Origin of the sequence: 'Prunus avium' virescence phytoplasma (genome assembly GCF_050916135.1) — a bacterium.
Classification (GTDB): Bacteria; Bacillota_I; Bacilli_A; order Acholeplasmatales; family Acholeplasmataceae; genus Phytoplasma; species Phytoplasma ziziphi.
Genome location: NZ_CP069156.1, coordinates 634,387 through 749,729 on the forward strand (window position 1 = coordinate 634,387; position 115,343 = coordinate 749,729).

Annotated in this window: 134 protein-coding genes, 1 tRNA gene and 6 pseudogenes (1 of these 141 running past the window's edge); 88 read left to right on the top strand and 53 right to left on the bottom strand. The window is 23.6% G+C overall.

Annotated features, from left to right (window positions below; genetic code table 11):
• From groL to JNO41_RS03030, 3 genes are all read left to right on the top strand, one after another.
• Positions 1-832 carry the 3' portion of a chaperonin GroEL gene (groL, locus tag JNO41_RS03020; protein WP_121463774.1) on the top strand. It extends 785 nt beyond the left edge of the window, so only the last 832 of its 1,617 coding nucleotides appear in the window; its start codon lies beyond the left edge, outside the window; the stop codon is at positions 830-832.
• A 205-nt stretch (positions 833-1,037) separates the two neighbouring features.
• Positions 1,038-2,756: an ABC transporter ATP-binding protein gene (locus JNO41_RS03025; RefSeq protein WP_121463775.1), complete on the top strand. Its 1,719-nt coding sequence runs from the start codon at positions 1,038-1,040 to the stop codon at positions 2,754-2,756.
• A gap of 1 nt (position 2,757) precedes the next feature.
• Positions 2,758-4,530, top strand: a complete 1,773-nt coding sequence (locus JNO41_RS03030) for an ABC transporter ATP-binding protein (protein ID WP_121463776.1) — start codon at positions 2,758-2,760, stop codon at positions 4,528-4,530.
• Positions 4,531-4,807: 277 nt separating this feature from the next.
• Here JNO41_RS03030 and JNO41_RS03035 read toward each other — a convergent pair.
• From JNO41_RS03035 to JNO41_RS03085, 11 genes and pseudogenes are all read right to left on the bottom strand, one after another.
• Positions 4,808-6,583: pseudogene (locus JNO41_RS03035) on the bottom strand (ATP-dependent metallopeptidase FtsH/Yme1/Tma family protein).
• Between the two features lie 43 nt (positions 6,584-6,626).
• On the bottom strand, positions 6,627-7,781 hold the full coding sequence (locus JNO41_RS03040) for an ABC transporter substrate-binding protein (protein ID WP_432729423.1): 1,155 nt from the start codon (positions 7,779-7,781) through the stop codon (positions 6,627-6,629).
• A complete protein-coding gene (locus tag JNO41_RS03045) occupies positions 7,778-8,500 on the bottom strand; it encodes a hypothetical protein (RefSeq protein WP_432729425.1) in 723 nt (240 codons plus the stop codon). The genes JNO41_RS03040 and JNO41_RS03045 overlap by 4 nt, the downstream gene beginning before the upstream one ends.
• Positions 8,501-8,934: 434 nt before the next feature.
• Positions 8,935-9,540 (bottom strand): ATP-binding protein, encoded by a 606-nt coding sequence (locus JNO41_RS03050; protein ID WP_432729427.1) that lies wholly within the window; start codon positions 9,538-9,540, stop codon positions 8,935-8,937.
• On the bottom strand, positions 9,537-9,692 hold the full coding sequence (locus JNO41_RS03055; protein ID WP_432729429.1) for a hypothetical protein: 156 nt from the start codon (positions 9,690-9,692) through the stop codon (positions 9,537-9,539). Before JNO41_RS03055 ends, JNO41_RS03050 begins: the two co-directional genes overlap by 4 nt.
• Positions 9,693-9,707: 15 nt before the next feature.
• Complete coding sequence (locus JNO41_RS03060; RefSeq protein WP_432729431.1) at positions 9,708-10,610, bottom strand: DnaD domain protein; 903 nt, start codon at positions 10,608-10,610, stop codon at positions 9,708-9,710.
• Positions 10,604-10,897 (bottom strand): hypothetical protein, encoded by a 294-nt coding sequence (locus tag JNO41_RS03065; protein WP_432729433.1) that lies wholly within the window; start codon positions 10,895-10,897, stop codon positions 10,604-10,606. The genes JNO41_RS03060 and JNO41_RS03065 overlap by 7 nt, the downstream gene beginning before the upstream one ends.
• Before the next feature lie 29 nt (positions 10,898-10,926).
• A complete protein-coding gene (gene mutM / locus JNO41_RS03070; protein ID WP_121463780.1) occupies positions 10,927-11,745 on the bottom strand; it encodes a DNA-formamidopyrimidine glycosylase in 819 nt (272 codons plus the stop codon).
• A 124-nt stretch (positions 11,746-11,869) separates the two neighbouring features.
• On the bottom strand, positions 11,870-12,040 hold the full coding sequence (locus tag JNO41_RS03075) for a hypothetical protein (protein ID WP_432729435.1): 171 nt from the start codon (positions 12,038-12,040) through the stop codon (positions 11,870-11,872).
• A gap of 269 nt (positions 12,041-12,309) precedes the next feature.
• Positions 12,310-14,004: a ribonuclease J gene (locus JNO41_RS03080; protein WP_121463782.1), complete on the bottom strand. Its 1,695-nt coding sequence runs from the start codon at positions 14,002-14,004 to the stop codon at positions 12,310-12,312.
• A gap of 60 nt (positions 14,005-14,064) precedes the next feature.
• Positions 14,065-15,486, bottom strand: a complete 1,422-nt coding sequence (locus JNO41_RS03085) for a ribonuclease J (protein ID WP_432729438.1) — start codon at positions 15,484-15,486, stop codon at positions 14,065-14,067.
• 354 nt (positions 15,487-15,840) lie between these two features.
• Here JNO41_RS03085 and recU point away from each other — a divergent pair, with 354 nt between their 5' ends.
• Complete coding sequence (gene recU / locus JNO41_RS03090; RefSeq protein WP_121463784.1) at positions 15,841-16,386, top strand: Holliday junction resolvase RecU; 546 nt, start codon at positions 15,841-15,843, stop codon at positions 16,384-16,386.
• 28 nt (positions 16,387-16,414) lie between these two features.
• Here recU and JNO41_RS03095 read toward each other — a convergent pair whose 3' ends face one another.
• Positions 16,415-17,050: a hypothetical protein gene (locus JNO41_RS03095; RefSeq protein WP_121463785.1), complete on the bottom strand. Its 636-nt coding sequence runs from the start codon at positions 17,048-17,050 to the stop codon at positions 16,415-16,417.
• Positions 17,051-17,920: 870 nt separating this feature from the next.
• On the opposite strand from JNO41_RS03095, the gene JNO41_RS03100 reads away from it, so the two are divergent.
• From JNO41_RS03100 to JNO41_RS03145, 10 genes are all read left to right on the top strand, one after another.
• The gene (locus JNO41_RS03100; protein ID WP_432729440.1) at positions 17,921-18,052 is read left to right on the top strand and encodes a hypothetical protein; all 132 of its coding nucleotides are present in this window, start codon (positions 17,921-17,923) and stop codon (positions 18,050-18,052) included.
• 56 nt (positions 18,053-18,108) lie between these two features.
• Entirely contained in the window at positions 18,109-18,627 is a 519-nt protein-coding gene (locus JNO41_RS03105) for a hypothetical protein (protein WP_432729442.1), read from the top strand.
• A gap of 290 nt (positions 18,628-18,917) precedes the next feature.
• Positions 18,918-19,412 (top strand): hypothetical protein, encoded by a 495-nt coding sequence (locus JNO41_RS03110; protein ID WP_432729444.1) that lies wholly within the window; start codon positions 18,918-18,920, stop codon positions 19,410-19,412.
• A 197-nt stretch (positions 19,413-19,609) separates the two neighbouring features.
• The gene (locus JNO41_RS03115) at positions 19,610-20,242 is read left to right on the top strand and encodes a hypothetical protein (protein ID WP_121463788.1); all 633 of its coding nucleotides are present in this window, start codon (positions 19,610-19,612) and stop codon (positions 20,240-20,242) included.
• Between the two features lie 101 nt (positions 20,243-20,343).
• On the top strand, positions 20,344-20,550 hold the full coding sequence (locus JNO41_RS03120) for a hypothetical protein (RefSeq protein WP_432729446.1): 207 nt from the start codon (positions 20,344-20,346) through the stop codon (positions 20,548-20,550).
• Between the two features lie 184 nt (positions 20,551-20,734).
• A complete protein-coding gene (locus tag JNO41_RS03125; RefSeq protein ID WP_432729448.1) occupies positions 20,735-21,709 on the top strand; it encodes an AAA family ATPase in 975 nt (324 codons plus the stop codon).
• A gap of 122 nt (positions 21,710-21,831) precedes the next feature.
• Positions 21,832-22,059, top strand: a complete 228-nt coding sequence (locus JNO41_RS03130; protein WP_432729450.1) for a hypothetical protein — start codon at positions 21,832-21,834, stop codon at positions 22,057-22,059.
• A gap of 16 nt (positions 22,060-22,075) precedes the next feature.
• A complete protein-coding gene (locus JNO41_RS03135) occupies positions 22,076-22,387 on the top strand; it encodes a hypothetical protein (protein ID WP_432729452.1) in 312 nt (103 codons plus the stop codon).
• Positions 22,388-22,437: 50 nt separating this feature from the next.
• Entirely contained in the window at positions 22,438-23,475 is a 1,038-nt protein-coding gene (locus JNO41_RS03140) for a hypothetical protein (protein ID WP_432729454.1), read from the top strand.
• Between the two features lie 76 nt (positions 23,476-23,551).
• Positions 23,552-24,475, top strand: a complete 924-nt coding sequence (locus tag JNO41_RS03145; protein WP_121463790.1) for a hypothetical protein — start codon at positions 23,552-23,554, stop codon at positions 24,473-24,475.
• A gap of 114 nt (positions 24,476-24,589) precedes the next feature.
• Here JNO41_RS03145 and JNO41_RS03150 read toward each other — a convergent pair whose 3' ends face one another.
• Positions 24,590-25,558 (bottom strand): IS3 family transposase, encoded by a 969-nt coding sequence (locus JNO41_RS03150; protein WP_121463791.1) that lies wholly within the window; start codon positions 25,556-25,558, stop codon positions 24,590-24,592.
• Between the two features lie 637 nt (positions 25,559-26,195).
• On the opposite strand from JNO41_RS03150, the gene JNO41_RS03155 reads away from it, so the two are divergent.
• The 68 genes and pseudogenes from JNO41_RS03155 (at position 26,196) to ftsH (ending at position 77,720) form a co-directional block, all read left to right on the top strand.
• Positions 26,196-26,423 (top strand): hypothetical protein, encoded by a 228-nt coding sequence (locus tag JNO41_RS03155; protein ID WP_432729457.1) that lies wholly within the window; start codon positions 26,196-26,198, stop codon positions 26,421-26,423.
• Positions 26,423-26,764: a translation initiation factor IF-3 gene (infC, locus tag JNO41_RS03160; protein WP_432729459.1), complete on the top strand. Its 342-nt coding sequence runs from the start codon at positions 26,423-26,425 to the stop codon at positions 26,762-26,764. Before JNO41_RS03155 ends, infC begins: the two co-directional genes overlap by 1 nt.
• A gap of 55 nt (positions 26,765-26,819) precedes the next feature.
• Positions 26,820-27,008 carry a 50S ribosomal protein L35 gene (gene rpmI / locus JNO41_RS03165; protein ID WP_121463793.1) on the top strand — a complete coding sequence of 63 codons (189 nt, stop codon included), beginning with the start codon at positions 26,820-26,822 and terminating at the stop codon, positions 27,006-27,008.
• A gap of 35 nt (positions 27,009-27,043) precedes the next feature.
• Positions 27,044-28,057, top strand: coding sequence for a 50S ribosomal protein L20 (gene rplT / locus JNO41_RS03170; protein WP_121463794.1), 1,014 nt, complete (start codon positions 27,044-27,046; stop codon positions 28,055-28,057).
• A 27-nt stretch (positions 28,058-28,084) separates the two neighbouring features.
• Positions 28,085-28,705: a hypothetical protein gene (locus tag JNO41_RS03175; RefSeq protein WP_121463795.1), complete on the top strand. Its 621-nt coding sequence runs from the start codon at positions 28,085-28,087 to the stop codon at positions 28,703-28,705.
• Between the two features lie 33 nt (positions 28,706-28,738).
• Positions 28,739-29,800, top strand: coding sequence for a M42 family metallopeptidase (locus JNO41_RS03180; protein WP_121463796.1), 1,062 nt, complete (start codon positions 28,739-28,741; stop codon positions 29,798-29,800).
• A gap of 97 nt (positions 29,801-29,897) precedes the next feature.
• A complete protein-coding gene (gene rpmH / locus JNO41_RS03185) occupies positions 29,898-30,032 on the top strand; it encodes a 50S ribosomal protein L34 (protein ID WP_121463797.1) in 135 nt (44 codons plus the stop codon).
• Between the two features lie 293 nt (positions 30,033-30,325).
• A complete protein-coding gene (rnpA, locus tag JNO41_RS03190; RefSeq protein WP_432729683.1) occupies positions 30,326-30,646 on the top strand; it encodes a ribonuclease P protein component in 321 nt (106 codons plus the stop codon).
• Between the two features lie 21 nt (positions 30,647-30,667).
• Entirely contained in the window at positions 30,668-32,284 is a 1,617-nt protein-coding gene (locus JNO41_RS03195) for a YidC/Oxa1 family membrane protein insertase (RefSeq protein ID WP_121463799.1), read from the top strand.
• Positions 32,285-32,481: 197 nt separating this feature from the next.
• Positions 32,482-33,861 carry a 2-hydroxycarboxylate transporter family protein gene (locus JNO41_RS03200; RefSeq protein WP_121463800.1) on the top strand — a complete coding sequence of 460 codons (1,380 nt, stop codon included), beginning with the start codon at positions 32,482-32,484 and terminating at the stop codon, positions 33,859-33,861.
• Between the two features lie 869 nt (positions 33,862-34,730).
• Positions 34,731-35,081, top strand: a complete 351-nt coding sequence (locus tag JNO41_RS03205) for a hypothetical protein (RefSeq protein ID WP_121463801.1) — start codon at positions 34,731-34,733, stop codon at positions 35,079-35,081.
• A 167-nt stretch (positions 35,082-35,248) separates the two neighbouring features.
• The gene (locus JNO41_RS03210; protein ID WP_121463802.1) at positions 35,249-35,710 is read left to right on the top strand and encodes a hypothetical protein; all 462 of its coding nucleotides are present in this window, start codon (positions 35,249-35,251) and stop codon (positions 35,708-35,710) included.
• Between the two features lie 78 nt (positions 35,711-35,788).
• Positions 35,789-35,947: a hypothetical protein gene (locus JNO41_RS03215; RefSeq protein ID WP_161554967.1), complete on the top strand. Its 159-nt coding sequence runs from the start codon at positions 35,789-35,791 to the stop codon at positions 35,945-35,947.
• Between the two features lie 19 nt (positions 35,948-35,966).
• Positions 35,967-36,128, top strand: coding sequence for a hypothetical protein (locus tag JNO41_RS03220; RefSeq protein WP_161554968.1), 162 nt, complete (start codon positions 35,967-35,969; stop codon positions 36,126-36,128).
• Between the two features lie 248 nt (positions 36,129-36,376).
• Positions 36,377-37,381 (top strand): ATP-binding protein, encoded by a 1,005-nt coding sequence (locus tag JNO41_RS03225; RefSeq protein WP_121463803.1) that lies wholly within the window; start codon positions 36,377-36,379, stop codon positions 37,379-37,381.
• Positions 37,382-37,456: 75 nt separating this feature from the next.
• The gene (locus JNO41_RS03230; protein WP_161554969.1) at positions 37,457-37,594 is read left to right on the top strand and encodes a hypothetical protein; all 138 of its coding nucleotides are present in this window, start codon (positions 37,457-37,459) and stop codon (positions 37,592-37,594) included.
• Positions 37,595-38,210: 616 nt separating this feature from the next.
• Positions 38,211-38,504 (top strand): hypothetical protein, encoded by a 294-nt coding sequence (locus tag JNO41_RS03235; RefSeq protein ID WP_121463804.1) that lies wholly within the window; start codon positions 38,211-38,213, stop codon positions 38,502-38,504.
• Positions 38,505-38,572: 68 nt separating this feature from the next.
• The gene (locus tag JNO41_RS03240) at positions 38,573-38,944 is read left to right on the top strand and encodes a hypothetical protein (protein ID WP_121463805.1); all 372 of its coding nucleotides are present in this window, start codon (positions 38,573-38,575) and stop codon (positions 38,942-38,944) included.
• An 88-nt stretch (positions 38,945-39,032) separates the two neighbouring features.
• Positions 39,033-39,167, top strand: coding sequence for a hypothetical protein (locus tag JNO41_RS03245; protein WP_268876788.1), 135 nt, complete (start codon positions 39,033-39,035; stop codon positions 39,165-39,167).
• On the top strand, positions 39,151-39,348 hold the full coding sequence (locus tag JNO41_RS03250; RefSeq protein ID WP_236628333.1) for a hypothetical protein: 198 nt from the start codon (positions 39,151-39,153) through the stop codon (positions 39,346-39,348). Before JNO41_RS03245 ends, JNO41_RS03250 begins: the two co-directional genes overlap by 17 nt.
• A gap of 93 nt (positions 39,349-39,441) precedes the next feature.
• A pseudogene (locus tag JNO41_RS03255) lies at positions 39,442-40,291 on the top strand (hypothetical protein).
• On the top strand, positions 40,291-40,656 hold the full coding sequence (locus JNO41_RS03260; protein ID WP_121463807.1) for an SVM family protein: 366 nt from the start codon (positions 40,291-40,293) through the stop codon (positions 40,654-40,656). The pseudogene JNO41_RS03255 and the gene JNO41_RS03260 overlap by 1 nt, the downstream one beginning before the upstream one ends.
• A 193-nt stretch (positions 40,657-40,849) precedes the next feature.
• Positions 40,850-40,933, top strand: a pseudogene (locus JNO41_RS03265) (SVM family protein); the annotation flags it as partial.
• A 3-nt stretch (positions 40,934-40,936) separates the two neighbouring features.
• Positions 40,937-41,227: a hypothetical protein gene (locus JNO41_RS03270; RefSeq protein ID WP_432729466.1), complete on the top strand. Its 291-nt coding sequence runs from the start codon at positions 40,937-40,939 to the stop codon at positions 41,225-41,227.
• Positions 41,228-41,401: 174 nt separating this feature from the next.
• Complete coding sequence (locus JNO41_RS03275) at positions 41,402-41,770, top strand: SVM family protein (protein ID WP_121463809.1); 369 nt, start codon at positions 41,402-41,404, stop codon at positions 41,768-41,770.
• Between the two features lie 231 nt (positions 41,771-42,001).
• Positions 42,002-43,294, top strand: a complete 1,293-nt coding sequence (locus tag JNO41_RS03280; RefSeq protein WP_121463810.1) for a hypothetical protein — start codon at positions 42,002-42,004, stop codon at positions 43,292-43,294.
• 77 nt (positions 43,295-43,371) lie between these two features.
• Positions 43,372-43,578, top strand: a complete 207-nt coding sequence (locus JNO41_RS03285; RefSeq protein ID WP_121463811.1) for a hypothetical protein — start codon at positions 43,372-43,374, stop codon at positions 43,576-43,578.
• A 225-nt stretch (positions 43,579-43,803) separates the two neighbouring features.
• Positions 43,804-44,433, top strand: a complete 630-nt coding sequence (locus JNO41_RS03290; RefSeq protein WP_121463813.1) for a YqaJ viral recombinase family protein — start codon at positions 43,804-43,806, stop codon at positions 44,431-44,433.
• A 75-nt stretch (positions 44,434-44,508) separates the two neighbouring features.
• Complete coding sequence (gene tmk / locus JNO41_RS03295) at positions 44,509-45,141, top strand: dTMP kinase (protein ID WP_121463814.1); 633 nt, start codon at positions 44,509-44,511, stop codon at positions 45,139-45,141.
• A complete protein-coding gene (locus JNO41_RS03300; RefSeq protein WP_201736601.1) occupies positions 45,125-45,274 on the top strand; it encodes a hypothetical protein in 150 nt (49 codons plus the stop codon). The genes tmk (JNO41_RS03295) and JNO41_RS03300 overlap by 17 nt, the downstream gene beginning before the upstream one ends.
• A 36-nt stretch (positions 45,275-45,310) precedes the next feature.
• Positions 45,311-45,934 (top strand): hypothetical protein, encoded by a 624-nt coding sequence (locus JNO41_RS03305; protein WP_121463815.1) that lies wholly within the window; start codon positions 45,311-45,313, stop codon positions 45,932-45,934.
• A gap of 1 nt (position 45,935) precedes the next feature.
• A pseudogene (locus tag JNO41_RS03310) lies at positions 45,936-46,928 on the top strand (DnaB-like helicase C-terminal domain-containing protein); the annotation flags it as partial.
• Positions 46,929-46,970: 42 nt separating this feature from the next.
• Positions 46,971-47,573, top strand: coding sequence for a sigma-70 family RNA polymerase sigma factor (locus tag JNO41_RS03315; RefSeq protein ID WP_121463816.1), 603 nt, complete (start codon positions 46,971-46,973; stop codon positions 47,571-47,573).
• Positions 47,574-47,805: 232 nt separating this feature from the next.
• Entirely contained in the window at positions 47,806-48,138 is a 333-nt protein-coding gene (locus JNO41_RS03320; RefSeq protein ID WP_121463817.1) for a single-stranded DNA-binding protein, read from the top strand.
• A 273-nt stretch (positions 48,139-48,411) separates the two neighbouring features.
• On the top strand, positions 48,412-48,681 hold the full coding sequence (locus tag JNO41_RS03325) for a DUF2963 domain-containing protein (RefSeq protein WP_121463818.1): 270 nt from the start codon (positions 48,412-48,414) through the stop codon (positions 48,679-48,681).
• Positions 48,665-48,913, top strand: a complete 249-nt coding sequence (locus tag JNO41_RS03330) for a hypothetical protein (protein ID WP_201736622.1) — start codon at positions 48,665-48,667, stop codon at positions 48,911-48,913. Before JNO41_RS03325 ends, JNO41_RS03330 begins: the two co-directional genes overlap by 17 nt.
• A gap of 198 nt (positions 48,914-49,111) precedes the next feature.
• Positions 49,112-49,402: an HU family DNA-binding protein gene (locus JNO41_RS03335; protein WP_121463819.1), complete on the top strand. Its 291-nt coding sequence runs from the start codon at positions 49,112-49,114 to the stop codon at positions 49,400-49,402.
• Positions 49,403-49,434: 32 nt separating this feature from the next.
• Complete coding sequence (locus JNO41_RS03340; protein WP_121463820.1) at positions 49,435-49,713, top strand: hypothetical protein; 279 nt, start codon at positions 49,435-49,437, stop codon at positions 49,711-49,713.
• A 1-nt stretch (position 49,714) separates the two neighbouring features.
• A complete protein-coding gene (locus JNO41_RS03345) occupies positions 49,715-50,332 on the top strand; it encodes a hypothetical protein (RefSeq protein WP_432729472.1) in 618 nt (205 codons plus the stop codon).
• A 60-nt stretch (positions 50,333-50,392) separates the two neighbouring features.
• The gene (locus JNO41_RS03350; RefSeq protein ID WP_432729474.1) at positions 50,393-51,595 is read left to right on the top strand and encodes an AAA family ATPase; all 1,203 of its coding nucleotides are present in this window, start codon (positions 50,393-50,395) and stop codon (positions 51,593-51,595) included.
• The gene (locus tag JNO41_RS03355) at positions 51,595-53,217 is read left to right on the top strand and encodes a DNA double-strand break repair protein Rad50 (protein WP_432729476.1); all 1,623 of its coding nucleotides are present in this window, start codon (positions 51,595-51,597) and stop codon (positions 53,215-53,217) included. The genes JNO41_RS03350 and JNO41_RS03355 overlap by 1 nt, the downstream gene beginning before the upstream one ends.
• Before the next feature lie 122 nt (positions 53,218-53,339).
• Positions 53,340-54,173: a hypothetical protein gene (locus JNO41_RS03360; protein ID WP_121463824.1), complete on the top strand. Its 834-nt coding sequence runs from the start codon at positions 53,340-53,342 to the stop codon at positions 54,171-54,173.
• Positions 54,174-54,196: 23 nt separating this feature from the next.
• Complete coding sequence (locus tag JNO41_RS03365) at positions 54,197-54,535, top strand: SVM family protein (protein WP_121463825.1); 339 nt, start codon at positions 54,197-54,199, stop codon at positions 54,533-54,535.
• A 722-nt stretch (positions 54,536-55,257) separates the two neighbouring features.
• Entirely contained in the window at positions 55,258-56,088 is an 831-nt protein-coding gene (locus tag JNO41_RS03370; RefSeq protein ID WP_320410446.1) for a hypothetical protein, read from the top strand.
• A gap of 538 nt (positions 56,089-56,626) precedes the next feature.
• Complete coding sequence (locus JNO41_RS03375) at positions 56,627-57,268, top strand: YqaJ viral recombinase family protein (protein WP_121463828.1); 642 nt, start codon at positions 56,627-56,629, stop codon at positions 57,266-57,268.
• A gap of 77 nt (positions 57,269-57,345) precedes the next feature.
• On the top strand, positions 57,346-57,984 hold the full coding sequence (gene tmk / locus JNO41_RS03380) for a dTMP kinase (RefSeq protein WP_121463829.1): 639 nt from the start codon (positions 57,346-57,348) through the stop codon (positions 57,982-57,984).
• Complete coding sequence (locus JNO41_RS03385; protein ID WP_201736602.1) at positions 57,968-58,117, top strand: hypothetical protein; 150 nt, start codon at positions 57,968-57,970, stop codon at positions 58,115-58,117. Before tmk (JNO41_RS03380) ends, JNO41_RS03385 begins: the two co-directional genes overlap by 17 nt.
• A 37-nt stretch (positions 58,118-58,154) precedes the next feature.
• Positions 58,155-58,778, top strand: coding sequence for a hypothetical protein (locus JNO41_RS03390; RefSeq protein WP_121463830.1), 624 nt, complete (start codon positions 58,155-58,157; stop codon positions 58,776-58,778).
• A 1-nt stretch (position 58,779) separates the two neighbouring features.
• The gene (locus JNO41_RS03395; RefSeq protein WP_121463831.1) at positions 58,780-60,273 is read left to right on the top strand and encodes a replicative DNA helicase; all 1,494 of its coding nucleotides are present in this window, start codon (positions 58,780-58,782) and stop codon (positions 60,271-60,273) included.
• Between the two features lie 11 nt (positions 60,274-60,284).
• Positions 60,285-61,610, top strand: coding sequence for a toprim domain-containing protein (locus tag JNO41_RS03400; protein ID WP_121463832.1), 1,326 nt, complete (start codon positions 60,285-60,287; stop codon positions 61,608-61,610).
• 154 nt (positions 61,611-61,764) lie between these two features.
• The gene (locus JNO41_RS03405; protein WP_121463833.1) at positions 61,765-62,391 is read left to right on the top strand and encodes a phase variable surface lipoprotein; all 627 of its coding nucleotides are present in this window, start codon (positions 61,765-61,767) and stop codon (positions 62,389-62,391) included.
• Positions 62,392-62,807: 416 nt separating this feature from the next.
• Positions 62,808-63,746 carry an IS3 family transposase gene (locus JNO41_RS03410; RefSeq protein ID WP_121463834.1) on the top strand — a complete coding sequence of 313 codons (939 nt, stop codon included), beginning with the start codon at positions 62,808-62,810 and terminating at the stop codon, positions 63,744-63,746.
• 444 nt (positions 63,747-64,190) lie between these two features.
• A complete protein-coding gene (locus JNO41_RS03415; protein ID WP_121463835.1) occupies positions 64,191-64,766 on the top strand; it encodes a hypothetical protein in 576 nt (191 codons plus the stop codon).
• A gap of 168 nt (positions 64,767-64,934) precedes the next feature.
• Positions 64,935-65,521: pseudogene (locus tag JNO41_RS03420) on the top strand (DNA adenine methylase).
• A gap of 287 nt (positions 65,522-65,808) precedes the next feature.
• Positions 65,809-66,009 (top strand): hypothetical protein, encoded by a 201-nt coding sequence (locus JNO41_RS03425; RefSeq protein WP_121463839.1) that lies wholly within the window; start codon positions 65,809-65,811, stop codon positions 66,007-66,009.
• Between the two features lie 337 nt (positions 66,010-66,346).
• Positions 66,347-66,490, top strand: coding sequence for a hypothetical protein (locus tag JNO41_RS03430; protein WP_236628334.1), 144 nt, complete (start codon positions 66,347-66,349; stop codon positions 66,488-66,490).
• Positions 66,491-66,496: 6 nt separating this feature from the next.
• Positions 66,497-66,934 carry a lambda-exonuclease family protein gene (locus tag JNO41_RS03435; protein WP_236628335.1) on the top strand — a complete coding sequence of 146 codons (438 nt, stop codon included), beginning with the start codon at positions 66,497-66,499 and terminating at the stop codon, positions 66,932-66,934.
• Positions 66,931-68,133, top strand: coding sequence for a replicative DNA helicase (locus JNO41_RS03440; RefSeq protein WP_121463840.1), 1,203 nt, complete (start codon positions 66,931-66,933; stop codon positions 68,131-68,133). Before JNO41_RS03435 ends, JNO41_RS03440 begins: the two co-directional genes overlap by 4 nt.
• Before the next feature lie 163 nt (positions 68,134-68,296).
• Positions 68,297-68,935, top strand: coding sequence for a hypothetical protein (locus JNO41_RS03445; RefSeq protein ID WP_161554970.1), 639 nt, complete (start codon positions 68,297-68,299; stop codon positions 68,933-68,935).
• 157 nt (positions 68,936-69,092) lie between these two features.
• Complete coding sequence (locus JNO41_RS03450) at positions 69,093-69,533, top strand: hypothetical protein (protein ID WP_238055036.1); 441 nt, start codon at positions 69,093-69,095, stop codon at positions 69,531-69,533.
• A gap of 24 nt (positions 69,534-69,557) precedes the next feature.
• Complete coding sequence (locus JNO41_RS03455; protein ID WP_152031098.1) at positions 69,558-69,746, top strand: hypothetical protein; 189 nt, start codon at positions 69,558-69,560, stop codon at positions 69,744-69,746.
• The gene (locus JNO41_RS03460) at positions 69,683-70,861 is read left to right on the top strand and encodes a hypothetical protein (RefSeq protein ID WP_152031099.1); all 1,179 of its coding nucleotides are present in this window, start codon (positions 69,683-69,685) and stop codon (positions 70,859-70,861) included. The genes JNO41_RS03455 and JNO41_RS03460 overlap by 64 nt, the downstream gene beginning before the upstream one ends.
• Before the next feature lie 248 nt (positions 70,862-71,109).
• Positions 71,110-71,697, top strand: a complete 588-nt coding sequence (locus tag JNO41_RS03465) for a hypothetical protein (RefSeq protein ID WP_121463843.1) — start codon at positions 71,110-71,112, stop codon at positions 71,695-71,697.
• The gene (locus JNO41_RS03470) at positions 71,687-72,760 is read left to right on the top strand and encodes a hypothetical protein (RefSeq protein WP_152031100.1); all 1,074 of its coding nucleotides are present in this window, start codon (positions 71,687-71,689) and stop codon (positions 72,758-72,760) included. The genes JNO41_RS03465 and JNO41_RS03470 overlap by 11 nt, the downstream gene beginning before the upstream one ends.
• 619 nt (positions 72,761-73,379) lie before the next feature.
• On the top strand, positions 73,380-74,309 hold the full coding sequence (locus JNO41_RS03475) for an IS3 family transposase (protein ID WP_121463845.1): 930 nt from the start codon (positions 73,380-73,382) through the stop codon (positions 74,307-74,309).
• 43 nt (positions 74,310-74,352) lie between these two features.
• Complete coding sequence (locus JNO41_RS03480; protein ID WP_236628336.1) at positions 74,353-74,538, top strand: IS3 family transposase; 186 nt, start codon at positions 74,353-74,355, stop codon at positions 74,536-74,538.
• A gap of 653 nt (positions 74,539-75,191) precedes the next feature.
• Complete coding sequence (locus JNO41_RS03485) at positions 75,192-76,076, top strand: hypothetical protein (RefSeq protein WP_432729484.1); 885 nt, start codon at positions 75,192-75,194, stop codon at positions 76,074-76,076.
• A gap of 90 nt (positions 76,077-76,166) precedes the next feature.
• Positions 76,167-77,720: an ATP-dependent zinc metalloprotease FtsH gene (gene ftsH / locus JNO41_RS03490; protein WP_236628337.1), complete on the top strand. Its 1,554-nt coding sequence runs from the start codon at positions 76,167-76,169 to the stop codon at positions 77,718-77,720.
• Between the two features lie 985 nt (positions 77,721-78,705).
• Here ftsH and JNO41_RS03495 read toward each other — a convergent pair.
• The gene (locus JNO41_RS03495; RefSeq protein WP_121463848.1) at positions 78,706-79,911 is read right to left on the bottom strand and encodes an aminotransferase class V-fold PLP-dependent enzyme; all 1,206 of its coding nucleotides are present in this window, start codon (positions 79,909-79,911) and stop codon (positions 78,706-78,708) included.
• Between the two features lie 1,070 nt (positions 79,912-80,981).
• Between JNO41_RS03495 and JNO41_RS03500 the strand changes: the two genes are divergently transcribed.
• Complete coding sequence (locus tag JNO41_RS03500; RefSeq protein ID WP_121463849.1) at positions 80,982-81,275, top strand: ATP-binding protein; 294 nt, start codon at positions 80,982-80,984, stop codon at positions 81,273-81,275.
• A gap of 134 nt (positions 81,276-81,409) precedes the next feature.
• Positions 81,410-82,324, top strand: a complete 915-nt coding sequence (locus JNO41_RS03505) for an ATP-binding protein (RefSeq protein WP_161554972.1) — start codon at positions 81,410-81,412, stop codon at positions 82,322-82,324.
• Positions 82,325-82,892: 568 nt separating this feature from the next.
• Here JNO41_RS03505 and JNO41_RS03510 read toward each other — a convergent pair.
• The 23 genes and pseudogenes from JNO41_RS03510 to tig all read right to left on the bottom strand — a co-directional run bounded on the left by JNO41_RS03510 (position 82,893) and on the right by tig (position 101,370).
• On the bottom strand, positions 82,893-83,312 hold the full coding sequence (locus JNO41_RS03510) for an OsmC family protein (protein WP_121463851.1): 420 nt from the start codon (positions 83,310-83,312) through the stop codon (positions 82,893-82,895).
• 25 nt (positions 83,313-83,337) lie between these two features.
• The gene (locus tag JNO41_RS03515) at positions 83,338-83,679 is read right to left on the bottom strand and encodes a hypothetical protein (protein ID WP_121463852.1); all 342 of its coding nucleotides are present in this window, start codon (positions 83,677-83,679) and stop codon (positions 83,338-83,340) included.
• Between the two features lie 15 nt (positions 83,680-83,694).
• Entirely contained in the window at positions 83,695-83,901 is a 207-nt protein-coding gene (locus JNO41_RS03520; protein WP_121463853.1) for a YneF family protein, read from the bottom strand.
• 109 nt (positions 83,902-84,010) lie between these two features.
• Positions 84,011-84,571: a 16S rRNA (guanine(966)-N(2))-methyltransferase RsmD gene (gene rsmD / locus JNO41_RS03525; RefSeq protein WP_121463854.1), complete on the bottom strand. Its 561-nt coding sequence runs from the start codon at positions 84,569-84,571 to the stop codon at positions 84,011-84,013.
• Between the two features lie 6 nt (positions 84,572-84,577).
• Entirely contained in the window at positions 84,578-85,165 is a 588-nt protein-coding gene (gene yqeK, locus JNO41_RS03530; protein WP_121463855.1) for a bis(5'-nucleosyl)-tetraphosphatase (symmetrical) YqeK, read from the bottom strand.
• 11 nt (positions 85,166-85,176) lie between these two features.
• Positions 85,177-85,737: a YqeG family HAD IIIA-type phosphatase gene (locus tag JNO41_RS03535; RefSeq protein WP_121463856.1), complete on the bottom strand. Its 561-nt coding sequence runs from the start codon at positions 85,735-85,737 to the stop codon at positions 85,177-85,179.
• 1 nt (position 85,738) lies between these two features.
• The gene (greA, locus tag JNO41_RS03540; RefSeq protein ID WP_121463857.1) at positions 85,739-86,218 is read right to left on the bottom strand and encodes a transcription elongation factor GreA; all 480 of its coding nucleotides are present in this window, start codon (positions 86,216-86,218) and stop codon (positions 85,739-85,741) included.
• A gap of 26 nt (positions 86,219-86,244) precedes the next feature.
• Positions 86,245-86,829: an O-methyltransferase gene (locus JNO41_RS03545; protein WP_121463858.1), complete on the bottom strand. Its 585-nt coding sequence runs from the start codon at positions 86,827-86,829 to the stop codon at positions 86,245-86,247.
• 14 nt (positions 86,830-86,843) lie between these two features.
• Positions 86,844-87,293 carry a Holliday junction resolvase RuvX gene (gene ruvX / locus JNO41_RS03550; RefSeq protein WP_121463859.1) on the bottom strand — a complete coding sequence of 150 codons (450 nt, stop codon included), beginning with the start codon at positions 87,291-87,293 and terminating at the stop codon, positions 86,844-86,846.
• The gene (locus JNO41_RS03555) at positions 87,290-88,204 is read right to left on the bottom strand and encodes a DHHA1 domain-containing protein (RefSeq protein ID WP_432729491.1); all 915 of its coding nucleotides are present in this window, start codon (positions 88,202-88,204) and stop codon (positions 87,290-87,292) included. Before JNO41_RS03555 ends, ruvX begins: the two co-directional genes overlap by 4 nt.
• Positions 88,205-88,260: 56 nt before the next feature.
• Complete coding sequence (gene alaS / locus JNO41_RS03560) at positions 88,261-89,946, bottom strand: alanine--tRNA ligase (protein WP_432729493.1); 1,686 nt, start codon at positions 89,944-89,946, stop codon at positions 88,261-88,263.
• Positions 89,947-89,996: 50 nt separating this feature from the next.
• Complete coding sequence (rpmF, locus tag JNO41_RS03565) at positions 89,997-90,197, bottom strand: 50S ribosomal protein L32 (protein WP_121463860.1); 201 nt, start codon at positions 90,195-90,197, stop codon at positions 89,997-89,999.
• A gap of 115 nt (positions 90,198-90,312) precedes the next feature.
• Positions 90,313-90,389, bottom strand: a tRNA-Arg gene (locus JNO41_RS03570).
• A gap of 74 nt (positions 90,390-90,463) precedes the next feature.
• The gene (locus tag JNO41_RS03575; protein ID WP_121463861.1) at positions 90,464-90,907 is read right to left on the bottom strand and encodes a tRNA (adenine(22)-N(1))-methyltransferase TrmK; all 444 of its coding nucleotides are present in this window, start codon (positions 90,905-90,907) and stop codon (positions 90,464-90,466) included.
• Positions 90,904-92,168: pseudogene (locus tag JNO41_RS03580) on the bottom strand (sigma-70 family RNA polymerase sigma factor). The gene JNO41_RS03575 and the pseudogene JNO41_RS03580 overlap by 4 nt, the downstream one beginning before the upstream one ends.
• 56 nt (positions 92,169-92,224) lie before the next feature.
• The gene (gene dnaG, locus JNO41_RS03585; RefSeq protein ID WP_121463863.1) at positions 92,225-94,117 is read right to left on the bottom strand and encodes a DNA primase; all 1,893 of its coding nucleotides are present in this window, start codon (positions 94,115-94,117) and stop codon (positions 92,225-92,227) included.
• 51 nt (positions 94,118-94,168) lie between these two features.
• Positions 94,169-95,545, bottom strand: coding sequence for a glycine--tRNA ligase (locus JNO41_RS03590; RefSeq protein ID WP_121463864.1), 1,377 nt, complete (start codon positions 95,543-95,545; stop codon positions 94,169-94,171).
• Positions 95,546-95,579: 34 nt separating this feature from the next.
• Positions 95,580-96,473 (bottom strand): GTPase Era, encoded by an 894-nt coding sequence (era, locus tag JNO41_RS03595; RefSeq protein ID WP_121463865.1) that lies wholly within the window; start codon positions 96,471-96,473, stop codon positions 95,580-95,582.
• Positions 96,474-96,542: 69 nt separating this feature from the next.
• On the bottom strand, positions 96,543-96,950 hold the full coding sequence (ybeY, locus tag JNO41_RS03600) for an rRNA maturation RNase YbeY (RefSeq protein WP_121463866.1): 408 nt from the start codon (positions 96,948-96,950) through the stop codon (positions 96,543-96,545).
• A 133-nt stretch (positions 96,951-97,083) separates the two neighbouring features.
• The gene (rpsU, locus tag JNO41_RS03605) at positions 97,084-97,260 is read right to left on the bottom strand and encodes a 30S ribosomal protein S21 (protein WP_432729497.1); all 177 of its coding nucleotides are present in this window, start codon (positions 97,258-97,260) and stop codon (positions 97,084-97,086) included.
• 150 nt (positions 97,261-97,410) lie between these two features.
• A complete protein-coding gene (locus tag JNO41_RS03610) occupies positions 97,411-97,632 on the bottom strand; it encodes a hypothetical protein (protein WP_121463868.1) in 222 nt (73 codons plus the stop codon).
• A 24-nt stretch (positions 97,633-97,656) separates the two neighbouring features.
• Entirely contained in the window at positions 97,657-99,999 is a 2,343-nt protein-coding gene (gene lon, locus JNO41_RS03615) for an endopeptidase La (RefSeq protein ID WP_201736603.1), read from the bottom strand.
• Between the two features lie 75 nt (positions 100,000-100,074).
• The gene (tig, locus tag JNO41_RS03620) at positions 100,075-101,370 is read right to left on the bottom strand and encodes a trigger factor (protein ID WP_121463869.1); all 1,296 of its coding nucleotides are present in this window, start codon (positions 101,368-101,370) and stop codon (positions 100,075-100,077) included.
• Positions 101,371-101,597: 227 nt separating this feature from the next.
• On the opposite strand from tig, the gene JNO41_RS03625 reads away from it, so the two are divergent.
• The 3 genes from JNO41_RS03625 to JNO41_RS03635 all read left to right on the top strand — a co-directional run bounded on the left by JNO41_RS03625 (position 101,598) and on the right by JNO41_RS03635 (position 104,140).
• Positions 101,598-102,947: an rRNA adenine N-6-methyltransferase family protein gene (locus tag JNO41_RS03625; RefSeq protein WP_121463870.1), complete on the top strand. Its 1,350-nt coding sequence runs from the start codon at positions 101,598-101,600 to the stop codon at positions 102,945-102,947.
• Positions 102,948-103,261: 314 nt separating this feature from the next.
• The gene (locus JNO41_RS03630; protein ID WP_121463871.1) at positions 103,262-103,525 is read left to right on the top strand and encodes a hypothetical protein; all 264 of its coding nucleotides are present in this window, start codon (positions 103,262-103,264) and stop codon (positions 103,523-103,525) included.
• 42 nt (positions 103,526-103,567) lie between these two features.
• Positions 103,568-104,140 carry a hypothetical protein gene (locus JNO41_RS03635; protein WP_121463872.1) on the top strand — a complete coding sequence of 191 codons (573 nt, stop codon included), beginning with the start codon at positions 103,568-103,570 and terminating at the stop codon, positions 104,138-104,140.
• A 201-nt stretch (positions 104,141-104,341) separates the two neighbouring features.
• On the opposite strand, the gene JNO41_RS03640 is transcribed toward JNO41_RS03635, so the two are convergent.
• The 7 genes from JNO41_RS03640 to JNO41_RS03670 form a co-directional block, all read right to left on the bottom strand.
• Entirely contained in the window at positions 104,342-104,527 is a 186-nt protein-coding gene (locus JNO41_RS03640) for a hypothetical protein (protein WP_121463873.1), read from the bottom strand.
• Positions 104,528-104,935: 408 nt separating this feature from the next.
• Positions 104,936-105,538 carry a hypothetical protein gene (locus JNO41_RS03645; protein ID WP_121463874.1) on the bottom strand — a complete coding sequence of 201 codons (603 nt, stop codon included), beginning with the start codon at positions 105,536-105,538 and terminating at the stop codon, positions 104,936-104,938.
• Positions 105,539-105,622: 84 nt separating this feature from the next.
• Complete coding sequence (locus JNO41_RS03650; protein WP_121463875.1) at positions 105,623-105,880, bottom strand: hypothetical protein; 258 nt, start codon at positions 105,878-105,880, stop codon at positions 105,623-105,625.
• Positions 105,881-107,143: 1,263 nt separating this feature from the next.
• The gene (locus JNO41_RS03655) at positions 107,144-107,437 is read right to left on the bottom strand and encodes a hypothetical protein (protein WP_121463879.1); all 294 of its coding nucleotides are present in this window, start codon (positions 107,435-107,437) and stop codon (positions 107,144-107,146) included.
• A 5-nt stretch (positions 107,438-107,442) separates the two neighbouring features.
• Positions 107,443-107,646, bottom strand: a complete 204-nt coding sequence (locus JNO41_RS03660) for a toprim domain-containing protein (protein WP_432729686.1) — start codon at positions 107,644-107,646, stop codon at positions 107,443-107,445.
• A 97-nt stretch (positions 107,647-107,743) separates the two neighbouring features.
• Positions 107,744-108,244 carry a hypothetical protein gene (locus JNO41_RS03665; protein ID WP_432729688.1) on the bottom strand — a complete coding sequence of 167 codons (501 nt, stop codon included), beginning with the start codon at positions 108,242-108,244 and terminating at the stop codon, positions 107,744-107,746.
• 186 nt (positions 108,245-108,430) lie between these two features.
• Positions 108,431-108,601, bottom strand: a complete 171-nt coding sequence (locus JNO41_RS03670; RefSeq protein WP_432729502.1) for a hypothetical protein — start codon at positions 108,599-108,601, stop codon at positions 108,431-108,433.
• Positions 108,602-108,932: 331 nt separating this feature from the next.
• Between JNO41_RS03670 and JNO41_RS03675 the strand changes: the two genes are divergently transcribed.
• A complete protein-coding gene (locus tag JNO41_RS03675; RefSeq protein WP_152031101.1) occupies positions 108,933-109,358 on the top strand; it encodes a hypothetical protein in 426 nt (141 codons plus the stop codon).
• Between the two features lie 1,005 nt (positions 109,359-110,363).
• Here JNO41_RS03675 and JNO41_RS03680 read toward each other — a convergent pair.
• The 9 genes from JNO41_RS03680 to JNO41_RS03720 form a co-directional block, all read right to left on the bottom strand.
• Positions 110,364-111,974, bottom strand: coding sequence for an AAA family ATPase (locus JNO41_RS03680; protein ID WP_432729504.1), 1,611 nt, complete (start codon positions 111,972-111,974; stop codon positions 110,364-110,366).
• Positions 111,928-112,314 carry a hypothetical protein gene (locus tag JNO41_RS03685; RefSeq protein WP_432729506.1) on the bottom strand — a complete coding sequence of 129 codons (387 nt, stop codon included), beginning with the start codon at positions 112,312-112,314 and terminating at the stop codon, positions 111,928-111,930. Before JNO41_RS03685 ends, JNO41_RS03680 begins: the two co-directional genes overlap by 47 nt.
• 92 nt (positions 112,315-112,406) lie before the next feature.
• On the bottom strand, positions 112,407-112,580 hold the full coding sequence (locus tag JNO41_RS03690) for a hypothetical protein (protein WP_432729508.1): 174 nt from the start codon (positions 112,578-112,580) through the stop codon (positions 112,407-112,409).
• A 24-nt stretch (positions 112,581-112,604) separates the two neighbouring features.
• Positions 112,605-113,501 carry a hypothetical protein gene (locus JNO41_RS03695; protein ID WP_121463883.1) on the bottom strand — a complete coding sequence of 299 codons (897 nt, stop codon included), beginning with the start codon at positions 113,499-113,501 and terminating at the stop codon, positions 112,605-112,607.
• Complete coding sequence (locus tag JNO41_RS03700; protein ID WP_121463884.1) at positions 113,502-114,083, bottom strand: hypothetical protein; 582 nt, start codon at positions 114,081-114,083, stop codon at positions 113,502-113,504.
• Between the two features lie 47 nt (positions 114,084-114,130).
• Entirely contained in the window at positions 114,131-114,295 is a 165-nt protein-coding gene (locus tag JNO41_RS03705) for a hypothetical protein (protein WP_161554973.1), read from the bottom strand.
• A 41-nt stretch (positions 114,296-114,336) separates the two neighbouring features.
• On the bottom strand, positions 114,337-114,666 hold the full coding sequence (locus JNO41_RS03710) for a hypothetical protein (protein ID WP_121463885.1): 330 nt from the start codon (positions 114,664-114,666) through the stop codon (positions 114,337-114,339).
• Positions 114,659-115,072: a hypothetical protein gene (locus JNO41_RS03715; RefSeq protein WP_152031102.1), complete on the bottom strand. Its 414-nt coding sequence runs from the start codon at positions 115,070-115,072 to the stop codon at positions 114,659-114,661. Before JNO41_RS03715 ends, JNO41_RS03710 begins: the two co-directional genes overlap by 8 nt.
• Positions 115,073-115,089: 17 nt before the next feature.
• Positions 115,090-115,266: a hypothetical protein gene (locus JNO41_RS03720; protein WP_161554974.1), complete on the bottom strand. Its 177-nt coding sequence runs from the start codon at positions 115,264-115,266 to the stop codon at positions 115,090-115,092.
• Positions 115,267-115,343: the final 77 nt, after the last annotated feature.

The window sequence follows — 115,343 nt, forward strand, 5'->3', positions numbered from 1 at the left end:
ACTAAATAAATTTCATGGTATTTTAAATATAGCTGCTACTGAAGCGCCTGATTTCGGAGATAATCAAAAAGAATTATTAAAAGATATCGCTATTTTAACTAAAGCTAATTTTATTTCTAAAGATTTAGATATGCAATTACAAAATATCAAAATCGAAGATTTAGGACAAATTAAAAAAGCAATTATCAAACAAGATAATACAATATTAATGGGTACAGATAAAAGCTCAGATTTAACCAAAAGAATTGAAGAAATAGAAAATCATATTCAAAATACAAATAATGAACATGAATTAAAAAATTTAAAATCTCGTTTAGCTAAATTATCTGGCGGAGTAGCTGTTATTAAAGTAGGGGCAGCTACAGAAATAGAACTAAAAGAACGAAAATTAAGACTTGAAGACGCTTTAAATGCTGCTCAAGCAGCTGTTACCGAAGGTATTTTAGTTGGCGGTGGAAAAACTTTAGTAGAAATTTATAAAGTTTTAAAAGAAACTTTAAAAGATTCTAATTCTGACATTCAAAAAGGAATAAACGTTGTTTTAGATAGTTTATTAACTCCGACTTATCAAATTTCCGAAAATGCAGGTTTTAATGGAAATTCAGTTGTTATAGAACAATTAAAACAAAAAGAAAATTTTGGATTCAATGCTGAAACAGGAGAATATGTTGATTTATTGAAAGAAGGAATCGTTGATCCTACTAAAGTGACAAAACAAGCTATTTTAAATTCTGCATCTATCGCTTCTATGTTTGTCACTACTGAAGCGGCTGTTACTTCTATTAAAGAAAAAAAAGATTTTTCTCCGATTCCAGATAATAATCTTTTTTAAAAAAATAATCATTTTATAAAATCAAATTAATAAAAAAATAGTTTTCTTATTTATAAAGAAAACTATTTTTTTATTATGACACAAATAATAAAAAATGTTATAATTGCTAATAATATACGATTTATTTTAATTTATTAATTTTTTTGTTTTATTTTAATTTGTTTTGAATATATTAAAAGAAAGTAAGTTTTGAAGTATTAATTATATGAAATTAATTTTGAAATATATTTTTAAATATAAAAAGCTTCTTTTATTAAATATTTTCTCTTTTTTATTAATAATTATCGGAGAATTATTAATTCCCTATGTCATAGGTGAATATATTGTAAATCCTAAACTTAAAACACAATTTATAAATGTTTTTTTATTTTTATGCATAATAGTTTTGATGGTTATTGTAGGCAATTTCGTTATAACTTTTTGTATTTCTAAAATTGCATCTTTGGTTTTTAAAGATTTAAGCACAGATTTATTCAAAAAAACACAAACTTTTTCTTTTATAGATATGCAAAAATTAGGAGTTTCCGCTATTGTAAGCAGAATTACCTATAATGTTTATCAAATAATGAATTTTGTAATTGCTTTTTATAAAACGGTTGTTTCTATGCCTATTATGTTAGTTTCTTGTTTTGTCATAATTTACAAGATTCATCCTTCGTTATCTTATGGTATATTAGCTATAATGTTTTGTTTTATCTTTATTTTAATTTTTATTATTGCGAAAAATTATTCTTTATCAATTGAACAACACAATCTTTTAGAAGAAATGAATTATAAAATTAGATCTGGCATTACAGGAGTGAAAATAATTCGAACTTTAAATCAAGAAGAAAATGAAGAAAAAAAATTCGGAAAAATAAATATATCTTTTAGAGATTCAATTATTAAATTATTTAATTCTATTCTTTCAATCGAACCTTTATTTTATTTCTTATTAAACCTGTCTATTATTATCACTATTAAACTTGCTTCTGATTTAATTCTAGAAGGAGCAATAGATATTGGCAAATTATATATTTGTATAACTTATAATGTTCATATTTTATCTTCTATTTTGAGTTTTTTATTATTATTTATGATGCTTCCGAAAACTTTAGTGGCTTTAGCTAAAATTCAATATTTATTTAATATTAAACCTTCTATTAATAGAAACACAATAAATTCAGAATTTTTAGAAAATATTCAAACATTAGAATTTAAAAATGTTTGTTATCGACACCCTGATAATTCTAAATTAATCTTAGAAAATATTAATTTTAAGTTGAAAAAATCAGAAATAATTGCTTTCGTAGGAAAAACAGGATCAGGAAAAACTACTTTAATGAATTTGATTCCTCGTTTGATCGATCCTACTCAAGGAATTATAGAAATTAATGGGATAGATATTCAAAATTATGATTTTAAAAATTTAAGAGATAAAATTGGTTTTGTTTCTCAAAAAAATATTTTATTTAAAGGAACTATTTTTAGTAATTTATTATTTGGCAAAGAAAATGCGGATATCGAAGAAATGTTGGAAAAATCTAAAATAAGCCAATCATATCAATTTATCCAAAATAAAACTCATAAATTAGAAGAACCTGTAAGCGAATTAGGAGCAAATTTCTCTGGCGGTCAAAAACAAAGACTTTCTATCACAAGAGCTTTATTAAAACAACCAGATATTTATATTTTTGATGATTCCTTTTCTGCTTTAGATTATGAAACTGATTTAGCTATTAGACAATCTTTTTTAGCTCAAAAAAAGAAAGATTCTATAGTAATAATAGTGGCGCAAAGGTTAACGTCTATTTTGAATGCTGATCAAATTATTGTTTTAGATAATGGAAAAATAGTAAGCATCGGAACACATAAAGAATTGATGAACAAATGCCCTGTTTATCAAAAAATCGCTTTTTCTCAAAAAATTGAAGAGGTCTTGTAAAATGCAAAAGATGTATAAATATTTACGTCCTTTTAAAAAAAAAATAATAATTAGTATTATTTTAATTTTTTTAATTGCTGTAATTCAATGTTACATTCCTTTATTTGAAGGAGAAAAAATTTTAAACTTTATTAATAATAAAAACAATCATAAAGATCAAAACGCTTATAAAAAACATATATTGTTTTTTTTAAGCATAAATGTCGTTTTATATTTATTATGCGCAATAAGCAAATTTATTTATAACAAATTTTTGATCAATTCCATCCATAAAGGAATTAAAAATATGCGCCAAGATATTTATAAAAAAATTAATAGATTACCTATTAAATTTTTCGATCAAAATACTGTTGGCGATGTTATGAATAAAATGACTAATAATGTCGATATCATTTCGAATGGATTACAACAAACTTTTGCTTCTATTATTTGTGCGTTTTTTAATATAGCTATTTTATTAGTTTGTATGTTGTTAGTTAATTGGCGTTTAGGTTTTGTTATTTCTTTAATGATTCCTTTTTCACTTATTGTGATCTTTATTATTAACAGAAAATCTCGTCATATTTTTATTCAAAGATTCGATAAAACATCTGAATATAATGGTTTTTTACAAGAAAAATTTAACGGTCATAAAGAAATTATTTTATATAATCAACAAAAAAACATTATTAAAGAATTTAAAGATATTAACCAAGATTTATCTAAAATGATTTTTAAATCCAATTTTTTTTCTAGTTTAGCCATTCCTATTATTAATTCTTTTACATATATTATATTAACTATTGTTATTGTTATGGGGTATTACTTAATGCTTCCTATTGATGATAAAGGTTTTTTATTTACTTTAGGTTTTTGCACAATTCAATTAGGGATGTTCGAAGCTTTTATTCAATATGTTTGGCGTTTAGGAAATCCTATTAATGATTTAAGTCAAATTTTTGTCGTTATTCAATCAACTAAAGCTGCTATCCAAAAAGTTTTTGACTTTTTATATGAAACCGAAGAAAAAGAAGATGAACCTAATTGTATTACTTTAGATAAAGTAGAAGGTTTTGTTTCTTTTTCAAATGTTTCGTTTGGTTATTATAAAGATTCGCCTGTTCTTAAAAATATTAATTTAGATGTTTATAAAAATCAAACAGTAGCTGTTGTTGGTTCTACTGGTTCAGGAAAAACAACTTTAATCAATTTATTAACTAGATTTTATGACATTGATGAAGGTTCTATAACAATTGATGGAGTAGATATTAGACAATTACAAAAAAAATATTTAAGAAAAATTTTAGGATTAGTTTTACAAGATGTTTGGCTTTTTAAAGGTACTATTTTAGAAAATATTCAATATGGTAACGAAAGCAAAACAAAAGAAGAAATTATAGAAGTAGCAAAACAAACTCAAATTCATGATTTTATCATGGCCAAAGAAGAAGGTTATCAAACCATCATTAACGAAGAATCAGATAATTTATCACAAGGCGAAAAACAGTTAATTACGATAACTAGAACTTTATTAAATAACCCTTCTATTTTAATTTTAGATGAAGCTACTTCGGCTATTGATACTCAAATGGAAATGATTTGTCAAAAGTCTATTCAAAAATTATGCGAAAACAAAACATCTTTTATAATTGCGCATCGTTTATCTACAATTATAAATGCTGATATTATCGTAGTATTAAAAAATGGTGTTATCATTGAAAAAGGTAAACATAATGAATTACTTGAATTAAAAGGATTCTATTATAACCTTTATCATAGTCAATTTAAAAAATAATAATAAAAAATATACATTATCTTTTTTAAATAAAATATTAAAATAAAAAAAGACTATCTCTGAAAGATGGTCTTTTTTTATTTTATAAAATATTATTTTTTTATTATTTAAAATTTACTTTTGAAATTGTAACAATTTGAAAAAATAATTTGTACTATTAATAATTACTTTTGACGGTAATTTTAAAAAACATTTATTTTAGATCAATCCCAATATTTATTTTAAAAAATTATTTTTTTTTTTTTTTAAAGAGCGTTTTATTTATTTTAGATTGTTTTTAAACTAATAAATCTATCTCTTCTTTATTAATAGTTTCTTTTTCTAATAATAAATTAACTATTTTATCTAATAAAGATTTATTTTCTTTAATCACTTTTTGACATTCTTGATAACATTGATCTATTATTTTTTTAATTTCTGTATCAATCGCTTTTTTATCAGAAAAATCAGAATCTTGAGAAACACCTAAATCACTCATTCCATATTTAGTCACCATTAAACTAGCTATTTTAGTAGCTTGTTTAAAATCCTCACAAGCTCCATTAGAAACATCGTCAAAAACTAATTCTTCAGCTACTCTACCGCCTAAATAAGAAATAATATTCGCTAACATTTTTTTTTTAGAAGAAAGAAAGTTTCTTTTTCAGGTAACATTAAATATAACCACCAGCGAACCTCTTGGGATAATCGTAATCTTTTGAACTTTTGAGCGTGTTCTAATTTAAACCAAAACGGCGTGTCCAGCTTCATGGTAAGCCACCATTTTTCTTTCTTCTTTGTATATTTAATTGAATTTTGGCTGGACCCATTAAAAACGCGATCAACGCATCAATCGCTTCTTCTAAATCTTCCATAGTAATCATTTCTTTTTGATTTCTTACTGTTAAAATAGAAGCTTCATTTAAAACTGCTTCTAATTGAGCGCCACTCATACCTGGAGTTTGTTTCGCTAATTGATTAAAATTAATATCAGGAGAAATATTTTTATTACGAACATGAACTTTTAAAATAGCTTCTCTAGCTTTAACATCAGGCAAACCAACTAAAACTTTACGATCGAATCTTCCTGGTCTTAATAAAGCTGAATCTAACATATCCGCTCTATTAGTAGCTCCAACAACAATAATTCCTTTTGATTTAGTAAAACCATCCATTTCAGTTAAAAGTTGGTTAATAATACTACCATCATCATTTTTGATATCGCCTCTTTGTCTTCCGATAGTATCTATTTCATCAATAAACACCACACAAGGAGCGTTGTTAATAGCTTCTTTAAATAAACTTTTAACTCTAGAAGCTCCAACGCCAAAATATTGATCTTTAAATTCAGAACCAGCTACAGCGTAAAAAGGAACATTAGCTTCTCCAGCTAAAGCTTTCGCTAATAAGGTTTTACCTGTTCCTGGCGGCCCTTCTAATAAAACACCTTTAGGTATTTTAGCTCCTACAGAAGTATACTTTTGAGGTCTTTTTAAAAAATCAATTAATTCCTTCATTTCTTCTTTTTCTTCTTCGTTGCCGGCAACATCTTCGAAAGTAAAGTAAGATTTTTGTTTGGAAGATATAGAGGGTTAGAATTTAATTTACCTTTTTCGCGATTGATAGCAAGAATAATGTAAATAGAAAATATCAAACTAGAGAACAACTGAATTTGATTAAAACAAAATGCTAAAATATCTAAAAACCAACTGAAAGGTCTAATATCTAACCATTGATAAAATACTTTATGTCTAGGTATTAATTCAAAACTAATCTCATCTTTAGTATTTTTAATAATATCTGAACAAAATGTTTCTCCCTGTTTAGTTTTCAATTCTATTTTATAAATTTGTCTTATTTGATAAAATGGTTTATCTTGAAGAAACATTGTTTTATATTTGCTATATTTTATGCTTTCGCTAATATAGCTACGTGATATTTTAGAAATCATTTCCGTTTCAGAAATTTGTTTTCCTTCTGGTTGAAATTTTCCGAATGGAGCAAAATTTAAAATTATTAACAAAATAATAATAATAAATAATTTTAATATATTTTTTATTGAATTCGAAAACATTATTTGCCTCTCTTTGTTTTTAAAAAAAATTATTTTATTTAAATTAATTTAAAGAATCATACGATTGATTTTTAAATCCAAAAATTGAATAATATTTATTAAATTCAGTTTCTACATTTTTTAAAAAATTGACTTGTTTCGGTTGATATAATGGTATCATAAATAAATTTTGATAAACTTTTTTTTCTAATTCCGGTATTTGTTTGTTTTGTTCTGAACTTAATTTATATGTTCTTCTTGTGCTACTATTGTCTTGTATTCGTTTTTTCTCTTCTTCAGATATAAAACATTCTGGGTTACGTCCTGCTACTTTAATATTAATATCTGAACTTGAAAAATCATTTAGTTTATATTCTATCTTAATTTTATGATTACCATCATTAGATATTTTTTCTATTTGTTCTTTTAATTGTCCGATAATTTTTTCATTTGTAATTACGCCATCTCTAGTTGCTAAAAATAATATAATATCACCCTGTGAATTTGTTTCTGTGATATATTTGTGAAAAAACATTTTTGCTAATTCTTGGTCATAACCTAAATTATTTTTTAAATTAATAATTTTTTGTTCTATATTTTCTGTATTTATGTGTAAATCTAATAAATCTTTTCGGAAACATTCCAAAATATTGTTTTGATGTTTTTCGGTTTTGTTATAAGGGAAAATAGAAGTGTTTTTATCACAATATGTATCGTTCATATAATCCAATGTAGGATGTAAAAAAACATTAGTAATGGATTTTTTATCAATCCCATAAAATAAAGCTTTTTTTAAATTTATATTTTTTACTCTTTCACCTTCTAAATTAATAGTTAAAGAATATTCTTCAGGTGCGCAAAATAAATCTTTTTGAAATTTATTAAAAAAATTATCATCTAATTCAGCTCCATGTTCTACTACGTATAAACTAAGTTCGCCTTTTTCAAATAGTTCTTTTTCTCTAATTGCGTTTCCACTATTGTGTTCTATCAGTATTTTAATTGTTTCATAATCTGAATGCGAATTAAATGGTTCAAAATGTTCTGGATTTCTTTCGAAAATCCATTTTGAATCGTTATAACCAGTTTTAACTTTAAATGGGCCATAAGAAACTAAAGGATGATCCAAACTTGTACCATATTTTATTTCTTCTCTATTTCCTTCATTAACACAAGATCTTTCGAAACTGTTTTTTTCTAATAAAACAATGTAATTCAAAATTTAATAACTTCATATAAACTTTTATTATTTTGTAAAATCAATTCAAATTTATAATTTTCATTGGGGAAAATTTTTAATTCCTCGAAACCTATAATTTCTTTAAAATCTCCAAATTTGGAATTATAAGTATCAAAAGTATATTTTATTGTATTGGAGTTTATTGGTATTTGGTTTTCAAATTTTGCATTTTCTCGTAATTTAAAAATAAATTTTTTATCTTTTTTGTGAAAAGATTTGTTCCATCCTCCATGGGTACCTATACATTCTGTAAAATCATTAGGTTTTTCGATTTGTTCGACTAAACCAAATTTTAATTTTCTTGGAAGTTCATATGGTTTTTGATGAATAATTTCCTTTTTTTGTTCTTCATTATAATTATTTAATTCGTTTTCATCTACAATTTCTTTAAAAAAAGGACTTCTTAAGCAATTTGATGATAAAAATTCTTGTGTATCAGTATAACATGAATAAGAGCCCATGTCTAAATTAGGGAATAACTGACCTATTTCATTTGGAACAGAATAAATAAAATTAGATGAATTTCTTTCGTTAATTACTTCTTCATTTTTTGTTTTATTTTTATTAGTATCTTTTTGTGTATAATCAAATATTTTTTTTGCAAATAATATCATGATAAACGAAATAATTAATATAAACGAAATAATTAATATTTTTTTATGTTTTTGATAATAATCTCTTAAATCCATTTTTTTCATAAATTAAAATCCTTACTTTTTTTATAGTTTTACATATTATAAATTGTAAATTTTATATATTATATGTAAATTAAACATATTATAAATTAAAAAAAAAACAAGTCATAATATTTCAATAATGTTTTTAATTGAAATTAACTTATTTTTAATTATTTATTAATCATTAAATTGCCTTTTGTAATTTCATTTTGATAATTATTTGACCAAATTTATTTTTTATCTTTGTAAATTTATTGTATATTTTTGATTTTTAGTTATTAAATATTGTTTTATTATAAATTTAAATATAATAATATTTAAATTTATAATAAAACAATATAGAGAAAAAACCCAATCATTAAATGACTGGGTTTTATTATATTAAAAGGATTTTTTCTTTTAATAAGAATCAAAATTATAAAAATCAGTTAATTTTTTAATAATTCTGATTATTTTTAGGGTTTTGATTTCATTATGAAAATCTTTATTATAGTTGAAATAATTTTGTAATTCTTTTTCATCAAAATTACTGCTAAAAAAAATTGGCAAGTTATGTTCATAACGATAATATAAAAGAGGTAAAAAATATCATCTCTAAAAAAAATATTCATGTTTTCGGAACCAAAATCATCTAAAATTAAACAAGGAATGTTTTTTAAATAATTAAATTTATTTTCTAAAATATCACTATTATTCCAAGTATTTTTAAATTGTCTTGTTAGATCAGGCATAAAAATAAATAATACAGGAATATTTTTTTTAATTAAATTTTTAGCTAAACTTTTAAGAAGAAAAGTTTTTCCTGTACCAAATTTTCCGTGAAAATAACATCCTTTTTTTATATTAGAAAAATTTTTAATTATATTTTTTATTTGCATCAAAGCTTTTTCTTTAGTCGAAGAATTTTGTGTTTCAAAATTTTTTAATTCAATGTTATCTAAATTTAAATTTTGATGAAATAAAATATTTTTTTGGTATAGATTATTTTCTAAATTAATTTGTTTAGATTTGGAAGTTTCTTTGTAAATAATGGAAATATAAGGTTTTGTTTTTAAAATCATTTGATAACCAAAACAATTTTTTGATCTTTGTTTTTTAAATAGTTATAAACTGCAATAATATCTTCATCATTTATTTTTAGATTTTTAGTTTCGTCATGTTGTTGAACGAATTCTTTAATTTTTTGAAAATCTAATTTTTCGAAAGGACACATGATATTTAAACACCTTTAATCATCCAAACCTAATTCTTTTTCTACTTCATCTAACCATTTAGGACGATTGTGTTTATAGGTTTGTGTATTTTGAAATTTATTATCTTCCATTAAAAAATCATAGGCTGTTTCTGTCGAAATAATTCCTTTTTTAGACCATGAATTTAAAATAGTTTTAAAATAATTAAAAGTAGGAATAAAGTTTTTATTTGTATTTTTTTTTATTTTTAAAACATACATAAGTAAAGCGTTAATAACGCCAATATCTGTATTTGTTTGTTCTATTAATTTGAAAGCTATATCAATTAAATCAGAATAAATATGAGCACTTGTAGCAAAATTTTTTATGATTCTATTTGGCTCTGTGTTTTTTAAGTAAAGAATCATTTCATTTTCTTCATTTATATTAGGGACATTAGTTAATGTTATTTTTTTGAAATATTTTCTAGTTAAAATTATTTTTAAATTATTTAAATCTATATTTTCATTATTTTTATTGATAAAAGTTTCTTTATATAAAGATGCCATTTCTTCAGGTTTTAGTCCATAAACAAAACTTAATTTTGTAATATATTCAATACTTTTCCATTCTAATAAAAAAGGTTTTTTGAAACGTTGTGGTAATTTTTCGATAAAAATTTCATAATTAAAATATTTTTGTAATGAAGAGGAGGATTTGTTATTTTTAAAATGTTGAAAATTATTTATTGTTTTGGGTAGATGTATTTTTTGAAAACGATAAATGTCTGAAAAATTTTTACTTATATTTTCGTAATTTTCTAATATTTTTTGTTCTTCGTTGTTATCAAAAAAATTATGTAATTGTGAATAAAGTTCTTCTCCTATTTCGCTTAATAAATATTGATTTAAAATCGGATCTTGAAAAAAATTAATATAGTTTAAAGGAGATTTTAACAAATAAAGTTTTCTTTTGTTTTATTTTCGAAAGTTTGTAATAAATTAATTACTTCAAGTTTTTCTTTATATTTGATAAAAGTATCTTCATCAATATTTAATAAATCAAATAAAAATTGGTGATTATAATTAAATTGTGATTTATGATTTTGGTTTAAAAAATAAAAAGTATTGTAAAGACTTAAAGCTCCTAAACCTATCAAAGGTTGATAAAGTAAATGTAAAATTTTTTGTTCTTCATTATTCAAAATATAATTATTTTTGATATTAAATTTTTGTAATGTAAACAAAAAATCACCTCTTTTGATTTATATAGTTGTTAATTATGTTTTTGACATTGAGAACAAAAATAAGAACTTCTTCCTCCTATTTTTATTTTGTGAATTTTATTTTTGCATAGAGAACAATTTTCTTTGTCTTTTTTATAAACTAAGAGTTGGTGTTGATAAGAACCTTTCACTCCCAAAGCCTCAAAACTACTAATAGAAGTGCCGCCATAAGAAATTGCATTTTTTAATATTTTTTTTGCTTTTGAGATAATGATTTCTATTTGTTGTAAAGTTAAAGAATCTGTTTTTGTTTCAGGATGAATTTTAGCCAAAAATAAAATTTCACTAGCATAAATATTACCAATTCCTGATATTACTCTTTGATCTAATAAAATTTTTTTAATTACTGTTTTCTTTTTGTTAATTTTGTTAAAAAGAGTTAAAGCTTTTATTGAAAACGGATCTTGGGCTAATTGATTTAATCCGCTTTCTTCTAAATATGTTTCTTTTTTGTATAAATGAAAACGTCCAAATTTTCTAAAATCATAATATCGGAAAATTTTATGATTATTTAAAAATATTCGAAAATTTTCATATTTGTGGATTGTCTTACATTCTTCTAAAGCGTGAATATATATTTTGCCTTCCATCCGAAAATGTCCTACTAAAACCCAATCAGAGCTTAAAAAAAATAATAAAAATTTACCTTTTCTTTCGATATCTACAAAAGTTTTTTGTTCGAGATTGTTCAAATTATGAATACTTTGTAATGAAGGTTGGTGAAAAACTTCTATTTTGTCTATTCGAGAACCAATTATTTTTTTTCTTAAATTACGAATTGTAATTTCTACTTCTGGTAATTCTGGCATTTTTTTCACTTATCTTCATTAATTTGTTATAATATTAAATTTTTTTAATAAAAAAAGAAAACCATCTATAAATGAGATAGTTTACAATATGAATTAAAAATTAAAGCAGAAAACTAAAGATTTTTTATTTTTCTGCCGCTTGTCGAAATTTATAAACTGTTAAAATATATTTATTTTCAGAATATTCTTCCATTTCTAATTTACTTTTAACAATTTGAATGATTTGTTCTGGTTGTAAAAAAAATTCTGGATTATCTTCGTCAATATGATCAAATTTAATTATTACTTCTAGCAAACAATAATCTTTATTTTCGAAATTAAATTGAAAATTTTCACAAAACCATTCTCTTTTTTTATTTTTATTTTTTTGTGGAATATATCTATTCTTAATTTCGATATTAAAATTATTTAATAAAATAGGTTTTTTTAATTTATATATATTTCCTTAAAATTCATGATAAAAAATATAAACTCTTTTCATTTTATTTTTCTAAAACATAAATTAATATATTAATATTATATAAAAATATGTAAATTATTGTAAATATAAAATAAAAGTAATTTTTATATTGTTAAAATAATAGGAATTATAATTGGTTTTCTTAAAGTTAAGTCATAAATTTTAGGAGTTATAAAATCCACAATAATCTTTTTTAATTGATTTTTATTGATTTTGTCATTTTTATATAAATAATCTTCTATTATTTTTTTAATTTCGAAAGAGAATTTTTTCATTAATTCTTTGTTGCTTTTCATGTAAATAAAACCACGTGAAAAAATCATTGGGAAATTTAATATTTTTTTATATTTTAAATTAATACTTGTGATAATAGAAAATAACCCTTCTTCGCTTAAAATTTTTCTTTCTTTTAATACGCAATTACTAAGGTCATCTGTTCCTGATTCATCAATGAAAATATTATTTGCTGCTATTTTACTATCTAATTTTTGAACAGATTGTTCATTGATACCAACTACATCTCCGTTATCTAAAATAAAAATATTTTCAGATTTAATACCGCAATCGATAGCTAATTTTTTATGAGCCATTAACATTATATGTGATCCGTGTACAGGAATAAAAAATTTAGGTTTAACTAAATTTAATATTAATTTTAAGTCGTTTTGACTCGCGTGCCCTGAAGCATGAGTATTAACAACGTCTCCGTGAATAACAACATCTACATCCATTTTGAAAAGCAAATCTAAAACTTTATTTATGCTATCTTGATTACCAGGGATTGGAGAAGAAGAGAAAATAACCGTATCTTTTTTAAATAATTTAATTTGTCTATGAATACCATGCGCCATTCTGCTAAGAGCGGCCAGCGGTTCTCCTTGCGATCCAGTACAAATTAAGGTAATATTGTGATATTTTTCTATATTATTTCCATTTACAATTGTGTCTTTTGGAATATTGAGATAACCGTTTTTGATTCCGTTTTCGACAGCTTTTTCCATACTACGTCCGAAAATAGCTATTTTTCTTTTTGTTAAAATACTAGCTTCAATAATTTGTTTGATGCGGTAAAAATTAGAAGCAAAAGTAACGATTATAATTCTTCCTTTAATTTTATAAAATAGTTGATCGATGGTTTTTCTTATTTCGTTTTCTGAAGGAATACTTTCTTTATTTTGTGCATTTGTAGAATCAGACAAAAGACATAAAATATTTTTTTTATTTAATTCCGCGAGTTTATCGTATTCCGCTAAAGGACCAACAGGTGTATTATCGATTTTAAAATCTCCTGTATAAAAAATAATTCTATCTTTATTGTTGAATACTATACCAAAAGTATCAGGGATAGAGTGATTCATTCTTATGAAAGAAATTTCTGTATTTCCGAATTTAAATTTAGAATCATTATTGTATTTTGTCATGATTCTTATATATTTATGTAATTTATGTTCGATTAATTTTGATTCAATTAAATTGAATGCTATACCAGAAACAAATATATTATTAATTTTAATTTTTTTTAATAAAAAAGGAATACCACCAATATGATCTTCGTGGCCATGCGTAACAAAAAGACCAACAATTCTATGTTCGTTTTGTAATAAATATTCATAATTAGGAATAACATAATTAATACCTAAAAAAGAATCTCCAAAAAAAGAAATACCTGAATCAATGATAAATATTTTTTGTTCGATTTCTAGAATATACATATTTTTTCCGACTTCACCTAGACCTCCTAGAGCGTAAAAAAATATATCAAAATTTTTTAATTCAGGATTTTTATTTAATAAATCCATTTGTTTATTTCCTTTATAAATTTTATTAGTTGTGATTTTAAATTTATGAATTAATAGTTATTAAAATAGGTATGATAATTGGTTTTTTTTGTGTTTTTTAAAAATTAATTTTGATAATTCTTCTTTTAAATAATTTTTAAAATCACTCCATTTGGTTTGTCTATTTTTTGTTAAAAAATCTTCAATTAATTTAGAGAAAACAATTTTTAATTCTGATACTAATGAAGTAATTTTCGTTTTATCTAAAAAACCTTTATTAATTAATTCTATATTATTGCCTACATTTTTTTTAAATTTTAAATCTAAATTACAAGCTATTATAATAACACCATCGTTAGCTAATAATTCACGATCTTTTATAATGCAATCGTTACCTTCTAATACTGGCGTTCCATCAATTAAAAATTCTCCTAATTTGTTAAAGAAATTTTTATTAATATAAGGAGCATTTTTAAAATTATAATTCCAATCATCAGCGTTTTCAAGCATAAAAATTTTATTTTCAGGAAAATCAAAATTTTTAGCAATTTTTTTCATTTGGTATTGGTGACGATATTCTCCTGCAATTGGCAAAAGATATTTAGGTTTCAATAAATGTAAAATTAATTTGAAATTTTCTTCATAATTATAAGAAGCTGTTAATAAATCTTTTACTAATAAGTCAACGACAAAACCATGACGAGCTAAAGCATCTAGAGTTTTAGTTTGAATTTTATCAATTCCAGTTATTTCAATCGATAATAACAAAATTTTATCTTTAGGGTGTAATATCATTAATCGATCTGTTTGTTTACACATTCTTTGTAAGCGATAAAGAGGTTCAAAACGTTTTCCAACTATAATTACTACTAAATTTTTATGTTTTAAATAATCTTGCATGCCTTTTAAATTTACTAAATAACCGTTAGGAATTTTTAAGTATCTTTTTTGAATAGCGATATCTACAATTTTTTCATTTTTTCTACCTAATAAAGCTATTTTTAAATTAAATTCTACTGCGATATCGATAATTAATTGAATTTTTAGTAAATCTGGAATTAAAAAAGAAATAATAATATTATTTTGTATACTTGCAAAATAACTACTTAGAGCATATTCTAAAGCTTCGCTTTTGTGTTTTTTTGCAATATTAAAAGCTCCTTGAGAAGCGATCATTAATGCTAGAACTTTTTTAGAATTTAATTTAGATAAAGCTAAAAAATTAGTTTGAAAATTTTGATTTTTAGATTGTAAAAAGTGCATTTCACTAATATATACTAGATAACCTTCAGATGTTTCAAAAGATAAACCTAAAGTTTCTGGTAAAAAATGAGCCAATCCGAAAAAATTTACTTTTGTATCTATGAAATCAATTTCAGAATTTTCATTTACTGTTTTAAAATCTAATTTAGATATATCTAAATTTTTATGATTTTCTAAATTAGATTTCAGAATATTTATAACAAAATCAGAAGCATAAATAGGAGCTTGTAAATACTCCATTAAATAAGGAAGAGAACCAGAATGAGTTTCGAAAGCAGAAGTTATAAAAATACCTTTAATTTTTTTTTTTATTTTTTTCTAAAGCAGTATACTCAGGAATTATAGAATCTATTCCGCGCATAGACATATTAGGATATTTTAATCCTGAGTCTAAAACAAAATAAGAGGAACTGATTCTTAATAAATATAAATTTTTCCATTTTCGCCTATTCCTCCTAAGACTGATAAACCAATTTCTTGCATATGCGATAAAACTCCTAATAAAAAATTTTTATAATATAAAATATTATTAGTTTGTTATTAATAAAAAACTGACAATATTTTTAAAAATATAGAGAAAGTAAAATAATAAAAATGCTTAAATATCCTTTTCAAAAAAAACACATAAATAAATCTAATTTAGGTATGAATTTAGAACGAGATATTAATTTAACTAATCTATTTTATCAAGATAAAAAAATTGCTTTAATTTATAAAAATGCAATACCGATTCAAGTTGTTAAAGTTGATTATTCTTCTAGGCAAAGAGCTAAAATTATTGAAGCTTATTATCATTCAAAATCTTTACCTGATTATCAAGGTATTTATCGCGGCAGATATTTATGTTTTGATGTTAAAGAAACTAATAATAAAACTAGTTTTTCTTTATCTAATATACCTCCACATCAAATACAAAAATTACAACTTATAGAACAATTTCATGGCATCGCTTTTTTTATTATTAATTTTAAAGCTAAAAATAAATATTTTTATCTTCCGATTAATTTTTTAAATGATTATATGCAAAATTCTAAAATGAAAAGTATTAATTATAAAATTTTTGAAGAAAATTTATATCAAATTCCCGTATCTTATTCGCCTAGGCTTAATTATTTGAAAATAGTAGATAATTTCATATAATAATTTACAAATTAATAAAATTTTTAGATTAAAATAAAAAAATTTCATTTTCTTTAACAAATTTTTTTATAAAAAAGATACAAATACTAATAATTAAATTAGTTATTATAATTGAAAAAAAGAAATATAAAAAAATAACTATATTACCCCCGTCATCATGATCATGGAAAATATGTTTTAAAATATGATTAGAATTTGTCTTGGGGTAAAATATAAAACTAAATATAGCATAAGAAATAATTTGAATAACTGTAATCAATAACAAACTATTTACTATATCTTTATTTTTACATAAATTATTAGAATGACTTGACCGAAACAAACCTGTCAAAGAACAAGCAATATAAGGAATTATAAATAAAAATAATAAAATACTTATTATTAGTGTTTTATCATGATTTATTTCTTTTAATAAATTATGTCCATGAAAAATATGCGAACTTTCTAAAATAATATGTATAAGAACAAATAGCAAATTAGATAAAATACTATATTTAAAACCAAAAAAAAACCCTATTAATAAAAGTGGTAATAATTCTAATTTTATTAAAGAGTTTTGACAATTAGCACCAAAAATTGGTTTAGTTAATATAAACTCCATAATTAAAGACATGGATATAAGAAAGGAAATTATAATTATTTTTCTTAATGAAATTTTATTCATTTTTTGAATTATTTTCTTTCTAAAATGTATAAAGTACGGATTAATATTTTGATTACAGTTTAAAAAATTCAAACTTATACTATTTTTTTATGTTATTTTTTTCTAAAAAATTAAAATAATTTCATAAATTTTTTTAAAAAAATTCTATTTTATAAGATGAATTATATTTTTCAATTTCTTAAATATTATAACAAATATATCGGTAAATATAAAATAAATTCGTTAATTTATTTATTTTTTACGAATAATGAATTAAATTTTAAAAGTTTTTATTTTTGAATTTATTTGTGAATATAATAATTTATTATTCGTTTTATCTCTCATTACCATAGGTAATCAAACAGTTTTTATTTATTAGAGTTCAACTTAAAAGTTAAACTCTATTTTTTTTAGCTAAAGTAAGTAGTTATTTATATATGGTATTAACATATAGTTAATAAACAACAATTTAACTAATCGCCAATTTTAAAACAAAATTAGTAATAACAAGGAACTAAAAAAAGAGCAAGCACGGAATAAAACGTTCTTTTTTAAATTGATATGTTTTATTTTGTTTAATTTCTAAATATTTTTCTAATAAATTGTTTTCTTTTAAAATATAAATATCCTTTAGGACAACTTGTTTTTTCATTTGTATTTAATAACATAAATAAAATGTCTCCTTAATTTAGGTAAAAAAAATAAATTTTAACTTTAAAATCAAAATTCTTAAAAATCCAAATTCTTTAAATTAATTATGGCATTTTTTATTGCATCCTATATTTTAAACATTTTTTCTTTTTATTATTTAAAGAAAAAATTATTTATTATAATTTTTTTTATTATTTTTTATCGTCAAGGATAAATAAAAATAAGATAAGGAAATTATATATGGTGAAATATATTAAAAATTATTTAGAAATAGAAAATGAAATTAATCAATTATTTGAAATTTATTCAAAAGAAAATTATAAAAATAATTTTATTCGTGAAAAAATATTTTATTATTTTATGAATATGTAATTTTAAATATCATTTATAAAATCAAATATTATCCTAGAATTTTAGAAATAAAAGATTTGGTAAACGAAGGGACTTTGGTTATTGATAGTGCATTAATTAATTATATTCATAAAGAATATAAATGTGATTTTGTCACTTTTGCTAAAGGAAAAATTAGGCAAGAAATTGATAAATTAATTCGTTTGAGTTATTCTCCTTCGATTCCTATAAGAATTTATAATGATAATAAGAAAAATAGAAAATTAAATAAAAATATTGAAATTTTATCATCTCAATATATCGAAAAAGAGATTATTATACAAAATGATTATAATCCCTATTTTCCTAAAATTTTAGATCCTCATCAAATATATATAAAAAAACTTAATCATGAAATATTTTTAAATAAAATAAAAAAAATATTAAATTCGTTTGAATATCAAGTGTTGATATATAGTTATGGAATTTCAAAAGAAAATGATTCTTATCAGTATGTTTTAGATGATAAAGAAATATCATCAAAATTAAATATAACAAAAAAACAAATTTATAAATATAGAGAAAAAGCTATTTCTAAAATTAAATTTCATAAATAAAAATATATCAATTTTAATTTTTAATTTAATAAAATTTTTTATTAAATTAAATTTGATTTTTATAAGTAAAAAATAAATATTATGACCTGAGCATGTCTTAAAACTACTTATATTTATTTCAATTTATTAAAAAAATAATTTTAATAAATTGAATTTTTTTTCTTTATTTTTTAATTTTTTTAAATAATTAATTAAAAAAGGGGATAAAAAATGGAGCAAAGAGAAATCAAGAAAAAGAAAGCAGATTTAAAAACTTAAGTGTATTTGGGCAACAGTTAAATTCGATTTTAATGCAAATTGTTGTTGTTTGTTTGGTATTAAATATTTATAAAGAATGGGATTCGGAAAAAATTAAAAAATTTAATATTTCTCTTTTGTTTTTTCTCAAAAATTTTATGGCTTTTCATTTCCAAATAATTTTATTAAATAAATTTTGGAATCGTTTAAATTTTACTAAAAAACACAATGACCTTGTTCCACCAGATATTAGTTTGTTACATGATAGAGCCAAAAATAAAGTATTGACAGATGAAGAATATCAAGATAAATTATTAAATGAGTTAGAACAAGATTATCAAAAAATATTCAAAGAAGACACTAATAAACTTATTTCTGATTTTATTTCGCAAACAATTTTAAATAATTTAAATGAGGTTAATGATAATAAAGATAGAGATATTATATCTAATAATGAAGATTCTGACAACAATAAATCTAATACCAAAGATTTGATCGAAAATCAATCTAATAACGCAAATTCTAATAATAATGAACCCAATGAATAATTTTTTGAAATAAAAAAATATTTTACATTTTTAAAAAAATTTGAAATAAATATTGAAAGAAACTAAATTTATTAGTTTCTTTATTTTTTTATATTTTATTTTTCAAAATTTTATTATTAATTTGAATATGGAAATTCTTATTTAATAAATTTATTTATATATAAGTTTTGTAAATCTAAAGAAAAGGTTTTATATTAATGAAAATAAATCAAAATCAAGTAAATACAAATAAATTAAAAATTTTTATTGTTTTTTTTATTTTAACAATTATATTTTCGGTAATAGCGGTTTCTATTTATTTTAGTCAAAAAAGAAAAGACGAAATTAAATTAGAAAGTAATTTTCCTATTTTCAAGGTAGAACTTTTAGGCGGTAATAATCAAAATAAATATCTTATACCGTTTTCGATTCCTAATTTAAATAAAGATAAATATGAACATTTAATAAATATTGAACATAGTGTTATTTTAAGTTCGCAAAGCATGGAAATTAAAGACCCTTTGTTTTTAAAAATTGAAATATTTTTCGATACTCAAAATACCTTTCAAAATCCAGAAAAATATTTTGATTATCAAATTATTACGACTAAAGATAAAGAAGAAGCTAAAATTTATTCTCCCGAAGCTAAACCTCAGTATTCAGCGATGCATCCAAACGAAACACAAACTATCAAAATTAATACTCAAATTCAACAAAAAGATCTTATTTTGGCTAAAAATCCCAAACTTTTTTTAGTTTATGATTATGAATTAGTAGATAAACAAGGGAAAATAATTACTGGTGGTTCGAATATTGTTTCAAATAAAACATCTAATATTGTGCATAATTAATTTTAAATTTTGTCTGATAATTAAAATGATATTTTTATTTTTTCAAAACAAACGAAATTTTAAGAATTGTTAAAAATTGAAAAAAAGAAGGTTTTGATTATATGTTCGAAGAACAAGATATTAATAATATTAAAACACAAAAAAAAATATTTTTATTTTTTTGTGTTTTTTTATTTATTGTGCTTTTGATTTCTTTTGTATTAATTATTTATGTTTTAATTCACCATCAGGCGATTACTACGAACGAAAATAAAATTGAAAAAATACATAAAAATATTTTAAATTTAGAAAATCAAATACTTCTATAAGTAGTAATTAAAAAAACTCGAACAAGAAATAAAAGAAAAACAAGATAATAAAGATAAATTAATTACTGAAAGTGGATTATCGCAAAAGAGTATTAATAATAAAAATAAAGATATTTTATTTGAAAGTGATAATTTTAAAGTTCAAGATTATAAAAAATTTCCAAATTTACAACAATTAGCAGGTTTGAACGAAGCTAAATCTGTAGCTAAAGGTTTTGTTAATTTTTTTCAAAATAAAAAAGCTTATGAAGATAGAGGTAAAGTAGTTATCCCCACAGGTTTAATGATGTATGGTACGCCAGGATGTGGTAAAACTATTTTTGCGGCTTCAATAGCAAGAGAAACAGAGTTACCTTTTATTGAAGTATCGTGTTCTATTTTCGCTCAAGAATTTGTAGGCAGAGCTCCGAAAATGGTGGCTGAATTATTTGATTTAGCTAGAGAAGTGGCTGTCAAAAACGGTAAAGGAGTTATTATTTTTTTAGATGAATGTGAAAATATTTTTTTAAATATTGATAGTTTAAAACCTGGTTCTGAAATTGCCAATGTTGTTAATGAATTTAAAATCCAATTAGAACCTCGAGAAGAAGATCGTCTAGAACAACCTATTTTTGTTATTGGAGCTACTAACCATATTGATGGTATAGAACCTGCTATTTTATCACGTTTTACTCATCGTATTGAATTGAAACCAGGAGATGAGGCGGAACGCCAAACTCAATTGAATGATATTTTACAACGTAATCAATTTCCTATTACTCAAGAAGCTAAAAAATATTTATTAGAGGTAATTAATAAAGCATTAGATCATTTGCCGCCGCAATATGAAAAAACAATGAATGGTCTTTTAGTAGAAAGTCCTACTCAAAATAATTACAAAAAAGCTTATCGTGTTTTAGAAAGTTTTGTTAAAGAAGCAAGTTTAAAATCTATTGATCGTGAAATTATGGCTACAAGAGAGCAAAAAGAATGTTCTAATCCGAAACACAAGGAACATTTTAAGAATAATATAATTTTTGCTGAAAATAATCAAAAAAAACAAAAAACAGATTCTATTATTTTAGAAAATTGCTGCGAATGTAAAGCGATTAATGTTGAAGATTTGCAAAAAGCTTATCAAATAATAATTGATGATACCGGTCAATCTTTAAAAAAGTAATATCTTAATAAAAATGCAGACATTTCACTTATAAAAATATAATATTGAATATTCTCTTAAGAATGATAAATTTATAAATATGACTTTATATTATGAAAATAAATAAAAAGGAGAATTAACTGATGTTATCACCTTTTAATTTTATGAATATTTTTGGAAATTTAAAAATGTATTTAACATTTTTTATAGTCGGAATAATTATTTTTTTTATCATTTCGTTAATTAATAAATTTCGCGGAAAAAAATCTTCTATGAAAGAAAATTTAATTTATCTTTCGATTATAATAGGTATTTTGTTTTTGATTTGGTTTTTTTTTATTCAAAAAAGAATCTATAACAAAGAATTATGATAAATTAATTCACGAAGTGCATGAAGGTATCGATAAATATGATAATATTTGTAATAAATATCAAGGTTTAGCTTCTAATTGGGAAAAAGAACTCCAAGAAGCTGAAATAGAACTTAAAAGACTTTATGAGCTTCAAGAAATTAATGAAAAAGATAAAGAAAAAATTCAATCCATTATGACTCAAAATGAAGAAAATATTTCAAATATTAAAACACAATTAATTAATATTCATGGCGAAATTTCTATTGAAAAAGGCAAATTAAGAGATTTGGAGAAAGAAAAAGAAAAAATAGAAAAAGAAATTAAAGAAAAAAAAAAGAATTACTAAAAGAAACCAATGAACAAAAAAAAGACAAATTATATAAAGAAATTAATATTTTGAGAGAAAAACATATCAACATAGTAGAAGAAATAACAGATACTAAAATAAAAATTAAAAAATTAGAAACAACAGAAGCATCTTTAATTAAACAGTTAAAAATAGTAGAAGATTTTAAACAACATCTAATCAAATCTATGAATGAATTAAATATAGAATTGAAAAAATTAGCATCTTATATTGTTACGGTAGAAGATAAAAAAAAAGAAATACAAAAGAATATTGATGAAGTGAAAGCTAAATTAGAGCAAATAAAAACAGAGCAAACAGCTTATAAAACTGTTAAATCTATTTTATTGACGTTAAGACAAAATGCTGATAATTGGGAAAAATCTAATGAATTTTCATGGGGGAATATAACAAGAACTTTTTTTAAAGCTTTCGATCGAGTAACTGATGTACTTACTGTTAGAACCAATTTTAATATATTATCTGATGGAAGCTTAAATTTTAAAAAAGATTCTTCTACTCAAATAAATACATCTTCAATAAATTTACCAAAAGACCATCCTATATATATCATGATAGAAAATTTGATCCAAAAAACAGGGGAAGAACCTAAAATGATAAGCACGGAAATATTAAAAATTTATATCGAAGATATCAATAAAGAATTAATGAAATTAGATACAGAATATAAGTTATACGAAGATGAATATAAAAATTATAAATTACAAAATGACAATAATAAAATTATTAAAGAAATTCGTGAATTCAAAGTAAAAACAATGAAAGAAAATAATGAAATAATAGGCGATTATAGTCGATGGATAGAAGAATACGAGATAATAACAAAAGAATTAAATAAAAAACAAGATGAAATGTTAGAAAAAGAAAATCATTTTAATAAGATAGATAATTTAGAAAAACAAAAAGATAAAATTGAAGAAAATATCGAAAATAAAGAAATAGAATATACAGAATTGCAACAACAAAATCCTAATTATGCTAAAATTCAACAAATAATTGTTGATAAAAAAAATAAAAAAATTGGTATACAATCTCCTTTATTTGAAAGAAGAAGAACAGGTAATTAATGTAAAATTATTAACATAATATTGAGAATATAATATTAATAATTGTTTATAAAAAATATATAAAGGGTATAAACAAATGTTTCTTAATAAAACTAAATTTTTTTTTATAATTTTATTATATTTAATTATTATAATTTGTTTTAAATCTATTTGGGCATGGAGTTATTTTCATATTCGTTTTGGCGAAAATATTTCGGAATCAAAAATTAATTCGTCTCAATGTCAAATTAAATTAGCTAATATTGATGAACTAATAGCAGAATGGATAAAAAATGAACCTAATATTCAAATATATGATGTAAATATTCAAGATGTATATAGTGTAAAAATTTTTTTACAAGATTATAGATATATAAATACTCAATTGGATAATCATATACCTGGTTATAATGGTTTTGGTAAATTCAATTTAAATTTTATATCTTTGAAAGACCCTCCTAAAGGATTATTAGGAGTTTATATTGTTCCTAGAGAAAATCCTTTTCAAATTAAATATTCTGAACAACAATATTCAAATACTTTAAAGGATTTATTAGACAACAACACGACCATCAAAGAAGTTTATTGTTTTTGGAATGTCAAAGAAAGAACTTTAAACCCAGATGTGAAAATTATTCATATTGTTCAACATAATGTTGCTGACGATAAAATTGCTGATTATATAAATCAATATTTAGATTCAAGAGGAATTTACAGAGAAAATAGATATATTCGAAAAGGATGTTATAATATGTCTAAACGAACAGGAATTAGTATTCCTTTGCCCAAAGGAAAATTTAATTATACAGATGTAGTTAATATTTATTTTGATGACGGAGAACGTTTTATGTGGCAGGATGACAGAGGAGAAATAGAAACTCTTTTGAATATGCCTAATGGAGCTAAAAATATTTATATTTTCAGTTTAGATAATTTAGATTATAGGCCGCCTAGACCTATGCATATACCAATGCATAAAGATATTAAGCGAGGTCAGAATTTTGGAATTTCTTTTGATTAGATTTGAATCAAATTTAAAAGTTAAACAAATTATTAAAATTATTTATTTAATTTATTAATTTATATTATGTTTTAATATTTTTGAATAATATACTACTTTATAAAATTTATCAAATTATTTTTTAAAATTTTTAAATTTTAAATATTGGAGAGGGGATTTATAATTGAATTTGGCTAATAACCAATGTTTATTATAATAACAAATAAAATTTTTTATTTTTTGTTTTAATGTTGAGAAATTTTCTTGATATAAAGAGGGTGTATTTGTTTTTAAATATCCTTTTAAGGTCCCAAAGTAAGATTCTATCATTGCATTGTCATTCGGAACGGCTTTTCTCGAAAAACTAATAAGAAAACCTTTCTTTTTTAAATAATTTTGAAATTTAACGTTTTGATAAATACTTCCTTGATCCGAATGCATAATACAAGGGGCTTTTAATTTTGGTAATTTTTGAAAAGTTTTTTTGACTAGTTCTAAATTAGGATGTTGACTCATTTCATATGCTAAAATTTGATTATTAAAACCATCCATTATAACTGATAACCAAAATTTTCCGTATTTAGTTGCAAAACAAGTTAAATCAGTATATATTTTTTCTAAAGGTTTTTTTGATTTAAAGTTCAAATTAATTAAATTATAATTTGATTCTATTTTTTTATAAAAATGTTTTTTATGATAGGGTTTTCTATATGTCATTAACCACTTATTTATACGCATGATTTGTAAAACTTTTTTGTTGTTAACTATTTCTTTGTAAGTTTGTAAATAAAGAGTTGTAATTTTGCGGTAACCAAAAGAATATTGATTTTTTTTGCATAATTTGCCTATTCTTTGTGTAATTTTATTATAATCAGTTTCTTTTTTTTCTTTTTGTGGTTTTGTTTTTTTCCAATAATAATAAGAATTTCTATTAATGTTTAATAATTTTAAAATATCTTTAGTTTTAAGATATTTTTTATAGAATTTAATTAAAATAAAAATAAATTCTCTAAAATTAGGTTTTTGATAATTAATTACTAGTTGTAATAATTCAATTTCTTTTTGTTTTATTATTTCTTTTTTTTGAATTTTTGATTTTTTCATATTTAATTTTTTCCTATTTTCGAATAAACTTTTATAAAAAAAGAAAAAAATTATAAAAATAATTTAATGTTTTTCAAATGTTTTTATATAATAAATAAGAATAAATTATTAATTTAAAAATTTATTTTTAATAGGTTTTATTCATATTTTAAAATATATTAAATTTTTTTGGGTATTTTGTTATTTTTGTTTGCATATATATAGTGAAGAAGAATATTTTACTTTATTATATAATCTATTATATTTTATTTTTAGTTTACAAAATTCAAAAAAATATATTTTTTGATGCGATGAATAAGATATATTAAAATTATTTTTTATTATTTGTATTTTATTTTTTTTAATTATTCGGATGCAGTTCGGTAGGTTAAATTAATATAAAATGTAAAAAATAATTTTTTAATGTATAATAATTTATGTATTAGAAAAAATAAAATTTCGAAAATGTGAAAAGAAGAGTTACTTTCCTCTGCCTGATATATCAAATTTTAATTTGTTTTTAGGCCATCAAGCACATGATAATATAATTATAAAAAGATATATTTTTAATAAAAATTTATCTTGATATTTATTATGATTATATTTGATAGTAAGAGAGTACTTTTGATAAGTATTTTTTTTTATAAAATTTATTTTTTTGAAAAAGGAGTTATTTAATATTAAATACAACAAAACTAATAAAAAAGATATAAAACTTAATGTTTTGTATAACGAAAGAATACCGCAAGGAGAATATTTCGTAATTGATGAAAACGGTGATACATTAGGTGTTTTAGAAAAAGATAAAATATTTAAAATATCTGAAGAAAAAGATATAGATGTAGTAATGATTAATCCCAATTCTGATCCTAAAGTTGTTCGTTGATGGATTATTCACAATTTCGTTATAAGCATCAAAAAAAATTAAAAGAAATCAAAAAAAAACAATCTATAGTAGATGTAAAAGAGATTCGTATGAGTCCAACTATTGATGATAATGATTTGAATATTAAAATTAAAAAAGCTTATAATTTTTTAAAACAAGGTGATAAAGTTAAGATTATTATGCGTTTTAAAGGAAGAATGATAACACAAAGTAATTTTTTAGGTAAAGGTATTTTTGATAAAATTATATCTAATTTAAAAGATGTAGGCAGTTGCGATATAGTTCCGAAAATGGTTTCTAATCAAATGTTTACTTTTTTATCACCTAAAAAAGTTAAATAAAAAAATATTGATTATAATATTTCTTATAGAATAAGAAGGGCATCAAACAGTGATTATGATAAAGAAAAAAAATCACAAAGGTTTAAAAAAAAGAATTAAAATTACTGGTACTGGTAAATTTTTAAGAAGATATGCTTATAAAAATCATTTAGCTGGTTCAAAAACAACAAAACAAAATAGACAATTAAGAGGTATTACGAAAGTAGATATTTCTGATGTAAGAAGAATTAAATATCTTATTTAATTTTCTAAATTAAATTAAAAAAGGCAAATATAAAGATGGTTAAAGTAAATTTCGTTACAACAAGACATAAAAGACGTAAAAAAGTATTAAAATTAGCAAAAGGTTATTTTGGTTCCAAAAGTGTTCTTTATAAAACAGCTAACGAACAAGTTATGCGTTCTTTACAATATGCTTATAGAGACAGAAGACAAAAAAAGAGAAATTTCAGAAAATTATGGATTACAAGAATCAGCGCGGGCTGTTTAAATAATGATATTCGTTATTCTCAATTTATGCATGGGCTTTTATTATCTAAAGTAGAAGTTAATCGTAAAATGTTAGCTGATATGGTTCATAATGAACCTCAAATGTTTTCGAATTATGTTGATTTATCCAAAAAAGCTTTAGAAAATAAAAAAAATATTCAAAAACTAGAATTACAAAAACAAGAAGAAAAAAATAAACAAGAAGAATTAAAAAAACTAGAATTACAAAAACAAGAAGAAAAAAATAAACAAGAAGAATTAAAAAAACTAGAATTACAAAAACAAGAAGAAAAAAATAAACAAGAAGAATTAAAAAAACTAGAATTACAAAAACAAGAAGAAAAAAATAAACAAGAAGAATTAAAAAAACTAGAATTACAAAAACAAGAAGAAAAAAATAAACAAGAAGAATTAAAAAAACTAGAATTACAAAAACAAGAAGAAAAAAATAAACAAGAAGAATTAAAAAAACTAGAATTACAAAAACAAGAAGAAAAAAATAAACAAGAAGAATTAAAAAAACTAGAATTACAAAAACAAGAAGAAAAAAATAAACAAGAAGAATTAAAAAAACTAGAATTACAAAAACAAGAAGAAAAAAATAAACAAGAAGATCCGAAAGAAACTGAATCTGAAAATAAAAAAAATGTCGATCAAGAAAAACAGACAAAAGATATAGATTTGAATAGTAAATTATTACCCGAATTAAGAACATTAGCAAAAAAACACCAAATTACAAATGTTTCTAAATTAAAAAAAGCAGATTTAATTAATCTATTACAAGATATAATTAATAAAAAATAAAATTTGTAGGGAGTTTAAATATAAAGAATGATAAAAGAAGAAGTTACAAAAAAAGACATTTTTTCGACTTTAGCAAAAGGTTTATTTTTTTTAATAGTTGCTATTGCATTTTGGTTACATGATAAATTTACAATTACAATTAGTAGTTATGACATTAATATTTATAAGATTTTGTTAGGTTGTTTAATCATTTGTATAACTTATTTATTAGTTTTACCTAGTTTTAAAAAAAACACAGGTTTTGTTAAGTTTTTATTTTTAATTGAGGCTTTTATATTTGTTTTAGTTTCTTTAGGTCTTATATTTCATTTTCTTATAGATACAGAACAAAAATTTTTGAAAAATATTACGGAATTACATTTTATATTTTATTATATTTTTATAATTCATAGTATTATTAAATTATATATTGGTTTCAAATTAAGTGATAAAAAAGATATCTTTGCTTCTTTTAAATTTGTTATATATATAGCAACATTAAGTACAAGTTTTTTTCTTATGGGAAAAGAAGTTGATGTAACAGAATATATTATGATTATGTTATCTATTTTATTTTTATTATTTTTTGTATATTATTTATATTTAGCATCAAAAAAAATTAGTATTTTTAATAATAAAGAAAAAAGTATTATTGAAACAGAAGAATAATTTAAAATTTCAAAAAGGGAATTAAATTTTATAATGTCTGATTTATTAAAAAATTTAAAAGATTTAACTATGTTAAATGGTATATCTGGTCAAGAAAAAAAAATTAACAATTATATTAAAGAAAATATTCAAGGAATAGTTGACAAAATTGAACATGATAATTTAGGAACTTTAATCGCTTATAAAGGTATTCAAGGACCTAAAATTATGTTAGCTGGTCATGTAGATGAAATCGGTTTAATGGTGACTGATATCACCAAAGAAGGATTTGTTAAATTTCAACCTATAGGGGGTTGGTTAACTAGTGTTATGTTAGCTCAAAAATGGGATATTAACACTGATAAGGGGGTTGTAAAAGCAATTACTGGCGCAAGACCGCCTCATGTGTTATCTTATGCAGACAGATGTAAAAATCCTGATATGAAAAATTTATTTTTAGATCTTGGTGTTTATAATAAAGAAGAAGTAGAACGTTTAGGTGTTAAAATTGGAGATATGGTTACTCCTCGAGGTGATTTTGAGGTTTTAGCTAATGAAGATTTTATAGTCGCTAAAGCTCTTGATAATCGTGTAGGTGCTTTAGTAGTTATGAAAGTACTTGAAGCTTTAAAAAACAATCCTAATCAATGCGTAGGCGCTTTCACAGTTCAAGAAGAAGTAGGTTTAAGAGGAGCTCAAACAAGTACAAATAAAGTTAAACCTGTTATAGCTGTTGCCGTTGATACTGGCATTGCTGATGATGTTCCAGGTGATGTTAATGCTAGTGCACAAGTTTTAGGAAAAGGTCCGCAAATTAGTTGTTATGATGGTGGTTTAATTCCTCATAAAGCTTTAAGAGAATTAATTATTAAAACAGCTCGTGATAATAATATTCCTTTCCAAGAGCCTAAACCAACAGGTGGCGAAACTGATGGTTCAGCAATACACTTACGCAACGAAGGGGCCGCTACTATTGTTATTGGTGTTCCGACTCGTTATCTTCATTCTCATACTTCTGTTGTTAATAAAAAAGATATCGAAAGCACAGTTAAACTTTTAGTTTTATTAGTTCAACAATTAGACGATAAAAAAGTTCAAGAAATTTTATTTAATTAATAATAATTTCAATTAATAAAAATAGACTATAATTATTAAAAAGGATTTATTTTATTTTTATAGCTATTTTTAAACAAATCGAAGAGGTTTTATTTTTATGAAAAGAACATATCAACCTAGTAAAATAAAAAGAATTAGGACACATGGTTTCAGAACTAGAATGTCTACTCCTGAAGGACGTCGTGTGCTTTCTAATAGAAGAAGAAAAGGTCGTATTAGATTAACTGTTTAGTAATTCGAATATTTTAAAAGATTATATTCATTTTTTTAATTTTTTAAATTAATACAAAATTAATATTTTTAAAGAACGTAATAAGTTATAGTTTATTGTCTTTTTGAAATAGTCAATTTCTTGTTTTATATATTTTTATTAAAAGATTATAACTATAATGATACGTTTTTTATTTTTATTGATGAAAAATTTTAAAAAATACATTTAAATTTAAATATTTTCTTTTTAAAATAAGTTTTGATAAAATTTAAGGAATTATATATATAAATTTTTAGATATGAAAAAAAAAATTTATTTTAAAAAAAAAAAGCGAAATAGATTTGATTTTTAAATTTAAAAAAAATGTAAAAAATTATTTTTTTATATTATATTACATTAAAAATGAAAATTTAGAAAATTTTAAATTTGCTTTAAGTATTAACAAAAAATATGGGAAAGCATACGAAAGAAATTTAATAAAAAGACGTTTAAGAATGATTATCCATAATAATATATCTTTGATAGATAAGCATATGTCTTTTGTTCTTGTTATTAAATTTGCGGCCAAAGAGTTAAATTTTTATAATTTAGAAAAAAAATTTTTAATTTTATTAAAAAAGTCCTCTTTGAATTAATACAAAACAAGGTAGTTGATTGTGAATAATATTCCAAATAAAAAAATGAAATTATTTCAAAATTTTTTTATTGTTTTAATTTTATCTTTAATTTTGCTTTTTGTTATAAGAAGCTTCGGGCCTAAACAAATTGATTATAAAAAATTAAAAAATCAAGATATTCAAATTATTTTTAATAAAGATATATTTGAATCTATTAAAGATTACGAATTTGAAAAAAATATAAAAAGTAAAATCGATCTGGAGTTTGCTTTTGAAAAAAAATATATTAGTATATTTGTTTTTGGTTTCGATCCAAAATCTAAAAATATTATTTTAGAAAAATTAGAAAAAATCCCTTCAGATAGCGATCCATCAGCAAAAGAAATAATAGTAAAAATAGAACAACAAATCCAAGATAAAATAAAAGATGAAAATAATGTTTTTTATTTTGAAGAAAAATTATCATCTAAAGAAGAAACATCTCAAATTCAAGATTTTTTCACTATTAAAACAGGAACGAATCTGGAATATTTTAATAAAAAATATGAAGACTTAAGTAATTCAAAATTAAAAATTGGAAAATTAAATATTAAGCAATACAATGATCTCCAAATTATAAAATCCAAATTTTTAGGTATTTTCGACAAAGATAAAAAGTTTCTTACACAAAACAATGAATCTTATTATAATGAAATAATTAAAACAAAAATAAATAAAAATAATAAAAATGAAATAAATTATTTTAATTTAAAATATGACGAAACAGACAAAAACGAACAATATACAAAGATTCTTGTAGATGATAAAGGTACTTTACCTATTCAATGGCCTAATAAAATAGAATGGTACTTTTTTTTAGGTTGGGGTTATATTTGGAATGTTTTAGTTGTTTTTATTGGTTATTTTTTGCATTTGTTCTCGTTTATGTGTATCGGAGAAGGATGGTTTTTTGGAAATTTAGGATTAGGTATTGTTTTAACTACTTTATTAATAAGAACTTTATCATGGCCTATTTATACAAAATCTAGTACTTTTAGTATGAATATGAGTTTGGCTCAACCAGAAATTAATAAAATACAAGAAAAATACGCTTTAAAAAAAGATAGAGAATCTATGCAGAAAATGCAAATGGAAATTTTTAAAGCATATCAAAAACATAATTTTAGTATTTTTAGTATTTTTATATCTTTTTTGCAAATGCCTATTTTGATAGCAATGTTTCGAACTTTAAATCGTTTTCGTAATCCTGGTGGCATTTTCCCTGTTATTGAAAATAAATCTCCATTTTTAGGATGCATAAATTTAAACCAAGAAACCTCTAATACTAATGGGTTTATTTTTGCAAAAATTGTTTTATCTTTAATAGTTGGAATCAGTATGTATTTTTTAAATAAAATTAATTTAAAAAAACCTTCTTATTTAAAAACAAATACCAAAATTTTAAATAATGAACAAAAAAATAAACAAAAAAATCAAGAAATGACTATGAAAATAGTTAATTATGTTATGATTGTGTTTATGGTTATTAATGCTTTTAATGATTCAGCTTTATCTTTATATTGGATAACTGGAAATCTTTATACTATTTTCCAAATAACAATAAATCGTAAAAAGATGGAAAAAAAATATCATATATTAAAAAATAAAAGTTTTTGATAAAATTTTAATTTTTTAATAATAATTAATTTAATTTAAGAAAATTTCAAATATTTTGGAATTGAATATAAGAATAAAAATCAAATTGTTTTCAAAAATATTTTGAAATAAAACAGTTTGATTTTTATTTTTTTAGATATTTTTTATAATAAATTAAGTTTCAAAAATGAAAGGTTTTTATATATAATTATTTTATTATGCCGAATGTAAAGAAGAAAATAAAAATTTTTGGTTTATATCCTATTATATTTTTGATATTATTTTTTATTCTTATTTGTAATATTTATTATATTCAATCTTGTCCTGATCTAGAAAGAATAGATATAACTAAACAGTTATGGAATTCTTGTTTAACTTCTTTGTTTTTTATAATGATATTTGGAATTGGCTTGAATTTTATTGGTGACAAAATCCCTTTTTTTAATAAATTAGGTTTAGGTTTTTTACTTTGTATTTTGGTTCCTTCTTTTTTAGTATATAAAAAGATTATATGCAAGGATATACATGATCAATTAAAGTTTTTTATTTTTGAAAAAAAAGGAATTAATTTTGCTAAAATTTTTATTGTTTTCGTTGTGATAGGCAGTATTCTAAATATAGAACGTAATTTATTAAAAAGAGTGATTATAAAATTTATTCCTTTATCTTTGTTAACTGTTTTAGTTTCTTTTCTTATGACAGGGTTGTTAGGTTATCTATTAAACTATAAACCTGACAGTTCAATAACCAAATCTCGTGGGCCTTTTATAGATTCTATTTTTTTTATTTCTGTTCCTTTAACTAATGGAGGGACTAATTTAGGCATTAATAGTTTAGCAGAACCCTCTTATGAAAAATGTTTCGGTATAGGTAAAGAAAAACTTAAAAGTATTTTTTTAGCTCCTCTTATTTTAGCTAGATGTGTAAGTATTTTTTTAGCTGGCGTACTATATTTATTTTTTAATAAAACTAAATATAGTGGTCAAGGTCAGTTAGAAAAACAGAAAACAAATCATATAGTACATAATATTTCTAAAGATGTTTTAGATTATAAAAATATTGGATCTGGGTTATTAATTATTTTAGGGATGTATTCTTTATGTAATATGATTAATCAAATGTTATCTTTTAATAAAACATTTGGTTTAGATACTATGGTATATATTATTTTTTTATCTTTAATAATAAAAATTTTTAATTTGATTTCTGATGAATATCAAAAGTATATAGTGCAAATTGGAAAATTTATGAGCGTTAATTTTACAGCTCCTGCGTTAGTCGCTTTAGGTTTAGATACTGATTTTAATATTTTATTATTAGGTATAACCAATTATCGCATTATATGTATGGTTTTCGTTTCTTTGATGATTGCTATTACTGTTTCTTTTTATTTAGCTTTATTATTGAATTTTAATCCTTTAGAGTCTTCTTTAATATTGGGTATTTCTTCTCATAGTATCGGAAGCACTGGAAATCTCGGAGTTATGTCTATTAGTAATAGAATGTATTTATTACCTTTCGCAATGATAATTACTAGAATTACAGGAATTTTTGTTTTTATTTTTTCTTCTTTTTGTTTTATTAAAATTTATCAATAAAAATAAAAAGATATTTAAATAAATATAATTTTGAATTTAAAAAAATATTTTTTTGTTGTAGTTCAAAAAAATAAAAATTTTATTAATTTAAAAATTTAAAAAACTAACTTATTTATGTTTTTTAATTCTTAATGTATAATGAATTTAATTTTTATTTCTTTTTATTATTGTATTTTCTTAATATATTTTTTCTTCTTTATTTTCTTTTGGTTATTCATTCGTATCGTTATAGGTAAATTAAATAATTTTGATTTTTAAGAGTTTAACTTTTAAAGTTAAGCTCTATTTTTTTACCTAAATTAAGGATATTTTTTATATATGGCACTAAATAAAAAAAATTCGTTTAAAAGGGCGATTATATTTTAGAAGAAAAAAATTTATTAGAACAACATTTAGATCTTAAACAACATAACCCTATTAATTTTTGAAAAACGAACTTATGATTCTGAATGTTTTATTTTTTTGTTTTAAGCTTTTTTATTACTGAATTTTATTTTTAAAATTTATTTCAAATTCTAAAAATATTTAAAAAAATAAGATTTATTCGTGTCAAAAAATTATTCTCAAATTTTTAATTTTTTAATAATACATATAAATAAAAAACTAATTTTTGGTTTTTATAATAAAATAAATTATTAAACTAAAAATATAATTTTTTTTAAGTTTTTAATGAAACTTATTTTTTCATTTTTAATAAAATAAAGGAATTAAGTTAAAAAACTAATTTTTTCATTTGTTTCCCCCTAGCCCAAAATAAACGTAATAATCAAAATTACCACCTAAAATCAAACTCAAAAACTAAAATTTGAGTTTGATTTTTTTTATTGTCAAAACTCGGAAATAAAGGAGAAGAAAAATAAATTGTTAAAATGCAAACACAAAAATTTATATTAAAGGAATGTTTTAAATTATTAAAAACATTTTCAATTTTCAAAATGATATTACATAAACAAGCTAACAACAATTTTAATTTTGAAAATAATACATTTTATCTCAGTTATGATTCCATTTCTGAATGTTATGAACTCTTAGAAGAAATGAAAAAAACAAAAGAAAATTTGCCTTTTGAAATTAAATTCACAGAAAAATTAGAAAGTAAATATGATTATAGATTTAATATGAAAACAAAAAAATTATTATTAAATCAAAATTTGTTCTTAGATATTTACGAAAAATTACAAAAGAAACAAAAATTTTTATCATCTCTTAAAAAATGGTGATATATAAAAAAAGAGTTTTAAAAATAATAGATTATAAATGAACTAGTCATTTTTTATTATTTAAAAAAAAGGAGTTAATAAGTAAATGACTAAAAAAATAATATATAAAGCCGACGGCAAAACAAAGGAGTTAATAAATAAAAAAAATATAGAAAAGAGATTTTAGCATGCTAAATCCATTATCAATTCATAACATTTTAGGAAGTATTATAGGCGTTTTAGTTTTTGCAATTATTTCCCGATTAATAATTTTAATGAAAAATAAAAAAGAAAAAACAAGTTTAAGCGCTTTTCAAGATAACAAAAAGAAAATTAAAAATCACAATTCAGAGATAATTAAAAAAAAAGAAGAAATTCAAATATTAATTAAAAATATTACTTCATTAAATGAAGCCAATAAAGACATCAAAACAAAAATTCTGGAAGAGTTCAACAACAGAGATAACCAAGATATAAAAGAAATCGTAACTAAATATGCAAAAATTACGAATACATCAAAACCTCAAGAAAACAAAGGTAATATAGAATCAAAAGACAATATAGCAAAAGCACAGATTGAAAGCAAAAAAGATTTAACCAATAAAGGCTCTTTAATAGAAAAAATACAAGAAGCACAAAAAAAAGCTTGATACATATTTTAAATATAATAATGAATCCAATAAAGCTAAATATTATTTAGTTTTATTGGATATCGAATGAGGCATTTTATGAAAAACAATAACCAAAAACAAAAAAAATATTTTTATGTAGATTTTGAAGTGACGACAGGCCAATATTTAACATTAAGAATTCCAAAAGACGGGGACGGGAATCAAAATGGGTCGAACAACGATCGAGCAAACAAAAAAACGAATATTAAAAAATAAGATAAATATTACGGCGGATATGTTATTAAAATTGGAATCGTTTATTAAGCAATTAACACCCAACGAGGAAAATGGCGAAATTATAAGAACAGCCACAAAAACCTTATTAGCTATGCAAAAGACGAATATGGCAAAAATTCAAACATCTCATACAATAACAAACAAACGAACTAATTATTAATTCTTTAAAGAAATAAAAATTGGTTATATATTTTAAACCCTCTTAAAGATAGTTAAAAGAGGAAGCAAATCATAATTAAATAATTAAGCCAAGTGAATAATTATTTAATTATTTTTAGGGGTTAATGGTTTTTAGTTAACAATTTAGCTATTAATTCAAACTTCCTCTTATCTTCTTCCATATATGGTTTGCTTTTTGTTTTAACTATCTTTAAAGGGTTAATTTAAAAAAGGATAATAAATTAATTTATGAATAATTACCAAACATTAAAATGTAAAACTGGTGAAGATAATAAACTAGAAACATTAAAATTTAAAATTGGCCAAGATAAAAAACTAGAAAAAATAACTGTTAATAATAAAGAAACCACTGACGCATTAACCAAAAATATCAATCGATACCCACAAGTTGACACGAACGATTTATTTAATAAAATGAAAACAATTGTCAATGAAGACCCAGAAATTAAAGCGTTAAATATCAATATTCCAGATTTTGAAATAATGAAAGTTTATAACTATTTATCAAATAGAAACAAAATTATAGATGGTTGTTATAAACAAATTTTACAAACCAAGCCTTTTATTTCTATTGTTTATAAACAATTTGAAGGAGTTTGGGAAAAACAAGAATTCATAAACTACATTCAAAAAATATATCAATTATTTACACAAAATAATATTTTTTGTTCTCATTTCAGTTTTAATGGTTTTCAATCAAAAATCAAAGACCATGAAAGAGCTGTTACAGAAGCTAAAAATTATTTAATCCATAAAACTAGTAATGCTGATAATCAAAAAAGGCATAAAGGTTTTTATATTCTCGGCGATACACAAACCGGCAAAACTCTATTTTTAAAAAGTTTTACTGATGAATGTTTAAGAAAACAAATATCATGTTTAATGTTAAACATGCAAGACGTCGTAAGACAATTTAAAAATACAGGAGATTCCGAATTATTAAGAATATACGAAAAGAAAATAGAAACATTGAAAACAATCGACGTTTTATTGTTGGATGATTTCGGTTTTCAAATGTCCCCCCTGTTTCGTGATGATGTTTTAATGCTTGTTTTAAATTATCGTTTAGAAAATAATTTATTAACAGGTTTTGCTAGTTCAATGAATTTAGGAGAAATTGCAGAGTTTTTATTTAGTTTTAAAGATTCTGGTAATTTTCCAGCTAAGATTAACAAAATAACAAAACAAATACAAGCGTTAACGCATTCATATTATTTCGGCCCCAAGAAGTAATATTTAAATAAATCTTCTAAGGAGGATAACAAATGAAAACAAAAACAACAAAACAAAAAAAAGGAATTATTAAATATGAGTCAATTAGTATTTAGCGTTAATTTAGGAGTAACTGGTGGCATCGGAGGGCGTTCATGGGAAAATCTCAAATTAGATTATTATATTAAGGAGTTATTCTTTATGTTGTGCCAAAAATCCCAACCTCTACCATAAACATTAATAACTACCTTAAAAACTGTGTTTGATGATTTTAATACGAAGGGACGTAATATGAGTGATTGGTGGAAACCTATTCCTTTTAAATATAATTTGCCCTCGATAACTGCTGTTTTTATTTCAATCCTCTTACACATGAGTTTAGAAAATACATCACGGACACTGTCTATGAATGTTATCGAGAAATGATACACCTTAATAGCACAAGAAAAACGTTCTATTTTGAAGAGGCTAACAGCTTAAATAATTAAAATATATTAATACATGGACCTAGGCACGTCCATTCAAAAACTGTTATAAGAGAGGGATTTAAACTGAAAAACTTTTTAACTAATTTTTTAATATCAGCGCCCATTATGAATCACTTAATGGAGTATATTTCGTTTGTTTTTAGCTTAACAATAACTATTATTTTGTTAGTTATGGGAATGATAGTGGTTTTTTTCAGTTTTGTTATTTGTTTGTATATTATAGGTTTTTTTATAATAGCATCACTCAAATTAACAAAAAAAATATTTCAACATGTTAAAAACATAACCAAAAAACATAAGAATAAGTAAGAAGAACCGTCAGAGGTTAAAATTTTAAAATAAAAAAATAAGGAGGCTTACTAATGGCTACATCGCTTAAAAATATTAAATTTATAACAGTATTTCATGTTTTTCTGTATACAATTATTGTCGTTTTTCTTTTCACTTATACAAAAAACGAAATTCTTACAAAAAAGAATTACCCTTGGACAACAGAAACGCAATTACACAAAAATAATACAGTTGCATATTTAAACATTCAACGTAATATCGCTGATGCAAACTTAAAAATTGCTACTACTGATGCAGATAAAGCAGCTATTCAAAAATCAATAGACGTCATCACTAAACAAATAGACACTCTAATTGACAAATAAAAACATCTAAATAGATGTTTTTATTTACATGTTTTTTTAAAAAAGAAAAGAATAGGAGGAAGTAATGAATGTTAACAGAAGTTATTATTAAATCAAGAAGAAATAGAATGACTTTAATAAAAAAATTTTTACAAGAAAATTGCGATTATGACGGCCAAGTTATTTTATATAAACCAAGTTATAATCATAGACCAGATGGTAATTTAAGATGGACTATCAAAGATGCACCTAAAAACGTTTATGCAGTATATATAACAACTGGCGAACGTATAGGGAACGATGATATGTATACATTGGATCAATTAAAAAATGATAGTAAAGATACAGAAGGTTTTGTTTTTATATCTAAACCGACGTCTCATAAATCATCTTCAAATAAAAAAATAAAAAAACCGAGAAAAAAAGCAAAACCAAAGAAAAAAACTTTTGGTTTCTTTTAAGCAAAATAAAAAAAATAAGAAGATGTAAAAAAATAAATTATTCATTTGTTTTTTTAATTTTCTTATTTTTTTTAGAAAAGGAAAATATATGAATACTTTTAATATTATTTTAGGACCTAACGCAACTCCAAAAGATGTAGAAACTTATTTATTCAACAAATTTGGCATAACTAAAAAAGTTGTTTTAGGTTGTTATAACAGCTCTTATGCCGATTTTAGATAATGACGGATTATATAATAAAAAAAGCGATTTAGAAGAAGAATTAGAAACTAAAACAGAAAACGTGAATGAATTAAAACACCAATTAAAACAAAAAAATCCAAGTTATGCTCGCGCTCAACAACGCATTCAAGCTAGACGAGTTGGTAAAATCCCTGAAATGGTTATGATTCCAAATAATTAAAATTTATTTTTTTAAAACATTTAAAAAATAAAGTTGTATAATAGTGATAAGCGATATATTTTTATCACTATTATCAGGAAAGGTAAATAAGTTATGAAACAACCCAACTTTTTTCAAAAACATTTAGTAACTATTATTATCATTTTACTTTTTGGAATAGCAATTATCATAGGCATTCACCAAGGATTTAATGATTATCAAAACAAAAAAAATTCTTTTTCTCCTTTAGGACAAACTCCAGAAAAAGATTCCTTAGAACCTGAAACCACCCCAACTCCTTCCAGATCTAAACGCTCTACGGAAAAACCACCCCAACCGAAAATTAAAACCACTGCTGCTCGTTTAGAACAAATTAAAACTTATCTTTTTACCGAACCTACTGACACTTCTAAATTACCATCAGATCTATCAGCAAGAGAACAAGAAGAAATCAATAAACTAAAAAATAGTTGGCAATTATCATTGAATTTATTAAAAGAAGAAAAAGATGCCATTAGCAAAGAACAAAAAACATGTGACGAACACCAATCTCACTTAAATTCTATTCAACTTCAAATAGAAAATTTAAAACAACCACAACAACAACTAGAACACCAACGCGACGAAAAAAACCAAGAACTTAATAGATTAAAAATTAATAGAAAACAAAACGAAGCTGAAATCAAAAAACTTCAAGATGAAGTGCAAGAAATAGTTGAAAAAAATCGGCAAAATAAAAGTTAACATTAATAAATTAAAAGCAAGGCAAAAATATTATCAAGATATGTTATCTAGCGCTGAAAACTACAAAAGAATTTTAGAAGAAAGATATGAAGATGCAGAAACAGTATATAGAAATTCAATCTTACAATCCCTCAACTCTCTCTATGAAATCACCTCAACTGATCTCTCTATGAAATCACCTCAACTGAGGGATAAAAAAATTAAAGGAGTTATAAATTAATGTTTAAATTAAAAAAACAATTATACTTATTTAAAATAGTTTTATTCATTTGTTTAGGATTATTATTTGTTATTAACAACAATAATAATCAAGTTATGGCGATGGAAAATAGTAAAACTATACAAGAACAAAAGGAAGAAAGAATAAGAAAAAATCACGAATTAGTTCAAAATAAAATCATTATTATAAACGAAAATCTTGAAAAAAGAGAACAATTAGAAAAACAAATAGAAGAATTAAAATCACAACCAAAAAACAAAAAAACAAATAAAGAAATAGCCAATTTGGAGAAAGAGATTATAAATTGTACACACTTTATTGGTTTTCATAGAAATCAAATTAAAATGATAAGAAGATATGGTTGATTATAAGCTAATTTAATAGAAAATAAACTTGAAGGTACCCGAAGGGTTAAAAACAAGGTTTATTTGAAGGATTGAATAGAGATTATTTACAAGAAACCAAATCAACCCCCTTATTATCCTCCCTCAACTCCCTCTATGAAATCACACCAATTGAGGGATAAAAAAATTAAAGGAGTTATAAATTAATGTTTAAATTAAAAAACAATTATACTTATTTAAAATAGTTTTATTCGTTTTTTTAGGATTTTTATTTGTTATAAATAACAATAATTATCAAATTATGGCGATGGATGATAATAGTTCTTCATCACAAAATAATAATTACATTTTAAATAATTCTTGTGATTTTTTTTTAGAAACGCAATCAGTTTTTATTAATGAACGAAATTGGCAACTCGCTGGAGAATGGAAAAAAGTAGTTTTAGAGATGCAAAATATGAATAAAAATATCAATCCAGAATTATATCAAAAGTTATTTGCCTTATCGATGAAATTGGGTTCATTAATTCAAATTACAGAACAACAAGGAAAATTAATTTATGAATTAAAAGAAATTAGAAAAAAATTATAACCTCAATAAACATGAGACAAAATCCACAAGATTTATTAAAACAAGAAGAAGAAAAACACGTTAAATTCCATGACTTAGATAAACAATTTTTTTCAATTAAATAAATATTATAAATAATAATTTTGCAAAAAAAAGCAATTAGAAGAATAAATAAATAAGGAGTTATAAGTTAAAATGATGCAAATAAAAAATAAATTACATCTTTTACCATTATTTTTAATGAGTTTTTTAGGATTATTCGCTTTCATCAATATTAATCCAGTTATGGCAACGGATCCAAAACTTCCAGAAACTAGTAGCAGGCAACCTGTTAATCAGAACTTTACTATTGAAGAAAACATAATTAATTTAAAACAGAAAATTTATGATAATGCAACCAAAATAACAAACATAGATAAAGAATTACAAGGAAGTATCACTGATAATCAAAAAGAAAATCTCTTAAAATTAAAAGAAAATTACAAACAATTAATTGATAATCAAAAAGAACAATTAAAAACTTATAAAAACCTTTTAAACAATTTAAATGATGAAAATAACTAAAAATATTATCAACATAAAAATTATCTTTTTTATAAAAAAACCCCTTTCCAAAAGGGGTTTTTTTATTTAACCATACTTACTCATCCAAATAACAAGACTTCTTTAAACAAGAGTCTTTTTTTTATCCCTTTTTACCATTTGTCAGGCAAAAAAAAATTAAAAAAGAATTAGGAGGTTATTAAATAATGTCTAAAGTAATTAAAATTCCCTGTATCTAAAAAATTAATAATTATGTTATTAATTATTAATTTCAATTTTGTCCTTTCCATCAATGCTCATTCTTCTTTTTTTCATAATCAAAACGAAACCAAAATTAAATTAGCGGATTACCAAACCCTCCAACAAGAATGGTTAACCTTCCAACCTAAAATGAAAAGGTATGATATCAGCGTTTTATCCAAAGAAAGTATCCCTGAAATCCTAAAATATTTCAACATTGAATTTGATGAACGTGATTTACCAGAACCTGCCTACAATGATTATGCCGAAGGTTACTTCTGGTGGTTCCTAAAAGATCCTCCTTCAGGACTATTGGGTGTCTATTTTAAACCCCGCTCTAATCCCTTTAATATTAAATATCCTGCTGCAGACAAAAAACACACCTTAGAAGACCTTTTAAAATACGAAATCGCTATCGAAGAAGCTTTCGTATTTTGGGATGCTCAACAAAAAACTCAGGAAGAAAAGTGCAATGTGCAATTAATCAACATCAATCTCTTTGTTGATCAAAGTAAAGAAGAAGCGATTAATAATTACTTAATCCAACAGAAAATCATCCAAAAACCCAAACTAATTAAATTAGGTTGTTATAACCCCACTCCTAACACTGGTTTGGTTGTTCCTTTCCCTTTAGGTGGATTTCTAAGTTTTGAATTTGAGGCTATTTATTTCGATGATGGAATTCGCCTCCTCCCCCAACTAACTTATACCATTGAAGATTTGCTGAAATTATCAAATGGTGCTAAAAATGTTTATCTTTTCACTTTTAGCACCCAAAAAAGAATTAAAAGCATCGAATTACCTGATGCTATTGATCCTTACCAAGCCATTCGAACATGGAAAAGAGATAATAATTTATTTGATTATGAAGGTGAATTTATACGCCAAACTGATAGCATGAAAGTGGTATTGTCAGCATCTCCAAATAGAAAAGAGACTATATCGTGTGAACTTCTCCAACTTAAAAATATTTTTGAAACCGAAAAGGAAAAATTTATTATTTCTTGTAAAGATGAAAAAGTAAAATTGCGTATTTTCAATAATTATAGTTCTGAATATATTAATTGGTTAAGGCAATGTTATATTAAACCTGGCATTTATTATACAGGCGACGAAGTCCGAGATAAATTTGGACGTTTTTGCAAAACCATTTATGATGAAAATGGTAACACCCATTATTATCAATATGTTTCGGGATTTTTCTTTGATAATTGGTATATTGACGGCAATGAATGCGCTCGCACATATTACCATTTTTTAGATACTACACCACCACCCAAAAAACCAGATATCCTCGATTCTTAATTAAAATATCATCCAAAGACCCTTCACAAGGATCTTTTTTATTACCCAATACTTAAAAAAGAAAGGAACCATTAAATATGTTCATTAAAAAAATATTACCATCTTTATCCATTAACATCATTATCTCTATTTTATTAACACCTTTAATTTTTATTAATTATTTAATCAAATTCTATCTTTTTACTTACCAATTAAGCATCCAAAGATTAAAGAAAGGTATCGTAGTTAGATTTTATCAATATCTAACCACTATTAAAACTAATAATCATGTGGAACCGCATTAATACTTGGTTAACAAAATTAAATAATTGGTTTGTTGCTATAAGTAATTGTTTTTTTAATAATCAAAACCAATGGCTTAATTTAGTTTTATTAACCATTATTTTATTATTTTTACCTCATCTCTTATGTTTAATTGATTTTCTTTTTAAATTTTTACATTATATAATTAAATTTATTTATTATTTAGGCCAATATATCATCTCATTATTTAAGAAAGAAAAATAACCATGCAAATCACATTATCCCAACGCACCAAAGAATGGTACCAACATCGAAAAAAATATATTAACGCTTCCGAAATCGGCAGTATCACAGGTAATGATAAATTCCGTTCTTTAGAACAATTAGTCCATGACAAACTCTTTGACACTACTTTCACAAGCAACAAATACACCGAACACGGAAATAAAACCGAACCAATCGCTCGCGCTTTCTTTGAAAAAACAACTCAATTAACTTATCCTGATACCATCTTTACGGATGACAAAGAAAAAATTTTTTCTGCCTCACTTGATGATTATAATGCTAAAACCAACACTCTCTTAGAAATTAAATGTCCTTATGTGGATGAAAACAATAACATCTCCTCCACTTGGAATGGCTTCTTTTTCCACCAAGAAGTCCCTATTAACTACTGGGCTCAAGTTCAATGTCAATTATATTGCAGTCAAACTAAATTTGCTTATTTTTTAGTTTATTTTAATGATAATGATTATCATGTAGTTAGAATTTACTTAGATAATAATTTTATTACCAAAATGATTCAAGATAGCAAACGATATTTAGAACTTTTATCAAAAACTAAACAAGAATTATCACAAACAACTTATTTAAAACGATTAAGTAAATTTAAATAATAATTAAAAAACCCTAAGACCTTCAAATCGAAGGTCTTTTTTTATACCCAAAATCTAAATTAAAAGGAGAAAAAAATGAAATTAATAGTTTTTGAAGGCTTAGATGGCAGTGGTAAAACAACTTTAATTCAAAAAATTAGAAAACAATTAGAAAAACAAGGTCAAGAAGTAATTACTCTACAAGGGTTAGGAAGTTCCTCCATCGGCCAACCTCTTCGTGATATCTTTTTAACTAATGCCCAATTAAAACCATTAACTCGCTATTTATTGAGTTTTGCTAATATGCAACAAATCCAAGAAGAGGAAATAAAACCACATTTAGAAACTAATAAAATCATTTTAATAGATAGATGGTTAGGTTCTAACTTTGCCTATCAAGCTTATCCTCGCAACATTGATAAAAATTATCAGCTTTTTAATTTACTTAATAAACAATTTATTAAACCAGATATGACTGTTTATCTCAAAATCAAACCACAATTAGGTTTAGAACGCAAACAAAACCAAAAAGATCATAAATTAGACGTCATAGAAACTCATCCTTTATCATACTTTCGCCAAGTAAGCCAAGGATATGAATTATTCTTAGAAATAAAAAACCTCGGCCACAAATTAATCTTAAAAGAGATGAATAGCAAAACAACATTAACTAACCAAAATCAAATAATCAAACAAATAGGAGCACTATCAAATGGCGATCATAACTAAAAAAATCTGCCAAAATGGCAATACTTACATCTATTTTTCTAATGGAAAAATCAAAACCATTCATAAAGATGGCATCATTACCTGGAAAACAAAAAGAATTTTTAAAACTAAAAAAACCAACAAAAGACCTTAATTTAAAGGTTTTTTTATTTAAAGAAAGGAATATCAAATGTTAAATAACCAAGATTTTTTTAATATTCAACAATTTAATACTAATATCCAAACTGTGGAAATCTTAAAATGTTTTTTTAAAAAAACTACCTTTAATCTTTCTGTTGACAAGTATATGAAAACCAATTACCAACAATTAAACCATTATTTTAACCAAAATAACATCAACTCTCAAAGTCAAAAAGTCATTTGTGGTAAAATCAATGAATATTTAATTTTATTATACTTAAACAATAAAGGAATCACTAATTTATACCCTCAAGTAAATTTATTTTTTATCCCTGACATTAAATTTGATTTAGTTTTATTTACTAAAAAGAAAAGAATCATCGCTTTTAATTTTAAAACATGTCTTCGTGAACGCTATAAACAAGCCATGATAGAGGCCCAACAACTCAAAAAATTAGATACTCGTTTTGAGTTTTATTTATTAATCAACAACGAACCAGAAACTCAAAGACTAAACAATAAAATCAACCAAGGAAAAATCCAAGGCATTAATCAAGTAATTAACTTATTTTCCAATTCAGCCAACAATTTCTTACAAAACTTAATTACCCGTCAATTCATCCCTTTTTCTAACATCAACATCATTAAAAAAATAAAAAAGGAGTTAATATAAAATGTTAACCAACGAACAAAAAGCGTTAAAACAAATCATTTCCTATATGAACCAAAATAAAGCTGAACAATTAAGTTTTTATTTTCAGCTCATTGATCCACAATCTTTTTTAGATAAACAACATACAAAAATCTTTCAGGCCTTAAAATATTTAACTTTAGGAAAAATAACTAATCATCCCTTTGATAAAATAAAGTCTCAAAATGAGATAATCGAAGAATTACTCACCTATCTTCAAACCTATTTCCCCCAAGATAACTTTACTAAAGAATCATTATCTTTTTTAAGTGATGATTTTAGTAAGGAAAATAACCTTAATTTCTTAGATAACTTAAAACATACCTATACCCAAGAAAAACTGTTCCGACAACTCTTAAAAATTATTAGTCCTTCTTTTGAAAATAAAGATCCTTATCATAAGGATCTATACTATCAAGAAATCTTTGAAAAATTAAGAAAATTTATGTCCTTTATACCTCATTCCTCCGATAAGACTTTGTTAACTTTAAATCAAATGGTCTCTTATCATCCTGAATTTTTTGAAACTGATAATCAATCAAAACAAAAAATTCAAGAAGAATATTACCGTTTATCAGAAACTTTCCGAGGTTTAAATCAAGCCACAAAAGGATTTAAAAAAGGCCAAATTATCACCATTGGGGGCTATACAGGTTTAGGAAAAACCACTTTTGTTTACAACCTTCTTTTAGATATCACTAAAACCAAACACCAAGAAACTCATCATCATCCTCATCTCTTAGTTTTTTCTTATGAAATGACCTTAGAAGAAAATTTAAGTCGATTATTAGCCCACCAAACTCAAATTCCTCTAGATGTTATTTTAGATAAAAATTTGAAAGATTTAAACATCACACTACTCAAATACACGGAAAGGATTGAACTGTTCCAAAACTTTAGACACTTTTTATTTTTTAAAAATTCTTTAAGGCTAACTATTAAGTTAGTCTTTTTTTCTTTTCAAAGACTAAAAAATAATTTCCTATCTTTTCTAAAAATATTTTTAGAAAGGAATTAAATGTTAAGAGAAAAATTATTTAAAGATTTTTTAAAAAGTAAAAAGAATTTAGAAATGCGTAATCAATTAATCGATTTACATTTGCCCTTAGTAAAAAAACTAGTTTCTAAATTTAAATATTACCCATGCGTACTTCAAAAAGATGATTTATACCAAGAAGGGGTTTTAGGATTAATCAAGGCTTTAGATAATTATGTAGATTTAGGTTATGACTTTATCGCTTATGCGACACCAACTATCAAATCAGAAATCAGAGAATTAATAAGAAAAAGTCATTCACCTTCCGTTCCTCAAAAGATTCATAAAACCAATAACCCTTCTTTTCAAGAAGAAAAACATATATGGCATTATCAAATCCTTAACCCTCATCAATTATGGTTAAAACAAATTCATCATGAAATTTTTTTAAAGAAGCTAAAAACCAAATTAAGTAAAAAGGATTTTAACGTCATTAGATTAAATTTTGGAATTCCTTTAGGAAATATCAACGAAGATTATCAACCTAGTTATTCTAATCACGAAATATCCCAAATACTAAATTTAACCTTAAGACAAGTAGAAAATATTAAAAACATTGCTATCAAAAAATTAAAAAAACGTTAACCTTTCTCGTCCGTAATGACTTTAAACTAGTTATTCAAAACAATAAAAAAATAAAAACCAGATTACTTTCAAAGTAATCTTTTTTTGTATCAAAGCCCAACATAAAATTTTTGAAACAACAGTAATAAACGATTCCAACATCAACAAATCAGATAGTCTTAAATACATTTGTTTTCAAAAATTTTATCTATAAATAAATAAAAAATATATCAAAAAGAAGGAAAAATAAAATATGTTAAATAAAGTTCAATTAATTGGTCGTATCACTCATGATCTTGACAAACAATATCTTAAGGTTAACAATGAACAAGTCCCTAAAATAGATTTTCAATTAGCGGTTAACCAAAACAAAGACAAAGTACAATATATTCCTTGTGTGGTTTTTAGAACCCAAGCTGACAACATGAAAAAATACTTACATAAAGGATCTAAAATTTATCTAGAAGGGACATTATCTGTCCAAAAATACACCAACAACGAAGGTCAAAAGAAAACAAATACAAAAGTAATCGTACATAATGTCATCTTTTTAGACAATAAACCTCAAGAAACTTTACCTTTTTAAAACAATAAATTCATAAAACTCAATAATAATCAAATAAACTTAATAAAGACCTGAGCGTTAACTCAGGTCTTTTATTTTAAATCATTTAATTATTTTTAGTCAAAAAAATCTAAAAAATAATTAATGCAATTTAAAATTAAAATTAAAAAATTTATGATTTTTGATATATTAATAATTTATACATTTAACAAAAACCATCCAGTTCAAAAGTAATAGGTGATAAAAGAAAAAAATTTTTTTTATTATTTAAAAAAAAGGAGTTAATAAGGTCAAATGACTAAAAAAATAACATATCTAGCCGACGGCAAATATATTCATCATTATATTCACGAATTTAATGACAAAGGTCAAAAAATTAAAGAAATAACATATCAACCCGACGGCGAAACTATTCATTATATTTCCGAATTTAATGACAAAGGTCAAATGATTAAAGAAATATTTTATTGTATCGACGGCGAAACTATTGATTGTATTGAAGAATTTAATGACAAAGGTCGAATAATTAAAAAAATAATATATCGATATGAAAACAAAAATTAATTATTTTGATAATATCATTTGTTTATTGATGGGGATGATAATCGCCATTTTCGTATATATTCAATTTATAGAAAAAACACCTGCTAATTCTAATATAGAAAATATACCTTCAAATTCTAATTTCCAAGAACCGATTACTATTTTCAAAGATAAAATTATTGAAAAAGAGATTATTAAAGAAATTGAAAAACCTGTTATTCAAGACCAAGACATTAAAAGGTTCAAATTTTAGAAAAACTATAAAAAAATAAAAACAACAACTACCCATAATCTCACCAATAAAAACATCAATCAAGAAATCATTATTAAAAATTATGAGTAGAATTAAAATTTTTACCATCGTTTCACATCATTAAATTTTAAGCGAAACTCTATTTTAATTTAAATAACAATAATTTTCAAAAAAAATCAAAAAAGGAGAAACCCAAAAATGACTAAAAAAGAATTAATTAAAAAAATCGCTTTATCCAACAAAACTTCTGCAACTAAAACAGAAGAATTTTATAACTCATTTGAGAACGCTCTAATTGAAGCTATCACATCCAACGAAGAAGTAATTTTATCCCCTCAAATTGGTAAATTCAAATTAAAAGCAAGAAAAGCATATGTAGGTAAAAACCCCAAAACAGGAAAAAAACTAGAAATACCTGCGAAAACCGTTGTCTCTTTCAAATTATCTAAAACCATTAAAGATAAAGTAAAAGATTTAACATTAGAATAAACCCATATCAACCAACAAAGGAGAAATTAAATATGAATAAAATCATTAAGAAAAAAACAAAACCCAATAATCACGAAACAAACCAAAACCAAGAAATAAAAACAATGACTAACCCCAAACAAGAAAATATAACTATTATCCCAATAAAAAAACGCAATTTATTAAAAAAAATAGCTTACATAACGATCATTTTACATTTTATTTTACAAGTCATTATTATTTACTACGATAATAAAATTCCCTGGTTAACAACAGGAATTAATAATTCTCTTGAATTGATTAAATCTCTCATCCTAGGAGGAACTAAATAATATGAATAAAAACATAAAAAACAAAAATAAAATATTAACTATTATCACAATTATTATCGCTATCTTTTTCACTACCGCATCCATTTTCGCTTTAACTAATTACTTTTCTAAACAAAGAAAAGAAAAAATTCAATTAATGAACAATCTTCCTTTTTTCACTATTGAACGAACTAAAGGAAATAACGAGGATAAAATTCTTATACCTCTTCCTATACCAAACTTCAAACCAAGCAAATATCAACATTTAATCGAAATGGAACATAAAGCTGTACTTAACACAAATGGAATAGAAATTGACGGTCCTTTATATTTAAAAATAACTTCTTCATATGATACTAAAACAACTTTTGAAAATCCGACAAATTTTTTTAATTTATCAATGAAAGTTAATAATAATGAATATGATGAATCTCAACGTCCTTTAACGGCTTTAAAAGAAGGAAATGGAACTATAACAATCCAAATCGGTATCGAACAAAAAGAAATTATTAAAGAAACTATCGATGGAAAAAAACCTGAATTAGACTTAATTTTTGATTACGAATTAGTTGATTCTAAAGGCAATTCTTTCAGTGGCGGCAATCAAACTATTAAAACCTCAATTGTTCAAACAGCTTAATTGATTAATAAAGACCAAGTTTTTCTTGGTCTTTTTTTTATGAGAAAGGAAAATAACCGAATGAAAAAGCAAATCGAACAAAAACCACTTTCAAAACATTTAATGATAACCATCATTATCTTATTTTTTTGTTTTTCTCTAGGAACTTATGTTTGGATTCATCACCAAACTTTAATCGAAACAGAAAAACAAATAACAGAGCATCAACAAGTAATCAAAACACTTCAAAAGCAAAATGTAGATGTAACCAAAAAAATAGAACAACAAAATGTAGATATAACCAAAAAAATAGAACAACAAAATAAGCAAGAATCACAAACTTTATTAGAAAACCGATCCTCTGCAATATCAAACTTTGAAGAAGATAAAAATCAATTCCAACCTACTAATCCCCAAAAATTTCCAACTTTTGATAAATTAATTGGGTTTAAACAAGAATTAAAAGCAGTCAAAGGTTTTATTGATTATCTTAAAAATCAAGAAAACTATCAAGGTATTGGTGACGTGGAACCTCCATTAGGTATCTTGTTATACGGAGTTCCAGGAACAGGAAAAACAACTTTAGCAAGAGCCTTAGCCAAAGAAACCAAACTCCCATTCTTTGAAGTAAGTAGCTCTTTATTTTCACAAAAATATAAAGGCTTAGCTCCGCAAATGGTTAAAGATTTATTTGAAGCAGCTAGACGCGAAGTAGACAAAAACAATGGCGCCATTATCTTTTTAGATGAATGCGAAACTATTTTTACAGATTTAGGTACCTTAGAAGCAGGGTCTGAAATTGCCAATGTGGTTAACCAATTCAAAACTGAAATGACATCATTTGAAAACAACCCTGAAAAACCTATTTTCATTATCGGCGCGACCAACCACGAGGACCAAATTGATGAAGTTATTAAATCAAGATTTACTTATAACATCGAAGTAAAACCTGGTAACAAAGTTGAACGTCAACAATTTTTAGAATTCCTAATTAAAAAACGTAAAAACCCTTATAGCGACGAAGCTAAAAAATACTTATTTGAAGTGATTAATGAATCTTTAGAAAGATTACCACATCATCAACAATTTTTAAAAGCTAATCGTACTTTAGAAAATATTTTAAAAACAGCGGTAACCGTCTTCGCTCAAAATAGAGGAACTGGTGAAAATAAAAGAAATGAAATCAATCAAGAAGATTTAAAACAAGCTTATCAAATGATCGTTTCCCAAAACATCGAAACATTAGATCAAATCGAAAATCAAAAGAAAGGAGAAACTAAATAATGTTAACACCACTAAATTTAATTAAAGGTTTTATTAACTTTAGAGCCTATTATACTTGGGCCATTACGGCCATCTCTATTTTTAGTATTTTCTTTTTCTTCAAAAGAAAATACGACAACACACATAACAACTACAGCACTACTTGGAAAGGCTATTTAGTTTATTTTTTAATTATTTTATTTCTTTTTAGTTTTATTTATTTATCTTTTTTCAAAACACTACCATCATCTAAATATGTCGGCCAATTAATTGGGGAAATTGATAAAGCAATTGACAAATACGATGAAACCATTAATAACTACAAAGGCCTTAAATCCGAATGGGAAGGTGAATTAAAAAAATGTGAAGATGAATTAAAAGAATTATATAAAGCCAAAGAAATAACCCAAGAACAAAAAGAAAAAATAAAAGAAATCTTAGGTAAAAACGAAGGAAAAATTAAAGAACTAAAAGAACAATTAAAAGATAATACAGGTAATATCGCTATCCTAAAAGGTAAACTTTTACAATTAGAACAAGACAAAGAAGCCAAAGAAAAAGAAATTAAACAAAAACAAGAAGAAGAAAAATTAGCATCCCCCGATGACAAAATAAGATTACAAGCCAAAATCTCTAAATTACAAGACGAACGAAATGAAATAATGGAACAAATAGCACAAGTTTCAACCCAAATCGGCAAATTAGAAGCCGCCCAAAAAAAGTATGAAAATATGCTATCTAACGCTATCAAACTAAAAGAGTCAATACAACGCGATTTTAATGAATTAACATCAGGCGAACAACAACTTTTCACTAAAATCAAAAACGAGGAGGATCGTAGAGCTGAAATTCAAAAAAACATTGATGAAATCGATGTCAAAACAGCAACTATCGAAATAGAAAGAAAACAATTAGAAATTTTACGACAAGGCGCAGACGCATCCAAAATCGCTCTTGATGACTGGGATAAAAAACACGAATTTAGTTTTGGTAACCTTCGAGACGCCCTTTTCCAAGGTGCCGAATTATATATGGATGCTTTTGGTGGGCGCGGTTTCTTAAAAGCAGTAGCAGGCGGAGTTACTAAAAAAGTCGCTGGAACTATTGCCAAAGCGGGTTTAGTGGTCCATGAAACTCATCGAGTAATTAATTTAGCCAAAGATATATTTGTGAATAAAGATGGAACACCTAAAATGATGTCAAAAGAAACTTATGACTCTATTTGTTCTCGTATTGACCGCGAAACAGACAAACTTGATGCCGATTACAAAGACTATAAAAAGAAAAAAGAAGAATATGAAACTCGTCAAGAAACTGTAAATTTAAAGAAAGAAATACAAACAGAGAAAAACCAATTAACTGAATTTAAACAACAAGACGAATCTGTAATCAAAGAATACGAAACCATAACCGAAGATTTAACAAACAAACTAAAAGAAGTTTCAGGAGAAAACGTACAAAAATTAAGACTAAAAGAAAATGATCTCCGCGAACTTTGCAAAACCAAAAACGAAGAAATTGTAAACACAAAAGAAGAACTAAAACAAAAAAATCCTAGTTACGCTCGCGCTCAAAAACGCTACGAAGAAAAACAAAAAGAAAAAAAATATGCTAAATTTTTTCAACCAATTACTAATAAATAATCATTAAATTTAACCTAATAACCTTTTTATTGGATATTTAAAAAATAAAGTTGTATAATAGTGATATATTCATATTTCAATATTTGATAATAATCACTATTATCGGAAAGGAAATGAAATTTATGAATAATAATTTTTTTAAAAAATGTTTAGTAACTATCGCGATTATTTCACTTCTTGGATTGTTATTATTAATTTGTTTTTACCAAGGAACTAATGATATTAAAAAAGAACGAGAATTAGGTAAATCACCATCATTAAAACATGAATTTAATCAATCAACACCTTCAAGATCCAAGCGCGAAACCGAACCTCCAAAACTTAAATTTCAAACAACTCAATCTCATTTCGATCAAGTTAAAGCTTATGTTCTTTCAGAAACTGATGACAAATCTTTATTACCAAATAATCTTTCCCAAGAAGAAAAAATAGAAATTGATAAAATTAGAAAATCTTGGGAACAAATTTTAGGATTTATAAAACAAGATCAAAAAAACATCGATGAATACCAACAAAAATGTGATAATTATAATCACGAAATTAAAGAAATTAAAGATAAATTTCCTTCATTAAAAACTCAACAAACTAATTTACAAAAAAAACACGATGACAAAGTACAAGAAATCAATCAAGTAAAATCACAATTACAAAATAAAAAATCACAACTACAAACTCAAGGAATATCAATTTATAATAATCCTGAAATTGATAAATTACAAGCTGAAATATCTAAATTACAAGACGAACGAAATGAAATAATGGAACAAATAGCACAAGTTTCAACCCAAATCGGCAAATTAGAAGCCGCCCAAAAAAAGTATGAAAATATGCTATCTAACGCTATAAAACTAAGAGATTCATTACAACGAGATTATGATAAATCTCAAAAAGATGATCAAAAACAAACCATCTCCTCCCTTAAATCCCTCTACAACATCACCTCAGACGAGGGATAAAAAAATTAAAGGAGATTTAATTAATGGTTAAATTACAAAATCAATTTAAAATAATAAGTATTTGTTTATTTACTTTTTTAGGATTATTCTTAATTACTAATAATGTTCATCAAATAATGGCTGCACCTAAAAAAAATCATGGAAAAGATATAATTTCATCAAAAGAAGAATCTAAAAAAGATGTAAAAAATTTTTATGAATTACATAATACTCTTGAAAATTATTCAGAAGAAGACAGAAATAAAATTATTCAAATGTTATCAAACCCAGAAATAACAAAAATATTAGAAAAAAAAGCTAAAGAAACCAAAACTCAAGAAAAAGGTTCTTCTTCAAAAAAACCCAATAAGAAACAAAAATAATTTATATAAAATTTTATTATTTATAAAGACCCTTCAGGTCTTTTTTTATTTAACAAATATATATAACTGGTAAGGTAACCAAATAAAACTAGATAATATGTTTCATTAAAATTTTAAATATAACTGTCTCTTAGAAACTATTTCAAAAACCACATTTTTAGGAGGTAATCAATATATGCCAAAATTAACTAAAATACCCTTTATTTAAAAATTCCATAATTATTTTAATTATCATTCTTTTTCATTTATCTTCTCATTCCGTCTCCGCTCATTCTTATTTTCATCGTCAAACTAAATCAAATATAAAACTAGCTGATTGTGAAACTCTTCAACAAGAATGGTTAACATTTCAACCAAAAACAAAAAGATATGATATTAACATTTTTAAAAGTACTGATTCTATAGAAAATAAAAAAAATATTAATTCCTATTTAGCATATTTTAACTGTAATATTGAAATTTTACTTTCTACTCCATCATTTAATAGTTATCAAAATAAGATTTTAATAAACGATTTTAAAAATCCTCCTCAAGGACTTTTAGGCGTCTATTTCAAACCAAGAATAAACCCTTTTAAAAAAGGATATCCTGATGAAAGTTACAAATACACCTTAGAAGACCTCTTAGAATACGAAATTGCTATCGAAGAAGCTTTTGTTTTTTGGGATGTCAATCAAAAACCGCAAGAAGAAAATGTAAATAAAGAATTAATAATAATTAACATGTTTGCAGACCAAAATCAAGAAGAAGCGATTAATCAATATTTAATTGAAAATAACATTATTAAAAAACCAAAAATCATTAAATTAGGTTGTTATAATGCTACTACTAATACTGGTTTGGTTTTGCCATTACCCACCGAAACTTTGAATAGTTTAAAAATTGAAGCTATTTATTTTGATGATGGGATTAGAATTATTGATTCAAATAAACATAATTTAAATGATTTATTAAAACTTTCAAATGGAGCCAAAAACATTTATCTTTTTGCCTTTAATATTCAAAAAAGAAAAGTAGTAATTGAATTACATGACTCTTTAGATCCTTATCAAGCCATTCGTAATTGGAAACGCGAAAATAATCTTTATACTTCCCTTACTTTAATTAAAGAAGGAGAATACGATAAGGAAATAAAAGAAGTTGAAATTGGTTTTGAAGTATCCGCTCCTATAGGTAGTAAAAAATTTAATATTCCTTTTAAAGTTAAAATCGTTTCCCATCTTTTTGAAACTGATAATAATATTTATTTACTTCTTTGTAACGATAGCTCTTTCAAAATTAAATTAGCTAAACAATATCAAACTAATTATATAAATTGGCTAAATCAATGTTACATCAAATACGGTTTTTATTATTCGGGCGATGAAGTCCGTGCTAAATTCGGCCGTAGTAGTAGAATTATTTATGATGAAAACGGCAATCAACATTATTATAAATATATAACTGGTTTTATTTTTGATGATTGGTATATCGATGGTAACGAATGCTCTAAAAGATATTATCAATTTTTAGATACCACATCGCCCCCTACAAAACCACAAGAATTAGATTAAATTTTTAATCACAAACCAAGACCCTCATCAGGGTCTTTTTTTGTTTAACAACGTAAAACCTTGGAAAGGAAAAAAAACTATGTTAATAAAAAAACTCTTTCAATCTTTACCCAGTAATCTCATCTTTTTAATCATTACCTTATTTTCACTTATTCCATTGATAACCATTTATTATGTCATTAAATTCTATCTTTGCACTGTCAAACTAAGTATTCGCCAACTAAAACAAGGAATAGTGGTGCAATTTTATCAATATTTAACCACGAAGAATTCAAATTATCATGTTGAATCTATTTAATACTTGGTTAACTAAGTTAAATAATATTCTTCATAAAATAAGTAGTTATTTTCTTATTTATCAAAATCAATGGTTAAACTTGGGTTTATTAATAATTATTTTATTATTTATCCCTCATTTATTATATTTAATTGATTTTATCATTAAAACTATTTATTACCTTTTCCGTTTATTTTATTATTTAGGTAAATATTTGATATTATTAATTAAAAAAATATTCAAGAAAGAAGAAAAATAAAAATGCAAATTAGTAATTTAAACCAAAGGACGAGAGCGTGGTACCAACACCGCAAAAAATACATCAACGCCTCCGAAATCGCCTCCATTACGGGATTAGATCCCTTTCGTTCCATGGAACAATTAGTCCATGATAAACTCTTTGGCACGACTTTTACTTCCAATCAATATACTCTTCATGGACAAAAAATGGAGCCAATCGCACGTCAATTTTTTATTAACAAGACTAATCTAATTTTTGAAGATACTATTTTTACTGACGATCAGGTTAATCTTTTTTCTGCTTCTTTGGATGGTTACAACGAACAAAACAAAATCGTTTTAGAAATAAAATGTCCTTTTGTGAACGAAAACCAAGCAATATCATCCACTTGGACTCAGTTTTTAACTCATCCTCAACTCGAACATATCCCTCAATACTACTGGGCCCAAGTACAATGCCAACTTTATTGTTCCCAAGCAACATTTGCCTACTTTTTAGTTTATTTTAATGATAATGATTATCATGTAGTCAGAATTTACTTAGACAATAATTTTATTACCAAAATGATTCAAGATAGTCAAAAATACTTAACTCTTTTAACCAAAGCCAAAAACGAATTAGAAAAAACCACTTATTTAAAACAATTAAGCAAAATCAAATAATTAATTCATACTTTTAGACCTTCAAATTGAAGGTCTTTTTTTTATACCCAAATTGAAAATTAAAGGAGAAATCAATCATGAAATTAATCGTTTTCGAAGGACTTGACGGGAGTGGAAAAACTTCTCTTATTCACGCCCTTCAACCCCAATTAAAAACCCCTCATCAACTGTATCAAGGTTTAGGGAGTAGTTCACTTGGGAAGGAAATTAGAGATTTATTTTTAAATTTTCAACAAGTAGATTATATCACTCGTTTTTATTTAAGTCTGGCTAATATGTCTCAAATCCAAGCGGAATTAATTGTTCCTCAATTAAAAAATAACCAATTAATTATCTTAGACCGTTGGTTACCATCTACTTATGCTTATCAATTATTTCCCTTTTCTAAGGAAAAGAAACAACTTTTACCTTTAAAAAAGATCTTTAAGATAAATCATGAAACTATCTTAAAAAAACCTGATTTATTAATTTATTTAGACATTGACCCTCTTATCGGAAGAACCAGAAAGAAAAATCAAAAAAACCATCAAAGAGATCTCATTGAAAGACAATCATTAACTTATTTTCAAAATGTTCGCCAAGGATATGATCATTATATCACTCATTATACTAGTGGAGTTAATAAATTAATTTTAAACGGAAGTGATTCTATCAAATCTAATGTCAAACAAATTATTAAACAAATAGGAGTACTATCAAATGGCGATCATAACTAAAAAGACCTGCCAAAATGGCAATACTTACATCTATTTTTCTAATGGAAAAATCAAAACCATTCATAAAGATGGCATCATTACCTGGAAAACAAAAAGAATTTTTAAAACTAAAAAAACCAACAAAAGACCTTAATTTAAAGGTTTTTTTTATTTAAAGAAAGGAATATCAAATGTTAAATAACCAAGATTTTTTTAATATTCAACAATTTAATACTAATATCCAAACTGTGGAAATCTTAAAATGTTTTTTTAAAAAAACTACCTTTAATCTTTCTGTTGACAAGTATATGAAAACCAATTACCAACAATTAAACCATTATTTTAACCAAAATAACATCAACTCTCAAAGTCAAAAAGTCATTTGTGGTAAAATCAATGAATATTTAATTTTATTATACTTAAACAATAAAGGAATCACTAATTTATACCCTCAAGTAAATTTATTTTTTATCCCTGACATTAAATTTGATTTAGTTTTATTTACTAAAAAGAAAAGAATCATCGCTTTTAATTTTAAAACATGTCTTCGTGAACGCTATAAACAAGCCATGATAGAGGCCCAACAACTCAAAAAATTAGATACTCGTTTTGAGTTTTATTTATTAATCAACAACGAACCAGAAACTCAAAGACTAAACAATAAAATCAACCAAGGAAAAATCCAAGGCATTAATCAAGTAATTAACTTATTTTCCAATTCAGCCAACAATTTCTTACAAAACTTAATTACCCGTCAATTCATCCCTTTTTCTAACATCAACATCATTAAAAAAATAAAAAAGGATTTAATATAAAATGTTAACCAACGAACAAAAAGCGTTAAAACAAATCATTTCCTATATGAACCAAAATAAAGCTGAACAATTAAGTTTTTATTTTCAGCTCATTGATCCACAATCTTTTTTAGATAAACAACATACAAAAATCTTTCAGGCCTTAAAATATTTAACTTTAGGAAAAATAACTAATCATCCCTTTGATAAAATAAAGTCTCAAAATGAGATAATCGAAGAATTACTCACCTATCTTCAAACCTATTTCCCCCAAGATAACTTTACTAAAGAATCATTATCTTTTTTAAGTGATGATTTTAGTAAGGAAAATAACCTTAATTTCTTAGATAACTTAAAACATACCTATACCCAAGAAAAACTGTTCCGACAACTCTTAAAATTTATTAGTCCTTCTTTTGAAAATCAAGATCCTTACACTAAAAACTTATATTACCAAGAAATCTTTGATAAATTAAGAAAATTTATGACTTTGATTCCTCACAAATCAGACCAAACCTTATTAACTTTAAATCAAATGTCCTCTTGTCATCCTGAGTTTTTTAAAACCGATCAACAATCCAAACAAAAAATCCAAGAAGAATATTACCGCTTATCAAAAACTTTCCGAGGCTTAAATCAAGCCACAAAAGGATTTAAAAAAAGTCAAATCATCACCATTGGGGGCTATACTGGATTAGGTAAAACCACTTTTGTCTACAATCTTCTTTTAGATATCGCCAAAACCAAACATCAAGAAACTAAACATTATCCCCATATGTTAGTTTTTTCTTATGAAATGACCTTAGAAGAAAATTTAAGTCGATTATTAGCCCACCAAACTCAAATTCCTCTAGATGTTATTTTAGATAAAAATTTGAAAGATTTAAACATCACACTACTCAAATACACGGAAAGGATGAAACAAGCCAAACAATTTTTTGTTAACATTAATTTATCGTTTAGTTATGACAAAAGTAAAAACATTGATTATATCATTGATTTAGTTTATCGCCTTCATTTAGAAAAAAAAGTTGAAATGATTGTCATCGATCATCTTCAAATTACAAAAGCCACAAATCATTTAGAAAATGACCGTCTAGCCATTGACGAAATTATGACTAAACTCAAACAATTAGCCATGGAATTAAACATCGTTATTATCATTCTCTCACAATTTTCGAGAGATACTTATAGCCATTACCAAGGAAAATCCCCTGAAATCACCGCTTTAAAAGGAAGTGGTGGTATCGAAACCAACTCCGACATCGTCTTAATGATGTCTGAATTCCAACCCAAACTATCCAAAGACCAAGAAAAACCTTTGAATATCTATAATCAAAATTGTAATCAATTATATTTAGCATCAAAAAACAATGAATCTCAAAAAATCATTGAATTATCTATTAAAAAGAATCGAAGTGGTACTAAAAAAAACTTAGTTTATCACTTTGAAATGACCACCCAAACCTTTCAAGAAATAGGTTATATCTTACCTTATCTATTAGAAAATTATTAAGGAATTTATCAATGAATTATCAAGAAAAAATAAAACACATCCAAATTCATTTCCCCATGTCAGTTTTATTAAAAAAATTAAATATCATACCACCAAACTTCAACCCCAAATATCGTTTCCCTTGTCCCATTCATCAAGGAAACAATCCTACTTGTTGTCATTTCACTTCTACTAACAAAATTCATTGTTGGAAATGTGGTCGAGATTACGATCTGATTGATGTTTATATGACTATCCGTCAAATTAAATCTTTTTCTAAAGCGATTCAAAGAATAGAAGGATTTATGAATTCTTTCGAATTTAAAACCTTAATCCAACAAGAAAAAGAAACAACGCAAACAACTACTAACCCTTTTCAACAACCATATCATCCAATTAAACCAAAACAACCAGTTGACGAACAGGAAATTAATATCAAAAAGAAACAATTATTTAAAAAAATCTCACCCTTATTCAACCAAATTAGAGATTATTATCATTATTTATTAACCATTAATCGCAACAACGAAAGCCAACCAGGAATAGAATATTTAACTCAAAAAAGAAAACTCACTGTAGAAACTATTAAAGAATTTAAACTAGGCTATGCCCCATTATCTGATAAACCTTTATCTTTTCGGTTAGTAAATTACTGTCAAAAGAAAAATATTAATATCGATAAATTATTAGAATATGGTTTTATCAAAGAAAAAACTAATCAACAAAGAAAAAAATATTATCATGATACTTTCCATGGTTCAATTATTATCCCCATTGAAAATGGTTATCATCAAACTTTTCATTTTTATCAAAACCATTTTCGCGAAGTTTCTTATTTCCAACCTAAATATAAATCCCTCAATAATTTTAGTCAAACACCTACTTTTCATTTCAGTTATCGTTTTTTTGAAGCATTACCTTTTATTAAACAAACGAAAACCATCATTATTCATGAAGGTTTTTTCGATGTCATTAGTTGTTGGCAAAACAATATTAAAAACGTTGTCGGTCTCATTTGTGTCACTCAACTACTTTCTAAATCACAAATAGAAATTCTAAAAAAAGAAAATATCAAAGTAATTATTGCCTTAGATAATGACGAAACAGGCCGAAAACGAAGCGAAGCCTTAGGAGAACAACTAACCTTACAAGAAATCCCTTATGAAATTAGAAGAATTCTACCCCCTTATGATCAAACTTGTAAAGATGTCGATGATTTAATCGGTCAATACGGAAAAGAAGCATATCAAAAATGTTTTTTAGCTCCATATATTACTTATGAAGAGGCCAAAAAGAAAATCATCGTCGATTTAGCGGTTCATTTCTTTGGCGAAGACAAAGTTGAAGTAATTAATTAAATTATTTTTTTACACCAAAATATATAACATCTACACATATAAATATATCAACATACCCCAAAATAAGCGCATATACCCTAAATTTTGCGATTTTATTTTTCGCAAATTCGGGGTTTTTTATTTTTATAACAAACCAAACAAAAGGAGAAAAGAAATGAAAAACGACACTAGTCAAGAAATTAGAATCGGGGGCTGGAACACAAAAACCACCCCTAATGATTTAACCCAAATTAAAAAATTTTTAAAAATATTAAAAGAAGATTTAATTAATCTCACTATTATTGCTCATTCCAAAAAGAAAAATACTTACCAAGAAGCTAATTACCGTCCCAAAAACCAAACTCTCTTCGTCGATCCTCAAATCTTAGAAGAAATGAAACAAACAAAAATCACCTTAATTAATGATAATTTTTCTTCTAGTAATAGCAAACTATTACTTTCTGATTTAACCCCGCTTAAAAGACAAAATAACTCCCTTAAATACCTATTTAATATCTTCCAAATCAATTATAAAAATGAATCTAAAAATATCATCAAAAAATTAATTGGCAAAATCAATCTTCATAAACTAGAAAACTTACAATTATACCAACTAGACCCTCAAAAACTGGATAAATATCATAAACCCATAAAAACAAACTATAAGAAAGGGTTAAACATCATCTATTATCGCCAAGAAGATTTAAAATACATTCAATCTTTTTTAACAAAAGATAAACAAGGTTATCGGGTTAAAAAGCTACATCCCAAATATAAATATATACCTAAACAACAAGAATGACACTTTTATGACACTTCATTGACGCTTTTATGACACTTTATTGACGCTTTTATGACACTTCACTGACACTTTTATGACAATTTGACTTTGAAAATAATCTATATAAAGATTAACTCATTGAAGGAGTGATATTTGATATTTTATATCGATAATGATAATGATACTCGATATTTGATATTATCGCATTATCATTTTTTATATCATTATTATTTATCGATATCATAAAAACCTCTTTTTAGTAATTTTATTTTTTTAATTTATTTCAATCATTAAATCAACTTTAATTTTTAAATTAATTGCCTTCCCAAGTATTGATTATTATCTATGAAACAAAAAGATGCACGCGCTGAAGCGCTTATTTAGAGTTATAATAGTTGATATATTTAAAATAATTTATAAAGATAATTGGTATTAAGATGCAAAAATTAAAACAAAAAATTAAATTATTACAAAAAATGATTGAAAAAATTAAAAAAATTGATAAAAAAATGGTTTTTCATTTAGTTAAGCAATTCAATCAAACCCTGAATTTAACCACCATTTTAAAAACAATTCAAATTAAAAGAAGTACTTATTATTATTGGTTGAAAATAAAAGCTAAACTAAAAGAAAAAGAAGAAAAATACCTGTTACAACAAAAACGGATTAAAGCTTTATGTTTCCATTATCAATATTTTTACGGTCATCGGAAAATCACTGATTTATACCAAAAAATCTTTAACGAATTCATCACCAAGAAAAAAGTTTATCTCATCATGAAAAAAAACGACATTAGTTGTCGTTTAAGAATCAAAAAAAATTTTACTTACCATAATTTAAAAAATAATCTCCAAATAATTCCTAATTTAATCAATCAAGATTTTATGGCCACCAAACCCCTCCAAAAACTCTTTACTGACATCACTTATTTCAAAACGAATCAAGGTTTTCTCTATTTTTCTTGTATTATCGACTCTTTTAACAACCAAATAATTGCTTCACATGTTTCAAACCAACAAAATAAAGATTTAGTTTTAAATACTATTAAAAAACTTCCAAAATTAAAAGAACCTTGTATCATTCACTCCGATCAAGGAAAAGTTTATCAATCGCTCAAAATTCAACAAACTTTAACAAAAAAAGGTTTTTTAATCAGCATGTCAAGAAAAGCTACCCCTCGTGATAACGCCATCATTGAAAACTTTTTCGGCCAAATGAAAACAATTTTACAACATCAAAATCCTTTTTTATTTCAAAAATCTCCTGATAAAATGAAAAAATTAATTAATCATTTTCCTAAATTTTGGAATAATAAGTGGATTTTAAGTAAATTAAACCATTCAACTCCATCTCAATATATTCAAAAACTAAGATAAATTTTTAGTTGAATGAACATAAAATAATATAACCTTGAAAAAGGTTACTTTAGTGCGCTTTTTTTACCTAAAAATAGTAAAATTTAAAAAAAATATCATTTTCTTTCATTTTGTTGACGAGTTTTTAACTTTTTTTACCTAACTATATAGTGAAGGGTTAAAATATTAAAAAAATATCTTTTGAAACTAAAGAATTATCAAAAAAAGTTTAGACACTTTTTAATTCAACAAAATATTTCCTTAGTTTGAAAAGATAGGAAATTATCTATTAATTTTTAGTCTTAAAGAGTCATTTTAAAAATTAAATTTGTTTAAAAAAAGGAAACAGCTCAGAGACAACCAGGACCACAACAAGGACAAAAACAACAAGATATTCAACCCAAAGAAACAATAAAAGAGGTTGAGGTAATTAAAACAATTGTAAACGATATTAAAATAAAAGAATTGACAGATGCAAATACAGCCTTACAACAACAATTAAGCACCAAACCCAAAGAAACAATAAAAGAGGTTGAGGTAATTAAAACAATTGTAGACGATACTAAAATAAAAGAATTGACAGATGCAAATACAACCTTACAACAACAATTAAGCACCAAACCCAAAGAAACAATAAAAGAGGTTGAGGTAATTAAAACAATTGTAGACGATACTAAAATAAAAGAATTGACAGATGCAAATACAGCCTTACAACAACAATTAAGCACCAAACCCAAAGAAACAATCAAAGAGGTTAAAGTTGTTGATAATACGAAAATAAACGAGTTAGAAACAAAAATAACTCAGCTACAAGACGAATTAACAACTGAGAAAAATAAAGGACCTGTTTATATTAATGTTCCAGGCCCTGAAACAATCAAAGAAACTGAGAAAATAATTTACGTAGATAAACCAGTTGTAACAATTAAAGAAATCGAAAAACCAGTTACTGTTTACGTAGATAAACCAGTTGAAAAAATCATTTATATAAATAAACCTGTTAATTTAAATGAAATAAAAAAACAATCTTTTAAACGCTAGTAGATTTACATGGATATATAAAACTGATATTATAAAATTTTTTGATAATTTATAGAAAAAATAATTAATTTAAGCATATAAACATTAAAGGAATAACAACAAATGATGATTAAAAAAAATATAGAACCGATTAATTTTTCTTTAAATCGGATAGGTGGCAAAACAAAAATGCTACCTTTGTTAAGGACTTTTATACCTACATATTTTAAAGCCTATTACGAGCCCTTTTTAGGAGGCGGTGCGTTGTATTTAGATTTAAGACCGACCACAAGGCCTATCTCAGCGACAATGAACCTCATTTAATGAATATATGGAACGAAATAATAGCTAATCCGAGCCTCTTTTATCAAAAGGCGCTCCAATATGAGGACTTTATTTTTGATAACGAGATCCCACAACAAATACCAACCAATAAAAAAATCAATTCTTATCATAGTGAAAATTTTAACAAATTATTACAAAAATATAATAACAAAAACGAGGGCGCTTTATTTTATACTTTATTCAAACATAGCTTTCGTGGTTTTTTTAACTTCAAAGTTAATGGTGATATAAAAATGAGTTTCGGATTTGAAAAAAAGAAAATTTTACGTGATTTTAATTCTTTTAATTTAGAAAAATTGAAACAAATAGAATTATTATTTAAACCCTAATCTTGTTTATTAAATAGTGATTTCGAAATTTTAATTAATCAAGCTCAAAAAGACGACTTTTTATTTTGCGACCCTCCTTACGCTCCTTATAATAATTTATAAAACACAGAATATAATGTTTATAAGAACGCGGAGTGGTATGACATGGATTTTGATTTAGGAAGTCAAAAGAGACTCGCCGAAGCCCTAAGGAGAGCGCACGCTCGAGGCGTTAAATGGTTAACTACTAACTATCCGACACAAGAAATATTACAGTTTTATCAAGGTTTTAATTTTAATTATATGTTAGCGACAACAAACGTCAAAAAAAAAAAAAAATATTGATAACTTCGAAGTCATTATTACTAATTATCGCGAATTTAAACAAAATATTTATTAAGGGAATGTATATGTTGAATAAAACAACATTAGTCAAAGCCGGTTTGTCGTTGAGTTATATATTTTTTATGATTAGTAATTACATCACTTTATTTTGTGATTTTCAATTTGGAGCTAAATTTAACTGTTGTGTCAGTTTGGTTTCGGATACGTTATTTTTAATGCATTTATGGTTATTTAAAGAGAAAAAAACACCATTTAAAGAAAAATAAAAGGATACATTATGAATTTAATAGCCTTTATCATTTTTATTTTAGGTTTATTCCTTTATTGTTGGATTTTTTATATTTGCTATTCTTACAAAATTCCTTTTAAATATATTCAGTATTTTTCGTAGTTAATTTCAACTGGAAGTTTCGCTATAATGACTTATAAAATATTTCTTTTAGAATAAAACATTATTAACAAATTATAAAAAATAAATAAAACATTATTAACAAATTATAAAAAATAATTTAAATTAATTTTACAAAGAGACTTTAAAATGACAAATATAAAAACAACAAAATATCAATGTAAGTATGGCAAATTAAAGAAAGATAATAAAATATGAAAATTGATTTAAAACAAAATACTTGGGAATGGTTTAAACACCGTAAAAATTATATTAACGCCTCCGAGGTGGGAACCATCATGGGTTTAAATCCTTATGAGACAGTTGGCGACTTAATAAAGAAAAAACTTTTTAAATAGCCTTTTATGAGTAATGAGGCCATGGAACACGGAAAACGTATCGAGCCCTTAGCCAATTTATGGTTTTGCGCGAAAACAAAAAGAGATTATCAGCCGGCCGTGTTTGTAAAGGGGATTTATTCGGCGTCGTTAGATGGTTATCATGAACCATCGCAGACAATGCTTGAAATCAAATGCCCTTTAAATAGAACTAACACGGCGTGGAAAGATTTTTTTACAAATAAAATTATTCCACCTTATTATTTAGCGCAAATGCAATGTGGTTTATTTTGTGCTGGTCTTAAAAAAGCTTATTTTTTGGTGTATTTTAATAACCAAGATTATTATGTGGAGAAAGTCCTTTTAGATATGGATTTTATTGAGGATATGCATAAACACGTCGCCGCATATAAACAATTATTAAAAGAGTTTACAACGGAATATGAGAGAGAATTGAAAAAATGAGTACCGTTATATCAGAACAAAAATTATTAAAGTTTTTATTATTAAATCCCGCTGAGATTCCTAATGTAGCGAATCAAATTTCTTTAACTGAGTTTAGTGATAAAAAAACGAGATATGTTTTTGAATTAATGAAAACGTTTTTGACTCAAACGAAATATACAACATTTAAAGATTTTCTTAAACCTTATTTAGAATCCCTTAAACGTCCTTTGACATTTCAAGATAACCTTATAAATTATTTAAAAGGATTAAAAGAGATTCCTGATGCCTCAATACAACCATTAAATATTTTAATACAAGATATTAAAGATGACGATATGATAAGTAGTTTTCGGACTCCCAAAGATGTTATGGATGATATTATTAAAGACACCATTGATAACCCTAGTAAAAACGGTTTATTAGGGCTTGATACTGGATTTAAAAAATTAAATCATGATACCTTAGGCTTTCGAAAAAAAGAATTAATTATTTTAGGAGCGCGTCCAGGAGTTGGAAAAACTACTTTAATGATGAATTTAGCTTTTAATATTGCTTCTAAAAAGAAAAAAGTAGCTATTATCAGTTTAGAAATGAGTACCGAACAATTATATTTAAGAGTGTTAAGCGCGATGACGGGGATAGCCAAACGCAAAATTGAATTGGGGGCTGTTAATGAGAAAGAAAACGCCATTATTAAAAATGCCAGTGAGAAAATGAAACAGCTAAATATCGCGTCCAAAGAGGAAGTTAAAAACAATTTAGAGGAATTACAAAATTATTGTTTAAAGAATAAAGTGGATATCGTTTTTATTGATTATTTACAAATCATCCCCGATATGATATGTCGTAAAATCTCTCGTAAATTAAAAAAACTAGCTCAATTTTTGAATATCCCGATTTTTTGTTTATCTCAATTAAATAGAGAATCCGACAAAGGGAAAAACAGGGTTCCTCGTTTAAGTGATTTAAAAGATTCAGGAACCATAGAACAAGACGCGGATATGGTTTTAATTTTAGTTCCGAAAAGTATAGACGAAATAGAAACTAATTGGGAAAAATACAAGGATAATATCACGAACGAACCCATTATTGATTTATATATGATTAAGAACCGAAACGGAGACAATAACAAAGTATATAATTTATTATTTTTGAAAAAACAACAAAAATTCGTAGAGATAACCGAACAAATCAAATTAGACCCGGATATTTTTTAAAATTCCTTTCGAGGATTATCAAAAAATAAAACAATATGCTTTTCAAGGTATTCAAGAGTTCGGTTTTTTTTAATGAATAAATTTAAAAGGCTATTGATTCAGTTAAATAATTAAAGAAAGTGAATTTATGAATAAAAGAAATAAAGAAAAAGGAAATTTAAATATGTCTTTTAAAACATTAATATCTAAATATAAATATTATATTATTGCCACTTTAATATCTTATATCCTCGGTGTTTATAGTCGTGAAATAAAGCTTTTTTGTAATCAAAATACTCATCAAACAACCAATATGGCAAGTGGTATTTATGGTGTCATCTTGGCTTTAATAGGAGTGTTTATAGTTCGTGAATCTCAAAAAAACAAACTAAAACAACCGTCCATTTTGGCTAATAAATTATGTTCTTTGATTGATGATGGAACAATTCCCATTGATGCTTTGGATATGGTAAAAAAAGCTATTGATTTTAAAACTTATGATAAAAACGACATTGATACCAAATTAGAAGATAAAATAGAGCATAAGATACAAGAACCACGAGAACCAAATATAATGAACGTTATCAAACAACACCAAGAGAAAATTAAAGCGTTGGAAGAATGCCGCACAGTACAAGAGGACATTAATAAAACGTTTCAAGAATATATCACACGACAACAAATAACTATCAAACCAAACGAGCGAAATAAACAGTGGGGCGAACAACTTGCTAAACAAGACGCAACGCCAGCCACAATTAACATAGACGCACAACCAACATACGCAGAAACATTAGATAATATAGACGATTTATTTGAGTAAGAGATGTTGTATGTTTATAGAAAATATATTAAGCCTAAATAAAAAATATTATAAGGTTTTTATAATTAATGTTCTTTTGATATTATTGTTTTTAATATGGTTGTTTTGGTTAATAATAACGACAACCGAGAGCACAAATAAGAAAATAAAAGCAATTATGCGGACTCGTATTAATATTATAGAAAAGCTTAATAAAAGAGAATTAGAATTAATAATTGAAAATATTTTATTCAATATAAACGAAAATAAGAATTTTAATAGTAATTTGAATATGAGACAAATGGAACAAGAATTAATCAATTTGAATAAAATAGAGAATAAAATAGAGAATAAAATAGAGAATAAAATAGAGAATAAAATAGAGAATAAAATAGAGAATAAAATAGAGAATAAAATAGAGAATAAAATAGAGAATAAAATAGAGAATAAAATAGAGAATAAACAGTACCAAACAATTGTATTTAACCCGGGACAAGCAAATATGCAAGCGAATCAAACAAATCGCAAAAGAATAATTGTATCTAAACGAAAACAAGAAAATACACAAGAGAACCAAATAGAGAACAAACAACCACAAAGAATTTTAAGACAAAAATAACCCAAAAAAAGGAGGTATATAAAAATGTCTAAAATGTTAAATATTCTTAATAATTATAAAAGAACTATTATTAGTTCTTTTATAATTATTGGTTTAACTATTGTAATGTATAAGACCGCTTATAATTTGCATTTAGAATGCGAAAAAATATGCAAGCAACACAAAATAAACAAATACAAGAGGAAACAAACAAATTACTACCACAAGAAATAAACGCTATACAAGATAAGAACAAAATATTAGCAAAAGACAACGATACTTTAAAAGAAAAATTAGCAACCGAACAACAAGGCGTAAAAGACTTAGATAGGGAAAATACCGCTTTAAGAGATGAAATAAAAACATTAAAAGAACAATTAAAAGAGAAACAACAAGAAATAGAACAATTAAAGAATAATCAAACACAACAAAAACCAAATGAACTTACACAAGAGGAACAAGAAGAAGAAGATAAAAAAGCACAAATATGGATAAATAGAAATTTAAATTTTTTATCAGACGTCATAAAGGAAATAAAACAAGAAATAGCAAACCTAATTTATGATAACGAAATACAACAACATATAACATCTTATGTTAATACATGGGCTATATACTTAGAAGCACAAAACTATTGTAATAGCATATTACAACGAAAAAATCACTCACTGCTATTAAAAGCGAGACAAATACAAGATACTATTGAAGCATATCTAAACATGTTGGTAAAACAAAAAAACAATAACAATATATACCGTGCAAATCCGACAATACCCGCAGAAATAGCAGACTTTATAGACGCTCAACTAAAAAAACCAAGTGCAAAACAACTAGAGGAACAGAAAAAACAACAAGAAATAGAAGAACAAAGAGAAAAAGAAGAAAGAGAAAAAGAAGAAAGAGAAAAAGAAGAAAGAGAAAAAGAAGAAAGAGAAAAAGAAGAAAGAGAAAAAGAAGAAAGAGAAAAAAGTAACAAAATGCAACAAAAATTAAATGACATGACTTTGCAAAACTTTTTGGAACTAAAAATTCAAACAATGAAGAATGAGTACGAAACTACGATCAGCGAAATTCATTATTTAGGTGTTATTTTAGGCAAGTTTTACGGATACTTAAATCTCGGCGAATTACCCGAAGAACAATTGCGTGAGTTTAAAGATTGTAAATCACTAACATGGGACGAATATAATGATAAACAAAACATCCTAGTAATGGCATTATTGAAACTAAAAATACAATTAAAAAACCCTCATATAAAAATACAATCTATATTGAAGGATAATAAAGAGGACAATAATATGATAATGAATATGTTTGAAGATATAGTAAGGTATGAGTTGGAAGCTTAAGATGATGTCTAAATACCTTATTTACTTTAATTACTGGTTTAATGTTTTAAAAACCTTTTGTCAAGCGGTTTATTCATGCCAATATTTTTCTTTATATATTGTGGGTTTGTTTTTCTTTTATTTAATATATCACTTCTTTTTTTACCGAACAAGCACATTATATATTCGGCTATGAGGTCGGTTGGATATTTATTAGTTTAATTTTTTATAATTGTTTTTATTTTATTTTTTTATGGTGGTGGAATCGTTTGGAAACTAAGTTTCCATCGTTAATAACTTTTAAAGAAATAGGCGTTTTTTGTTTAAGTCTATTAGAAAATCTTTTTAAAATTTTTAAAACTGTTTGTGAATATATTATATATACAGTTATTAATAAAGAGACTTTGACAGGTGTTGGTATAACAAGTACGACGGCAGTTGTGGGCGCCTCTGTTGGTGGCGGTATTCGTGGAGGTATTCAAGGTGCCGCTGTTGGCGCAGCAGGTGGTCCGTCCGGAGCTATTACTGGCGCAATTGTTGGAGGAGCCAAAGGAGCTATTAATACTGGTAGCGAGGCTTTTAAAATAGCGGCCAAAGGAGCTCAGATTGTTTTAACTTTATTTAAAAAAATTTTTTTAATCGTTATTGATTTTTTTATGAAAATAGGAACAAAATTTTTATCTGTACTTATATATGCAGCGAAAATAGTTAATAACGTCTTAAAACTTATTTTAAATAAATTAGGTATTATAAAAATAATTAAATGGTTATTTGTTATAATAGTCAATATATGTTTTATGTGGGGTTTTAAAAAAGAAATAAATGAAAGTGTTATAAGGACTATTAATGATGAGTAAAAAAGAGAGTAAGAAAGAGGATAAAATAGAGAGTCGAATAGAGGAAAAGAAAGAGGAAAAAATAGAAAATAAAAAAACAAACATATTCAAAAAGTGGAACTTTTTAAATAAGTTCGTAAAGAATAAACAAGAGAACAAAATAGAGAGTCAAATAAAGGATAAACAAGAGAACCAAATAGAGAGTCAAATAGAGAATAAAATAGAGGAAAAATATAAACGTGTTTGGGTTATAAGACTCTTCGGTAATGCTTATGGTTTAAAAGAGTTTATAATTACAATTAGCTTATTATTATTTATGTTTGTTATGATTATAAATGCTTTATATAAAAATCAACAAGCGCGTACCATGCATAAAAGATTATTAGATGACCCAATTTATCAAAGACAAATACAAGCAGCTATGCAAATCCAAAAAGATATATTAGATGTCAAAAAACACGGTTATATTCTTTTTGATATAGAATATATTTTTTATGATGAGACGAAAACCCAATTACAATATAAAATATATCATAGAAAAGGCCAGCGTATCAATCCATTAAAAAAAGAGGTATACGACCAAGAGAAACAAATTAAAACAGAAGAACATCATTATGGTTTTACAAAAAATGGAGACCATAAAGTGAGTAAAATAATTTATTATGAAACGAATTATGATACAACATTATATAAACCAGTTCAAGAAACTTATAAATGGGATGATATTGTAGGAGAAGCTAATTATTTTGTTATAGACAATCAAGAGATAGAAAAGACAGAGATTTATAAATATGATGTTTATAGGAGATGTGACGTAGATGGCGAAAGCTGGTATATCCTCGGAAAATACCCAAAATTTAATTTAATAACTATATATGATAAAGACAATATAAAATTACAAGAGAAATTTATTAATATCGAAATAGGTACCTGGTTGTGTCGTTTGAAAACTTGTGATTCTCATATATTAAAATTCAATAAAGAAGGTGTGATTATTTCAGGCGAGAGTATACCGGAAAAAGAAGGCGAAGAAACACGATGGGATGATTCTTTCTTACAACAACACAAAGACCACAAATATTAAAAATAACATATAAAAAGCAATTTTTATATATGTTATTTATGTTATCAACCCCTTTAAAATATGTTTGATTAATTAATATATGATATTAATATTAAATAAAATTATTTTATTACTTATATATACTTTGAAAATGCATTTAAAGGGTTTTAAAGCTCAAAAAATAAAATTAGTTAATAAAAATATATATTAATTTATCTTAAATAACCTTAATTTATTAATATTTTTTATTAATTTAATATAAAAAAATACTATTTTATGTTAATTATTGTTAAAAAAATGATAATTTTATTGATTTTTATTAAAAAAAGAGCGTTTTTTACTCATTTAACATCTGAGTTGGTGCTAAAATGGTACTAGCATGGTGCTTTAAATCTCATTTTAACAACTAAAATGCAACCTCTTACACGTGTTTTGCTTAGTTTTGTTAATATTTACTTATATTTACACAACTTTGTGGCAAAATGTAGCAATATGCAAACATATAACTGGCATATTGTCGCATTATTGCTTAAATATCACCCCAGTTTTTGTTTAACCTTGTTATCAAACAACAAGAAAACAACAAACAACTTATAATTTACAAATAAAATTACCAAATTAAATATAAAATCGCCAAATTATGAATAACCGATATAAATATAAAACAAAATTAAAAGCTATTAAAATGTCTAAAAAAGAGATTCCGACAGCTCAAATATTAAAGGTTTTAAAGATTAAAAGCCGACATAGTATTTACCAATGGGTAAAATGGTTTAATCAAGGAGAATACACAAGACTCCAAAGAAAACCAGGAGGCAGTTATAAAAAAACTTTCTCCCCCTTAAGTTATGAAAATTTTTACCATTTAAAATGTTTATCTCTTTTGAAAGATAAACAGCCTTTCATAAAGCATATACAAACTTTAACCTTCGAATACCCTTTATATCATCTTTTAAAGTTAATTAATTTATCATTTTCAACTTATTACGGTTATTTTAAAAGACAAACTAAACAACAAGAAAAAACAAACAAATTAAAAAAAATGATAAAAGAAATTGTGAATCAAGGGACATACCAACCTCAACAACCCAAAAACAAACCACGAAATAGAAGATGGGGTTACCGTATCATTCATCAAACATTATTAACTCAAAACATGAAAGTGAACCCTAAAACAGTTTATAAATATGTAAAGGTTTTAAATCTCTTATCCCAACGTCTCAAAATGAAAAAGAAGACATGGCAAAAGCCCCAAGAACAAAAAACTAATAATTATCATAACCTATTACAAAACCAATATAAAAGCGATAAGCCCAACCAAAAACTATGTACGGACATCACTTATTTAAATTATGGTAAAAATCAAAAACTTTATTTATCCGCGGTATTAGATTTATACAACCGCCAAATCGTCGCTTATCATATTAAGGAGCATCAAACCCTTAATTTAATAATAGACACCGCCAAACAACTTCAAAAAGGGCATCAAGGGAGCTTTATTCACAGCGACCGAGGTATGGTTTATTGTTCGCCAAAATATCAACAAATCTTGAATGATAAAAGGATATAAGGTCAGCTATTCACAACCAGCCACACCCTCACAAAATGCTTGCATGGAGTCATTTTGGTCTAATTTAAAATTAGAAAGTTTTTATTTAGAAAATAAAAACAAACTAACTAAACCACAAGTAATAAAAATAATAGATGATTATATATTTTATTACAACCACCAAAGGAGAATCAAAAAGAACGGTTATTTATCGCCGATTGATTATGCAAAACAACAAGGCCACGTTTAATATTTTATGGGGGTAAAATATTAAAAACGCGCTTAACCATATATAGCTTGTTTCGAACAGGTTTCTTTCCGTCGTCCTTTTTTATATTTTAAAGCTCTTAAATGCGGCTTTTTAAAAATATTTAAAAAATTGAGATTATTACTTGACTAATTAAAAAAAATCATTAAAATATCTTATTTAGATAACTAGACATATAAGATATAAGATGTAAGATCTTATTTTTTTATAAATATTTTTTTTAAATAAATAACCTATTGTAGGCAATTTTTTCGCTCCGCTTTACAAAAATTAAAAAAAATTAATATTTTATGTTTTTTTGTTGACAAATAAAAAAAATATTTTATACTATTAGTAATTAGTTTTTGAGAATTGCTTTTGATGGTGATTTTGAAAAATACTTTTATTTTGGGTCATTGCCTTTTAATATTTTTTTAATTATCATATTGGGCTCTAGTTCTAACTTACTGTTAAATTTGTTTTTTTTAATGTAAAATTATTTAATAATATATTAAAAATAATATATATATTAAAAATAAAAAAAAGAAGGATTTATATATAAATTGAATTTGAAAAATTATTTCATTAAATACAAAAAAATTATTATATATTCTACATGTGTTGTTGTATTGGTTTTAATATTGACGATTTTGTTGTTGATTGATTATAATAGAAATTCTCAAAAGACACAACAAAGACAACACCTTGCCGCATATTATGATTTATCTATTAATAAAATAAAAAAAGGGTTTATAGAACAAACTATTACAAATGAAAAAAAATTTGATAAATCAAACAATAAAATTATTTCAGAAATTATAAAAGATATTCAGAAAAATAGCAATTTGCCAAATGAACCAGCGACAGAAGATATTCAAAATATTATTTACGATTATAATGATCAAGGGCAATTGATATCTAGAAAAATGTCTTTTACGACTAATAGTAAAACAAGAATAAAAGATGATGATTTATCAAAGTATTCATATAATGCGCGTAATTTATTACAAAAAGAAGAGCGTTTTTTCAAAGGCCAAGCAGATAAACCTCCTTACGAAACCATTGACTATACATATGATGATAATGGTAAATTGATTAAAAAAACCGCAAAAGTGAATAATACAACATTTGTATTTAATTATGAATATCAAAATAATAAATGTACAAAACAAAATAACTTAAATAATAAAAATTTGAATCCAAGTGATTTATCGATATCGATCAAAACGTATCAAATAAACGAATATAATGATGAAAATCTTTTGATCAAAGAAACGATATATAACGCTGTTAATCACAAAATAACACAAATTATATCTTATTCATATGTTAACAACAATATTATAAAGAAAGAAATTATTAAACCGAATATTTCATTTACAGAAAAAATAGAAGAAAATAATAATTATGAAGATAATAAAATAAAAAACAAAATAATAAAATATTATAGAAAAGGTTCGCGACCATCTGATGAATATATATTAAAAGATTTTGAAGATGAAACGAATTATGAATATAATAAATCTGTGCCCTTTATATAAAAGTGTTTATCATGTAACTTGATTTAAACATATAAAAAGATAAAAAGTATATAAATAAAAAAATATTTATAGGAAGAAAAGGAAATTATTTTGTTTAAACGGCTGATTAAGAAAATAAATTTTTTAAAATTGTTTATATATTTTGTTTTCATTCATTTATTTATTAAAATTTTATTAAAAATATCTTATTTAGAATGTTTTCCGACCACATTTGATATATGTTTGCAAATTGCTAAATTTGCTGATTTTATTTATGATTTTTTCAGAAATATATCATCTACTTTATTTTTCTTTTATATATTTATGAGTATCAAAAACACATCTAGCAAATTAAACTCCAATCCTTTAGTTTCATCCAAACAAAAATCTTATTTTACTTTCGAAGATGTTGCTGGCAATGAAGAAGAAAAAGAAGAAATGAAGGAATTAATTGATTTTTTAAAAAGACCTCAAAAGTATGCTTCCGTAGGAGCTAAAATACCTAAAGGTGTTTTATTAGAAGGGCCGCCAGGAACAGGTAAAACCTTATTAGCGAAAGCTTTAGCTGGTGAAGCTGGAGTTCCTTTTTACGCTGTAGCTGGTTCTGAATTTGTTGAAAAATATGTCGGTGTCGGTGCTTCTCGTGTCAGAGAATTATTTAAAGAAGCTAAAGATCATTCTCCTTGCATTCTTTTTATTGATGAAATAGATGTTTTAGGTAGTAAAAGAGGTGGTTTTTCAGGAGGATCTCAAGAAACAGATCAAACTCTTAACCAACTTTTAACTGAAATGGATGGTTTTACTAAATCAAAAGGAATTATTGTTGTTGGAGCTACTAATAGAGCGGATATGTTAGATTCAGCTTTATTAAGACCAGGAAGATTCGATCGCAAATTTATAGTTGGTCTACCTGATGTTAAAGCTAGAGAAGCTATTTTAAAAGTTCATGTTCGTAATAAAAATATTTCTCCTGATATTAATTTTAATCAATTAGCGAAACAAACTCCAGGTATGAGTGGCGCTCAATTAGAAGCAGTTTTAAATGAAGCTTCTATTTTAACAGTAAGAAATCAAAAAGAAATGATTACTATGGAAGATTTAGAAGAAGCGATTGATCGCGTTTTAATGGGTCCAGCCAAAAAATCAATTAAATATACAGAAGAAGAAAGAAAAATGGTGGCTTACCATGAAGCTGGACACGCCGTTATTGGTTTAAAATTAGAACACGCTCAAAAAGTTCAAAAGATTACTATTATCCCAAGAGGTTCAGCTGGTGGTTATAATTTAATGTTACCTGAAAAAGAAACTTTCTTTTCTTCTAAAAAAAGAATGTTAGCGAATATTATTTCTTATTTAGGCGGTAGAGTAGCTGAAGAATTAGTTTTTGACGATGTTTCTAATGGAGCTTGTGAGGATTTTAAACAAGCTACTAAAATAGCTAGTTTAATGGTGACTAAATATGGAATGAGTGATTTAGGTGTTTCTCAAGATTCTGATTTTTCTGATAAAAAAGCGATTGATACAGAAATTAAAAAAATAATAGATCAATGTTATCAAGAATGTCAAAAAGTGATTAAAGAAAATAAATCTTTATTAGATAAAATAGTTAATTTATTATTAGAAAAAGAAACTATTAATAAAGAAGAGATAGATTTATTAGTTTAAAAACAATCTAAAATAAATAAAACGCTCTTTTTTAAAAATAATTAAACAAAAAATTATAAAATTAAAAAGAATTTTTTAAAATAAATAATTTAATAAATTTTAAAATAATGTGAATTATATTTAATATAAAAAAATAAAACCTAATCATTAATTGATTAGGTTTTATTTTTTTATCATTTTTTTAAAAAATTATTTAATTTTTAAAAATTCTTTTATACAAAAATGAGATTAAATTAAAATAGTAATATACAAAATAAACAAAAAATAATCTAAAAATTTTTTTATATAAGAAAATAAAACAATAAATTTTAATTTTTATTTTCAAACACGTAAAATTTGTTTTTTTTTTTTTTTGTAATAATTATAAGTATTAATTTATTTATTATAAAAATTATTATCAACTACAAAAGATAAAATAAAAAAAGAAAGAGAAAAAATATCCAAATGACAACCCAAAATAAAAATCAAATCTCAATAATTTTAACTGCTTTAATTTGTTTATGTTGCGCCATTTTTTCTGTTTTCGCAATAAATAATTACTTTTATAAACAAAAACAGAAGACATTAAATTAGTAAAAGGATTGCCTATTTTTGAAGTAGACAAAACAGATAATTCGACGAACCAAGATAAAATTCTTTTACCAATCAACAGATCCACAACAGATATGAAAAAATTTCTTAAATTAATTTAATATCTTTTCTTTTAAAAAACAAAATAACTACTTTACTATCTTTATCAGATAAAAGTAATATAATTAATATTATAAAATGAATATATTTATTCATTGTAAAAAATAATATCAATATGTTTTAAATAAAATATTATTATTTTATTAAATAATTTAAAATTATAAAAAAACATTTCACAAAAATAATATAAACAAATATAATAATAATTGTTTAATTCCGACATTTATATAAATTTAGAACAATTATTTTTAGTATTTAATAGAATAAATTTCGAATTAATCTTATTTTTGATAAATTAATTAAAAAAATTATTTATGTTTTTTAATGTATCTATTAAAATATCAATATCTTCATAATTATTATAAATTCCTACAGAAATTCTAATTGTACTTGTTTGATTTATTTTTTTAATAGCTAAATCTGCACAATGTTTTCCTGTTCGAACATAAATATTTTTAGATATTAAAAATTCTTCTACATCATGAGGATGAATATTACCTAAATTAAAATTAATAATATGATCCGCATTTGGATTAAAAATTTTAATTTGGGGTATTTTTTTTAATTGAAAAGTAATTTGCTCAATTATATGTTTATTATGTTGTTGAATTTGTTTTAATCCTATTCTTTGAATAAATTCTAAACTTTTTTGAAAAGCGATAATACTACTTATATTCAGAGTTCCTGCTTCATAACTATATGGCAAATTTTGAATAGTAAAATTGTGATGATTAACATCTTGAATATTACCCCCACCTATAAAAAAAGGTTTATACTTTTCCAAAAGATTCTTTTTGCCGAAAAGAATTCCTAAACCAAAAGGACCATACATTTTATGAGTTGAAAAAGCTATAAAATCTACATCTAAATCTTGAACATCTATTTTTTTAAAACTCACAGATTGAGCAGCATCTAAAATAATTAAAGCTTTTTTTTTTCGAACTTTCCGAACTTCTTGAATAATTTCTTTGATAGGAGTTTCGTAACCAAAAGTATTAGAAATGTGATTTAAAGCTACAATTTTAGTTTTCGAAGATAAAACTTTTTTAAAATTACTAAAAGTGATTTTGTTTTCTTCGTTCAATGGAACAAAAACTAATTTAGCTTTTTTTTGATTAGCAATTTTCATCCAAGGTAATATAGAAGAATTATGTTCTAATTCAGAAGTAATAATTTCACTGTCAGCTTCAATATCTTGACTTAAAATGTGAGCTAATAAATTTAAAGATTCAGTAGTTCCTTTAGTAAAAATAATTTCTTCTGCACAACTAGCATTAATAAAATGAGCTGTTTGTTTTCTAGTTTCATGAATTAATTGTTCAACTTGTAGAGAAAGGGGGCCAAAAGATTTATAACTCAAACCGTTATAATTATAAAAATTAAAAATAGCGTCTATAACTTCTTTTGGTTTTAAAGAAGTTGCGGCAGAATCGAAATAAATAAATTTTTTTTTATGATTTTTAAAAATTGGAAAATACAAACGATAATTATTATTTTTCATATTAAACCATCAAATGATTCAAATTTAATTTATTTTTTCGAAAAAAATATAAAACATATTTAAAATAAAAAATAAATTTTAAATATGTTTTTTCTTTATGAGAATTATTATAATAATTAATAATATTATTAAAATTATATGAATACATTTAATATATTTCCTTTTTTATTATTTGATGTTATTTATTTTCCGAATATTACAAAATATAAAATATAGTATATTTTTTTATCTAAATTATTAATATTTATTTATAATTTATCGAAATGTTTTATAAATTGAATTGAAAATCTTATATATCTTTATTTTTATTTTAATATAAATATTCCGAAATATATAGTAAATTATTTTTTTATTGTAAAATATGTCCTTTTAATAACCTTGTTTAGAAAAAAAACTGAAATTATATTTTCATAAGAAAATATTTTTTTGTATGTATTTTTTTATTTCTAATTGTTATAAATGTTTTTTATTAGACTATTTGCATTCTAAAAGAACATAAATTTTGAGTTGTTTTAATGATAATATCTACTTCTAAATGTAATATTATTTTGAAATTATTTATGTTTTTTATGTTACCCACTAATAAAAAACTATTTTATTTAGAATGTTTTTTGATTTTGTTTTATTAAAAACGATTATAGATGAGAAAATGTATGTTTATTAATTTCTTTTTAAAAATCTTTTTTCTATTTTTGTACACCCATAAATTAAACTCAATTTAAAATGATTATAATCTATTATGTTTTTCAAATTTTTAATTCTTTTAGTATGTTGATAAATAAAAATTTATCCTTCCATAAACTATTTTTAAATAAAATATCTTATTATATAAATTATAACATTTTATAGTAAATTTTTCTTTTCTATATTTATTTATTATGGTTATTGTTTTATATAAAATCTGAAAATATTTAAATATTTTTATTTTAATAATTTGTATAAAAATTAATATTTTTATAAACTTAATTTCAAATAAACTTAATTTAAAATTAAGTTTATTTGAAATAAAAAATGTATAATATAATATATTAGTTTATTTAATTGTTTATTAATATAAATAGGAGAATCAAATGTTTATCGGAAGAAAAAAAGAATTAGAAGAAATAGAAAATTTAATATCAACTTCTAAATTTGAATTCGCTTTAATTTATGGCCGAAGACAAATAGGAAAAACAACTATTTTACAAAAAATTATAAAAAAATATAAAGGGTTTTATTTTGTGGCTGATCGTTCAGGACTTAAAGCTAATTTAAAAAGATTAAGTCGTGAAATCACTAATTTTTTAAAAGAATCCGATATCCTTTTTGACAATTTTTATGATTTATTCGAATTTATAGTTAAAAGAGTCAACAAAAAAAATTAATTTTTGTAATTGATGAGTTTTCTTATTTAATAGATTCTGAATCATCTTTTTTAACTATATTACAAAATATTGTTGATCATAAATTAAACCAAAGTAATATTAAATTATTTATTTCTGGAAGTCATATGAGACTAATGGAACAAATGGATAATTATAATCAAGCTCTTTTTGGAAGAGTTACTTATAAAAAAAAAATTAAACCTTTTTCTTACTTGGAAGCGTCTTTATTTTATCCTAATGCTAATTATAAAGATAAAATTAGATTTTACAGTGTCTTCGGCGGCTTACCATTATATCTTAATAAAATAGATAAAAATAAAAGCATTAAAGAAAATATTATGAAAATATGTATACCAAATATAGATTCAATAGAAAATGAAATTTACACTAATTTGATGCAAGAAATTAGATTACCAGCCCCTTATTTAAATATTTTAGATGTTATGAGTGATAAAAAAGAAATTAAATTATCCAAAATTAGTCAAAAAATAGAAGAAAATACTAGCAAAACTTCTTATTATTTAAAAAAAATGTCAAATTTAGAAATAATCGACAAAAATATTTGTTTTGGAGAAAAAGAAAATCTTAAAAAAACATTTTATCATATCAAAGATCAATTTTTAAAATTTTATTATCGTTTTATTAAACAATATTACCGTCATCAATATATGTACGATAATAAAGAGGATTTTTATAATAAAACAATCGAACCTTTTTTAGAAATTTTTATTTCATGGGAATTCGAAAAAATTTGTAAAGATTTCTTGATATATAAATATCGAGGTGAAACATCTAGATTTATTTTGCAAAGAAAAAATATTAATATAGAAATTGATTTATTATGTAGAACTAAAGAAGGTATTAAAGCTTTCGAATGTAAATGGGGGCCAGAAATAAATAATGAACATATTTATGCATTGAAAAATAAAATAGAACAAATTACTAATATTCATCCTATACATCAAATAGGTTTTTTTGCTAAAAAGAAACCTTTAAGTAATATTTGCCAAAATTGTTTATATTTTGAACCTAAAAATCTTTTTGAATAATTTTGATTAATATATTTTAAAAAATATTTTGGTATATTCGGAATCGAGATTAATATTGAAACTTTGAAACTATATAAAAAAATTTAATTTGTAATAATTGACAAAAATAAAATCCAGTTAATAAATAACTGGATTTTTAATTTATTTTCAATTAAATCTTTCGATATTCAAAATAATTATACTAAATTTATTTTTTAATGGGCTTTAAAACCCTTAAAAATCTTTATATAAATCAAAAAGGGTTTTAAAGGGTGTTTTCTCTTTGATAATAAATATATAATTTATTATCAAAGAGAAAAAGAAAAAACTCTTCTTTTCTTCTTTCATAATAATTAAATATTATACCAATTATTAATTTTTTAAATATAAAATAAATATAAAATTTAAATATAAAAATCACTAAATGAACAAATATTTAAAATTATTTAAAATAAATTATATTTCATAAATTGAAATATTTTAATAATATCAAAAAATTTTTTAATAAATCAAAAAACTTTTTTTAAATATTAAAAACAAAAAATATATTTTTTTTACAAAAAAATTTTATTTAATAAATTTTATATTTTTAAATTTCTTCGAATAAAACGGATTTTAAAATAAAATGAGAATATGCATCAAACATTCTTGAAACAGGACATTTTTGATGAGTTAAATCCATAAGTTCTTTAGTTTCTAAAATAGATAAATTTTCGATACCACAAAACAAATCAATTTTAAAATAAAACCCTTTTTCGTCTTTTAAAGTATTGCACAAAATTTTTACTTTAATTTCGCCCGCGACATCTTTTTTTCTAATAGATGCAATAGCTTTAATTGTTTTATAAAAACAACAAATCAAAGATAAAGATAATAGTTCGTTAGGTCGACTGTAGTCTTCTTCGCTATTCATTAAAGCAGAAGCTAGCCTAGTTTTTAAACCATTTTTTATAATACCTAAATCTTTAAATTTTTCGTCATGATAAGCTATAATTTTCAATTCGGTCACTTTTTAAAATCCTTTTTTATTTTTTTTATAAATAGATTTTTTTTAAATAAACATCATTCGAAATTAAATTAAAAACCTTTATATTTAAACGACAAATAAATTTACTTTTATTAACTTCGTTATCCTTAATTTTTAAAACTATATTCAGATGTATAAATTTTTTAGTAATCAAATGATCTTTAGTTAAAGTAAATTCTTTTGTTTTATTCTCTGTCAAAATAGATTTTAAAAGATTTTGTTCTAATGGATCGCATTTTAATAAATATTTTTTAATCCTTTTTTTTTCATTAAATTCATAAAAAATATTCATAATAATCAAAATAAATGTAATAAAAATAACAAAAAATATTATAGAACTATAAGTCATAAATGTCCTCTCTGCTTACTTATTATTTTTCATACTGTTCATAATCTGTTTAATTTGTTTTTGGCTAGGATTTCTTCCCATTTGTTTAAACATTTCTTTAATTTGTCTTTCTGTAATAGGAGGATTTTTTTGTAAATACTTTTTAAACCAAAAAAACATCAATACAGCTCCTATTATAATACCTAAAACTAACAATAATAAACAAGCTACAGTCTGAGACATAAACAATAAATATTAACCTTTCTTTATTTCAAATATTCATTTTTTTCAAAAAATAAAAATACTCTACTTATTATTATAATATAATGAAAAAAATAAATAATAATTAAAATTAACGGAAATAATTTTTACGATAATAATATAACTTTTTAGTACCATATTTTTTTTCTTTAAATAAAACAAAATTATCTTGTCGTGAAGGTAATAAAGTTTTAGAATGGGTTTCAAAAACAATTAAACTTTGATTATGAGTAATTTTTTCTAAATATGAAAATAAAAGCAAATATGAATTAAAAAAATAAGGAGGATCTAAAAGAATGAGATCAAAAATTAAATTTTCTTTATTAAATTTTTTCAACATTTGAAAAGCATTATTATAAAATAATTTAATTTGTTCTTTTGGTAAATTTAATTTTTTCATATTTTTTTTAATAATTTGGAAAGCTGGCAAAAAATTATCCACTAAATAAACTTGTTTAGCATTTCTACTTAAAGCTTCGAAACCATAAGCTCCTGATCCAGAAAATAAATCTAAAACAATACTTTCCTTAATAAACTCTCCGACAGTATCGAATAAAGATTTTCTCAATGCATGTGAAGTACTTCTTGTTTTTATAGAAGAAACAGAATTAATTTTAAAACCTTTATATTTTCCAGAAATAATATACAACATACTTTATTATTCGTTATCAATCAAATCTTTTACTTTATTCTTGAAAAAATCAAAAACTTTTAATTGTTCAGAGAAAATTGTAAAATTATTTTCTTTATAATATGAAAAAGTCAATTTTAAAAAATAATAAATAGTTTTATTTAAATTTTCTAAAGATAATTTTCGCAAATAATCAACATTCGGATAATTTCTATTATCCTCTATTTTGTCGCTAATAAAAATTATTTTATCTAATTTACTCATGTTGATATGGCCCCAAACATGTTTTTGAATAGCGTTTAAAATTTGTCTATCTTTTATATTAAATTCTTTTTTAACGCAAATAGCTGCACTAAAAGCATGATAAATAAAAGGAGCTTGTTTATACTTATTAATTTTCGTTTTATTTAATAATGATAAATGAAATTCTAATGATTCGTTTTTAGTATAATCATGTAATAAAGAAGCAATTTGTGCTTTCTCAATATCAACTTTATAAAAACGAGCTAATTGAACTGCTTTTCTGCAAACACTTAAGATATGATTTAATCTCTCATCATCATTTCGAAAGTTTTCTTTTAATTTTTTTAAAATTTGCTCTATTAACGGATTCATGATAATTATTTTTATGATTTAATAAAATTTTGAAATTTTTTTCGATATTCTTCTAAATTAATTTTTTTTATCTTTTTGATAAAAGGTTTTTCTATTAAAAAACGAATTAATTTAGTTCTAAAAGATTCATATTTTCTATCTAAAGGTTTTACTAAAACAGAAATAATATTCATCTTGTTAGCTCCTGCGATATCAGTTCTTAATTGATCACCTATCATCATAACTTCCTCGAAACGAAAATTAAATAATTTCAATGCTTGTTCAAAACCCCATATAGAAGGTTTTTTATGATAAAAATTTAAATATACATAATCTAAATTATTATTTTTAGCTATATAATGAACTTTTTTAAATGAAGCATTTGAAATAATTACAATTTTAAAACGTTTATTTAATCTTTTTAATAATTTTCGAATATTTAAATTTAATTCATTTTCTTTAGAACTTAATAAAGTATTATCTAAATCAAAAAACAATACTTTGATTTTATCTTTATAAAAAAAATTATCATAAGGAATATCAAAAACAGATTCATAATAAAAATTAGGCAAATATTTATGTTTAGTTATCATTTTATTCAACCTTTAAAATATTTACTTTAAAACTTTTTCCTGTTTCTGTTTTAACTAAAACTTGGTCTCCTTCTTGATAACCTTGAATACTTTGGCCTATCGGAGATTCGATAGAAATTTTATTCATAAAAGGATTAACTTCTAAAACACCTACTAAATGTAAAGTTTGTTCTTTCATGTTATCTAAAAATTGCAGTGTAACTGTTTTACCAATATTAATTTCTTTATTTGTACTATAAGTATCAATAATTTTAACATTTTTTAAAATATTTTGAATTTCTAAAATACGAGTCTCTATAAAAGCTTGTTCATCACGAGCTGCGCTATAATCAGCATTTTCGCTTAAATCACCTTGTTCTCTAGCTTCTTTAATGGCTTCTAAATTTTCATGTCTTTTAACGTTTATAAGATGTTCTAATTCTACTTTTAATTGATCCACTCCTGATTGTGTTAACTCATAATTTTTTTTATTTTTATTCATTTATATTTATTTCCTTATTTAATCCCTTATAATACTTTTTTACGTGAAATACTAATACCGTCTCCTATATCCAAAAAAGTTGTTTCAAACAAAAAATTATTTTTTAAAAAAAATTTAAAATCATTAATTTTTTGGATTAAACGTTTAGTACTTCTTGAAATTTTAGGATTATTAATATCTAAATTATGAAAATTTAAATTATCACATATAACAAATTTATTTTCATTTAAAAAAATATTATATTTTTCAAATAATTTTTGATATTGAACTTTAGCGGCATCAATAAAAATTAAATCATATTTTTTATTAGGTTGATAAAAAAGAGCTTCTGACCAAATAAATTCAATATTAAATTTTTTTTCATGAAAAAAATCTAAAGCTATTTTATATTTATTATAATCTCTTTCTATAGTTTGAATATTATTTTTGTCATTATTCATAGCAAGAGCACTATAACCAATAGCCGTTCCTATTTCTAAAATATTAATTAAATTATTTTTTTTAATTATATCTTGTAAAAATATAAGAGTTTCATCATGAATAATAGGAATATTATGTTCTAAAGCATATATTTTAATATTTTGCAAAAATTTTTCTTTTTCATTCTTCATAATATAAAAATCTTCTAACTATTGTTTACAAACTTATTATTACGATAATTTAAAAAATTTTGCAAAATAATGCCTGCCGCTATTTGATCCTTTAAATTTTTTATTTTTTTCTTATTATGATTATTTAAACGACATACTTGATATGATTGCTGAGTAGATAAACGTTCATCCCATAAAATAACTTCTACGGAAGAAAAATTTTTTTTAAGTCTTTTAGAAAAATCAATGCTAATTTGAGCTTTAACTCCCACATCATTATTCATATGCTTCGGATAACCTAAAACTATTGTGGTAACTTTAAAATTTTCAATAATTGTTTTTAAAGGCTCAATTAATTCTTGATATTGATTAGTACGAAAAAAAATTGTTTTTAAATTATTAACAATAATACCAGATTCAGACACAGAAATACCTAACGTTTTTTCTCCTAAATCTAATCCTAAAAAAACATTTTCTTGAGTCATAAAAACACTTTCCAATTATTTTTAAATTCAAGAAATCTATCGACTTCATAACTAGTTAATTGACCAAAATTTTTATTGCCGCCACCTTTACCATTAATTGTTTTAACAACTTTTTTAATAAAATTACCTACATGAATTATTTTACTTTTGCATAAAATAAAAACTTGATCTAAATTTTTTTGACATAAGCATAAAAAATCTACTTTTAATATATTAAATAGATGATCTAACAACACTTTTAAGTCATTATTTGTCAGTTCGTGATGATTACCGACAACAATCATTAAATAAGGCTCTATTTTGTCAGGAATAAATTGCTTAGCTTTTTTTATAATTTGTTCATTTCTTTTTTGTAAAATTTGTTTTTTAAATTCACTAAATTCTTTTCTTAAAACTTGTAAATAATTTTTATAATTTTGAATATAAGCATAACTGTCTTTATAATTTTTCTGAATAGCGATCCTTTTTATTTTTGATAAAAATTCTTCTAAATAAATATCTTTGTGTATTTCTTCTATTTTAGCAAAAATTTGTTTTTCTTCTAAGATAAAAGGTTCTATTTTTTTATTTAAAGCTGAAAATAAGTTAGAATCAGTAACTGCTTCTATTCTATAAATTCCAGAGCCAATGATTTTATAATCTACAATAGCAAATTTTTTTAAATCACTTGTGTTAACGACATGTGTGCCGCCACATAGTTGAAGCGAAAAATCACCAATCTTAACTATTCTAACTTTATCTGGATAATTGGTATTATCTAAAAATTGAACTTTTCTTTTTTTAGCTTCTAATAAAGATGTTTCTTGGATAATAACTGGATGTTTTTGATTAATCCATTCATTAACTTTGTTTTCTATTTTTATTAAATTTTCAAAAGATAAATGTTGAAAATGATCAAAATCAAATCTCAAATAATCAGAATTTAAACCAGAACCTCTTGGTTTAACATGTTCTCCTAAAATTAATTTTAAAGAATCATATAAAAGATGAGTAGCTGTATGATTACAAGAAGTTTTTTTCTCTTTAAGATATCAATAGAAGCTGTAACTTCTTGCCCTTCGATAAAAAAATTTATCAATGGAGAAATGGAACGATCGAATTGATGAATAATTTGTTGATTTGGTAATTTAGTAACTTTAACTACTACTAAATTATCAATCATTCCTACGTCATAAATTTGGCCGCCCATCTCAGGATAAAAAGGTGTTTCTTTTAAAACAATGCCTTCGTCAAAAACTTTTAAAATTTTGGTTTGAATCGAAAACTTATTATAACCTACAAATTCGCTTTTTTCAGTAAAATTTAAAAAAAGATCATTTTGTTTATTCATACTATATTTATTATTTTGGACGCCACGAGATAATTTTTTTTGTTCTTCTAAATAAACTTGAAATTTTTTTTCATCTATATGAATATTATTTTTTTTAGCATATTCATAAATCATATCCACGGGAAAACCATAAGTATCATAAAGTTTAAAAAAATTATCTCCTGAAAGAGTATTATTTTCAACTAATTGAAAAAATAATTTTTGACCTTTATTTAAATTAAAAACAAATTTTTCTTCTTCTGTTTGGATAATATTTTCAATAATTTCTTTTTTATCAATTAAATAAGGATAAAATTCTCTCATTATATCAATAACAACAGAAACTAATTTAAATAAAAAAGGTTTTAGAAAACCTAATTTTTTTCCTTTAGTAAAAGCTCTTCTTAAAAGTTTTTTTAAAATATATCCTCGGCCTTCGTTAGCGAATAAAACCCCGTCGCCAATACCAAAAACTAAAGTTTTGATATGATCAGCGATAATTCTAAAAGCTTCTTTGTGTTTCGAATATTCAACTTTACTTAAAAAACTAATTTTTTGAATAATAGGAAAAAAAAGATCTGTTTCGAAACTAGTTTGTTTGTCTTGAAAAATACAAGCTAAACGTTCCAACCCTGAACCAGTATCGATATTTTTACTTGGTAATTCAAGATATGTTTCTCTATTTTTCCCTGATTCACTATTATATTGTGAAAAAACTATATTCCAAATTTCTACAAACCGATTATTAGAAATATCTTTGTAAAGTAATTCTAAACCTCTTTGATCATACTCAACTCCACGATCAAAAAAAATCTCAGTACAAGGACCGCAAGGTCCTTCACTTATTTCCCAAAAATTATCTTTTAAAGAAATTAAATGATCTGAAGCAATTCCTTTTTTTAACCATAAGTCATATGTAGCTTGATCTTGATAAAAATAAGTAATATACAAACGATCCTTCGAAAAAGCAAACCACTTATCAGATATCAATAATTCGTAAGCAAAATCTATCGCTTCTTTTTTAAAATAATCGCCTATTGAAAAATTACCCAACATTTCAAAAAAAGTATGATGAATAGAATTTTGTCCTACATTCTCAATATCATTTGTTCTTAAACATTTTTGAATGCTAACTATTTTAGGACAAAAAGCTTTTTCAGAACCATCAAAATATTTTTTAAAAGGAACTACCCCCGCATTAACCCATAATAAACTAGGATCAGAAGAGTCAGGAATTAAAGAAGATGAATTTTCTAAATAATGTCCTTTTGCAACAAAAAAATCTAACCACATTTGTCTAATTTCATTAGTAGTCATCTTTTTCATTTCATAATTTCCTTTCATTTCATAATTTCCTTTATATAATATTTTATTTCAACAAAAAAATATATCTTTTATTCTACTTCTTTTTGTTTCTTTTTATTTTTAATTAAAATTAATTTACCTTTATAATAAGAGCTATTTGCAGTTAAACGATGTGATAAAGTAAAATTATGAGTATCAGGGCAAACAATTAAGTTAGGTTTAGTTAATTTTTGATGTGTACGTCTTTTTCTTTTTGCAGTTTTACTTATTCTTCTAAAAGGAACAGCCATGTTTTTATATCTCCTATTTTTTTATTATCAAATAAAAATTTTAACAAAATATTTATTTGATAATAAAAGAACTTTTTTTCTTAAATTTTTATATTCAATATTAAAATAAAAATAATGGCGTTTGAGAAGGGATTCGAACCCCCGACCGACGGCTTAGAAGGCCGTTGCTCTATCCAGCTGAGCTACTCAAACTTTTTATGGAATCAACTTATATTATACTTTAAAATTTTATTTTTTTCATTTTATTATTAACAAAAATAATTTTTTTATCCTTTTTGAAAAACTTTCAAAAAAATATAACTAAATTTATCATAAAAATTATAATATTCTAAAATATCAAAATTATTATTATTTAACCAATCAATCAAATAATTAATTTTTCCTTGGCAACCTAATAAAAAATATTTTTTTTTATAAGGAGATCTTTGTAAAATTTGCGAAATAGTATGCGGACCCATTCCGCAAATCAAAGCTAAATCAAAATCATCATTTATTTTATCAAAACCATCACTTAAATAAAATTTAACAGGATAATTTTTTAAATTTTCAAAAGCTTTTTGTAAAGGTTTAATTTTATTATCACAAGCAATTCCTTTTTTAATATATTTTAAATCTAATGCTTTTTTTAAAACTAAACCATGATCTGTGCCGATATCAATAACTATATTGTAACCTTTTAACAGAGAAGCGATAAAAAGAAGTCTTTTCATTTTTTAATAATATTATTATACAATGTTCTTAATTTATTTTGCTTAGAAGGGCTTCTTAAACGTCTTAAAGCTTTAGCTTCTATTTGGCGAATTCTCTCGCGAGTAACTCCAAATTTATTACCTAATTCTTCTAAAGTATAAATATGTCCATCTGTAAGGCCATAACGCATTTTTAAAACTTGTTCTTCTTTATCTGTTAAAACTTCTTCTAAAGATTCATCTAAGGTCTTTTTTAACATTTCTTGTAACATATATTCATGAGGAGAAATAGTATTAGGATCATTGATAAAATCTCCTAAAGAAGAATCAACTTCTTCTCTAGCTGATGTTTCTAAAGAAATAGTTTCTTTTTCTATCATTTGAATATCCACAATTTCTTTTTTTTGATATTCATATTCATAGCTAACTCTTGATTATCAACTTTACGTAATAAATCTTGTGTTAATTTTCCTAAACAACGAGAAATTTTATTCATTGTTTCAATAATATGAACTGGAATTCGAATTGTTCTAGCTTGATCAGATACAGCTCTTGTAATCGCTTGTCTTATCCACCAAGTAGCATAAGTAGAAAATTTAAAACCTTTAGTATAATCGAACTTATCGACTGCTCTCATCAAGCCCATATTGCCTTCTTGAATTAAATCTAAAAATAAAATCTTTCTTCCTATATAACGTTTGGCTATCGAAACTACTAAACGATAATTAGCTTCGATTAATTTATTTTTAGCTTTTTCAGCATCTTCTATCTGTTTATTTATCTCTTGTACTTGTTCATATGTTAATTCTATTTCTTGTTTTTTATATTGTTCTAATTTTTTTTTAGCTATTAACCCTTCATAAACCATTTTGGATTTTATTTTTTCTTCTTCTAAAGTTAATAAAGGAATTTGACCTATTTCTTTAAGATACATTTTAACAGGATCGTTTACTTTAATAGAATTAGAAATTTGTTCCAAATTTAAATCTTCTTGAGATTCTTCTTTATTATACATATCATTATTTGTTGAATATAATTTATCAAAAGGATCATTTTTAGATGGATTTTTTTTTCTAGAATTATTCCTTTTATTTTTGAATTTTTTATCATGCATAATTATGGATTTAATAAGTCTTGAGTTAAAAAAATCTTTATTTTTATAAAATTGTTCTAACCATTGAATCTTTTGTTCGAAAGGAGTAATAACAAGTGAATGATTTTCTTGTTCTATTTTCAAATGATGTTTTTTATAGATTTTTTTAAAATTTTTTCTTAAATTCATAAAATTCCCTTTTTATTCATTTATAATAATTATTTTTTATAATTAATAAAATAAAATTAGTCTATTTTATTTTCAAATTTATTTTGTTGAATATTTAATAATTGTTTTTCTTTTTGTTTTAACTCGTCCCATAATTTATTTATTTCTGGACTATAATCTTCATCATTATTATTTTTTTCATTAATTTTAGCTTTAATTATCTGTATTTCTTTCTTAATTTCTTGTTGAATCGTCGAATAATCTTTCATTTGAAAAGGAATAAAAATATCTTTTAAATATTCTTGACTTTTTATTCTTTTTTTTTGTTTAAATATAGCATTGTTTTCAACTTGTAATAATAAATTATATACTATTTCAGAATTCGACATATGATCTAAAAATTCTTTATAAACATTTTTAAAATTAGAAATATTTATGCCATTTTTCTTTTCTTCTTCTTTGGAATATTTCATAGAATAATCTTTAATCTTACGAATCAAATCTATCACATCGGCATTAATATTTTCATATTTATAAATTTCTTCTATAACCAAATCAATATATTTTTGATTTAAAAATAATTCAGTTAAAATACTTATTTCTTTTTCATAACTCCCAATTATTCCTTTTAAAGAAATTTTATCCTTTTTTCTTTGTAATAATTCGTTGTTTGTGTCTTTAATAGAAATAAAAGAAAATAAATCAGTTTGAATTTGATATTTTTCATTTATTTTATTTCGAAAATATTCCAAATTGTCTCTATTATGATATTTTAATAAAATTTGAATATTTGAATTTATTTGATTGTCTCTTAACTCTTTCCTTCTAAATTCTTCTATTTGATTAAAAATATAATCTTTAGTTCTTTCTTCTAATTTTTGTTTTAAGAGACTTATATTATTTTGTTTAGATAAAATATATTCATCCGGATCTAAATTATAAGGTAAATGTAAAACCTTAACTCTAAAACTATTTTTATTCAACAAAAAAGAAATTTTTTTCTCAGCTTCTTTTCCTGCATTATCAGAATCTAAAGCGACAGTAACATTTTGTGTTACCTTTTTTAATGATGCTATTTGAATTCGATTCAAATTAGTTCCTAAACTAGCGACAACATTTTTCATACCTATTTTATAAAAAGCTATAACGTCAAAAAAACCTTCGCATAAAATAACTTCTTTTTTATTTTGGATATCTTTTTGATGTTCAAAAAAACGATATAACAAATTTTCTTTTTTACAATGACCATTAAATAAATATTTAGGAATATTAAATTGCGTTTGATTTTGATTATTTTCTAATGAACGTCCACAAAAACCAACTATTTCCCCGTTTAAATCGATCAAGGGAAACATCAAACGATTAATAAAAAAATCAAAATATTTATCTGAATCATTTTTTTTAGAAATTAAACCTAATTTTAAAATATCTTCATATTTATAATTAAGTTTTCCAACTAAATGTTTAATTAAAGCACTTGTGTTTTTATGAGAATAACCTAATCCAAACTCTTTAATTAATTCTTTATTTAATTTTCTGTCTTCGAATAAATATTTTAATAAAGGATGCTCTGAAAATTCTTTTCTATCTAAGATAAATAACAAAGCTTTTTGATAAAATTCATTAGCTGATTTTAAAATAGAAATTAAAGGATCTTCGGGTTTTAATTTTTGTTTAGGCAAATTAATATTAAAAAGTTTAGCTAATTGTTGTATCGCTTCTGACGTAGGAATATCTTTTAATTGAGAATAAAATTTAACCGGAGAGCCGCCTTTACGGCAACCCATACATAAAGCAATATTTTTTTCAGGAGAAATAGATAAAGAAGGAGTTTTTTCTTTATGAAAAGGACACAAAGCGAAAAAACCTTTGCCTTGTTTTTTCGCAACAATTCCCATTTTAATAATTAAATCATAAATGAGGATTTTTTTATTTAATATCTCAAACAAATTATTATTTACATTATTCATAAGACTTAATTTCTTATATTAATTCGAACATTTGTTTATTTATGTAAAAAATTAAAATATTATTTTATCTTCTACATATTTTTTAATTTCTTCAATTGACACTCGTTCTTGTTCCAAAGAATCACGATCTCTGATAGTAACTGTATCATTGATTAAAGTTTCTTCATCTACAGTACAACAAAACGGCGTACCTATCATATCTTGTCGTCGATACCTTTTGCCTATACTTTGATTTTCGTCATAATATACTTCAAAAAAAGAAGATAATTTTTTTTGTAATTCTTTAGCTTTAAAATTATGTTTTTGTTTTATTAAAGGAAAAATAGCTAATTTATAAGGAGATAAAAAAGGATGAATTTTCAAAACTATTCTTGTAGTATCATTTTTTAATTTTTCATTTTGTAAAAAATTAATTATAGTAGCTAAAAATAATCTTTCAACTCCTAAAGAAGGTTCAATAACAAAAGGCCAATATTTTTCTTTAGTTAATACATCTAGATATTTTAAATCTTTTTGTGAAAATTTTTGATGCGCTTTCAAATCAAAATCCGTCCTTGAAGATATTCCCCATAATTCATCAAATCCCCAAGGAAAACGAAATAAAATATCTGTAGTGGCATTGGCATAATGACTTAATTCATTAGAGTTATAATCTTTAAGTTTTAAATTATGTATATTAAAACCTAATTGTAAAAGAAAATTATAAGAATAATCTTTCCAAAAGCAAAACCACTCATAATATGATTTAGGATGACAAAAAAACTCTAATTCCATTTGTTCAAATTCACAAGTACGAAAAATAAAATTACCTGGAGTAATTTCATTACGAAAAGCTTTTCCAATTTGACCTACACCAAAAGGGATTTTTTTACGAGTAGAATGTAAAATATTTTTAAAATTAACAAAAATACCTTGACAAGTTTCTGGTCTTAAATATAAAGGAAGAGAGCTTTCAGAAACAACACCTTGTGAAGTTTTAAATAATAAATTGAATTCTTTAACAGAAGCCCAATTTTTAGTTCCTAAAATTTTATGTTTAATTAAATAATCTGTCATCTCTTGGAAAGTTAAACTATCAACATTTATCTGAGGATCATGATTTTTAATTAATTTATCTGCTCTATAACGTTTATTATCGTCTTTATTTTCAGCTAAAGGATCTATAAATGAAGATAAATGTCCTGATGCTTCCCAAATTTTAGGATTCATAATAACAGAACTATCTAACAAAACATTTTTTTCATTTTCTTGAAAAAATTTTTTGATCCAAGCTTTTTTAATATTTTGTTTTAATAAACTACCTAAAGGACCATAATCAAAACTATTAGCTAAACCATTATAAATTTCGCTACCAGGAAAAACAAAACCAGTTTGTTTCATAAAACTAACGATATCTTTGAAAGAAATATTGTTTATATTTTCGCACATAATTTAATAACCAATTTTTCATTATATTTTTTTATTATTTTGTATATGAAACATAAGGAGAATGAAAAACTTTTTTTCTAATATTCAATTCCGTATCTACTTTAACCCATAAATTTAAAGAAACTTTCTTTTTCAAAAATCTCTTAATATCTTTTTCAGCAGTAATCCGAATTTTTTTTAATGTGGCACCATTAGTTCCAATTAAAATTTTTCTTTGGCTAACTTTCGAAACTAAAATTAAAATATCTATTGTTAAAGAATCTAAATCTTTACTATAAGTTAAATTTTCTAAATAAACAGAACAAACATGCGGTAATTCTTTATCTAAATAATAAAAAAATTTTTCTCTTACAAATTCTGATATTAATTCTTCTTGCGAAAGATTAGTAACAACATCTTGAGAGAAATAAGGTTCTCTTTCGTCTAGTAAGGAAATAATATTTTCTTTCAAAATGTTTAAATTTTGATCTTTAACACTAGACAAAGGGATAATAGCTTCAAAAGAAAAATATTTTAAATAGCTTAAAATAATTTTATCAATTAAAATCTTCTTTTTGAAAAGATCCATTTTAGTAATAACTAAAATAATTTTCTTATTATATGTTTGAATAAAAGTCAAAATATCTTTGTCCCTTTGACTACATTCCTCATCAACCAAAAACAAAATAACATCGACTTCTTGAATATTTTTGAAAGTTACAAAATTCATTCTAGAAATTAAAAAACTTTGTTTTTTATATATTAGACCTGGATTATCTACAAAAATCAATTGATAATCAGGACTATTACAAATACCTAGAATTTTCTTTTTTGTAGTATTAGGTTTATCACTTGTAATAGAAATTTTTTGTTCTAACAAAGAATTTAATAAAGTAGATTTGCCTACGTTAGCCTTACCTATCATAGTAATAAAACCTGATTTAAACAAACAACAAACCTCCCTTTAGAACAAAAAGATTATAAAATTCTATTAATAATCAAAAATAATGTTAAATTACTAAACAATATTATGTTTTTTTAAAATATCTTCTTGTATATCGATCATTTCTTGTAAAGATTGTTCGGTATCATCATCATATCCTTTTAAATGAAGATAGCCATGAATAACTAAAAATGCAACTTCTCTTTCTAAACTATGACCTATTTTTTGAGCTTGCTCAAAAACTTTAGTTAAAGAAATAAAGATATCTCCTAAATAATCATCATAATTTGTATTCGGAAAAGTTAAAACATCAGTAGGATAATTTTTTTGGCGATAATAAAAATTCATTTCTTGCATTTTATTATTATTTATAAAAATAACATTGATTTTTTTCGTGTCTTCTATAAAATCAAAAATATAAATCAAAATTTTTTTAAAATTTTGAATTTTTTGTTTTGTTGTGTTATGTATTTTAATAATCATCTATAATGATTTCTTTTCTGAAAATTGTTATTAATATTTAAAGTACTAAATATAAAAAAATATTTTAATAATAAATCGATAAAATCCTTATTAAAAATAAAAAACACCTGATAAATTATAGGTGAATTTTTTATTAAAATTTAATATTTTTTTTAGAAAATTTTCTACGGTTTTTTCTTTCTGTACTTGGTTTAATATAATATTCTTTTTTTCGAGCTTGCACTAAATTTCCTGATTTAGAAACATCACGTTTAAAACGACGTAAAGTTTCATCAAAAGTTTCTTCTTTGCGAACAATAGTCTTAATCATTTAATCAACTCCTTTTCTGCACAAAAAATAATTTAATTATAAAAACACATAATCAAAATAATACCAAAATATATTTTTTAATATTATTTTTTCAATATATAAAATATGCTATCATAAATAAATAAAAATAAAACAAAAAAATAATTTTTTCTAAGACTTTAAAGTATGTTGCAAATATAAAAAAGAATTAACAAAATAAATACAAACTAAACAAAAAATAAAACGATTCAAAACAACTTGCGTGCCATCAGGTCTATGATTTCCGTATTGTTCTGAAAAAATATCTATTATACTTTTTTCTGTAGTAAATAAAACTCCTAAAATTATTAAAACACAATTAATATACATATAATAAGCTGTTAAATATGACATTGTTACAAACCTCGCTTTTTCAAATTAAATTAAAGCTTTCGCAAAAACATCTTGAGCATTTTCAACAACAATAATTTCTACTTTTTTTCTAACTTCTTCAGGAATATCATCTAAATCTTTTAAATTATCTTTAGGAATAAAAATAACATTCAATCCACTTCTATCAGCGGCGATAGCTTTTTCTTTTAAACCGCCTATAGGTAAAACAGAGCCGGTTAAAGTAATTTCGCCAGTCATTCCAATATTTTTTCGAACAAATTTCTTTTGAATAGCTGAAAAAATACAAGTAGCTATGGTAATGCCAGCCGAAGGACCATCTTTAGGAATAGCTCCTTCTAAAAAATGAATATGAAAATCATTATTTTTGAAAACGCTATATTCGATACCTAACATTTCAGCATTAGATTTCAAAAAGCTAAAAGATGTCATTGCGCTTTCTTTTAAAACTTTGCCTAAATATCCTGTTAAAACTAATTCTCCGCTACCTTTAAAATGAGTAACTTCGACAGGTAAAATATCTCCGCCAAAAGAAGTATAAGCTAATCCGTTTACAACTCCAATTTGATCTTTATTATTCATTAATAAATGTTGATAAATAATTTTTCCTAAAAATTTTTCAATATTATTAGCTTCTATTTTAATTTGTTTCACTTTATTAAGCAAAATTTCTTTAACTGTTTTTCTTACCAAAGTGGCAATTTTTTGATTTAATTCTCTAACTCCAGATTCTTTAGTATAATGTCTAATTAAAAAAAGAATTGTTTCTTTATCTATAAAAAAATTTTTTTCACTAATTCCGTGACCTTTTAACTGTTTAGGTATTAAATGTTCTTGAGTGATAACTACTTTTTCTTGTTCTGTATAAGAATTCAATTCTATAATTTCTAAACGATCTTTTAAAGGTTCTGAAATATTACTTAAATCATTAGCAGTTGTTATAAATAAAACTTTAGATAAATCAAAAGGTTCTGATAAATAAAAATCTGTAAAAGTTTCATTTTGTTGCGGATCCAAAACTTCTAATAAAGAAGAACCAGGATCATGTTGATAATTATTAACTAATTTATCTATTTCATCTAATAAAAAGACGGGATTCATTACTCCAGAATCTTTTAAACCACTTAAAATACGGCCTGGCATTGCTCCAACATAAGTTTTTCTATGGCCTTTAATTTCGCTTTCTTCTTGTAAACCACCCAAAGATTGTTTAACAAATTTACGACCTAAAGCTTCAGCTATAGAAATAGCCAAAGTAGTTTTTCCAACTCCAGGAGGACCTACAAGACAAATAATAGTTTGAGGATTTTTTTGAGTCATTATTTTAACAGCTGCATATTCTATAATACGTTCTTTGACTTTTTTTAAACCGTAATGATTTTTTTCTAAAATTGTTTCTATTTTATTTAAATCATCAACATCTTTACTTATTTTTCCCCAAGGTAAAGCGATAACAAAATCTAAATAATTACGAATAACAAAGGAATCTGCCAAATTAGAAGAAATCGATTGATAACGAGAAAGTTCTTGTAATACTTTAACTTTTATATTTTTAGGCATTTTAGAAATATTAATGTTTCTTCTTAATTCTTCTATTTCTTCTTCTTTTTTAGCTTTATCACCTAACTCATTTTGAATGGCGCGCATTTTTTCTCTTAAATAAAATTCTTTTTGATTTTCGTCGATACTACGTTTGACTTCTGCATTAATTTTATTTTCTAAATCTATGCAATCTAATTTTATTTCAATATCTTGTAAAATTAAAATAAGTCTTTTGTTTAAATTAGGCTCTTTTAAATATTTATATTTATATTTTTCTTCAATTTTTAAAGCAAAAATAATTAAATCTGCGGCTTTTTCAGTTGTAATTCCATCTTTTATTTGTTTTAAAAAAGTAGTTTCTGAAATTAAAAAAAGTTGATTAATATTAGAAGCTATTTTCTCCATTATTAATTTAATAAGAGTTTTTTCTTCTTTCAAATCCCCAAAAGTAATCGGTAACTCTTTATATTTAGCAAAATATACATCTTTTTCTTTTGATATTTTCTTAATTTGAACTCTTTTAATAATACGTAATTTGACTTTATAAAGTTCATCATTAATTTTAATAGAAACTAAAACCTTTGCTAATACTCCAAATTTTTCTATATCAGATATTTTAGGATTTTCTTGAAATAAATCTTTTTGTAATAAAACAAGAACATAAGGACATTTATTAAATTCAGAATAATTTAAAGCATTTATAGAAAAATTTCTACCTACTTCAATCCTTAAATCATTAAAAGGGATCGGAACAGTATCTCTAACAATGATAGCAGATAACTCTTCAGGGATAAAATTAATTTCTAACTCTTTATCGTTCTTAATCATTATAATTTTCGAATCCTTTTATCAAATTTTTAAAATTAAAATAAAATTTTAATTTTTTTATATACAAATTTTTAATTATTTATCATTATTTTTTACTAAAAAATCAACAACCTTTTGTCTTATTAAATAATCTTTTATATTTTTAACAAAATATGAATTTGTTTTGATTATTTGAATATCTGTTTTATATTCGGTACTTACTTGTTGACAAGTTGCTTCTAATTCTTCAGAACTAATTTCTATTTTTTCTTTAGTTCCTATTTCATCTAATAAAAAATTCAATTTAATTTTATTTAAAGCTTGTTCTTGCATTTCTTGTGAAAATTTTGTTTCGTCTAATTTTGTTTGTTTCAAATATTCTTCTAAACTTACTTTTTTAGATTTTAATTCTTCTTCTAACTCTTTTTTTAAATTTTTGGCTTCTTCATCTATCAAAAACTGAGAAATTTTTAAATTAGATTTTTGAACTAAAAATTCTAAAATCTCTTCTTTTCTTTTGTTTTCTACTTCATATTTTTTTTGAATTTCTAATTCTTCTTTAATTTTCTTTTTGAACTCTGAAACATTATTGATATTAGGAAATTTCATACTTTTTACTAATTCATCATTTAAAACGACATCTTTTTTTCTTTTGATATCATGTAGTAAAACTTTAAAAACAACTTCTTTTCCGGCAAGTTCTTCTTTTGCATAATCTGTAGGAAAACAAATATTAATATCTTTTTCTTCATTTCTTTTTAAAGCTATCATTCCTGTTTCGAAACCCGGAATAAATTGATTAGAACCAATTTCCAAAGTATAATTAGTAGCTGATCCGCCTTCAAATAATTGGTCATTTAAATAACCTTTAAAATCAAAAATAGCAAAATCTCCTGATTCTAAAGATGAATCTTTTTCTTTTGATTCTAAAATAGGATCATTTTTAAATAAAACATCTATCTTTTTTTCAACTTCTTCATCTGTAATTTCTAAATTATAATTTTTTGCTGGAATGTTTTTATAATTACATACTTTAATTTCTGGCTTTAACATAAATTCTATGCCAAAATTAAAAAAATCCTTTTTTTTAAGTAAATCTTCTGGATTAAAATTAATTATTTTCGGTTCTCCAATGATATCATATTCTTTATTTTGTTCAAATATTTTTTTTAATTTTTTTTGAACTAAAAATGAAAAAGCATCATCATATAAAGAACGTGGATCAAAATGCTTTTCATACATGTCCCTTGTTACAAAACCTTTTCGAAAACCTTTTAATTCTACTTTAGATTTTACTTTATTATAAATTTCTTCTACAAAAACATCAAAATCATCTTTATTTATTTCAAAATGATACTGAATCAAATCATCATTTATTTTTTTAATTTGCATATTTATCTTACCTAGTCTTTTAAATATTTATTTATAACATATGTATTACTTTGTTTATATAATTCAAAAAATTTTAAATTATAAAATATTAACTTACATTTATAATTATATATGTATAGTACATTTATTTATGTAATTATATGTATATAAATGTATATAATATATAAATTATATTATTTTATACTGTTTGGAAAATATTAGATTAAGGCATAATAGGAAAATATATAATGTTTAAACAAACATCCATAACAACATCATTCATAGAAAATATAAAAAATTCAAAAAATAAATTTTTTTATTTTTTATTAATCTTAACTGTTTCGATTTTATGTTTAGATTTTTTTCATAGTTTTAAAATTTATAATTTTAATCAAACGTCAAAATATTTACCTTTACCTAATTTAGAATGGTATCATTTCATATCTTTTTCTAAATACAGTCTATTAACTATTTTATCATTATTTTTTATAATACTAAAAGAGAATAAAAATAATAAAAAATATAAAATAACTAATTTTATAGCATTATGTTCTTTAATAAATATTTTAATAAATACTTTTTGTTTTCGTTCTTTTATAAGAGATCTAAATATTTACCCTTCTAATATAAAATACTTTAATTTAATTATTTACTATTTAGAATTTCTTTTGCTTCCGTCTATATTTTTATTTTTTTATTTTTCAAATAAATTTAAAGTTTCATGGAAAATGATAATACCTATTTTATTAAATTTTATCTTTTATTTAATAATTAATTTTATTTTAAATTTAATATATTATTATATTAGTATCGCAACATTTTTAAAAGAACAATTAATTAATTATGATAACAAAATAGAAACATATTTTCTAATTCCTTATATACAAATCATAATCTCTTTTGCATATTTAACTAGCATAATTATCTGTTTTCAAAAAATGAAAAAATATTTCTTTTTGAAAGTATTTGTATTAATATTAACTATGTTGTCATTATCTATCATTACTTTTAATTACAAAGAATGGAAACATGCTACATCATTATTTTCAGAATCAAATTCAGGATCTGGTATTTTTCCAGAAACACAAGAAATGTCCCAATATTTTACAAATATTTCTAATTTAAAAAAATCCGAGCTAAAAGAAAAAGGATATAAAATTTTAGAATTAGGAGCCGGAACTGGAAATGTCACTAAATACTTAATAGAAAAATTTGGAGTAGAAAACATAATATGCATTGAATGGCATTGGCATTTATGTGATTTTTTAAGAAAAGAATATCCTGGCCTAACAGTAATCCAAGGGAATGCAGCAGTTTTTATAAATTTATTAGAAAAAAATGGATTATCAAAAAATAAAATTAAAGGAATCGTCTCTACTTTACCTATAAGTATTTTCGAAAAAACTGATTTTATAAATTTTGAAAATAACATTAATGAAATAATTAAAGAAAATAAAATCAAATTTATGAATTATCGTTTTAAATTTTTCGAAACAAAAGAAAGACAAATAAATATAAAACCAAAAGAAGATTTAATTTTTATTACTAGTTTCATTCCTGTAAGTATTTATACTTTTGAAGGAACTGACCCGGAATAAACGTTTTTTCAAAATTACCATAAAAGCAATTCTCAAAAACTAATTACTAAAGTTATGAACCACGTATCCAAGAATTTCGAAAAGTAACCAACGAACTAAACAAAAAAATCGAAGAAATCAAAAATCAATATCCTTCATTAGAATCACAAAAAAACCCATTAGAAATAAAATGTAATAATTTAACCTCTACAATAGATAAATTAAATTTTAGACATCCTGATTTACAACGTTTTCAAACTGAAAGACTAGAAAAAATAGTTCAAAAAATCGTAAACATTGATCTACAAATTAAAAATTTAGAATAAGAACAAGAAATGTACGAAGAAATGCTATCTAATGCTAATAAAATGTTAACAAAGAATGAAAGAGATTACACAAAATCCTATAACGATATTTCGAGACTTTACACCATTGATGGACTAGACGCAGCAAAAGACGCATTTGAAAATATAGGTAGAGCCCTTCCCGATGCAAAAACAACAACCGCATTAGTTCTTGGTGCAGGTTTAGCAATAGGCGTAGGCGTACTTAGTGGTGGTTTAAGTAGTATAGATGGTTTAGAAGCATTATTGATTTAATGTTAACATCTTTTAAAAATATTAAAGAAGGGGAATATAATAATGCCAAATAATGAAAATAATAATGTTAATAATAATGATAATAAAGATTCATTTATTGAAACACACGAAAAAATAAAAAACAAAAAAAATAAAGTTAGTTATATTCCTTGTTTAACTTTTTTAATAATAGCGGTTTTGTTAGTTTGGTATGGAATACATACTTTACTTAATGATAAAGATATACATAGAGCATTATTAAATAAGAAAGATAGTATAGTAAACGAAACAGTAGACAAAATTACAATTAAATTAAATCTTCCACAACAAGACGAAAACCAAGCAACTAATGTAGAAAATAAAAACCAAGAAATAAAAGGACAAGATGGAAGCCAAGAGGCCAAAGTACAATATGAAAATCAAGAAACAAACGGAAACCAAGAAACAAAAGGACCAGTCGGAGACAAAGGACAAGATGGAAAACCAGGGCAAATATTAATACAAGGCCCTTCATTATTAAAACCTTATTTAATATATCAAGGAAAAAAAGAGGTGTTTTTTTTCCTAAAATTGGTTTTATTTTTAAAAATTAGTAATTTTGTTTTTTTTCATGAAAATATTTTTTTTAAAAAATAATTTATTTTTTTGTTTTTTTTCATTACTTATTTATTAATATTATATATTTTTTTTATTTTTTTTGCAAATAAAAAAAATATATACAACAAAAATAACCCTTTTAAAAAGGGTGTTTTTTCCACTTAAAATATTTATATTTGTTTTTATTATTTTTTTATGTTATATTTTAAATGGTTTCTATGTTTAAATTGTTTTTTTATGTTATATTTTAAATGTTGTTTTTGTAAAATAAATTTTCCTACCAATAAAGGCATGTACGCCTTTATTTTTTTTGTAGTAATTTATTTCATCATTTCCAATATCTAAAATTGTTTTTCCTGGTTCATAAGTTTCATTTAAAATAATTTTTAATGCTAATGTATTAATATATCCTTTTACTTTTAACATATCATAATAAAAAACCTTTTTAAATTCATAACCGAGTTTTTTTGAAAATATTTTTTATTTTATTTTTTGTTAAATAAATAATTATATTTTGTCTCGGTGGGTTTTCGCAGTTTGTAGAAAATGAAAAAAGCCGACGGCCTTTCCCTCTTATTTTTGAATCTCTCGCCTTTCCTAAATATTGGCTTAAATATTTTGTAATAATGTCCTCGTATTTTTGTTTTGTTTCAAATAAATTTTTTTGACCTTCTTTTATTTCGTAGCCTTTTGTTATTTCTATTTTTTCGCCGTTTTTTGTTGTTTCTTTAACTTTGTTATATATTCTTAAATGTTGGCTTACTGTGTTTGGATTTTCTATTTTTGAATATACTTTTTTTACAGCTAAAAACCATAATTCAAAAATGCGAGGGCTTATATTATTGAATTATATTTTTTGTATTTTATATGCGTTGTTTTATGCCCTAATGCTTGAAATAAATCAATGTTTAAAAATACAATATGATTATGCCATGCTTGGTTTTTTGTAATTTCTAGTACTTTGATTGATTTCAAAACTTTTTTTATAAATTTTTTACTATAACCATTTTTTATTAATTCCTTATTTAATAAAAACATAAAATGTTTTCTTGCTTTAATTATTTTGTTTATGTCGGTTGTTTCTTGGTTTAAAATCCTTTTTCCGTCTTTTGTAATAAATGCTGGTAATGTTGTTGTTAAAAAAGTTATTTTTTTTGTATAAAAAATATTATGTAATGTTTTCATTTTCATATTGTCAGTACTTATTTTTAAATTTGTTTTTTGTTGTTCTTTTTCTTGGGTTGTTGTTTTTGTTGCTAATGATACAACATACCCATTACCGAATTTTATACCCCAGTTAGCTTTTACATAACATATTTTTTTAAATACTCGGTTAATGTCGCGTTTGTTATTTTTTCTTAAAATTATATGTATTGTTTTAGCATCTACAATTTTTTTATTTTCTAAAATAAATTTTATTTTTTCGTCGTTTGTCATTTCATAAAAAAATTGTTTTAATGTTCTTATGTCTTTTGTATTTATTTTTTGTTCGTATTGATATTGTAAATATCTTATGACGTCTTACCATGCTTCTTTTTGTTCTTTGTAAATTTCTTTTTTAAAATTTGCATTGTCTATAATATGTTTATATGCTAAAAATGATATTTCTTTTGCTTGTGCCTCTTTTCCATATGTTGTTATACCTATTCTACGTATAAAATTAATTTTATTGTTAACGTCGTTGTTTTCCCAGTTTAACATTAATGTTATGTTTTTATCGTATGAAATTTGTTTTTCTTGGTTTTCATATTTAAAATTTGTTAATATATTATAATTCATTTTTTTATATCTTTTTTTTAATGTTTTTATTTAATTTTTAATATATAATGTTTATATAAAAGAAATGTAAAAAGAGGTGTTTTACATTTCTTTTTATTTTTATATTTGTATATTATTTTTTTTTAACATATAATATTTTTATAAAAAAATTTATAAATTTTTAACACCATTTATAAATTTTTTTATTTTTGTAAAATCTAATTTACTTTTATTTTTTGTATTCTATAAAATCCATTTTTTAAATATTTTTAATTTTTTTTAATAAAAAATTATTTTTTTGTTATTTTGTATTTTTGTAAAATTTGTGTTGTTATGTTTTTAAAAAGATTGTTAAGCGGTTTACAATCTTTTTTTTTTTTTTATTTATTTTTTGAAATAAAAAAAAAAAAAACAGCGCGGAGGATTTTTTAACATAAACCATTTAGACATCAACATTTATTTTTTTTACAAAATTATATTACAAAATATTTTATTAAAAATTATTTTTATATATTTTATATTTATTTTATTAAAAATTTTTTTTCAGTTTATAATAAAAATACAAATTATATTTTTTTATTTTTTAAATAAAATGTGTGTTTTATTTTTATAAAGCAGTTTTTATTTATATTTTTTTTACAAAGCATTTTTTTAAAAAAAATATTTTTTATGTTTTTTGCCCGAAAAATCATTATATAAAAATTTTTAACTTTTTTATATATTTTGTTTTTTTTCTAATGTTTAAACAACATAAATTATGCTATAATTTAAGTAGATATTTTATTTTTTTTTTTTTTTAGTTAAAAAAAATTTTTTTTATTTATTTTATACATTTCATTTTTTTTAACTAAAAATAATTTATACGTATTTACGTACTTTTATTTTATAAGAGAGCGCCCCCTTGAATATAACAAGTGAAATAAGAACACAAGCATTTTTTTTAAATGTTTTGTGTTCTTTTTTTTGCTTGTTATTTTGTTATTTTATATAAAAAAAATTATTTAATTTTTTTTAAATGCATATTGTATTTATTAATATTTTTATTTAATTATTTTTTTTCATATCAAATTAATTTTTTTTATATAAAAATTATTTTTGATATGAAATTAATTTTTTATATAAAATTATTTTTTATATAATAATCTTATAAAAAAAGTCTTGTAGTCTTGTAATAAAAAAATATAAAAATTTTAATTGATTTAAATTTAAGCGAATTATTAAAAATATAATAAAAATTAATTTTTATGTAAATTATTTTTATATTAATTTTTAATGCGCGTTTTTTTATTTTTTTAAAAATTGAATTTCATTTTTAATTTTTAATAACATATTTTTTATATGTTTTTTGCCACCTATAAAAAAACCGTTTAAGCTTGTTATCATTGATTTTAAAATTGCAATTTTTACATATAAATTTTGTATTTTTTTTATAGTTGATTTATTTTTTTTGTTTATTTCTAAATCTACAAAAAATTTTTTTAATTCGTTTTCGTTTTCGTATAATTCTATTAAAAAATCATTTTTTATTTTTTCGTCCTCGTATTTTTCTAACGGTTTATAGTCTTTTTCATTATACATTTTTTTTATTCTCCTTTATTTTCTAAAAATATTTTTTTATATGTTTTTACATCGTATTTTTTTAAAATGTCGTCGGCGTCTTTACAAAGATAACGAGGGTGTATTTTTTTTATTTCATTTTTAATATTGTTTTTGTTTAATTGCGTTTTTAAGCGGTTTGCGTTGGCTGTTCCGCTCTTGTCATTATCTAATGCGATTATAATTTTTATGTCGTTTTTTTTTTAAAAAAATTTAACATAAAATTACTTAACAATTTTGTTATTGTAATTAATCCTATAACGTTTTTAATGTTGTTGTTATGACAGTTTATAACATCAAAAATCCCTCGTGGATGATGGCCGTTTTAGTTTTTAAAATTGTATCTTGCGCCTCAGTAAATCCATAACAAATTAAAAATATATCTGTGTTGCTAAAATTGATTTGTGATTTATATTTTGGTGTGTATCTTGTAATTTTTTTATTAAAATTATTTTTGTAAAAATGATATGTGTTTTGATTTTGCATTATTGGTATTATGATACAGTCATTGAGTGCATCACATAAAAAAAATTGTTTTATAAAGTCATTATCATTTTTTATATTTTTATAATAATTTTTATATATTAAAAACGTTTTTAAAAAAAAATTAATATCCATTTTTTTATTTTTAATATATGTTAATAATTTTGTATTGTCTTTGTTGCTATAACCTAATTTAAATTTTTTGATTGTTTCCAATGATAATTTACGCTCGTTTAATAAATAATTTAATACTTGTGTATTATTCATTAATTTATCATGGTAAAAATCAGTTATGACATTAAAAATGGAGAATAATTTTTTTTGATTTCTTGTTTAATTTTTATTTGTTGTTTTTCTTTTAATTTTCGCGTTTCGTTTTTTTTATTTTCTAATGTTTTATCTTTGATTATTTGTTTTTTAAAATATGTTTGTAATTCTTTTTTTATTTCTTGTATTTCGTTTTTATGTTCTTTTTTATAATTCGTATTGTTTTTATTTTCTTTTAATTTCGCGTTGTCTTTTTTCTTTTTGTTTATTATTTTTTTTGTAATAATTTTGTATTTGATTTGTTTTATAATAATTTTCTAAAAAATAATTTAAATGAAAAATTGCAAATTTAAAATCAAGACCCGTTTTTTTTGATAAATTTCTATAACGTCCCATGCTTTATTACATCCCAGCAATAAACATTATTATTATTGTTTATATCACAGCTTATACCGCTTTTACTGTCATGATATAAACAATTAAATTTTACGTCTTTTGTTGCTGTTGGTTTAATAATATTTAGTAATTTTAAAATATAAATCATTTCTATTTTTTTTATGTCTTGAATATTAATTTTTTTATTGCTTGCATTTTTAATTTTGTTTTTTCTTTTAATTCGTTTTTGATTTTTTCAATTAACATTTTATTTTTTTACCTTTATTGATTTTTAAAATAAAAAAAAGGGGTTTCCCCCTTTTTAATTTTTTTTTTGATTTGCTGTTATTAAGTGCTTAATCAAGATAAAAAAGGAAACACCATAAGAGAATATAAATTATTTTCTAATATGAAAGCAAAAGAAAAAAACCACAGTGGAAAAATCAATTATTTTCATAGAAAAGATTTTGAAAATAATTTAATCAAATACGATTTAAATATGTTCCCTATTGAATGGACTGATGGGAGAGAGAATTTATATAATTTAGAATATGATAGTAACGGGGAAATTAAGCACAAACATAATTTTGATGTTTCCAAAGCTAATTACAATTTAATAAAAACTAATAAACCTGATAATACACCTAATATGATGGTAAAGGATGTAGAAGGTGCAAATGGATTTTGGAATAAAAGCGATTGTTATTTAAATGCAACAGATAATATGAATATTATTTGTGTATTAAATGACAGCTGTTGGAAAGATTATACTCCTTAAATTCGTTTTATAACTAAAAACTTAGAATTAAGGTTTGATTGGTTAACATTTATTTCAGCAAAGTTCAAACAATATATGGGTTGTGTTCCATCAAAATAGAACCAGTTGGAAAGTTCAAAAATTAAAAAAGTAAACTATTTATTAATTACTATTATCGTAACATAAAAAAAATAAAATGTCAAGTAAAAATTAAAAATTTTATAAATTTATTTTAAAAAATTTAACTAAACAAAGAAAAAAAGAAAAAGAAAGAACCAAAGAAAAAGAAAAAAAGAAAACATATGTTAAAAAAAAAAAAAAAATATATATATATTATTTTTAAAAATCTTGAATCTTGTTTTTTTATTATAACAAAAAATATATATTTTGTCAAATATTTTTTTTAAAAAAATTTAAAAAAAAGCAAGATTTAAAAAAAAAAAAAAACAAGATTCAAGATTTTTAAAAATATTTAAAATTTTAAAAAAAACAAGATTCAAGATTTTTAAAAATATTTATTAATCAATTTTTTTTATATAAATTTGATTAAAAAAATTAAATAAATAACAAAATAATTAAAAATGGCGGAATGTTCGGTCTAATTTTAAGATATCATCAAAAATGACAGCTTTAAAGGTGTCTATTCTTTATTAAAAAGTATCTAGTAATAGTATTCTACTTAAAATTAAAAAAAATGTCTTATTTAAGTTATTTTGCCTCTCATAGAGAGAATTTATAGTTTATTTTAACCTCTATTTTATTGTTTCTAAATTTTTTATGAAAATTAAATTAAATTTTTTTGTTTTGGCTGAATATTTTTTTCAATGAGGTATTCAAAAAGAAAACCAACAAGTCAAGCCCTCATTATTATTTGAGAGCGTTTTGTTGGTTTTCTTTTTGATATTTAAAATGGTAAAACCACAAAAAGCCTCTATTCTCTTTTAAATCAAAAATCTTTTTTTATTATAAAGGAATTTTTGATTAAAAGTTGTTTTTTTTCATCTCTCTTTTTGTGGTAAATTGTTTTTATTTTTCTTTGGTATTCATTTTCTCTGTATATAAAGTAATATATTGTTTTTTTGGATTAAAGTGAAGGTAGTAAGTAGCGTTTCTACCTTTTTCCCATCTTTTATTTTGTTGTAAAGGACATCGAACTTCATTGACGTAAAAGTCTTTATCTTCTTCTAATAAATATTTAGGACCTTTGTATTTCATTTGGATAGTGTCGTCGATACTGATAAAAGAATTGTTAAATTTAGAATCTTCCTTACTTAAACTATCTATATCAAACTGTGAACATACAAAATAACTCATTTCACTACCTCCAAGACCTTTATAAGGAGGCATTTTATTTGTATAATACCAATTATTGAAAGGTTCTCTAATAAAAGGCGCTAAATCTTTAGGAATTTTATCTTTGTATTGACATTGATCGAAACCGTTGAAACGACTCAAAATATAAGTTTTTTGAATAGGTGTCTTATCTTTATTTGGTTCTAAATATTTTAAAGTTCCTTGTTTCCATTCTTTATATTGATCTTCGCATTCTTTACGATAAGCTAAGATTTCTCCTTTAGTTTTCTTAATTCCTAAAAGATTATCTAAGGCTTCATCTAAATCAGAAGATAACATGACTTCATGATTTTGATTTTCAAAGGCGAAACGGTCATAATTCGTAGCCGCTTCCGTTACTAATTTAACCCAATCACGATTGGATAAAGTTTTCTCTTTGATTTCTATATTTATTTTATGTTTTTGAGCTTCTTCTTGAGCTTCTTTTTGAGCTTCTTCTTGAGCTTCATTATTAATTTTTTCTAAATGCTTATAAGCTCTTGTCACTAAACTTTCTAAATGATTAACAGCGTGATAACTTAAACGATAATTATTTTTTAACATAAACCATTTTAAAAAACCAGGTGTTTCTTCTTTTTTAAAAGAATCTATTTTAATTTCTTTTTGAAAACGACTTCTTAAAGCGCCGTCAATTTGTTCTAAATGGTTAGTACCACCCATTAAAATAATTTTTTTATCAGTTCTTTTAAAACCATCTAATTTTAATAATAAATTATTAATAATGTTTTTAGAAGTTTGATTAGCGTTTTTATCTTCACGATTCGCTAACCCACTAATTTCATCAATGAAGATAATTGTTTTCTCATGGGATTCAGCTTCGGCCCAAATCTTTTCTAATTCTTCATTACCTTCTCCGACATAGGTTTTATCAAATTGAGAAGGATCGACAGAAATATAATGAGCGTCTACTTCACCGCTTAATGCTTCCATTAAATGACTTTTTCCTGTTCCAGGAGGTCCATATAATAAAATACCCATGGGTTTTAAATTCCGATAACCAATAATATGTTTTTTGGCATTAAAATAATGAATAATATTAGCGAATTGTTCTTTTTCTTCTTCCATACCATAAACATCTTGAAATGTTTTTTTCTTTTTCTTTTCTTCTAGAGGCGTATTTTCTTTGAAAGCTTTCATTTCTCTTTCAATTTTTTTAATTCTTTGATCAAAAGATAATAATTGTTGATCTAAAAATAATTGATATTTTTTTAATTTTTTAATTTCTTCATCATTATTTTCATTTTGAATTAATAAACTTTGAATTTGTTTTTTTTTCCGCTTCATTATAATTCATGGCCTCAGTTAAAAGATTAATTTCTTCTTCAAAGTCTTTTAATTGAGTTACTTGAGTGAAAACTTTTTTTTGTTCCTTAATAGTTGTTTCATTTTCAGTTTTCTTTTGATGCAACGCTTTTCTTTCTTCGATTAAAGTCAAAGTTGCTTGATTTAATTGGTCTTTCTTAGTTTGAATGTCGGCATGTTGACTTTTTAAATCTTTCATTTTTTGTTCTAAAATTTTTTTCTCATCAACCGATAATAATTCTTTTTTAAGTTCTTCTTCTTGAGTTTGAATTGCTTTTTGTAAATAACCTAGTTGAACCATATAATCTCTTAATTGACCCATTTTTAAACGGATTTCTTCTGATAAAAGCTTATCTTGAGTATTAATTTGTTCTGCTTCATTTATTTTTTGTTGATTTTCCGCTTCTAAATCTTTTAATCTTTTTCTAACAAAGATAAAGTTTCTTGATTTTCAACATTATTAAGAGGAGATGTATTCTTGTTAGTAACAACCTTGTTAGTATTTAACCCATAATAAAGACTCAATCCTATAATTAAAAAACTTAAAAAAATTAAAAAACTAAAATAAATTTTTTTCATAAGAGTCATATAAAGCCTCCTTTCTTTTTTGAATTATTCATCGACATCATAATATAAAGTTCGATGTTGTCCTGTTCTTTTCTCATATAAATCAATTTTTTTTAAAGATTTAATATGATTAGTATTCCATAAAACGCCTTCTTGTTCGTAATTATAAAAAGGAAATTTTAATTTAAAATCATAATTAAAGATGACGAAAGGTTCTTTAATTTTTTGATTAATCGGATAAACACCAAAAATCTTATCTTTTTGAATATCTTTAATAACGATTTTATCGATTGCCAAATAACTTGGTCCTCCAAAATTAGTTCCTTTATCATAAATAATTTCTAAATGGTAATTTTCAGGAATAAAAGGTATTGGTTGGGGAGAATAAGGTTTATTCATACTCCAAAAGAAATATAAATGAGAAGCTCCATTACCCATGTTCTTTAAATCTTCTAAAGTATACTTATCATTTTGACCCTCTCTACTTCCTCCTTCAAAATAAGCTAATAAAAATTTTTCAGGAGGAGGTTCTTTAATCCGAAAATTAAAAGATACTTGGTTATCAATATCAGAAGTATTATATAAAGCATAACTAAAATGAGTTTCAAATTTTTTATAAGGAAAAAAATATTTTAACCAACCCAAAACTTCTTTCATCCCTGTATTTTCACCTAAATAAACATCATAAACTTCTAAATGTTCTAAGTGTTCTTTTTTAATAGGTATAACGGATTGATAATAAAAACGATCAATTTCTGAAGAAGCTGGTTGAAAATTATTGTTTAAAAGTATTTCTTTTTCTTTTGAAATCTCAGAAAATACAGTTTTTGGAGATATTATTTTTTCTTGAGGAGATAAATAATAATAAGCAATTCCAATGCCTAAATAAAAACAGAAACATAAACTATAAAGAGACAACCAAAAAGAAAATTTGTTTTTCAATTAATTTAAAGTTTCTAATTGTTGTTGACAAATTTCTTTATGTTTGATAAAAAGTTGTTTTAAAGCTTCATCTTTTTCCATTTCTATGTCCTCTGTTAAAGCTTCAATTTTATTTTTTAATTGCATTTTAGTAATTAAATTATTAATTTCTTGATTGATTTCTATTATACGTTTTTCAATTTCTGTTTGTTTGGTTTCTAAAGGAGTTTTATCGGCAGGAGTTAAATTAGGTTTTTTTAATTTTTCTTTTAAATCTTTTAAAATATCATTTTGTAATTCATCTTTTTCAGTGAATAATTTTTGTTTTTCTTTTAAAGCTAAAAATTCTTTTTCTTTAGTTAATTTTTTTTCCGCCAGCTGATGTTTTTTAGCTAAAGAAGTTTCCTTTTTAACTTCATTTTCTTTTAATTCTTTTTCACATTCTTGAATATCAGTTTCTAAATGATTCATATAAGTTTGAAAAGTAATGAAATTTTTTAAATTTGTTTGTTTTTCTTGTTGTTTTTTCATAATTTGTTCTAAATTATTTTTAGTTTCAGGAGTTAAATTTTCTTTGTTTAATTCTTCTTGGAGAGTTTTCATTTTAATTTCTAAAGAAGTTAAATCCTTATTTTCTTGTTGACAAGGTATTATAAGATATTCGTTTCTATTTGAGGTTTGGTCGTCATGTAAAAATAACTTCCTAAAACGATAATTAAAAGACTACAAACACCTAAAAGGATGAATGAACCTTTTTTAGATATTCTTATTCTTTTTCTTTTCAGAGTATTATTGTTAATGTTTTGGATTGCCATATTTTTTTCTTTTTTTCCTTTACTTTTATTTATTTAATTATTTAATAACTTTTGTTTTCATGATTAATTACAGATAAATGATTATGGGCTTCTTTTTCCAGAATGATATCTTTTTTCAATTTCTCATTTTCTTTCTCTTTTTCATGTGGGTTAATATGAAGGTTTTTAATAGTTAATGATAAATCTTTTAATTGTTTATCTTTTTGATTAATTATTTTTTCAATGTCTTTTAAAAGATTTTTGTTTTTTATTTCAGGATGAGGACGATAGATTTTATTATCTAACCATTTAAGAATAAATAAATTAAAAACGCTGCCAAGAATAAACCCGAATGCAAAAGCTAAACCAATCATAAAAGACCAATTATTCATTCGCTTCTTCCTCCTCTCTTTCTTCCTGAAAAGGAGTTTTCTTGATCCTTATTTTCTTTTCTAATTTGATTATTTTGGCTGCTAATTTTTCTTTCTTTTGTTCTAATAATTGTTTTTTTAATTCCATTTTATCTTGTTTCTTTAATAATTTAGTAATGTTTTCTTGATAATAATGAACTGCTTTTTTTGGTTTGAAGAAACCTATCACAAACATTATTGGAAAAGATAAAATATTTTTTACTAAAAGAAAAAGAGGTTTAAAACCAATTAAAAAACTGGTAACTAAAATATTAGTGGCGATAAAATCTAATCTGCGATTTAAAATTTCCGCTACTGTAAACCCATGAAACCAATCTTTCATAAAAGTAAACATACCAAAAAAAGGAGTTAATAAAAGCCACATCATTAATTGTTTCCTTTGACTTATTTAATTTTTTTTAACAGTGATTGAATTTGTTCTACAATTAAATAATTTGTATTATTCACTTTTGGAGACAATATGTTTTTATTGTTTTTTGTTTTAGCTTTTTTTGGATTAGTTGTTTTTTTGTTTCGAATGTTCTTTGTTTTTGTTTTATGGTTTTTTTTAATAAAAGGCATTTTTTCCTTCTTTCTTTTTAACTTTTCCGCTTTATAAAAGAATATAAAGTCAAAAAGGAGATTTTTTTTAGTTTAAA

Excerpts from the sequence above, each read along its gene's own strand:
- JNO41_RS03270 (WP_432729466.1), top strand. The coding sequence starts at position 40,937 with ATGGCGATGGATGATAATAGTTCTTCATCACAAAATAATAATTACATT.
- JNO41_RS03095 (WP_121463785.1), bottom strand. The coding sequence starts at position 17,050 with ATGAATAAAATTTCATTAAGAAAAATAATTATAATTTCCTTTCTTATA.
- JNO41_RS03215 (WP_161554967.1), top strand. The coding sequence starts at position 35,789 with ATGAAAAACAATAACCAAAAACAAAAAAAATATTTTTATGTAGATTTT.
- JNO41_RS03400 (WP_121463832.1), top strand. The coding sequence starts at position 60,285 with ATGAATTATCAAGAAAAAATAAAACACATCCAAATTCATTTCCCCATG.
- JNO41_RS03275 (WP_121463809.1), top strand. The coding sequence starts at position 41,402 with ATGATGCAAATAAAAAATAAATTACATCTTTTACCATTATTTTTAATG.
- JNO41_RS03405 (WP_121463833.1), top strand. The coding sequence starts at position 61,765 with ATGAAAAACGACACTAGTCAAGAAATTAGAATCGGGGGCTGGAACACA.
- JNO41_RS03635 (WP_121463872.1), top strand. The coding sequence starts at position 103,568 with ATGCCAAATAATGAAAATAATAATGTTAATAATAATGATAATAAAGAT.
- lon (WP_201736603.1), bottom strand. The coding sequence starts at position 99,999 with ATGATTAAGAACGATAAAGAGTTAGAAATTAATTTTATCCCTGAAGAG.
- JNO41_RS03290 (WP_121463813.1), top strand. The coding sequence starts at position 43,804 with ATGCAAATCACATTATCCCAACGCACCAAAGAATGGTACCAACATCGA.
- rpmI (WP_121463793.1), top strand. The coding sequence starts at position 26,820 with ATGATAAAGAAAAAAAATCACAAAGGTTTAAAAAAAAGAATTAAAATT.
- rpmF (WP_121463860.1), bottom strand. The coding sequence starts at position 90,197 with ATGGCTGTTCCTTTTAGAAGAATAAGTAAAACTGCAAAAAGAAAAAGA.
- JNO41_RS03260 (WP_121463807.1), top strand. The coding sequence starts at position 40,291 with ATGTTTAAATTAAAAAAACAATTATACTTATTTAAAATAGTTTTATTC.
- JNO41_RS03030 (WP_121463776.1), top strand. The coding sequence starts at position 2,758 with ATGCAAAAGATGTATAAATATTTACGTCCTTTTAAAAAAAAAATAATA.
- JNO41_RS03720 (WP_161554974.1), bottom strand. The coding sequence starts at position 115,266 with ATGCCTTTTATTAAAAAAAACCATAAAACAAAAACAAAGAACATTCGA.
- JNO41_RS03120 (WP_432729446.1), top strand. The coding sequence starts at position 20,344 with ATGTTCGAAGAACAAGATATTAATAATATTAAAACACAAAAAAAAATA.
- JNO41_RS03515 (WP_121463852.1), bottom strand. The coding sequence starts at position 83,679 with ATGACTTATAGTTCTATAATATTTTTTGTTATTTTTATTACATTTATT.
- ruvX (WP_121463859.1), bottom strand. The coding sequence starts at position 87,293 with ATGACTCAAGAAAATGTTTTTTTAGGATTAGATTTAGGAGAAAAAACG.
- JNO41_RS03130 (WP_432729450.1), top strand. The coding sequence starts at position 21,832 with ATGTTATCACCTTTTAATTTTATGAATATTTTTGGAAATTTAAAAATG.
- JNO41_RS03085 (WP_432729438.1), bottom strand. The coding sequence starts at position 15,486 with ATGGAGTATTTACAAGCTCCTATTTATGCTTCTGATTTTGTTATAAAT.
- JNO41_RS03645 (WP_121463874.1), bottom strand. The coding sequence starts at position 105,538 with ATGACAAACGACGAAAAAATAAAATTTATTTTAGAAAATAAAAAAATT.
- rplT (WP_121463794.1), top strand. The coding sequence starts at position 27,044 with ATGGTTAAAGTAAATTTCGTTACAACAAGACATAAAAGACGTAAAAAA.
- JNO41_RS03340 (WP_121463820.1), top strand. The coding sequence starts at position 49,435 with ATGAATAAAATCATTAAGAAAAAAACAAAACCCAATAATCACGAAACA.
- JNO41_RS03475 (WP_121463845.1), top strand. The coding sequence starts at position 73,380 with ATGAATAACCGATATAAATATAAAACAAAATTAAAAGCTATTAAAATG.
- JNO41_RS03390 (WP_121463830.1), top strand. The coding sequence starts at position 58,155 with ATGTTAAATAACCAAGATTTTTTTAATATTCAACAATTTAATACTAAT.
- JNO41_RS03630 (WP_121463871.1), top strand. The coding sequence starts at position 103,262 with ATGTACGAAGAAATGCTATCTAATGCTAATAAAATGTTAACAAAGAAT.
- JNO41_RS03715 (WP_152031102.1), bottom strand. The coding sequence starts at position 115,072 with ATGATGTGGCTTTTATTAACTCCTTTTTTTGGTATGTTTACTTTTATG.
- JNO41_RS03495 (WP_121463848.1), bottom strand. The coding sequence starts at position 79,911 with ATGAAAAATAATAATTATCGTTTGTATTTTCCAATTTTTAAAAATCAT.
- JNO41_RS03590 (WP_121463864.1), bottom strand. The coding sequence starts at position 95,545 with ATGTGCGAAAATATAAACAATATTTCTTTCAAAGATATCGTTAGTTTT.
- JNO41_RS03375 (WP_121463828.1), top strand. The coding sequence starts at position 56,627 with ATGCAAATTAGTAATTTAAACCAAAGGACGAGAGCGTGGTACCAACAC.
- JNO41_RS03690 (WP_432729508.1), bottom strand. The coding sequence starts at position 112,580 with ATGACTCTTATGAAAAAAATTTATTTTAGTTTTTTAATTTTTTTAAGT.
- JNO41_RS03320 (WP_121463817.1), top strand. The coding sequence starts at position 47,806 with ATGTTAAATAAAGTTCAATTAATTGGTCGTATCACTCATGATCTTGAC.
- JNO41_RS03305 (WP_121463815.1), top strand. The coding sequence starts at position 45,311 with ATGTTAAATAACCAAGATTTTTTTAATATTCAACAATTTAATACTAAT.
- yqeK (WP_121463855.1), bottom strand. The coding sequence starts at position 85,165 with ATGAATCCGTTAATAGAGCAAATTTTAAAAAAATTAAAAGAAAACTTT.
- JNO41_RS03650 (WP_121463875.1), bottom strand. The coding sequence starts at position 105,880 with ATGAATTATAATATATTAACAAATTTTAAATATGAAAACCAAGAAAAA.
- JNO41_RS03225 (WP_121463803.1), top strand. The coding sequence starts at position 36,377 with ATGAATAATTACCAAACATTAAAATGTAAAACTGGTGAAGATAATAAA.
- JNO41_RS03330 (WP_201736622.1), top strand. The coding sequence starts at position 48,665 with ATGAAAACAAAAATTAATTATTTTGATAATATCATTTGTTTATTGATG.
- JNO41_RS03435 (WP_236628335.1), top strand. The coding sequence starts at position 66,497 with ATGAGTAATGAGGCCATGGAACACGGAAAACGTATCGAGCCCTTAGCC.
- JNO41_RS03045 (WP_432729425.1), bottom strand. The coding sequence starts at position 8,500 with ATGAAAAAAATGGATTTAAGAGATTATTATCAAAAACATAAAAAAATA.
- rsmD (WP_121463854.1), bottom strand. The coding sequence starts at position 84,571 with ATGTTGTATATTATTTCTGGAAAATATAAAGGTTTTAAAATTAATTCT.
- JNO41_RS03025 (WP_121463775.1), top strand. The coding sequence starts at position 1,038 with ATGAAATTAATTTTGAAATATATTTTTAAATATAAAAAGCTTCTTTTA.
- JNO41_RS03230 (WP_161554969.1), top strand. The coding sequence starts at position 37,457 with ATGAGTCAATTAGTATTTAGCGTTAATTTAGGAGTAACTGGTGGCATC.
- JNO41_RS03535 (WP_121463856.1), bottom strand. The coding sequence starts at position 85,737 with ATGATAACTAAACATAAATATTTGCCTAATTTTTATTATGAATCTGTT.
- JNO41_RS03395 (WP_121463831.1), top strand. The coding sequence starts at position 58,780 with ATGTTAACCAACGAACAAAAAGCGTTAAAACAAATCATTTCCTATATG.
- JNO41_RS03655 (WP_121463879.1), bottom strand. The coding sequence starts at position 107,437 with ATGTATAATGAAAAAGACTATAAACCGTTAGAAAAATACGAGGACGAA.
- JNO41_RS03335 (WP_121463819.1), top strand. The coding sequence starts at position 49,112 with ATGACTAAAAAAGAATTAATTAAAAAAATCGCTTTATCCAACAAAACT.
- JNO41_RS03520 (WP_121463853.1), bottom strand. The coding sequence starts at position 83,901 with ATGTCTCAGACTGTAGCTTGTTTATTATTGTTAGTTTTAGGTATTATA.
- JNO41_RS03100 (WP_432729440.1), top strand. The coding sequence starts at position 17,921 with ATGGTGAAATATATTAAAAATTATTTAGAAATAGAAAATGAAATTAAT.
- JNO41_RS03250 (WP_236628333.1), top strand. The coding sequence starts at position 39,151 with ATGCCGATTTTAGATAATGACGGATTATATAATAAAAAAAGCGATTTA.
- JNO41_RS03175 (WP_121463795.1), top strand. The coding sequence starts at position 28,085 with ATGATAAAAGAAGAAGTTACAAAAAAAGACATTTTTTCGACTTTAGCA.
- JNO41_RS03430 (WP_236628334.1), top strand. The coding sequence starts at position 66,347 with ATGAAAATTGATTTAAAACAAAATACTTGGGAATGGTTTAAACACCGT.
- JNO41_RS03350 (WP_432729474.1), top strand. The coding sequence starts at position 50,393 with ATGAAAAAGCAAATCGAACAAAAACCACTTTCAAAACATTTAATGATA.
- JNO41_RS03210 (WP_121463802.1), top strand. The coding sequence starts at position 35,249 with ATGCTAAATCCATTATCAATTCATAACATTTTAGGAAGTATTATAGGC.
- JNO41_RS03280 (WP_121463810.1), top strand. The coding sequence starts at position 42,002 with ATGTTATTAATTATTAATTTCAATTTTGTCCTTTCCATCAATGCTCAT.
- JNO41_RS03080 (WP_121463782.1), bottom strand. The coding sequence starts at position 14,004 with ATGGATTTATTAAATAAAAATCCTGAATTAAAAAATTTTGATATATTT.
- JNO41_RS03355 (WP_432729476.1), top strand. The coding sequence starts at position 51,595 with ATGTTAACACCACTAAATTTAATTAAAGGTTTTATTAACTTTAGAGCC.
- JNO41_RS03150 (WP_121463791.1), bottom strand. The coding sequence starts at position 25,558 with ATGAAAAAATCAAAAATTCAAAAAAAAGAAATAATAAAACAAAAAGAA.
- JNO41_RS03700 (WP_121463884.1), bottom strand. The coding sequence starts at position 114,083 with ATGAAAACTCTCCAAGAAGAATTAAACAAAGAAAATTTAACTCCTGAA.
- JNO41_RS03205 (WP_121463801.1), top strand. The coding sequence starts at position 34,731 with ATGCAAACACAAAAATTTATATTAAAGGAATGTTTTAAATTATTAAAA.
- JNO41_RS03235 (WP_121463804.1), top strand. The coding sequence starts at position 38,211 with ATGGCTACATCGCTTAAAAATATTAAATTTATAACAGTATTTCATGTT.
- tmk (WP_121463814.1), top strand. The coding sequence starts at position 44,509 with ATGAAATTAATAGTTTTTGAAGGCTTAGATGGCAGTGGTAAAACAACT.
- JNO41_RS03110 (WP_432729444.1), top strand. The coding sequence starts at position 18,918 with ATGCAAATTGTTGTTGTTTGTTTGGTATTAAATATTTATAAAGAATGG.
- JNO41_RS03055 (WP_432729429.1), bottom strand. The coding sequence starts at position 9,692 with ATGTGTCCTTTCGAAAAATTAGATTTTCAAAAAATTAAAGAATTCGTT.
- JNO41_RS03050 (WP_432729427.1), bottom strand. The coding sequence starts at position 9,540 with ATGATTTTAAAAACAAAACCTTATATTTCCATTATTTACAAAGAAACT.
- JNO41_RS03325 (WP_121463818.1), top strand. The coding sequence starts at position 48,412 with ATGACTAAAAAAATAACATATCTAGCCGACGGCAAATATATTCATCAT.
- recU (WP_121463784.1), top strand. The coding sequence starts at position 15,841 with ATGCTTAAATATCCTTTTCAAAAAAAACACATAAATAAATCTAATTTA.
- JNO41_RS03115 (WP_121463788.1), top strand. The coding sequence starts at position 19,610 with ATGAAAATAAATCAAAATCAAGTAAATACAAATAAATTAAAAATTTTT.
- alaS (WP_432729493.1), bottom strand. The coding sequence starts at position 89,946 with ATGAAAGGAAATTATGAAATGAAAAAGATGACTACTAATGAAATTAGA.
- JNO41_RS03285 (WP_121463811.1), top strand. The coding sequence starts at position 43,372 with ATGTTCATTAAAAAAATATTACCATCTTTATCCATTAACATCATTATC.
- JNO41_RS03640 (WP_121463873.1), bottom strand. The coding sequence starts at position 104,527 with ATGTTAAAAGTAAAAGGATATATTAATACATTAGCATTAAAAATTATT.
- mutM (WP_121463780.1), bottom strand. The coding sequence starts at position 11,745 with ATGCCAGAATTACCAGAAGTAGAAATTACAATTCGTAATTTAAGAAAA.
- JNO41_RS03670 (WP_432729502.1), bottom strand. The coding sequence starts at position 108,601 with ATGGGACGTTATAGAAATTTATCAAAAAAAACGGGTCTTGATTTTAAA.
- JNO41_RS03180 (WP_121463796.1), top strand. The coding sequence starts at position 28,739 with ATGTCTGATTTATTAAAAAATTTAAAAGATTTAACTATGTTAAATGGT.
- tmk (WP_121463829.1), top strand. The coding sequence starts at position 57,346 with ATGAAATTAATCGTTTTCGAAGGACTTGACGGGAGTGGAAAAACTTCT.
- JNO41_RS03445 (WP_161554970.1), top strand. The coding sequence starts at position 68,297 with ATGTCTTTTAAAACATTAATATCTAAATATAAATATTATATTATTGCC.
- dnaG (WP_121463863.1), bottom strand. The coding sequence starts at position 94,117 with ATGAATAATGTAAATAATAATTTGTTTGAGATATTAAATAAAAAAATC.
- JNO41_RS03370 (WP_320410446.1), top strand. The coding sequence starts at position 55,258 with ATGTTTGCAGACCAAAATCAAGAAGAAGCGATTAATCAATATTTAATT.
- JNO41_RS03680 (WP_432729504.1), bottom strand. The coding sequence starts at position 111,974 with ATGAAGCGGAAAAAAAAACAAATTCAAAGTTTATTAATTCAAAATGAA.
- greA (WP_121463857.1), bottom strand. The coding sequence starts at position 86,218 with ATGAATAAAAATAAAAAAAATTATGAGTTAACACAATCAGGAGTGGAT.
- JNO41_RS03470 (WP_152031100.1), top strand. The coding sequence starts at position 71,687 with ATGATGAGTAAAAAAGAGAGTAAGAAAGAGGATAAAATAGAGAGTCGA.
- JNO41_RS03240 (WP_121463805.1), top strand. The coding sequence starts at position 38,573 with ATGTTAACAGAAGTTATTATTAAATCAAGAAGAAATAGAATGACTTTA.
- JNO41_RS03710 (WP_121463885.1), bottom strand. The coding sequence starts at position 114,666 with ATGAATAATTGGTCTTTTATGATTGGTTTAGCTTTTGCATTCGGGTTT.
- JNO41_RS03610 (WP_121463868.1), bottom strand. The coding sequence starts at position 97,632 with ATGTCATATTTAACAGCTTATTATATGTATATTAATTGTGTTTTAATA.
- ybeY (WP_121463866.1), bottom strand. The coding sequence starts at position 96,950 with ATGATTATTAAAATACATAACACAACAAAACAAAAAATTCAAAATTTT.
- JNO41_RS03450 (WP_238055036.1), top strand. The coding sequence starts at position 69,093 with ATGCGGACTCGTATTAATATTATAGAAAAGCTTAATAAAAGAGAATTA.
- JNO41_RS03455 (WP_152031098.1), top strand. The coding sequence starts at position 69,558 with ATGTCTAAAATGTTAAATATTCTTAATAATTATAAAAGAACTATTATT.
- JNO41_RS03360 (WP_121463824.1), top strand. The coding sequence starts at position 53,340 with ATGAATAATAATTTTTTTAAAAAATGTTTAGTAACTATCGCGATTATT.
- JNO41_RS03625 (WP_121463870.1), top strand. The coding sequence starts at position 101,598 with ATGTTTAAACAAACATCCATAACAACATCATTCATAGAAAATATAAAA.
- JNO41_RS03410 (WP_121463834.1), top strand. The coding sequence starts at position 62,808 with ATGCAAAAATTAAAACAAAAAATTAAATTATTACAAAAAATGATTGAA.
- JNO41_RS03505 (WP_161554972.1), top strand. The coding sequence starts at position 81,410 with ATGGAACAAATGGATAATTATAATCAAGCTCTTTTTGGAAGAGTTACT.
- JNO41_RS03345 (WP_432729472.1), top strand. The coding sequence starts at position 49,715 with ATGAATAAAAACATAAAAAACAAAAATAAAATATTAACTATTATCACA.
- JNO41_RS03365 (WP_121463825.1), top strand. The coding sequence starts at position 54,197 with ATGGTTAAATTACAAAATCAATTTAAAATAATAAGTATTTGTTTATTT.
- JNO41_RS03685 (WP_432729506.1), bottom strand. The coding sequence starts at position 112,314 with ATGGGTCAATTAAGAGATTATATGGTTCAACTAGGTTATTTACAAAAA.
- JNO41_RS03545 (WP_121463858.1), bottom strand. The coding sequence starts at position 86,829 with ATGAAGAATGAAAAAGAAAAATTTTTGCAAAATATTAAAATATATGCT.
- JNO41_RS03300 (WP_201736601.1), top strand. The coding sequence starts at position 45,125 with ATGGCGATCATAACTAAAAAAATCTGCCAAAATGGCAATACTTACATC.
- JNO41_RS03315 (WP_121463816.1), top strand. The coding sequence starts at position 46,971 with ATGTTAAGAGAAAAATTATTTAAAGATTTTTTAAAAAGTAAAAAGAAT.
- JNO41_RS03440 (WP_121463840.1), top strand. The coding sequence starts at position 66,931 with ATGAGTACCGTTATATCAGAACAAAAATTATTAAAGTTTTTATTATTA.
- infC (WP_432729459.1), top strand. The coding sequence starts at position 26,423 with ATGGATTATTCACAATTTCGTTATAAGCATCAAAAAAAATTAAAAGAA.
- JNO41_RS03480 (WP_236628336.1), top strand. The coding sequence starts at position 74,353 with ATGGAGTCATTTTGGTCTAATTTAAAATTAGAAAGTTTTTATTTAGAA.
- JNO41_RS03575 (WP_121463861.1), bottom strand. The coding sequence starts at position 90,907 with ATGAAAAGACTTCTTTTTATCGCTTCTCTGTTAAAAGGTTACAATATA.
- tig (WP_121463869.1), bottom strand. The coding sequence starts at position 101,370 with ATGCAAATTAAAAAAATAAATGATGATTTGATTCAGTATCATTTTGAA.
- rpmH (WP_121463797.1), top strand. The coding sequence starts at position 29,898 with ATGAAAAGAACATATCAACCTAGTAAAATAAAAAGAATTAGGACACAT.
- JNO41_RS03705 (WP_161554973.1), bottom strand. The coding sequence starts at position 114,295 with ATGGCAATCCAAAACATTAACAATAATACTCTGAAAAGAAAAAGAATA.
- JNO41_RS03220 (WP_161554968.1), top strand. The coding sequence starts at position 35,967 with ATGTTATTAAAATTGGAATCGTTTATTAAGCAATTAACACCCAACGAG.
- JNO41_RS03200 (WP_121463800.1), top strand. The coding sequence starts at position 32,482 with ATGCCGAATGTAAAGAAGAAAATAAAAATTTTTGGTTTATATCCTATT.
- JNO41_RS03145 (WP_121463790.1), top strand. The coding sequence starts at position 23,552 with ATGTTTCTTAATAAAACTAAATTTTTTTTTATAATTTTATTATATTTA.
- JNO41_RS03500 (WP_121463849.1), top strand. The coding sequence starts at position 80,982 with ATGTTTATCGGAAGAAAAAAAGAATTAGAAGAAATAGAAAATTTAATA.
- JNO41_RS03385 (WP_201736602.1), top strand. The coding sequence starts at position 57,968 with ATGGCGATCATAACTAAAAAGACCTGCCAAAATGGCAATACTTACATC.
- JNO41_RS03425 (WP_121463839.1), top strand. The coding sequence starts at position 65,809 with ATGTTGAATAAAACAACATTAGTCAAAGCCGGTTTGTCGTTGAGTTAT.
- rpsU (WP_432729497.1), bottom strand. The coding sequence starts at position 97,260 with ATGATTAAGACTATTGTTCGCAAAGAAGAAACTTTTGATGAAACTTTA.
- JNO41_RS03245 (WP_268876788.1), top strand. The coding sequence starts at position 39,033 with ATGAATACTTTTAATATTATTTTAGGACCTAACGCAACTCCAAAAGAT.
- JNO41_RS03460 (WP_152031099.1), top strand. The coding sequence starts at position 69,683 with ATGCAAGCAACACAAAATAAACAAATACAAGAGGAAACAAACAAATTA.